The 113678-nt window shown below is 70.3% G+C and carries 104 protein-coding genes and 2 pseudogenes (1 of these 106 running past the window's edge); 37 read left to right on the top strand and 69 right to left on the bottom strand.

Annotation, left to right across the window (positions count from 1 at the left end; genetic code table 11):
- The 5 genes from ICC28_RS30755 to ICC28_RS30775 form a co-directional block, all read right to left on the bottom strand.
- A partial coding sequence (locus ICC28_RS30755; protein ID WP_188292041.1) for a non-ribosomal peptide synthetase occupies window positions 1-3407 on the bottom strand: 3407 nt, incomplete at its 3' end.
- A gap of 56 nt (window positions 3408-3463) precedes the next feature.
- On the bottom strand, window positions 3464-3676 hold the full coding sequence (locus ICC28_RS30760) for an MbtH family protein (RefSeq protein ID WP_188292042.1): 213 nt from the start codon (window positions 3674-3676) through the stop codon (window positions 3464-3466).
- Window positions 3677-3934: 258 nt separating this feature from the next.
- Window positions 3935-4876 carry a TauD/TfdA family dioxygenase gene (locus ICC28_RS30765; protein WP_188292043.1) on the bottom strand — a complete coding sequence of 314 codons (942 nt, stop codon included), beginning with the start codon at window positions 4874-4876 and terminating at the stop codon, window positions 3935-3937.
- A 98-nt stretch (window positions 4877-4974) separates the two neighbouring features.
- A complete protein-coding gene (locus ICC28_RS30770) occupies window positions 4975-5523 on the bottom strand; it encodes a hypothetical protein (RefSeq protein WP_188292044.1) in 549 nt (182 codons plus the stop codon).
- A 134-nt stretch (window positions 5524-5657) separates the two neighbouring features.
- Complete coding sequence (locus ICC28_RS30775; RefSeq protein WP_317454131.1) at window positions 5658-6389, bottom strand: 4'-phosphopantetheinyl transferase family protein; 732 nt, start codon at window positions 6387-6389, stop codon at window positions 5658-5660.
- 434 nt (window positions 6390-6823) lie between these two features.
- On the opposite strand from ICC28_RS30775, the gene ICC28_RS30780 reads away from it, so the two are divergent.
- From ICC28_RS30780 to ICC28_RS30795, 4 genes are all read left to right on the top strand, one after another.
- Complete coding sequence (locus tag ICC28_RS30780; protein WP_188292046.1) at window positions 6824-7186, top strand: DUF6000 family protein; 363 nt, start codon at window positions 6824-6826, stop codon at window positions 7184-7186.
- 100 nt (window positions 7187-7286) lie between these two features.
- Complete coding sequence (locus ICC28_RS30785) at window positions 7287-7994, top strand: hypothetical protein (protein WP_188292047.1); 708 nt, start codon at window positions 7287-7289, stop codon at window positions 7992-7994.
- 219 nt (window positions 7995-8213) lie between these two features.
- The gene (locus ICC28_RS30790; RefSeq protein ID WP_188292048.1) at window positions 8214-8483 is read left to right on the top strand and encodes a type II toxin-antitoxin system Phd/YefM family antitoxin; all 270 of its coding nucleotides are present in this window, start codon (window positions 8214-8216) and stop codon (window positions 8481-8483) included.
- Window positions 8476-8739: a type II toxin-antitoxin system RelE family toxin gene (locus ICC28_RS30795; RefSeq protein ID WP_188292049.1), complete on the top strand. Its 264-nt coding sequence runs from the start codon at window positions 8476-8478 to the stop codon at window positions 8737-8739. The genes ICC28_RS30790 and ICC28_RS30795 overlap by 8 nt, the downstream gene beginning before the upstream one ends.
- Window positions 8740-8872: 133 nt before the next feature.
- Here ICC28_RS30795 and ychF read toward each other — a convergent pair whose 3' ends face one another.
- Window positions 8873-9961: a redox-regulated ATPase YchF gene (gene ychF / locus ICC28_RS30800; protein WP_188292050.1), complete on the bottom strand. Its 1089-nt coding sequence runs from the start codon at window positions 9959-9961 to the stop codon at window positions 8873-8875.
- 167 nt (window positions 9962-10128) lie between these two features.
- Between ychF and ICC28_RS30805 the strand changes: the two genes are divergently transcribed.
- Window positions 10129-10728: a DUF6542 domain-containing protein gene (locus ICC28_RS30805; protein WP_188292051.1), complete on the top strand. Its 600-nt coding sequence runs from the start codon at window positions 10129-10131 to the stop codon at window positions 10726-10728.
- A 28-nt stretch (window positions 10729-10756) separates the two neighbouring features.
- Here ICC28_RS30805 and ppgK read toward each other — a convergent pair whose 3' ends face one another.
- Both ppgK and ICC28_RS30815 read right to left on the bottom strand, forming a co-directional pair.
- Window positions 10757-11500 carry a polyphosphate--glucose phosphotransferase gene (gene ppgK, locus ICC28_RS30810; RefSeq protein WP_188292052.1) on the bottom strand — a complete coding sequence of 248 codons (744 nt, stop codon included), beginning with the start codon at window positions 11498-11500 and terminating at the stop codon, window positions 10757-10759.
- A gap of 53 nt (window positions 11501-11553) precedes the next feature.
- Window positions 11554-12555 (bottom strand): 4-hydroxy-3-methylbut-2-enyl diphosphate reductase, encoded by a 1002-nt coding sequence (locus ICC28_RS30815; protein ID WP_188292053.1) that lies wholly within the window; start codon window positions 12553-12555, stop codon window positions 11554-11556.
- A 72-nt stretch (window positions 12556-12627) separates the two neighbouring features.
- On the opposite strand from ICC28_RS30815, the gene ICC28_RS30820 reads away from it, so the two are divergent.
- Entirely contained in the window at window positions 12628-14043 is a 1416-nt protein-coding gene (locus ICC28_RS30820; RefSeq protein ID WP_188292054.1) for an APC family permease, read from the top strand.
- A gap of 101 nt (window positions 14044-14144) precedes the next feature.
- On the opposite strand, the gene ICC28_RS30825 is transcribed toward ICC28_RS30820, so the two are convergent.
- The gene (locus tag ICC28_RS30825; protein ID WP_188292055.1) at window positions 14145-15779 is read right to left on the bottom strand and encodes a collagen-binding domain-containing protein; all 1635 of its coding nucleotides are present in this window, start codon (window positions 15777-15779) and stop codon (window positions 14145-14147) included.
- A 104-nt stretch (window positions 15780-15883) separates the two neighbouring features.
- Between ICC28_RS30825 and xseA the strand changes: the two genes are divergently transcribed.
- The 3 genes from xseA (at window position 15884) to ICC28_RS30840 (ending at window position 18061) form a co-directional block, all read left to right on the top strand.
- On the top strand, window positions 15884-17092 hold the full coding sequence (gene xseA / locus ICC28_RS30830; RefSeq protein ID WP_188292056.1) for an exodeoxyribonuclease VII large subunit: 1209 nt from the start codon (window positions 15884-15886) through the stop codon (window positions 17090-17092).
- Between the two features lie 9 nt (window positions 17093-17101).
- Window positions 17102-17338 (top strand): exodeoxyribonuclease VII small subunit, encoded by a 237-nt coding sequence (locus tag ICC28_RS30835; protein ID WP_188292057.1) that lies wholly within the window; start codon window positions 17102-17104, stop codon window positions 17336-17338.
- A gap of 132 nt (window positions 17339-17470) precedes the next feature.
- The gene (locus tag ICC28_RS30840; protein ID WP_188292058.1) at window positions 17471-18061 is read left to right on the top strand and encodes a malonic semialdehyde reductase; all 591 of its coding nucleotides are present in this window, start codon (window positions 17471-17473) and stop codon (window positions 18059-18061) included.
- Between the two features lie 118 nt (window positions 18062-18179).
- Here the strand turns inward: ICC28_RS30840 and ICC28_RS30845 are convergent, their stop codons facing one another.
- Window positions 18180-18704, bottom strand: a complete 525-nt coding sequence (locus tag ICC28_RS30845) for a DUF4245 domain-containing protein (protein WP_188292059.1) — start codon at window positions 18702-18704, stop codon at window positions 18180-18182.
- A gap of 128 nt (window positions 18705-18832) precedes the next feature.
- Here ICC28_RS30845 and glpX point away from each other — a divergent pair, with 128 nt between their 5' ends.
- Entirely contained in the window at window positions 18833-19867 is a 1035-nt protein-coding gene (gene glpX / locus ICC28_RS30850; RefSeq protein WP_188292060.1) for a class II fructose-bisphosphatase, read from the top strand.
- Window positions 19868-20006: 139 nt separating this feature from the next.
- Here glpX and ICC28_RS30855 read toward each other — a convergent pair whose 3' ends face one another.
- Together ICC28_RS30855 and ICC28_RS30860 are read right to left on the bottom strand one after the other, a co-directional pair.
- Window positions 20007-20384 carry a WhiB family transcriptional regulator gene (locus ICC28_RS30855; protein WP_188292061.1) on the bottom strand — a complete coding sequence of 126 codons (378 nt, stop codon included), beginning with the start codon at window positions 20382-20384 and terminating at the stop codon, window positions 20007-20009.
- A gap of 163 nt (window positions 20385-20547) precedes the next feature.
- Window positions 20548-21225, bottom strand: a complete 678-nt coding sequence (locus ICC28_RS30860) for a DUF1707 domain-containing protein (RefSeq protein ID WP_188292062.1) — start codon at window positions 21223-21225, stop codon at window positions 20548-20550.
- Between the two features lie 167 nt (window positions 21226-21392).
- On the opposite strand from ICC28_RS30860, the gene ICC28_RS30865 reads away from it, so the two are divergent.
- Window positions 21393-23060 carry a fumarate hydratase gene (locus ICC28_RS30865; protein WP_188292063.1) on the top strand — a complete coding sequence of 556 codons (1668 nt, stop codon included), beginning with the start codon at window positions 21393-21395 and terminating at the stop codon, window positions 23058-23060.
- Between the two features lie 164 nt (window positions 23061-23224).
- Here ICC28_RS30865 and ICC28_RS30870 read toward each other — a convergent pair whose 3' ends face one another.
- The gene (locus tag ICC28_RS30870) at window positions 23225-23719 is read right to left on the bottom strand and encodes an allene oxide cyclase barrel-like domain-containing protein (protein ID WP_188292064.1); all 495 of its coding nucleotides are present in this window, start codon (window positions 23717-23719) and stop codon (window positions 23225-23227) included.
- Between the two features lie 151 nt (window positions 23720-23870).
- Between ICC28_RS30870 and ICC28_RS30875 the strand changes: the two genes are divergently transcribed.
- The 3 genes from ICC28_RS30875 (at window position 23871) to ICC28_RS30885 (ending at window position 28387) form a co-directional block, all read left to right on the top strand.
- Window positions 23871-25268 carry a class II fumarate hydratase gene (locus ICC28_RS30875; RefSeq protein WP_317454132.1) on the top strand — a complete coding sequence of 466 codons (1398 nt, stop codon included), beginning with the start codon at window positions 23871-23873 and terminating at the stop codon, window positions 25266-25268.
- Between the two features lie 72 nt (window positions 25269-25340).
- Window positions 25341-26033 (top strand): DUF402 domain-containing protein, encoded by a 693-nt coding sequence (locus ICC28_RS30880; RefSeq protein WP_188292065.1) that lies wholly within the window; start codon window positions 25341-25343, stop codon window positions 26031-26033.
- Window positions 26034-26302: 269 nt separating this feature from the next.
- Complete coding sequence (locus tag ICC28_RS30885; protein ID WP_188292066.1) at window positions 26303-28387, top strand: ATP-binding SpoIIE family protein phosphatase; 2085 nt, start codon at window positions 26303-26305, stop codon at window positions 28385-28387.
- A gap of 88 nt (window positions 28388-28475) precedes the next feature.
- Here ICC28_RS30885 and ICC28_RS30890 read toward each other — a convergent pair whose 3' ends face one another.
- A complete protein-coding gene (locus ICC28_RS30890) occupies window positions 28476-30773 on the bottom strand; it encodes a transglycosylase domain-containing protein (RefSeq protein WP_188292067.1) in 2298 nt (765 codons plus the stop codon).
- Window positions 30774-31050: 277 nt separating this feature from the next.
- On the opposite strand from ICC28_RS30890, the gene ICC28_RS30895 reads away from it, so the two are divergent.
- The 4 genes from ICC28_RS30895 (at window position 31051) to ICC28_RS30910 (ending at window position 35388) form a co-directional block, all read left to right on the top strand.
- Entirely contained in the window at window positions 31051-31704 is a 654-nt protein-coding gene (locus ICC28_RS30895; protein ID WP_188292068.1) for a Uma2 family endonuclease, read from the top strand.
- 137 nt (window positions 31705-31841) lie between these two features.
- Window positions 31842-32366: a PadR family transcriptional regulator gene (locus ICC28_RS30900; protein ID WP_188292069.1), complete on the top strand. Its 525-nt coding sequence runs from the start codon at window positions 31842-31844 to the stop codon at window positions 32364-32366.
- Window positions 32363-33052 carry an ABC transporter ATP-binding protein gene (locus ICC28_RS30905; protein ID WP_188292070.1) on the top strand — a complete coding sequence of 230 codons (690 nt, stop codon included), beginning with the start codon at window positions 32363-32365 and terminating at the stop codon, window positions 33050-33052. The genes ICC28_RS30900 and ICC28_RS30905 overlap by 4 nt, the downstream gene beginning before the upstream one ends.
- Window positions 33049-35388 carry an ABC transporter permease gene (locus ICC28_RS30910; protein ID WP_188292071.1) on the top strand — a complete coding sequence of 780 codons (2340 nt, stop codon included), beginning with the start codon at window positions 33049-33051 and terminating at the stop codon, window positions 35386-35388. Before ICC28_RS30905 ends, ICC28_RS30910 begins: the two co-directional genes overlap by 4 nt.
- A 46-nt stretch (window positions 35389-35434) precedes the next feature.
- Here the strand turns inward: ICC28_RS30910 and ICC28_RS30915 are convergent, their stop codons facing one another.
- The 4 genes from ICC28_RS30915 to ICC28_RS30930 all read right to left on the bottom strand — a co-directional run bounded on the left by ICC28_RS30915 (window position 35435) and on the right by ICC28_RS30930 (window position 38324).
- Complete coding sequence (locus ICC28_RS30915) at window positions 35435-35863, bottom strand: hypothetical protein (protein WP_188292072.1); 429 nt, start codon at window positions 35861-35863, stop codon at window positions 35435-35437.
- Between the two features lie 3 nt (window positions 35864-35866).
- Entirely contained in the window at window positions 35867-36259 is a 393-nt protein-coding gene (locus ICC28_RS30920; protein WP_188292073.1) for a roadblock/LC7 domain-containing protein, read from the bottom strand.
- 42 nt (window positions 36260-36301) lie between these two features.
- The gene (locus ICC28_RS30925) at window positions 36302-37180 is read right to left on the bottom strand and encodes a MarR family transcriptional regulator (protein WP_188292074.1); all 879 of its coding nucleotides are present in this window, start codon (window positions 37178-37180) and stop codon (window positions 36302-36304) included.
- A 184-nt stretch (window positions 37181-37364) separates the two neighbouring features.
- Window positions 37365-38324, bottom strand: coding sequence for a LysR substrate-binding domain-containing protein (locus tag ICC28_RS30930; RefSeq protein ID WP_188292075.1), 960 nt, complete (start codon window positions 38322-38324; stop codon window positions 37365-37367).
- Window positions 38325-38457: 133 nt separating this feature from the next.
- Here ICC28_RS30930 and ICC28_RS30935 point away from each other — a divergent pair, with 133 nt between their 5' ends.
- Window positions 38458-39012 carry a peroxiredoxin gene (locus ICC28_RS30935; RefSeq protein WP_188292076.1) on the top strand — a complete coding sequence of 185 codons (555 nt, stop codon included), beginning with the start codon at window positions 38458-38460 and terminating at the stop codon, window positions 39010-39012.
- Between the two features lie 5 nt (window positions 39013-39017).
- Window positions 39018-39551 (top strand): alkyl hydroperoxide reductase, encoded by a 534-nt coding sequence (locus ICC28_RS30940; RefSeq protein WP_188292077.1) that lies wholly within the window; start codon window positions 39018-39020, stop codon window positions 39549-39551.
- Window positions 39552-39575: 24 nt separating this feature from the next.
- Here the strand turns inward: ICC28_RS30940 and ICC28_RS30945 are convergent, their stop codons facing one another.
- From ICC28_RS30945 to ICC28_RS30965, 5 genes are all read right to left on the bottom strand, one after another.
- The gene (locus tag ICC28_RS30945) at window positions 39576-40910 is read right to left on the bottom strand and encodes an AI-2E family transporter (protein WP_188292078.1); all 1335 of its coding nucleotides are present in this window, start codon (window positions 40908-40910) and stop codon (window positions 39576-39578) included.
- A gap of 136 nt (window positions 40911-41046) precedes the next feature.
- Window positions 41047-41745: a transglycosylase SLT domain-containing protein gene (locus tag ICC28_RS30950; RefSeq protein ID WP_188292079.1), complete on the bottom strand. Its 699-nt coding sequence runs from the start codon at window positions 41743-41745 to the stop codon at window positions 41047-41049.
- Window positions 41746-42143: 398 nt separating this feature from the next.
- On the bottom strand, window positions 42144-43469 hold the full coding sequence (locus tag ICC28_RS30955; protein WP_188292080.1) for a PhoH family protein: 1326 nt from the start codon (window positions 43467-43469) through the stop codon (window positions 42144-42146).
- Window positions 43470-43796: 327 nt separating this feature from the next.
- Entirely contained in the window at window positions 43797-44570 is a 774-nt protein-coding gene (locus ICC28_RS30960; protein WP_188292081.1) for an isoprenyl transferase, read from the bottom strand.
- A 1113-nt stretch (window positions 44571-45683) separates the two neighbouring features.
- Window positions 45684-46493 (bottom strand): class I SAM-dependent methyltransferase, encoded by an 810-nt coding sequence (locus ICC28_RS30965; RefSeq protein ID WP_223189966.1) that lies wholly within the window; start codon window positions 46491-46493, stop codon window positions 45684-45686.
- A gap of 52 nt (window positions 46494-46545) precedes the next feature.
- Between ICC28_RS30965 and ICC28_RS30970 the strand changes: the two genes are divergently transcribed.
- A complete protein-coding gene (locus tag ICC28_RS30970; protein ID WP_188292082.1) occupies window positions 46546-47055 on the top strand; it encodes a DinB family protein in 510 nt (169 codons plus the stop codon).
- A gap of 42 nt (window positions 47056-47097) precedes the next feature.
- On the opposite strand, the gene ICC28_RS30975 is transcribed toward ICC28_RS30970, so the two are convergent.
- The 11 genes and pseudogenes from ICC28_RS30975 to ICC28_RS31025 all read right to left on the bottom strand — a co-directional run.
- Window positions 47098-47970, bottom strand: a complete 873-nt coding sequence (locus ICC28_RS30975; protein WP_188292083.1) for an LLM class flavin-dependent oxidoreductase — start codon at window positions 47968-47970, stop codon at window positions 47098-47100.
- Window positions 47971-48154: 184 nt separating this feature from the next.
- Window positions 48155-49144, bottom strand: coding sequence for a hypothetical protein (locus ICC28_RS30980; protein ID WP_223189968.1), 990 nt, complete (start codon window positions 49142-49144; stop codon window positions 48155-48157).
- A gap of 35 nt (window positions 49145-49179) precedes the next feature.
- On the bottom strand, window positions 49180-49839 hold the full coding sequence (locus ICC28_RS30985; protein ID WP_188292085.1) for a hypothetical protein: 660 nt from the start codon (window positions 49837-49839) through the stop codon (window positions 49180-49182).
- 235 nt (window positions 49840-50074) lie between these two features.
- Window positions 50075-50692: a hypothetical protein gene (locus ICC28_RS30990; RefSeq protein ID WP_188292086.1), complete on the bottom strand. Its 618-nt coding sequence runs from the start codon at window positions 50690-50692 to the stop codon at window positions 50075-50077.
- 5 nt (window positions 50693-50697) lie between these two features.
- Entirely contained in the window at window positions 50698-51351 is a 654-nt protein-coding gene (locus ICC28_RS30995) for a hypothetical protein (protein ID WP_188292087.1), read from the bottom strand.
- Window positions 51352-51361: 10 nt separating this feature from the next.
- Window positions 51362-52756 (bottom strand): hypothetical protein, encoded by a 1395-nt coding sequence (locus ICC28_RS31000; RefSeq protein WP_223189970.1) that lies wholly within the window; start codon window positions 52754-52756, stop codon window positions 51362-51364.
- A gap of 33 nt (window positions 52757-52789) precedes the next feature.
- Complete coding sequence (locus ICC28_RS31005) at window positions 52790-53077, bottom strand: hypothetical protein (RefSeq protein WP_317454133.1); 288 nt, start codon at window positions 53075-53077, stop codon at window positions 52790-52792.
- A gap of 384 nt (window positions 53078-53461) precedes the next feature.
- On the bottom strand, window positions 53462-54490 hold the full coding sequence (locus tag ICC28_RS31010; protein ID WP_188292090.1) for a hypothetical protein: 1029 nt from the start codon (window positions 54488-54490) through the stop codon (window positions 53462-53464).
- The gene (locus ICC28_RS31015) at window positions 54478-55134 is read right to left on the bottom strand and encodes a hypothetical protein (RefSeq protein WP_188292091.1); all 657 of its coding nucleotides are present in this window, start codon (window positions 55132-55134) and stop codon (window positions 54478-54480) included. The genes ICC28_RS31010 and ICC28_RS31015 overlap by 13 nt, the downstream gene beginning before the upstream one ends.
- A gap of 208 nt (window positions 55135-55342) precedes the next feature.
- Window positions 55343-55468, bottom strand: a pseudogene (locus ICC28_RS31020) (IS5/IS1182 family transposase); the annotation flags it as partial.
- A 496-nt stretch (window positions 55469-55964) separates the two neighbouring features.
- Window positions 55965-56157: pseudogene (locus ICC28_RS31025) on the bottom strand (acyltransferase); the annotation flags it as partial.
- Window positions 56158-56433: 276 nt separating this feature from the next.
- Here ICC28_RS31025 and ICC28_RS31030 point away from each other — a divergent pair.
- Window positions 56434-57558, top strand: a complete 1125-nt coding sequence (locus ICC28_RS31030; RefSeq protein WP_188292151.1) for an amidinotransferase — start codon at window positions 56434-56436, stop codon at window positions 57556-57558.
- A gap of 85 nt (window positions 57559-57643) precedes the next feature.
- A complete protein-coding gene (locus ICC28_RS31035; RefSeq protein WP_188292092.1) occupies window positions 57644-58036 on the top strand; it encodes a DUF192 domain-containing protein in 393 nt (130 codons plus the stop codon).
- An 82-nt stretch (window positions 58037-58118) separates the two neighbouring features.
- Here the strand turns inward: ICC28_RS31035 and ICC28_RS31040 are convergent, their stop codons facing one another.
- Window positions 58119-58529: a hypothetical protein gene (locus ICC28_RS31040; RefSeq protein WP_188292093.1), complete on the bottom strand. Its 411-nt coding sequence runs from the start codon at window positions 58527-58529 to the stop codon at window positions 58119-58121.
- 170 nt (window positions 58530-58699) lie between these two features.
- Here ICC28_RS31040 and ICC28_RS31045 point away from each other — a divergent pair, with 170 nt between their 5' ends.
- Window positions 58700-59185 (top strand): VOC family protein, encoded by a 486-nt coding sequence (locus ICC28_RS31045; protein ID WP_188292094.1) that lies wholly within the window; start codon window positions 58700-58702, stop codon window positions 59183-59185.
- A 1028-nt stretch (window positions 59186-60213) separates the two neighbouring features.
- Here the strand turns inward: ICC28_RS31045 and ICC28_RS31050 are convergent.
- The 14 genes from ICC28_RS31050 to ICC28_RS31115 all read right to left on the bottom strand — a co-directional run bounded on the left by ICC28_RS31050 (window position 60214) and on the right by ICC28_RS31115 (window position 71573).
- Window positions 60214-60843, bottom strand: a complete 630-nt coding sequence (locus ICC28_RS31050) for an OmpA family protein (RefSeq protein WP_188292095.1) — start codon at window positions 60841-60843, stop codon at window positions 60214-60216.
- Window positions 60844-60852: 9 nt separating this feature from the next.
- The gene (locus ICC28_RS31055) at window positions 60853-61431 is read right to left on the bottom strand and encodes a hypothetical protein (RefSeq protein WP_188292096.1); all 579 of its coding nucleotides are present in this window, start codon (window positions 61429-61431) and stop codon (window positions 60853-60855) included.
- Window positions 61432-61466: 35 nt separating this feature from the next.
- Window positions 61467-62078: a pilus assembly protein TadG-related protein gene (locus ICC28_RS31060; RefSeq protein WP_188292152.1), complete on the bottom strand. Its 612-nt coding sequence runs from the start codon at window positions 62076-62078 to the stop codon at window positions 61467-61469.
- On the bottom strand, window positions 62075-62251 hold the full coding sequence (locus ICC28_RS31065) for a hypothetical protein (RefSeq protein ID WP_188292153.1): 177 nt from the start codon (window positions 62249-62251) through the stop codon (window positions 62075-62077). Before ICC28_RS31065 ends, ICC28_RS31060 begins: the two co-directional genes overlap by 4 nt.
- A gap of 104 nt (window positions 62252-62355) precedes the next feature.
- Complete coding sequence (locus ICC28_RS31070; RefSeq protein WP_188292097.1) at window positions 62356-63150, bottom strand: response regulator; 795 nt, start codon at window positions 63148-63150, stop codon at window positions 62356-62358.
- A gap of 41 nt (window positions 63151-63191) precedes the next feature.
- A complete protein-coding gene (locus ICC28_RS31075; RefSeq protein WP_188292154.1) occupies window positions 63192-64616 on the bottom strand; it encodes a sensor histidine kinase in 1425 nt (474 codons plus the stop codon).
- Between the two features lie 68 nt (window positions 64617-64684).
- A complete protein-coding gene (locus ICC28_RS31080; RefSeq protein WP_282703960.1) occupies window positions 64685-65575 on the bottom strand; it encodes a DUF5936 domain-containing protein in 891 nt (296 codons plus the stop codon).
- Between the two features lie 14 nt (window positions 65576-65589).
- Complete coding sequence (locus ICC28_RS31085) at window positions 65590-66534, bottom strand: type II secretion system F family protein (protein WP_188292098.1); 945 nt, start codon at window positions 66532-66534, stop codon at window positions 65590-65592.
- A gap of 10 nt (window positions 66535-66544) precedes the next feature.
- The gene (locus ICC28_RS31090; protein WP_188292099.1) at window positions 66545-67882 is read right to left on the bottom strand and encodes a CpaF family protein; all 1338 of its coding nucleotides are present in this window, start codon (window positions 67880-67882) and stop codon (window positions 66545-66547) included.
- On the bottom strand, window positions 67879-68286 hold the full coding sequence (locus ICC28_RS31095) for a TadE family protein (RefSeq protein ID WP_188292100.1): 408 nt from the start codon (window positions 68284-68286) through the stop codon (window positions 67879-67881). The genes ICC28_RS31090 and ICC28_RS31095 overlap by 4 nt, the downstream gene beginning before the upstream one ends.
- Window positions 68283-68708: a TadE family protein gene (locus ICC28_RS31100; protein ID WP_188292101.1), complete on the bottom strand. Its 426-nt coding sequence runs from the start codon at window positions 68706-68708 to the stop codon at window positions 68283-68285. The genes ICC28_RS31095 and ICC28_RS31100 overlap by 4 nt, the downstream gene beginning before the upstream one ends.
- Window positions 68705-69937 (bottom strand): CpaE family protein, encoded by a 1233-nt coding sequence (locus ICC28_RS31105; protein ID WP_188292102.1) that lies wholly within the window; start codon window positions 69935-69937, stop codon window positions 68705-68707. The genes ICC28_RS31100 and ICC28_RS31105 overlap by 4 nt, the downstream gene beginning before the upstream one ends.
- A gap of 7 nt (window positions 69938-69944) precedes the next feature.
- A complete protein-coding gene (cpaB, locus tag ICC28_RS31110; RefSeq protein WP_188292103.1) occupies window positions 69945-70652 on the bottom strand; it encodes a Flp pilus assembly protein CpaB in 708 nt (235 codons plus the stop codon).
- A gap of 63 nt (window positions 70653-70715) precedes the next feature.
- Window positions 70716-71573: a hypothetical protein gene (locus ICC28_RS31115; RefSeq protein WP_188292156.1), complete on the bottom strand. Its 858-nt coding sequence runs from the start codon at window positions 71571-71573 to the stop codon at window positions 70716-70718.
- 212 nt (window positions 71574-71785) lie between these two features.
- Between ICC28_RS31115 and ICC28_RS31120 the strand changes: the two genes are divergently transcribed.
- The gene (locus ICC28_RS31120) at window positions 71786-73489 is read left to right on the top strand and encodes a chitinase (protein ID WP_188292104.1); all 1704 of its coding nucleotides are present in this window, start codon (window positions 71786-71788) and stop codon (window positions 73487-73489) included.
- A 20-nt stretch (window positions 73490-73509) separates the two neighbouring features.
- Here ICC28_RS31120 and ICC28_RS31125 read toward each other — a convergent pair whose 3' ends face one another.
- The 4 genes from ICC28_RS31125 to ICC28_RS40840 form a co-directional block, all read right to left on the bottom strand.
- Complete coding sequence (locus tag ICC28_RS31125) at window positions 73510-74832, bottom strand: Nramp family divalent metal transporter (RefSeq protein ID WP_188292105.1); 1323 nt, start codon at window positions 74830-74832, stop codon at window positions 73510-73512.
- 80 nt (window positions 74833-74912) lie between these two features.
- A complete protein-coding gene (locus ICC28_RS31130) occupies window positions 74913-75338 on the bottom strand; it encodes an ATP-binding protein (RefSeq protein ID WP_223189975.1) in 426 nt (141 codons plus the stop codon).
- Between the two features lie 144 nt (window positions 75339-75482).
- Complete coding sequence (locus tag ICC28_RS31135; RefSeq protein WP_282703967.1) at window positions 75483-76433, bottom strand: MEDS domain-containing protein; 951 nt, start codon at window positions 76431-76433, stop codon at window positions 75483-75485.
- Window positions 76430-79453, bottom strand: coding sequence for an ATP-binding protein (locus ICC28_RS40840; RefSeq protein WP_223189977.1), 3024 nt, complete (start codon window positions 79451-79453; stop codon window positions 76430-76432). Before ICC28_RS40840 ends, ICC28_RS31135 begins: the two co-directional genes overlap by 4 nt.
- Before the next feature lie 373 nt (window positions 79454-79826).
- On the opposite strand from ICC28_RS40840, the gene ICC28_RS31150 reads away from it, so the two are divergent.
- Window positions 79827-81179, top strand: coding sequence for a M14 family metallopeptidase (locus ICC28_RS31150; protein ID WP_188292107.1), 1353 nt, complete (start codon window positions 79827-79829; stop codon window positions 81177-81179).
- A gap of 12 nt (window positions 81180-81191) precedes the next feature.
- On the opposite strand, the gene ICC28_RS31155 is transcribed toward ICC28_RS31150, so the two are convergent.
- The 4 genes from ICC28_RS31155 to ICC28_RS31170 form a co-directional block, all read right to left on the bottom strand.
- Window positions 81192-81752 carry a hypothetical protein gene (locus tag ICC28_RS31155; protein ID WP_188292108.1) on the bottom strand — a complete coding sequence of 187 codons (561 nt, stop codon included), beginning with the start codon at window positions 81750-81752 and terminating at the stop codon, window positions 81192-81194.
- An 82-nt stretch (window positions 81753-81834) separates the two neighbouring features.
- On the bottom strand, window positions 81835-82245 hold the full coding sequence (locus ICC28_RS31160) for a RidA family protein (protein ID WP_188292109.1): 411 nt from the start codon (window positions 82243-82245) through the stop codon (window positions 81835-81837).
- Entirely contained in the window at window positions 82242-83006 is a 765-nt protein-coding gene (locus tag ICC28_RS31165) for an IclR family transcriptional regulator (RefSeq protein WP_188292110.1), read from the bottom strand. The genes ICC28_RS31160 and ICC28_RS31165 overlap by 4 nt, the downstream gene beginning before the upstream one ends.
- Window positions 83003-84208 carry a sugar kinase gene (locus ICC28_RS31170; RefSeq protein ID WP_188292111.1) on the bottom strand — a complete coding sequence of 402 codons (1206 nt, stop codon included), beginning with the start codon at window positions 84206-84208 and terminating at the stop codon, window positions 83003-83005. The genes ICC28_RS31165 and ICC28_RS31170 overlap by 4 nt, the downstream gene beginning before the upstream one ends.
- Before the next feature lie 113 nt (window positions 84209-84321).
- On the opposite strand from ICC28_RS31170, the gene ICC28_RS31175 reads away from it, so the two are divergent.
- Together ICC28_RS31175 and ICC28_RS31180 are read left to right on the top strand one after the other, a co-directional pair.
- Window positions 84322-85587, top strand: a complete 1266-nt coding sequence (locus ICC28_RS31175; RefSeq protein ID WP_188292112.1) for an amino acid deaminase — start codon at window positions 84322-84324, stop codon at window positions 85585-85587.
- Window positions 85588-85596: 9 nt separating this feature from the next.
- Window positions 85597-87192: an N-acyl-D-amino-acid deacylase family protein gene (locus ICC28_RS31180; RefSeq protein WP_188292113.1), complete on the top strand. Its 1596-nt coding sequence runs from the start codon at window positions 85597-85599 to the stop codon at window positions 87190-87192.
- A 58-nt stretch (window positions 87193-87250) separates the two neighbouring features.
- Here ICC28_RS31180 and ICC28_RS31185 read toward each other — a convergent pair whose 3' ends face one another.
- Window positions 87251-88093, bottom strand: coding sequence for a serine protease (locus ICC28_RS31185; protein ID WP_188292114.1), 843 nt, complete (start codon window positions 88091-88093; stop codon window positions 87251-87253).
- 133 nt (window positions 88094-88226) lie between these two features.
- On the bottom strand, window positions 88227-88976 hold the full coding sequence (locus ICC28_RS31190; protein WP_188292115.1) for a hypothetical protein: 750 nt from the start codon (window positions 88974-88976) through the stop codon (window positions 88227-88229).
- A 125-nt stretch (window positions 88977-89101) separates the two neighbouring features.
- Between ICC28_RS31190 and ICC28_RS31195 the strand changes: the two genes are divergently transcribed.
- Entirely contained in the window at window positions 89102-90313 is a 1212-nt protein-coding gene (locus ICC28_RS31195; RefSeq protein WP_188292116.1) for a pyridoxal phosphate-dependent aminotransferase, read from the top strand.
- 138 nt (window positions 90314-90451) lie between these two features.
- A complete protein-coding gene (locus ICC28_RS31200; protein WP_188292117.1) occupies window positions 90452-90865 on the top strand; it encodes a hypothetical protein in 414 nt (137 codons plus the stop codon).
- Between the two features lie 70 nt (window positions 90866-90935).
- Here the strand turns inward: ICC28_RS31200 and ICC28_RS31205 are convergent, their stop codons facing one another.
- The 3 genes from ICC28_RS31205 to ICC28_RS31215 form a co-directional block, all read right to left on the bottom strand.
- Entirely contained in the window at window positions 90936-91109 is a 174-nt protein-coding gene (locus tag ICC28_RS31205) for a hypothetical protein (protein ID WP_188292118.1), read from the bottom strand.
- 78 nt (window positions 91110-91187) lie between these two features.
- Window positions 91188-92918: an Ig-like domain repeat protein gene (locus ICC28_RS31210; RefSeq protein ID WP_188292119.1), complete on the bottom strand. Its 1731-nt coding sequence runs from the start codon at window positions 92916-92918 to the stop codon at window positions 91188-91190.
- Between the two features lie 249 nt (window positions 92919-93167).
- On the bottom strand, window positions 93168-94991 hold the full coding sequence (locus ICC28_RS31215; RefSeq protein WP_188292120.1) for a phosphoenolpyruvate carboxykinase (GTP): 1824 nt from the start codon (window positions 94989-94991) through the stop codon (window positions 93168-93170).
- A 282-nt stretch (window positions 94992-95273) separates the two neighbouring features.
- On the opposite strand from ICC28_RS31215, the gene trhA reads away from it, so the two are divergent.
- From trhA to ICC28_RS31240, 5 genes are all read left to right on the top strand, one after another.
- Window positions 95274-95987 carry a PAQR family membrane homeostasis protein TrhA gene (gene trhA, locus ICC28_RS31220; RefSeq protein WP_188292121.1) on the top strand — a complete coding sequence of 238 codons (714 nt, stop codon included), beginning with the start codon at window positions 95274-95276 and terminating at the stop codon, window positions 95985-95987.
- A 406-nt stretch (window positions 95988-96393) separates the two neighbouring features.
- Entirely contained in the window at window positions 96394-97935 is a 1542-nt protein-coding gene (locus ICC28_RS31225; protein WP_188292122.1) for a DHA2 family efflux MFS transporter permease subunit, read from the top strand.
- 5 nt (window positions 97936-97940) lie between these two features.
- Entirely contained in the window at window positions 97941-98570 is a 630-nt protein-coding gene (locus ICC28_RS31230) for a TetR/AcrR family transcriptional regulator (RefSeq protein ID WP_188292123.1), read from the top strand.
- Between the two features lie 46 nt (window positions 98571-98616).
- Complete coding sequence (locus ICC28_RS31235) at window positions 98617-98898, top strand: type II toxin-antitoxin system Phd/YefM family antitoxin (RefSeq protein WP_223189981.1); 282 nt, start codon at window positions 98617-98619, stop codon at window positions 98896-98898.
- Window positions 98899-98904: 6 nt separating this feature from the next.
- Window positions 98905-99183: a type II toxin-antitoxin system RelE family toxin gene (locus tag ICC28_RS31240; protein WP_188292124.1), complete on the top strand. Its 279-nt coding sequence runs from the start codon at window positions 98905-98907 to the stop codon at window positions 99181-99183.
- Window positions 99184-99283: 100 nt separating this feature from the next.
- Here the strand turns inward: ICC28_RS31240 and ICC28_RS31245 are convergent, their stop codons facing one another.
- From ICC28_RS31245 to ICC28_RS31275, 7 genes are all read right to left on the bottom strand, one after another.
- Window positions 99284-101686, bottom strand: coding sequence for a galactose oxidase-like domain-containing protein (locus tag ICC28_RS31245; protein WP_188292125.1), 2403 nt, complete (start codon window positions 101684-101686; stop codon window positions 99284-99286).
- Window positions 101683-102846: a glycosyltransferase gene (locus ICC28_RS31250; protein WP_188292126.1), complete on the bottom strand. Its 1164-nt coding sequence runs from the start codon at window positions 102844-102846 to the stop codon at window positions 101683-101685. The genes ICC28_RS31245 and ICC28_RS31250 overlap by 4 nt, the downstream gene beginning before the upstream one ends.
- A complete protein-coding gene (locus ICC28_RS31255) occupies window positions 102843-104489 on the bottom strand; it encodes an ArnT family glycosyltransferase (RefSeq protein WP_188292127.1) in 1647 nt (548 codons plus the stop codon). Before ICC28_RS31255 ends, ICC28_RS31250 begins: the two co-directional genes overlap by 4 nt.
- Window positions 104486-105754: a glycosyltransferase gene (locus ICC28_RS31260; RefSeq protein ID WP_188292128.1), complete on the bottom strand. Its 1269-nt coding sequence runs from the start codon at window positions 105752-105754 to the stop codon at window positions 104486-104488. Before ICC28_RS31260 ends, ICC28_RS31255 begins: the two co-directional genes overlap by 4 nt.
- A 139-nt stretch (window positions 105755-105893) precedes the next feature.
- Window positions 105894-107924: a thioredoxin domain-containing protein gene (locus ICC28_RS31265; RefSeq protein ID WP_188292129.1), complete on the bottom strand. Its 2031-nt coding sequence runs from the start codon at window positions 107922-107924 to the stop codon at window positions 105894-105896.
- Between the two features lie 130 nt (window positions 107925-108054).
- The gene (locus ICC28_RS31270) at window positions 108055-108678 is read right to left on the bottom strand and encodes a maleylpyruvate isomerase N-terminal domain-containing protein (RefSeq protein ID WP_223189982.1); all 624 of its coding nucleotides are present in this window, start codon (window positions 108676-108678) and stop codon (window positions 108055-108057) included.
- Entirely contained in the window at window positions 108675-109562 is an 888-nt protein-coding gene (locus ICC28_RS31275; RefSeq protein ID WP_188292130.1) for an NAD(P)-dependent oxidoreductase, read from the bottom strand. Before ICC28_RS31275 ends, ICC28_RS31270 begins: the two co-directional genes overlap by 4 nt.
- A 132-nt stretch (window positions 109563-109694) precedes the next feature.
- On the opposite strand from ICC28_RS31275, the gene ICC28_RS31280 reads away from it, so the two are divergent.
- Together ICC28_RS31280 and ICC28_RS31285 are read left to right on the top strand one after the other, a co-directional pair.
- Window positions 109695-110687: a GlxA family transcriptional regulator gene (locus tag ICC28_RS31280; RefSeq protein ID WP_188292161.1), complete on the top strand. Its 993-nt coding sequence runs from the start codon at window positions 109695-109697 to the stop codon at window positions 110685-110687.
- Between the two features lie 101 nt (window positions 110688-110788).
- Window positions 110789-113678 carry the 5' portion of a tetratricopeptide repeat protein gene (locus ICC28_RS31285; RefSeq protein ID WP_188292131.1) on the top strand. Its footprint extends 317 nt past the window's final position, so the window shows 2890 of its 3207 coding nt (coding positions 1-2890); it begins with the start codon at window positions 110789-110791; the stop codon falls past the right edge of the window.

Raw genomic sequence — 113678 nt, forward strand, 5'->3', positions numbered from 1 at the left:
GCCCCCCGCCCCAGCAGCACACCCACCACCGAGCCACGACCCACCCCGGCCGAACCCAGATACGAGGCCCACCGATTCGACGCCGCCTCCAACTCCCCGAACGACAGCGAGAAACCAGCACCCTCCACCGCCACCGCACCAGGAACCGCCGCCGCCCGCTCCGCGAACACCACCGGCACCGGCACATCCGCACGCACCGCACCCTCACCGCTGCCCCACGCGTCGAGCCGCTCCAGCTCCTGCGTGGGCACCATGTCGAGGTCGTCGAGCGGCGTGGCCGGGGCCTGTACCGCCGCGGCCAGCAGGCGGCCGAGGTGGTCCGCGAGCCTGCGGGCGGTCGTCTCGTCGAAGAGCGACGTGGCGAATTCGAGGCCACCCGTCAGACCACCGTCGCGGTCGGGGCGGAGCAGCAGTGTGAGGTCCGTGTGCGTGATCCGCCACAGCTGCCGGATCGTCTCGAAGTCCTCGTCGACCGGCCCGTTGAAGTCCTCGTCGTGCAGGTCGACGGCCACCTGGAACAGCGGGGTGCGCGACAGGTCGCGGTCCGGCACGAGGGCGTCCACGAGCAGGTCGAAGGGCAGCTCCTGATGGGCGAAGGCGTCCTTCGTCACCTCGCCGGCACCGGCCACCGCCCGGGCGAAGTCCTGCGCCGGGTCGAGGCGGCAGCGCAGCACGACGTTGTTGAGGAAGAAGCCCACGACACCGTCGAGTTCGGCCCGTCCGCGCCCCGCGACCGGGGTGCCGACGGGTATGTCCCACTGCCCGGTGTGCCGCGCGAGCACGGTCGCGAAGGCGGTGAGTACGACCGCGAAGCGTGTCGTCCCCGCCTGTCGCGCCACCTCGTCGAGGCGCCGCGCCGTGGCGGCCGGCACCGTGAAGGGCACGATCGATCCGCGGCCGTCGCGCACCGCGGGACGCGGCCGGTCCGTGGGGAGTTCGAGCGGTTCGAGTCCGTCGAGCACCTCCCGCCAGTGCGCGAGCTCGTCCGCGACGGCCGCGTCGGTGAGGTGCTCGCGCTGCCAGACCGCATAGTCGGCATACTGCACCGCGAGCTGCGGCAGCACCGGCTCCGTGCCGCGTACCGCGGCACCGATCAGCTCGGCGAACTCGCGCTCCAGGACGGCGGTCGACCAGCCGTCGGTCGTGATGTGGTGGAGGGCGACGGCGACGATCCGCCGCCCGTCGCCGAGGTCGAACAGGCGGGCCCGCAGCAGTGGTTCCGTGCCGTCCAGGGCGAATCCGCGGCCGAGCAGCGTCACCAGGTGGCCGGGCAGGGCGTCCCGGTCCGTGCCGGTCTCGGGCAGTTCGACGCGTACCTCGGGCAGGATGTGCTGGCGCGGCTCCCCGGCCTCCTCGGTGTAGGCGGTGCGCAGTGCTTCGTGCCGGGCGATCAGGGCGTTCAGTGCGGTCTCGGCGTGCTCGCGGGTCGCGTCCGCGGGCAGCTTGAGCAGGAGTCCGGCGACCCATTCGGGACTTGCCGGATTCAGCTTGTCCATGAACCAGAGCCGTCGCTGCTCGTACGACAGGGGGAGGCCGCGGCTGCGGTCCGCGCGCGCGATGGGTGCCTGCGGGGTGGCTGCCGCCCCGTCGATCAGCTCCGCCTGCGCGGCCAGGGTGGTCGCGCCGAGGAGCGACTGCAGGGTGACCTCGCGGCCGGTGGTGGCGCGCAGCCTGGTGACGAGGCGGGTGAGCTGCAGGGAGGTGCCGCCGAGGCGGAAGAAGTCGTCCTGCACCGCGAGGTCGTCGGCGGGCCTGAGCAGATCGCGCCAGGCCTCGGCGATGAGCAACTGCGCCGCGGTGCTGGGCGCGGTGCGGTCGCCTGCCGCGGGGGTCTGGTCGGCGGTGGGGGCGGCGAGCGGGTGGGGCAGAGCGCGGCGGTCGGTCTTGCCGCTCGTGGTGCGGGGGATGTCGTCGAGTTCCACGAAGAGCGCGGGCAGGTGCGTGCTCGGCAGCCGCTCGATCAGATGGCCGCGCAGCAGGACGTCGAGCGGTACGTCACGCTCTGCGCCGGGTGCCCGTACGACGTATGCGGCGAGCTGCTGGGTGTCGCCGGCCGCGGTGTAGGGAGCGACCGCCGCGGCGGCGACCCCGGGGTGACCGAGCAGCGCGGCCTCGACTTCGGCCGGTTCGAGGCGGACGCCGTTGACCTTGAGCTGTTCGTCGATCCGGCCCAGGTATTCGAGCTGCCCGTCCGCGCGCCAGCGCACCCGGTCGCCGGTGCGGTAGAGGCGGCTGCCGTCCTGGGCGATCGGGTCGGGCACGAAGCGCTCGGCGGTCTGATCGGGGCGGTGGAGGTATCCGCGGGCCAACTGGACCCCGCCGATGAGGAGTTCACCGGGAACACCGATGCCGACGGGGGTTCCGGCGGTGTCCGTCACGAGCACGCGGGTGCGCGGCAGCGGGCGGCCGATGGGTACGTCTCCGGCGGCCGCGCCCGGGGTGAAGCGGTACGCGGTGGCGTTGACGGTGCATTCGGTGGGGCCGTAGACGTTCCACACCTCCGCGCCGCTCAACTCGGTCAGCCGGTCGGCGAGTTCGGTGCTCAGCCGCTCGCCGCCCGAGACCAGTGCGCGCAGGGTGGTGCAGCGGTCCCAGCCGTCCTCAAGGACCATCTGGCGCCAGATGGTGGGCACCGCCTGGACGACGCTGACCTGCTGCTCCGCGATGGTGTGCAGGACGGTCGCCGGGTCACGGTCGGCGTCGGGCGCGAGCACGACGGCGGCGCCGCGGATCAGAGGGGCGAAGATCTCCCAGACGTGGGCGTCGAAGACGAGGGGGGTGCGGTGCAGCACGCGGTCCTCGGGTGTCAGCCGCAGCAGGTCGGCGGTGCCGTTGACCATCGCGGCGAGGCCTTGATGGGGAACGACCACGCCCTTGGGCGTGCCGGTGCTCCCCGAGGTGTGCAGGATGTACGCGGCATCCTGTCCGTGCAGGCCGGCGCGGACGGCGACCGGTTCGCCGGTCTCCGTGGGACGGTCGGCGACCGGTTCGCCGCTCTCCGTGGGACGGACAACGGCGGCGCCGGTGGCCGCGCCCGCCTGCGAGGTCGCCGGGTCGCACAGGATCAGACGGGTGCCGGAGGCCGCGACGAGGGCGTCGAGCCGGGTCTGCGGGGCCCCGGCGTCCAGCGCGAGGTACGGCGCCCCGGCCCGCAGCACGGCCAGCAGGGCGACCACGAGGTCACCGCTGCGGCCGAGGAGGATTCCGACGGGCGCCTCGGGGCCGGCGCCCAGCTCGCGAAGCCGACCGGCGAGCCCGGCCGACCTGCGGTCCAGCTCCCCGTAGGACATCCGCACACCGTCCGCGAGGACGGCAGTGGCCCCGGGCGTACGCGCCGCCTGACGCGCGACGAGCTCGGGGACGAGCGCGGTCTCGGCCGGAGCTTGCGTCCGTGGTGCAGGGATCATGCGAGGTGCACTCCTTGTGCGATGAGGCGCGGATGTCTACGGGGGCCGGTGACCGGTCAGGCGGCCTGGGCTTCCATGCGCCGGCGCAGGCTCGCCGGGCGCATGTCCGTCCAGACCTGCTCGATGTGGGCGAGGCACTCCTCGCGGCTGCCCTCGGTGCCCTCGGCCCTCCAGCCGGCGGGCAGGTCACGGTCGGCCCACCAGATCGAGTACTGCTCCTCGTCGTTGAGCACGACGCGGTGGGTGGGGGCGGTCTGCGTGTCGGACACGGTTGCTCCTGTGGGTGTGCGGAGTTCGGGTTCGGGTTCGGGTTCGGGTTCGTCCAGGGATTCGACTCGCACGGAATGGGATCCGCGGGGAATCCGGCTGCGCGGAGTTCGATGCGCGCAGGAATTCGGTTACAGCCCGGCCAGCTTCGGGCGTGCCGCCATATCGGTCCTATACGGCGGCATGCGGCCCCCGGGGCATACGGAGGGGACGCCCGGCGTCCGCCGCTGCCGGGCATCCCCTCCGTCGTACCGGGTGGCTCAGTCGGTCATCGCCACCAGGACGCGGCGCTTCCCGGTGAACGGACGCCGGCCGTGGGCGACGAGGAGGTTGTCGATGAGCAGCACGTCGCCCTGGCGCCAGTCGACATCGACGGCGTGTTCGAGGCCCCGGTCGCGGACCTGGAGGACGTACTCGTCCGGGATGGGAGTGCCGTCGGCGAAGGTGACGTACTGCGGCAGTTCCCGCACCGGCATGATCTGCGCCAGCGCCTTCGCGGTGTCGTCGCCGAGCGCCGCCGGATGCCACTGGTCGGACTGGTTGAACCAGACCTCGGTGCCGGTGACGGGGTGCGTGGTGGTGGACGGCCGCAGCGTGCTGACGTACAGACTGCCGTCCGCGCGCCACTCCCAGTCCGAACCGGCCTCCTTCAGATACGCGTCGACCAGGCCGCGGTCGTCGGTCTCGAAGGTGTCCTGCCAGCTCTTGCCGAGGCCCGCGCCCGCGTGCAGGTTCTGCGTGTAGCGCACTCCGGCCCGGTAGGCCTCGCGGATCTCGGGGTCGAGGGACTCCAGCCAGAGCGCCGCGTCCACGACCGGGGTGGCGCCCCCTGTCTCGGCGGCCGTCTCGCAGTAGAACGCGAGCCGTGTCGGCCAACTCGCGGCGTACGACAACTCGTTGTGCATGGAGATCGTGAACTCGGCCGGGTACTCGGTCGAGGTGTAGACATTGGAACCGACCTTGGTGCGCGGCGAGTTGCCGTTCACGTAGGCGAGTCGGCGGGGCAGCAGCCGGTCGAGCACCGGGTCGAGTTCACCGGGGGCGACCCCGAAGCCCCGGAAGACCAGGGCCTTCTCGCGGGTCAGCAGCTCGGCAAGACGGTCGGCCAGCCCGTCGAGATGGCCGACCAGGCCCTCGGAGGTCGCCGGTGCGCCGGCGCTCTGCGGCGTGATCTCAAGGGGCGACCAGTCACGGTCGTGCATGAAGTGGGTCCTTTCGCAATGTCGGGCCGCAGCGGGCCCATGGGCAGCTCGGGGTATTACCCGACGCCGGCCGGGACGAGCCGACCGGAAATCCGCTGTCACGCCACCGGCGCCCCGAAGCTGCGGAAGGCACCGACGCGTACGGTCGCGGTGTCCAGCGTGTGCAGCGGGTGCGCAGGGACGGGGCCGTCCGTGCCGAGCACGGCGATCGCCGTTCCGCTCTCCTTGTCACGGACCACGGCGGCGAGGTGCTCGATGTTGACCTCCGCGTCGACCAGTACCTCGCCCAACACGCCCACGCCGCCGGGCCGTTCGGGGTAAACGAAGGCGGCCGGCGCCCCGCCCGCCGGCAAGTCGACGGCCCTGCGGAGGAGTTCGTCCGGTGACACGAGCCGTACGCCGGCTTCGGCGACGGCCTCCAGGTCCACGTGGTCCGCGCCGGCCCCGGCCCGTGCGACGATCCCGAGCGCGGGAGCGGCATCGAGCGCCTCTCGGTCCAGGACGATGTCGTCCCCGATGACCACGGATTCGGCACCGGCGAGGTCCTCGAGCAGCCGGGCCCGCTCGCCGTGGCCCAGGTGCCCGTCGAGGGCAGGGCGGACGTCCCCCGTGAGCAGGACCATGGGTCGGTGGCCGGATTCAAGCATGCAGCCAGTGTCGAAACACACGCCATACCAGCCCTATACGGCGATATCACCGCAGGTCAGCAGCGGGTACTCCCCCTACGACACGAGCACGCCCGCGCGCGAAGACCGAGCTCGCCGGCCCGGCCCGGCCCGACTCAGCCCAACAGGCCCACAATCCCGGCCGGTTCCTCCTCCTCGGCCACGGCTGCGAAGTACCCCTCGGGTGCCGCGACTTCGCGCAGCCGCCACCCCGCGATCGCGGGCCGCGCCGTACCGACGTAATCAAGCCCGACATCACGCCCGAGCCCGATGCCCAGGCCCTTGAGATACGCCTCCTTGCGGGTCCACACCCGCGCCAGTTCGCGTCCGCGGTCCGCGGCGCACAGCGCCCGGAGCTCGGCACGCTCCCGCGGGTGCAGTGCCGCGACGACCGCGTCGGCGGCACGGCCCGTCGGGATCCGTTCGAGGTCCGCGCCCACCCGTACCGGCGACAGCGCGATCATCGCGTACCGCTCGCAGTGCGACAGCGAGAAGTGCACGGAGCCGCCCACCACCGCGGGCCGGCCGTGCGCGAGCCCGCAGCCGGGACAGGGCTCCCGGACGAACGCCACCTCGGCCGGCGCCACCCCGAGGACACCCCCCACCAGCAGGCGCAGCCCGACGTGCGCGGCCCGATAGGTGGCCCGGTCCGCCGCCTCCCGCATCTCCGAAGCGCGCCGACGCTCCTCCGGGCCCAGCACCCCGAGCAGCGGCCCCCCGTCGCCGACACCCCCCGACTCCCCGTCCACGAACCACACTTCGGTGCCCCCGACGGCCCGGGGCCCCGCCTGCCCAACCGCACCAAGCCTCAGCTCCCGGACCTGCAACCGCCCCGGCACCGTGGTCACCGTCTGTCTCCCTTGCCCTGTGCCTGCGGAACATGTCGGTGCGAGCCGACCGGGTACCGGGGAGGATCGTGCGGTACGGGTCTCTGACCGGGCCATATCGGCGGCGCGGCCCGTGGGTACGCATGACGACTCCGTACGAGCCGGATGGACGCGTTCCGCACCACAGGGATGACGCCCACCGCGAGGACGGCCCCCGCCCCACCACCAGCACGGCGACCACAAACCCAGTCGCACGGCTACTACCCCAGCCGCCCACAGGGTCTCCAAGTCGGCGAAATCCCTGGCACACCGGCAGGCCCTGCAAGAAGACTGCGCAGGTGAGCGACTCCTACCCCGGTCCCCTCCTGGAAGCCTCCGAAGCCCCCGTCGGCGACGGCGTCTTCGTCGCCCCCGCCTGGATAGACCGGACCGACCTGCGCCCGGAGAGGTGAGCGATGCCGTCCCAGCACCCCGAGGAGATCGGCTACGGCCATGTGATCGAGAGCTATGTGACGAGGACGTACGGGGGCCTCCCGCGCTACCTCGTACTGAACGGCGGACGGCTTCTGGGCCCCCGGTGGCGGCACACCAATCGCTTCACCCGACACCTGCTCAATGACGCCGCCGCGATCACCGACGAGGAACTGGAAGCCCTCCTCGGCACCCACCACGCCGACCGCTTCGCGGAGCCCGACGGCCTCTGGGACGAGTGGACCAAGGACGTGGGACACCTTGGCTACCCCAGCTACACCCCCGCCGAACAGCACCGCTGGACGGACCTCCACTGCGACTTCGCCAACGGCTGGACCCGTCCGTAGCCCCAGCCACAGCCCTCGACGGCAGCTACGTGAGGCGGGGGCGGCCTGATAGCCTGCAGCCTTCGCCGGTCCCCCGGACGGAGTCCCCCGGCAGGTCTTCATGTCTTGCTCTGAGCAGCTTGCGACAGCTCTCGATGCCCTGGACCGCGTCTTCGCCTCAGAAGCCCCCTCCCTCGTCACAGGCTGCACCTACTGCTACGGCGAGCAGAACTTCGCCGAACTCTCCGGCCCGCTGCACCTCATAACCGACGACATGGTCTCCTCGGTGGCCCAAGAGGTACCTGATCATTGGGGGGACTTCCCTCGCCTCTATCGCCGCCTCGTCCCGCGCATCCTTCGCTCACTCGTCACCGGCCAGCTCCCTGTCGACGAGCAACTCATCGCCTCCCGCCTGGTTCAAGCAGGCTGGACCACCTGGGACTTGCCCTTGACCGAGGCCCTACGGAACGTCTGGTCCGCCTGGTGGCAGAGCACGCTGCACACCCACCCCAGCCCCGTACCCGTCAGGGAATCCCTCAGCGTCATCACTGTGGCCACCAACAGCCTGCGTCCTTGGCTGGACACATGGACCGCGACCAATACCCCAGCCGCCGACGCGCACTTGACGGACTTCGTTGACGACGTGATGTTCGAGTACGAGATCACCGACCTGCGCATGGGTTTCTACGATGAGTACGACGCCACTGCCGAGCTGCTGGGTTGGCTCCTCACCGAAGTACGCGATCGCGTTGCTGACACACGTCTCGACGTCCCCTTCCTCTACGAGCACCTGCAGGCAATCCAGCCGCAGGCCGACGAAGCGACGTAGTCGCTCCGCCGTGTACCGACCGGAGTCGGCACGCGCCTTCCCGGCTCAGTCAGAACGTCGATTTCGAAGCCTCTGTCCAGCACCAGTCCAGCACGGTGCGAGTTCATCCAGCAGATCCAGTACCCGCAGCCGCGCCGCCGCGCAGCCGTAAGGAAGGAGGCCTGCACTCCACCCCTGTATCCGTTGTGTACACATGGGACACTCGGTACACTTGAGCGCATGACGCAGCCGCTGCCCATAGAGTCCATCCGCGACGTGCGCGCGCATTTGGCGGAGGTCGTGGAGCGCGCCGACCGCGACGACGTACCCACCGTGATCACGCGCCGCGGCAAGGAAGTCGCCGCCATCGTCTCCATCGAGGTACTGCGCAAATACCAGGAGTGGGAAGAGCGCGAGATCAACCGGATCATCGACGAGCGCATGGCCAACCCTGCACCCGGCATCCCGATCGAGGACATCATGAGGGAGACGCTGGCGCGCAGTGAGTGAGTACCGAACCGTCTTCCGCCCCGAGGCGCAGGCCGAGCTTCGGAAGATCCCGCGCGAGATGGCGCTGCGCATCCTGGCCAAGCTGACCGAGCTGGAAAGCGATCCGCTCGGCTTCAACACCACCGCGCTCGTGTCCCAGCCAGACCGCCGACGGCTACGGGTTGGCGACTACCGCGTCGTCTACACGATCGACAACGGGAAACTGGTGGTCTGGGTCGTTCACGTGGGACACCGGTCCACCGTTTACGACACCTGACCACCGCTGACCACACGTCAGAATATCCAGCACCCATCCAGCACGGTGACGACGAAGGGGTCGGACTCGACAGAGACCGACCCCTTCTGACGTGCATGTTTGACTCAGTGCCTAACATGCCGTAAGCGCACGGCTACACGTTGAAACGGAACTCCACCACATCCCCGTCCTGCATCACATACTCCTTGCCCTCCATCCGCGCCTTGCCCTTGGCGCGGGCCTCGGCGACCGAGCCGGTTTCGACCAGGTCGGCGAAGGAGATGACCTCGGCCTTGATGAAGCCCTTCTGGAAGTCGGTGTGGATCACGCCGGCCGCCTCGGGGGCCGTGGCGCCCTTCTTGATGGTCCAGGCGCGGGATTCCTTGGGGCCGGCCGTGAGGTAGGTCTGGAGGCCGAGGGTGTCGAAGCCGACGCGGGCGAGGGTGGCGAGGCCCGGTTCCTCGGCGCCCACCGACTCCAGGAGTTCCATGGCGTCGTCCTCGTCGAGCTCGGCGAGGTCCGCCTCCAGCTTGGCGTTGAGGAAGATCGCCTCGGCGGGGGCGACCAGGGCGCGCTGCTCGTCCTTGAAGGCTTCGTCGGTCAGCTCGTCCTCGTCGACATTGAAGACGTAGAGGAAGGGCTTGGTGGTGAGGAGGTGCAGGTCGTGGAGGAGTTCCGCGCGCTCGCTGCCCTGGACGATGCCCTGGGAGAAGAGGGTGTCGCCCTTCTCCAGGATCTCCTTGGCCTCCTCGACGGCCTTGACCTTCGGCGCGATGTCCTTCTTGATGCGCGACTCCTTCTGGAGGCGCGGGAGGACCTTCTCGATGGTCTGGAGGTCGGCGAGGATCAGCTCGGTGTTGATCGTCTCGATGTCGTCCTTGGGCGAGACCTTGCCGTCGACGTGGACGACGTTCTCGTCCTTGAAGGCGCGGATGACCTGGCAGATCGCGTCGGACTCGCGGATGTTCGCCAGGAACTTGTTGCCCAGGCCCTCGCCCTCGGACGCGCCGCGCACGATGCCGGCGATGTCGACGAAGTCCACGGTCGCCGGGAGGATGCGCTGGGAGCCGAAGATCTCGGCCAGCTTGGTGAGCCGGGCGTCGGGGACGCCGACCACGCCGACGTTCGGCTCGATCGTGGCGAACGGGTAGTTGGCCGCCAGCACGTCGTTCTTGGTCAGGGCGTTGAACAGGGTCGACTTGCCGACATTCGGCAGACCGACGATTCCGATCGTGAGCGACACGTTGCGACTTCCCGTACGTGAGAGGAGAGAACTGGAGGCTGGGCCGGTCCACCAGTCTACGGCGTGCCCCGGCACCGGCCCGGCGACCTCTCGAACGCATGGTCAAGCTCGGACCGTCGGCGTGTCTGATGGGCGATTCGACACATAAACAGACCTAAGTTGGTCCAGTGGAGCAACACAGGACACGCCCCGCGCAGGACGGGCAGCAGGGGCAGCGCGGAACGCGACGCGGTAGCGCGCCCCTGCCGCCGCAGGCCAGGGGCGGTACACGCGATGCGCAGGCACGCGGCACGCAGGCACGCGGCGCGGGGCCCCGCCGTCCCCCCGCCGCCGTACGCCGCCCCCCGCCCCCCGTCGTCCGTGCCGTACGGCGGCTGCCGAACCCCCGGCTCACCGGGCTCGGCGTCGGGCTGTTCTGCACGGCGCTGATGCTCGCGCTGGGCGGGCTGGACGCCCTGCTGTTCGGGGCCTCGCCGACGGTCTACGGCGTGCTGTTCCTGCCGGTGTGCGTGCTGACCGCGGCCTGGGTGCGCAAGGCGGACCTGGTGACCGCGGTCATCGTCGTGCCGATCGCCTTCGTCCTCGGGCTGGTGCTCGTCGCCGACAGCGGCGACGGGACCGGCGACCGGCTGATGGGCCTCTTCACCGCCCTGGCGACCGAGGCCGGGTGGCTGTACGGCGGGACACTCCTCGCCGGGGTGATCGTGACCGTACGGAAGGTGCGCCTGATGCGGCGCAGGGTGGCGCGGAACCGTCCCCCGGCGTGACCCAGCCCTGACCTGACCTAGGCCTGACCTAGCCCTTCGCCGCCCGCATCGCCGCCCCGACGATCCCCGCGTTGTTCTGGAGCTGCGCCGGGACGATCTCCGCCTTGATGCCCTCGATGTGGGGCAGGAACTTGTGGGCCTTGCGGCTGACGCCGCCGCCGATGACGAACAGCTCCGGCGAGAACAGCATCTCGACATGGGCGAGGTACTTCTGGACCCGGCGGGCCCAGTGCTCCCAGGTCAGGTCCTCGTCCTCCCTGGCCTTGCTGGAGGCCCGCTTCTCCGCGTCGTGGCCGTGCAGCTCCAGGTGGCCCAGCTCGGTGTTGGGCACCAGGACGCCGTCGACGAACAGGGCGCTGCCGATGCCCGTGCCGAAGGTCAGCAGGATGACGGTGCCCTTGCGGTCCCGGCCCGCGCCGAACTCCATCTCGGCCACGCCCGCCGCGTCCGCGTCGTTGACCACCGTCACCGGCAGTCCGCCCAGCCGCTCGCCGAACAACGCGCGCGCGTCGGTGTCGATCCAGCTCTTGTCGACATTGGCCGCCGTACGGATCGTCGCGCCGCCGGTGACCACGCCGGGGAAGGTCAGCCCGACCGGGCCCGTCCAGCCGAAGTGGTCCACGACCTGCCGCACGCCGTCCGCCACCGCGTCCGGCGTCGCCGGCTGCGGGGTGAGCACCTTCAGGCGCTCCTGCGCGAGGTCGCCCCTGTCCAGGTCCACAGGGGCGCCCTTGATCCCGGAACCGCCGATGTCCACGCCGAAGATCTGCATGGCTCTACGCTACGACGGACGACTGACAGTCACTCCCCCGAGGTGCCCTTCCGTCATTCCTCCGAGGTGCCCTTGCGCTCCGCGACCAGGGCCGCGGCCTCCTCGCGCAGATCGCGGCGCAGCTCCTTGGGCAGCGAGAAGGTGATGGACTCCTCGGCCGCCTTGACCAGCTCCACGTCGCCGTAGCCGCGCTGGGCGAGCCACTCCAGGACCTCCTCGACGAGCACCTCCGGCACCGAGGCGCCCGAAGTGACGCCCACCGTGGTGACGCCCTCCAGCCAGGCCTCGTCGATCTCGCTCGCGAAGTCCACGAGGTAGGCCTCGCGGGAGCCGGCGAGCTTGGCGACCTCGACGAGCCGCTTGGAGTTGGAGGAGTTGCGCGAGCCGACGACGATGACCAGCTCGGCCTCGGCGCCCATCTGCTTCACGGCGAGCTGACGGTTCTGCGTGGCGTAGCAGATGTCGTCGCTCGGCGGGGAGACGAGCTGCGGGAACTTCTCCTTGAGGGCGTCGACGGTCTCCATCGTCTCGTCCACGCTCAGCGTGGTCTGGGACAGCCACACGATCTTGGACGGGTCGCGGACCTCGACCTTCGCGACGTCCTCGGGTCCGTCGACGAGCTGGATGTGCTCGGGGGCCTCGCCGGAGGTGCCGATGACCTCCTCGTGGCCCTCGTGCCCGATGAGGAGGATGTCGTAGTCCTCCTTGGCGAAGCGGACGGCTTCCTTGTGGACCTTGGTGACGAGCGGGCAGGTGGCGTCGATGGTGGCGAGCTTCCCGCGCGCGGCCTCTTCGTGGACGACGGGGGCGACGCCGTGCGCCGAGAACATGACGATGTTGCCGGGCGGGACCTCCTCCGTCTGCTCGACGAAGATGGCGCCCTTCTTCTCCAGGGTCTGCACGACGTACTTGTTGTGCACGATCTCGTGGCGGACGTAGACGGGAGCCCCGTACTGCTCCAGGGCTTTCTCGACGGCGATCACGGCGCGGTCCACACCCGCGCAGTAGCCACGGGGGGCGGCGAGCAGGACACGGCGGCCAGGCGAAGCAGTCATGCACCCCATCGTAAGGCCGCGTTCGGCGGGTCAAAGATCGCGGCGTCGATGACGGTTCTGGACACTGGCGGCATGTCCGACATCGATACGGCGGCGACTACGACCGACGCGGCGGACCACCGCCTGCGGCGCAGCCTCGGCTTTCGCGACCTGGTGGTCTACGGGCTGCTGTTCATCGCGCCCATGGCGCCGGTCGGCGTGTTCGGCACGCTGGACGCCAGGTCCCACGGGGCGGTCGCGCTCGTCTATCTCGTCGCCACGGTCGCGATGGCGTTCACCGCGTTCAGCTACGCGCAGATGGTGCGGGTCGTCCCCCAGGCGGGCTCGGTGTTCGCCTACGCGCGCGCGGGGCTGGGCCCGAGGGCCGGTTTCATCGCGGGCTGGATGGCGATGCTGGACTATCTGCTGATCCCCGCGGTGGCGTACCTGTTCTCCGGGATCGCGATGGAGGCGCTCGTTCCCGAGGTCTCGCGCTGGGTGTGGACGGCGCTCGCGGTCGTCGTCACGACGCTGCTGAACCTGTGGGGCGTGCGGACGGCGGCCCGGGTGGGCTTCCTGGTGCTCGCCATGGAAATCGTGGTGCTGCTGGTGTTCGTCGTCTCGGCGGTGGTGGTGCTCGCCCGGGACGGGGCCGAGCGCGGCTGGCTGTCCCCGCTGTCCGGGGACGGCACGCAGGGGGCGTTCGCGATGTCGGCGGTACTGGGCGCGGTGTCGATCGCGGTGCTGTCGTACCTGGGCTTCGACGCGATCGCCTCCTTCGCGGAGGAGGTCGATCAAGGGGGGCGCGAAGCTCGCTGGAAGGGTGGTGGTGGGAGACGGGCGGGCGGCTCGGCGAAGGTCGCGCGCGCGGTGCTGTTCTGCCTGGCCCTCGCGGGCGTCCTCTTCGTCGTGCAGACGTATCTGGTGGCGCTGCTTCAGCCGACCTCCTCGGCGGAACTGGCCGCGGAGCCCGGCCGTCAGGGCTCCGCCTTCTACGACGCCGTGGACGCCTCCGTCGGAACGTGGCTGCACGACCTGGTGGCCGTGAGCAAGGCGATCGGCGCGGCCTTCGCGGCGCTGGCCGGACAGGCGGCGGCCGGACGCCTGCTCTTCGCCATGGGCCGCGACCGGCGCCTCCCGCGCGCGCTGTCGAGGACGGACGCCGGGGTGCCCAGGGTCGCGCTGCTCTGCGCGGCCTCGGTCACGCTGGTCGCGGCGGTGTGGGCGGCCCGGCGCGACGACGGCATGGACCACCTGGTGTCGGTGGTCGACATCGGCGCGCTGACCGCGTTCACCCTGCTCCACGCCAGTGTGATCGGCTGGTTCGCGGTACGTCGCCGCGGCGGCCCGGTGATCTGGTGGCGGCACGTCCTGATCCCGGCCGCCGGGGCCGCCATCACCCTCGCCGTGATCGTGGAGGCGTCCGGCACGGCCCAGGTGGTGGGCGCGATCTGGCTGGCGGCGGGGTTGGGGGTACTGGTGGCGCAACGGGGGCGGAACTCGACGTAGGGCCCCGCCCGAGCAGGCCCGCACTGGCCCAGGCCCCTTCCGGCCGCAAGAACCGCTGACCGAGCGGGGTGGGACTCGCCGCGACGAGTCCCACCCCCACGTCACCCCTCGTGCCGACCGCGACGGCGAGCCGTCCACAGCAGTACGGCGGCGCCCACACCGGTGAGTGCGGCGGCCGCGCCCGCGAGGGTGCCTACGGGGACGTCCGCGCCGGTGTCGGCCAGCGCCGGGTCACTGTGACTGGGCGACGGGCGCGGGCCGGTGGACCCGGAGGGGCCCGGCTCCGGCCCCGCGCTCGACCCGGTCGGGCCGGGCGTCGGCTCACCGGTGGACTCACTCGGACCGGGCGTGGGCTCTCCGGTCGACTCACTCGGACCGGGCGACGGCACGCCGGTGGACTCACTCGGGCCGGGCGACGGCACGCCGGTGGACTCACTCGGGCCGGGCGACGGCTCCCCGGTGGACTCACTCGGACCGGGCGTCGGCTCCCCGGTGGACTCACTCGGACCGGGCGTCGGCTCCCCGGTCGACTCACTCGGACCCGGCGTCGGCTCCCCCGTCGACTCACTAGGCCCCGGCGACGGCGTCGTCTCGTCCTCGCATTCGATGGTCGCCGCGAAGGGGAAGTAGTGGATCTCGCCGGCGTTCACGGCCGCCGCGCGCGTGGGGCCGTCCGAGAGGGGGCCCGCCGTCAGGGACTTCACGATGATGTCGCCCTCGATGTTGGAGGGGCTGAGGTCCGTGAGGTGGGCGCGAGGGGCGTAGATCGTGCCCTCAAGGGTGTCGCCGGAGGCGATGGTGATGTCCGTGGCGTCGGGGAAGTCCCAGAGGATGTAGGGCGCGTCGGTGCCGGAGACGCCGGCCAGGTTGGGCGTCGTCCAGGTGAACTCGCCGCCCGTACCCGTGGTGTCGACGACGATCACCAGCGGGGTGTCCGCGGACGGATGGTTCAGGAACGTGATCTCGGCGATGTTGTTGAGCTGCTCGCCGGTCAGGCGCAGCACGTTTGTTCGCCCTTCGGTCAGCGAGATCTTGACGCCGCTGCCCGCCGCGATGTCCGTCTGGTCGGCCAGGGGGTTGCCGTTCCCGTCCAGCAGGGTCACGTTGTTCGCGCAGCCGGCCATCCGGTCGGCCCGGTCACGGTACGTCGAGAACAGCGACGTGAAGTCCATGAGACCGGACTGGGCGACGGAGGACGCCGGCTGCTGTGTCGTCAGCTCGACGCGCGGGGTCGAGTCGTAGCCGGCGCCGGAGGCCGTGACGCGGGTGTTGACGGAGGCGCCGTTGGCGTCGGTGGTCAGCGCCTGGCTGCCGGTCATGTCGCCGATCTTCACGTACCCGTTGCCGAGCACCTTCAGGACGCCGACGGAGCTGCTGCGCGCGTAGTCGACGCCGCCGCCGACCAGCAGGGCGGTCGGGGTGGAGTCGCCGGGGGCGACGAAGGTGCCGGCGGTGTGCAGGGAGACGTTGTAGCCGTCGCCGTAGGACAGGTTCCCGCCGACCGCCACCGGTCCCTCGGACTCGGTGCTGCCGAGCAGGGCGTCGCCCTCGGTGACGACGCCGAAGCCGTTGCTGCCGTCCACCGGGTTGCCGACGCCGATCGTGTCGCGGGCCGGCGCGACGGCCAGGGCGGCGCTGCCGAGGGCGGCGGAGCAGGCGGTTCCGGCGGTGACCAGGAGGGCGACCGCCAGACGCCGACGCCCGCCCGCTTTAGTCGTGAATACGTAATTTGACATGAGATGAAGCTAAGAACGTAACTCCCCGCCGGAGCGTCACCACGCCGAACCGTGCGCCGCACGGGGACGGTTCGATGTCGGTGGCGGCGGCTACGCTCACCGACATGGCACTCAACACGTCCGCGGAATCCCCGCTGCCCGTAGGGGAGGTGTCGCGGCTCATCGGAGGCTGGATCGACCGGCTCGGCGCGGTGTGGGTCGAGGGGCAGATCACCCAGCTGTCGCGGCGGCCGGGCGCCGGCGTGGTGTTCCTGACGCTGCGGGACCCCTCGTACGACGTCTCCGTGAGCGTCACCTGCTACCGGCAGGTGTTCGACGCCGTCGCGGACGTCGTGAGCGAGGGCGCGCGCGTGGTCGTCCTGGCGAAGCCGGAGTGGTACGCCCCGCGCGGGCAGTTGTCGCTGCGGGCCGCGGAGATACGGCCGGTGGGCGTCGGCGAGCTGCTGGCGCGCCTGGAGCAGTTGAAGAAGGCCCTGGCGGGCGAGGGCCTGTTCGCGCCGGAGCGGAAGAAGCCGCTGCCCTTCCTGCCGCACCTCGTCGGGCTCGTGTGCGGGCGCGCCTCGGCCGCCGAGCGGGACGTCCTGGAGAACGCCCGGCACCGCTGGCCGGCCGTCCGCTTCGAGGTGCGCAACGTCGCGGTGCAGGGCGTGCACGCCGTACCGCAGGTCGTGCAGGCCGTGAAGGAGCTCGACGCGCTGGACGAGGTGGACGTGATCGTGGTCGCGCGCGGCGGCGGCAGCGTGGAGGACCTGCTGCCGTTCTCCGACGAACAGCTCGTCCGCGCGGTCGCCGCCTGCCGGACCCCCGTGGTCTCCGCGATCGGCCACGAACCCGACACTCCCCTCCTCGACTACGTCGCCGACCTGCGCGCCTCCACCCCCACCGACGCGGCCAAGAAGGTCGTACCGGACGTGGGCGAGGAGTACGAGCGCGTACGGCTGCTGCGCGACCGGGCCCGGCGGTGCGTGGAGGCCTACGTCGACCGGGAGGAGCGCGGGCTGGCCCAGGCGCTGGCCCGGCCGTCGATGGAGGATCCGCACCGGATGATCGACGAGCGCGCCGACCACGTGGCCTCGCTGCTCGACCGGAGCCGCCGCTGCCTCGGCCATCTGCTGGACCGCGCCGACTCGGAACTGACGCACACGCACGCGCGCGTGGTGGCGCTCTCTCCGGCGGCGACCCTGAAGCGGGGGTATGCCGTGCTGCAGAAGGCCGACGGCCATGTCGTCCGGGACCCCGGGGAGGTCACCGGCGACGAGGTGCTGCGGGCGCGGGTCTCCGAGGGCGAGTTCAGTGTCCGAGTCGATGCTTAGGGTGGGTGCATGACCAGCAAGGTGGATGAGGCGCTCGGGTACGAGCAGGCGCGGGACGAGCTGATCGAGGTCGTACGGCGGCTGGAGGCCGGCGGCACGACGCTGGAGGAGTCCCTGGCGCTGTGGGAGCGCGGGGAGGAGCTCGCCAAGGTGTGCCGGCGCCGGCTGGACGGGGCGCGGGCGCGGCTGGACGCGGCGCTGGCCGAGGAGGAGGCGGCGGAGGGAGAGGCCGGGGACGAGGAGTAGCCCGGCCGCGTGCCGCTGTGAAGCGGATCACTGCGCCCCGACTTTCATTGAACATTGAACTTTATCGGTTATGGTTGACGTGTCAGCCGATCCGGCACCCGGACCCGACGCACACCCCGAGAAGGTTCACGCATGTCTCTCGTTCTTGACCCCGCCGCCCAGGACCTGCTGTTCCGCGAGGCCCGCACCGCGAACACCTTCACCGACGAGCCGGTGACCGACGAGCAGGTGCAGGCGATCTACGACCTGGTCAAGTACGGCCCGACCGCCTTCAACCAGACCCCGCTGCGCATCACCCTGGTCCGCTCCGCCGAGGCCCGCGAGCGTCTGGTGAAGCACATGGCCGAGGGCAACCAGGCCAAGACCGCCACCGCCCCGCTGGTCGCGATCCTCTCCGCGGACAACGAGTTCCACGAGGAGCTGCCGACGCTCTTCCCGCACTTCCCGCAGGCCAAGGACGTCTTCTTCGCCGAGCGCGCGGCCCGCGAGGGTGCCGCCGGCATGAACGCCGCCCTGCAGGCCGCCTACTTCATCATCGGCGTCCGCGCCGCGGGCCTCGCCGCCGGCCCGATGACCGGTCTGGACTTCGAGGGCGTCCGCAAGGAGTTCCTGGACGACGACCACACCCCGCTGATGGTCGTCAACATCGGCAAGCCGGGCGAGGACGCCTGGTTCCCGCGCTCCCCGCGCCTGGCGTACGACGAGGTCGTCACCACGGTCTGAGCCACATATGACGAAGGAGGCCCCCGGCACGCGCCGGGGGCCTCCTTCGTCTATGTCACTGCGTCTTCAGCTTCGTCGTCTGTCGTCTGTCGTCTGTCGTCAGCTTCGTCGTATGTCGTCACTGCGTCTTCAGCGCGCGCACCATCTGCGCCAGCTGCTCGAACGACCCCGTGCCCGCCACCACGGTCGTCGCCCCGTCCTCCTTCAGCACGAGGGCGTCGTAGCGGCCGCCGGTGTACCGGGTCCACGTCCGGCCGGCGATCTCCTGCGTGGCCTTCGTCTCGCGGGCGCCCTGGGTGGCCTCGTCGATGAACGGGACCTTCTTGCTCGCCGCCGACTGCCGGACCTGGACGTACTCACCGTTGGGGGCCTGGTAGCCGAGGTGCCAGGAGTCGGACTCGTCGCCCCGGAAGCGCACGGACGTCGCCTTCCACTCCTCGGCCAGCCCCTCGGGCGCGGCCACCGGGTAGGACGCCGCGCGCCGCGCGGTGAGCAGCTCGACCCTGTAGTCCACCCGCTTGATGTCGGGCTCCGACTCGTCGTGCGGGACGAAGACGTAGATGACCCCCGCCGCGAGGATGGTCACTCCCAGCGAGAGCACCATGTTGCGGACCGACTTCTGCTTGCCGTTCGAACCTGCCACGTCCCCTATCGTCGCAGGTGCCCTGGTCCGCTCATCCGTGGGGGCCCCTGCTCATTTTGTCGGCCTGACGATAGAGTCGTGGCCATCACCCTCATCCGGCCGTCGTCGTATCAGAAAGGTGCGCTCCGATGACCGAACATCATCATCTGCCGTCCGAGCTCGATGTCCCCTCCGAAGCCCCCGACCGCAACCTCGCCCTGGAACTCGTCCGGGTGACCGAAGCAGCCGCGATGGCCGCGGGCCGCTGGGTCGGGCGCGGCGACAAGATCGGCGCGGACGGTGCCGCGGTACGCGCCATGCGCACCCTCGTCTCCACCGTGTCGATGAACGGCGTGGTCGTCATCGGCGAGGGCGAGAAGGACGAGGCGCCGATGCTCTTCAACGGAGAGCGGGTCGGCGACGGGACCGGGCCCGAGGTGGACATCGCCGTCGACCCGATCGACGGCACCACACTGACCGCGAAGGGCATGCCCAACGCCATCGCCGTCCTCGCGGCCACCGAGCGCGGGGCGATGTTCGACCCGTCCGCCGTGTTCTACATGGACAAGCTGGTCACCGGCCCCGAGGCGGCCGACTTCGTGGACATCGACGCGCCCGTGTCGGTGAACATCCGCCGGGTCGCCAAGGCCAAGCGGGCCACGCCCGAGGACGTCACCGTGGTCATCCTCGACCGGCCCCGGCACGAGGGCATCATCAAGGAGATCCGGGACGCCGGAGCGCGCATCAAGCTGATCTCCGACGGTGACGTCGCGGGTTCGATCTACGCGCTGCGCGAGGGCACCGGCGTCGACATGCTGCTCGGCATCGGCGGCACGCCGGAGGGGATCATCTCGGCCTGCGCCGTGAAGTGCCTGGGCGGCACCATCCAGGGCAAGCTGTGGCCGAAGGACGACGAGGAGCGGGCGCGGGCCATCGACGCGGGGCACGACCTCGACCGCGTGCTGACGACCGACGACCTGGTCTCCGGTGACAACGTGTTCTTCGTCGCCACCGGGATCACCGACGGGGAGCTGCTGCGGGGCGTGCGGTACCGGTCGGAGACCGCGCTCACCGAGTCGATCGTGATGCGGTCGAAGTCGGGGACGGTTCGGAAGATCGATTCCGAGCATCGGCTCAGCAAGCTGCGGGCGTACAGCGCGATCGATTTCGATCGGGCCAAGTAACGCCGTTGGGGTGCGGTGGCGTTGCCGGGTGCGGGGTCGTCGTGGCTTGTCGCGCAGTTCCCCGCGCCCCTTGGCGTCGGACTGCTCCCCTGAGCGAAAAGGGGCGCCCTCAGTGCGGTGAGGGCGCCCTTCTCGTTGCTCAGCCTGCTTGCGCTATGCGGCCCGCCGCCCTGGCCGCCTTCTGCAGCTCCAGGTCGCGGCGCCTGCGGCGGGCGAGGACCACTCGGCGCTCCGCTGCCGTAAGGCCGCCCCAGACGCCGTACGGCTCGGGCTGGAGGAGGGCGTGTTCGCGGCACTCGACCATGACCGGGCAGCGCGCGCAGACCCGCTTGGCGGCCTCCTCGCGGGAGAGCCGGGCGGCGGTGGGTTCCTTGGAGGGTGCGAAGAACAGGCCGGCCTCGTCGCGCCGGCACACCGCCTCGGTGTGCCACGGGGCGTCTTGGTCCCTGTCCCGCACTGGCACCCGCTGGGCCGGAACGGCAGCTACCTGCAGGGACGAATGCGGCGGTTGCAGCACGGTCTACTCCTGACGACGGCTTCGCGAGCGAGAGACGATGCAGCAAGGCCTACCCGCTGTGCGCGTGCCTATGCACTGAGTTCCGAACCGCTGGATTCCGGGGGCTCCTGCCTCGCGACATGAGCGGACCGGTCGGTCGTGGCTCCTCTCGGATTCGCAGTCGTCAACGGTCCAGGTGTTTGCGCAAACCCCTGTCGACCTTGCGCTGGACGCGATCGAGGATGTCCGCCACGACTTTGCCGCGCCTGGCCCTGCCCTCGACGCTACCCAGGACCGCCCACCCGTCCACGTGCACGGCGGGGGCCTCGGCGTCACCGGAATCCAGCGCGTCCACCTCGAAGCTGCCGAGGATGCCGCCGCCGGTGCCGTGCAGCGAGACGTTCTCCGGGACGCGGACCTCGACGCTGCCGAAGATCGCGAACGCCTTGATCACGACCTGCTGGTACTCGAAGAGCGCCTCGCTCAGGTCTATCTCGACGCTGCCGAAGACCGCGTACGCGTGGATGCGGCGGCCGGCGCGCCAGCGGCCCTTGCGGGCGGCGGCGCTGAAGACCGCGACCACGTTGTCGTCCGGGACGGTGGGGAGCGCGGCGGGCGGGCCGGGCGCGAGGGCGGGCCGGCGCCTGTGGGCGGCGGGCAGGTCGCGGACGAAGGCCTCCAGCTCGCCCACCGTCTTGGCGGCCAGCGCCCCCTCGACGCGCTCGGCGTGCTCCTCGGCGGTCAGGCGGCCCTCGGCGAGCGCCTCGCGCAGGATGTCGGCGATCCTGTCACGGTCGGCGTCGGAGGCACGGAACTCGGCGGCGGCAGCGGGCGCGGGCACGGTCTGCTTCTGAAGGTCCACCACAGCAGCGTACCCAAACACGATAGATCGCGATAGCCCCTCGGTCGGGCCCGTCCCGGTCGAACTGAGCCTTACCTCACAAGCCCCGCCCCAGCGGCAGGTTCTACGCTGGTGAGGCTCGCCAGCGTCGGCGGGCGGCCGTCCGTCAGAGTGAGGAATGGGCTGAGATGCCTGAGTTCGCGTACACCGATCTGCTCCCCATGGGAGAGGACACCACCCCGTACCGGCTGGTGACCTCCGAGGGTGTCTCCACCTTCGAGGCCGACGGGCGCACGTTCCTCAAGGTCGAGCCCGAGGCGCTGCGCAAGCTCGCCGAAGAGGCCATCCACGACATCCAGCACTACCTGCGCCCCGCCCACCTCGCGCAGCTGCGCCGGATCATCGACGACCCCGAGGCGTCCGGCAACGACAAGTTCGTCGCCCTCGACCTGCTGAAGAACGCGAACATCGCGGCGGCGGGCGTGCTGCCGATGTGCCAGGACACCGGCACGGCGATCGTCATGGGCAAGCGCGGACAGAACGTCCTCACCGAGGGCGAGGACGAGAAGGCGCTCTCCAAGGGCATCTACGACGCCTACCAGAACCTGAACCTGCGCTACTCGCAGATGGCTCCCCTCACCATGTGGGAGGAGAAGAACACCGGCTCCAACCTCCCGGCCCAGATCGAGCTGTACGCCACCGACGGCGGCGCCTACAAGTTCCTCTTCATGGCGAAGGGCGGCGGCTCGGCCAACAAGTCGTTCCTCTACCAGGAGACGAAGGCCGTCCTGAACGAGGCCTCCATGATGAAGTTCCTGGAGGAGAAGATCCGTTCGCTCGGTACGGCCGCCTGCCCGCCGTACCACCTGGCGATCGTCGTGGGCGGTACGAGCGCCGAGTACGCCCTGAAGACCGCGAAGTACGCCTCCGCGCACTACCTGGACGAGATCCCCGCCGAGGGCTCGGAGCTGGGGCACGGCTTCAGGGACAAGGAGCTGGAGGAGAAGGTCTTCGAGCTGACGCAGAAGATCGGCATCGGCGCGCAGTTCGGCGGCAAGTACTTCTGCCACGACGTGCGGGTGGTGCGGCTGCCCCGGCACGGTGCGTCCTGCCCGGTCGCGATCGCGGTGTCGTGCTCCGCCGACCGGCAGGCCGTCGCGAAGATCACCGCCGAGGGTGTCTTCCTGGAGCAGCTGGAGACGGACCCGGCACGGTTCCTGCCGGAGACCACCGACGAGCACCTCGACGAGTCCTCCGACGTCGTGAAGATCGACCTCAACCAGCCGATGGAGACGATCCTCGCGGAGCTCACCAAGTACCCGGTGAAGACCCGCCTCTCGCTCACCGGGCCGCTGGTCGTGGCCCGTGACATCGCGCACGCCAAGATCAAGGAGCGGCTGGACGCGGGTGAGGAGATGCCCCAGTACCTGAAGGACCACCCGGTGTACTACGCGGGGCCGGCGAAGACCCCGGAGGGGTACGCGTCCGGTTCCTTCGGTCCCACGACGGCCGGGCGCATGGACTCCTACGTCGAGCAGTTCCAGGCCGCCGGTGGTTCCAAGGTCATGCTGGCCAAGGGCAATCGGAGCAAGCAGGTCACGGATGCGTGCGGCACGCACGGGGGGTTCTACCTCGGCTCGATCGGTGGTCCCGCGGCCCGGCTCGCGCAGGACTGCATCAAGAAGGTCGAGGTCGTCGAGTACGAGGAGCTCGGCATGGAGGCCGTGTGGAAGATCGAGGTCGAGGACTTCCCGGCGTTCATCGTGGTCGACGACAAGGGCAACGACTTCTTCCAGGATCCGGCGCCCGCGCCGACGTTCACGTCGATTCCGGTACGGGGGCCTGGGCTGGCGTAGGCCGTGGGGGCGGGCGGAGGGTTCTTCGCCCCCGCCGCCCCTGCCCTTCCCGTCCTCCAGGGGCTGCCGCCCCTTCGACCCCGCCCAGGGGGCTCCGCCCCCTGGACCCCCGTCGGCCCTGAACGGGCCTCGTCCTCAAACGCCGGACGGGCTGAGTGCAGTGGTCAGTCCGTCAGGTCGAACTCCAAGCGCTGGTACTCGCCGTCCTCCGTGAAGTGGATCTGGCCGGTCGCGCCGCGGTAGTCGCCGGTGCCGCCGGTGACGGAGGCGTCGAAGTCGGGGAGTTCGGCGGAGTCGTCGAGGGGGACCGTCATGAGGACCTGGGCGGTGATCTGGCCGCCGGAGAGGACGAAGGTGCCGAGGCACTGGATGTCCATCGGGTTGCCGGCGCGGACCACGGTGCAGGCGACTCCGTCGCGGCCGACCTTCTCGCCGCCCTTCTCGCGGTAGAGGTCGTCGGCGAAGGAGAAGGAGTCGCCGACCTCCGGGAGCTGCTGTTCGCCCGGCTCGCCCTCGTCGTCCTCCTCCCCCGGCACTTCCCTGGCGTAGAGGGTGAACGTCTCGTCACCTTCGATGGCCGAGGCGGGGGCGGCGGCGAAGGTGCCCGCGGCGGCGAGCCCGGCGCCGAGTGCGAGAAGCGTCCTGATGCTGCGAAGCATGTCGTGCCTCCTGTGGGGTGACGAGCCCCCCGTGCGCACCCCTCCATTGTCCGGCGGTCGTCCCCGCCCCGCCTCCCGTCGTGAGGATCGCCTCCGGTGGGGGAACAGCTACCGGGTGCCGGATGCTGTGAACAGGTGGAGGTGATCGGCAGTGGCCGACGTAGAGCAGGGTTATCGCATCGAGCACGACTCCATGGGCGAGGTCCGGGTCCCCGCGCACGCCAAGTGGCGGGCCCAGACGCAGCGGGCCGTGGAGAACTTCCCGGTCTCCGGGCAGCGCATCGAGCGCGCCCACATCGAGGCGCTCGCCCGGATCAAGGGCGCGGCCGCGAAGGTGAACGCGGAGCTGGGGGTGCTCGACAAGGACATCGCCGCGGCCGTGCAGGAGGTCGCCGGTGAGGTCGCGGAGGGGCGGTGGGACGAGCACTTCCCCGTCGACGTGTTCCAGACCGGGTCCGGCACCTCGTCCAACATGAACACCAACGAGGTGATCGCGACGCTGGCGAGCGAGCGGCTCGGGCGGCCGGTGCACCCCAACGACCACGTCAACGCGTCGCAGTCCTCCAATGACGTGTTCCCCTCGTCCATCCACATCGCCGCCACCGCCGCCGTCACCCGCGATCTGATCCCGGCCCTCGACCACCTCGCCGCGTCCCTGGAGCGCAAGGCGGAGGAATTCGCCGACGTGGTGAAGTCGGGGCGGACGCACCTCATGGACGCCACGCCCGTCACGCTCGGGCAGGAGTTCGGCGGGTACGCGGCCCAGGTGCGGTACGGCGTCGAGCGGCTGCGGGCGTCCCTGCCCCGGCTCGCGGAGCTGCCGCTGGGCGGCACGGCCGTGGGCACCGGCATCAACACCCCGCCCGGCTTCTCCGCCGCCGTCATCGAGGAGGTGGCCCGGGCGACCGGGCTGCCGCTCACCGAGGCCCGCGACCACTTCGAGGCGCAGGGGGCCCGGGACGGCATCGTCGAGACCAGCGGGCAGCTCAGGACGATCGCCGTGGGGCTGACGAAGATCGCCAACGATCTGCGGTGGATGGCCTCCGGTCCGCGCACCGGGCTCGCGGAGATCTCGCTGCCCGACCTGCAGCCCGGATCCTCGATCATGCCGGGCAAGGTCAACCCGGTCGTCCCCGAGGCCGTGCTCATGGTCGCCGCGCAGGTCGTCGGCAACGACGCCACCGTCGCGACCGCGGGCGCGGCGGGGAACTTCGAGCTCAACGTGATGCTCCCGGTCATCGCCAAGAACGTGCTGGAGTCGGTCCGGCTGCTCGCCAACGTCTCCCGGCTGCTCGCCGACCGGACCGTCGACGGCATCGTCGCCCACCGCGAACGGGCCCGGGAGTACGCCGAGTCGTCACCGTCCGTGGTCACCCCGCTGAACAAGTACATCGGGTACGAGGAGGCCGCCAAGGTGGCCAAGAAGGCACTCGCGGAGCGCAAGACCATCCGTCAAGTCGTGCTGGAGAGCGGTTATGTGGACCGCGGCGACCTCACCCTCGCTGACCTGGACGAAGCCCTGGATGTCCTGCGTATGACGCGCCCGTGACGAGTTGTCGCGTCCGGGCGAACCGTGACGTTCGCCGCAGCGTCGTCACTCCGTGACACCTAATATCTGTTCATGGCAGACGGCGGAGCGGTGACGGCAGTGGAAGCGGGCGGGTCTACGGCGCACTGGGCGCCCGGGAGTCAGATCCTGTGGCGCTACCGGGAGAACGCCGGCGCGCGTTTCCACATCGTGCGTCCGGTGACGGTCGTACGGGACGACGCCGATCTGCTCGCCGTATGGCTGGCGCCCGGCACCGAGTGCGTCAAGCCCGCGCTCGCCGACGGCACGCCGGTCCATCTGGAGCCGCTGCGGTCGCGCTACACCAAGCCGCGTACGGTGCAGCGCGACCGGTGGTTCGGGACGGGTGTGCTGAAGCTCGCTCGGCCCGGCGAGCCGTGGTCGGTGTGGCTGTTCTGGGAGCCGGGCTGGCGCTTCAAGAACTGGTACGTGAACCTGGAGGAGCCGCTGGCCCGTTGGGCAGGCGGGGTCGACTCCGAGGATCACTTTCTGGACATCTGCGTGTACCCGGACCGGACTTGGGGCTGGCGGGACGAGGACGAGTTCGCGCAGGCCCAGCAGGACGGCCTGATGGCTCCTGACGTGGCCGAGCGGGTGCGGGAGGCCGGACAGGCCGCGGTGGGGACCGTCCGCGCCTGGGGCCGGCCGTTCTCGGACGGCTGGCAGCACTGGCGCCCGGACGCGTCCTGGGCTGTACCGTCACTGCCGGAGGACTGGGACCGAACTCCCGCGTACGTGTCCACGTGAGACCCTTGATGCGCCCCGGGGCCGTAAACGTAGGATCGTCCTCCGCAAGGGCGCGCGGGCGACAACTGGCGGAGCGTGCACAGGGCTTGACCGATCGTCACCGAGGGGCGGCAGGACGTGAGCGAGGGGTACGTGGGCAACACCGGTGCGGGCTGCGCAGAATCCGCCGGTGGCACAGAAACAGCCTCTGACCACGCGGGAATTCCGTTCCCGGGGCAGGTAATCCGGGTATCGGCACTTCGGCGGGACGAACACGACGCCCCGGACGGATGGATGCGACAGGCGTGACGGAGCAGCCGACCTCCTTCGAGCGCCCGCGGCAGGGCGCCGACCCCGCGGATCCCCGCGGGGCGCTCCTGCGTACCCCGGCACAGCCCCGCTCGTCCGGCGCCGCCGGGTTACCCGCGCAGGCCCGCACCGGCGAACCGCCCTCCCTCCCGGGCACCACCGCACCGTCCGGCAACGACAAGGCCCCTGTGAGCAACGGTCCCGAGCATGCGCAGCCCTCCGCCGCGGCGGAGGCCGACACCCATCGTCCGCGGCCCGCACCCGAGGCCATTCCGCTCCAGCCGGGCGGCGAGCCGCCCGGTGGCGAGCGCCGCAGCGGGCAGACGGTCCAGCAGGGCCGGCCCACGCCGATGCGGCGGGACGGGGACCGGCTGCGGTTCGTGGGCGCCGCGACCCGGCGGATCGCCCGCGGGATCGATCTCGACGAGATCGTGATGGGGCTGTGCCGGGCCACCGTGCCGACCTTCTCCGACGCGATCCTCGTCTATCTCCGCGACCCGCTGCCGGTCGGCGACGAGCGGCCCACCGGCCCCGTCGTGCTGCGGCTGCGCCGCACCGACCGGATCCCGGAGGACCGGGACACCGACGGCTTCCTGCCCGTGCCGGGGCAGCCGGAGCCGACCGAGCTGGCCGAACTGTCGGCGGTGACGGCCGAGTTGTGCGAGGTGCGGCCCGGCGGGGCGCTCGCCGAGGTGCTGCGCGGGGTGCGGCCGGTCTTCGCCGACGCACCCGCGGCCCGCGCCGCCCTTCCGGAACTGCTGGGCGACGACGGCGAGTTGGTGGTACCCGGCGGGCAGCGCGCCATCCTCGCCCCGCTGCGCGGCCGCCGCCGGGTGATCGGTGCCGCGCTGTTCCTGCGCCGCCCCGAACGCATGGCGTTCGAGGCCGACGACCTGCTGGTCGCCGCCCAGCTCGCCACGCACAGCGCGCTCGGCATCGACAAGGCAGTGCTGTACGGCCGTGAGGCCTACATCGCCGACGAACTCCAGCGGACCATGCTGCCGGAGACCCTGCCGCGTCCCACGGGCGTACGGCTGGCCTCCCGCTACCTGCCGGCGGCCGAGACCGCGCGCGTCGGCGGCGACTGGTACGACGCGATCCCGCTGCCGGGCAGCCGGGTGGCGCTGGTGGTGGGCGACGTCATGGGCCACTCGATGACCAGCGCGGCCATCATGGGGCAGCTGCGGACGACCGCGCAGACCCTCGCGGGGCTCGACCTGCCGCCGCAGGAGGTGCTGCACCACCTCGACGAGCAGGCCCAGCGGCTGGGCACGGACCGCATGGCGACCTGTCTGTACGCCGTGTACGACCCGGTCTCCCACCGCATCACGATCGCCAACGCCGGCCATCCGCCGCCGGTCCTGCTGCACCTGGGCGGCCGGGCCGAGGTGCTGCGGGTGCCGCCGGGCGCGCCCATCGGTGTCGGAGGCGTCGACTTCGAGGCCGTGGAGCTGGACGCGCCCGCCGGGGCCACGCTGCTCCTCTACACCGACGGCCTGGTGGAGTCGCGGCTGCGGGACGTGTGGACCGGCATAGAGCAGTTGCGCGAGAAGCTCGCCGCGACCGCCCAGCTGACCGGGCCCGACCATCCGCCGCCGCTGGAGGCGCTGTGCGACGAGGTGCTCGACATGCTCGGTCCCGGCGACCGGGACGACGACATCGCGCTGCTCGCGGCGCGGTTCGACGGGATCGCGCCGAGTGATGTCGCGTACTGGTTCCTGGAGCCGGAGGACGCGGCCCCGGGCCGGGCGCGGCGGCTGGCCCGGCGCGCACTGTCCCGCTGGGGCATGGAGGAGCTGACCGACTCGGTCGAGCTGCTGGTCAGCGAGGTCGTGACGAACGCGGTCCGGTACACCTCCCGGCCGGTGACCCTGCGGTTGCTGCGGACCGATGTGCTGCGCTGCGAGGTCGGGGACGACGTGCCGCAGTTGCCGCGGCTGCGGCAGGCGCGCGCCACGGACGAGGGCGGCCGCGGACTCTACCTGGTGAACAAGCTGGCCCGACGGTGGGGCGCGACCCGGCTGAGCACGGGGAAGGTCGTCTGGTTCGAGCTCAATCCCGGCTGATACAAGGAGAAGGGCGGCCCTGATACGAGGAGCGGGTCTCCGCTGATACGAGGAGAAGGGCGCCCGGTGATGGCCGGGCGCCCTTCCTCTACTGCTCTCCCACGTCCTCACCCGGATTTGCCGGGTCCTCCGGGATGTCGTCCGTCGGCGGGGTCGTCGGGGCCGTCGGCGCGGTCGTGGTCGGCGCGCTGGTCGTCGGGGTCTGGGTGGGCGTCTGCGTCGGGGTCTGCGACGGGGCCTCGGTCGTCGGGGCCTGGCTGGACGGCTCCTCCGTCGGGGTGCTGCTGGGCTCCTGCGTCTGCGTCGGCGTCCACGAGGGCTCGACCGCCGCGCCCTGGTCGGTGTCCAGGTCGAACTCGGCGTCCGTGTCGGTCACTCCGAACATGTACATGGCCCAGATCTGCGCCGGGATGCCACCGCCGTTGACCCTGCCGGTGCCCGGCAGCTCGCCGGTGATGCCCTTCATGTCGATCTGGTCGCCGGTCTTGTCGTCCTCGCCGAACAGGCCTACGGAGGTCACCAGGTCCGGCGTGTAGCCGGTGAACCAGGCCGACCGGCCGAAGTCGGAGGTACCCGTCTTGCCGGCCACCTCCTGGCCGTCGCGTTCGGGGTTGTCGCGCACGGACACCCGAGCCGTACCGTCGTCGACCACGCCGGTGAGCACCGAGGTCACGGTGTCGGCGGTCGCCCGGCTGATGACCTGGTCGCCGATCGGGTCGGGCATCGTCACCGTGCGGGTGTTCTGCTCGGCGGACTTGATGATGGTCGGGGTGACCTGCTTGCCGTGGTTGTCGAGGGTGGCGTAGACCGCGGCCATCTGCAGGGGGCTGGCGCCCATGGTGCCGAGGGTCTGGGCAGGTACGGCCTCCAGGTCCTCGACGTCCATGCCGAGCCGGCCGGCCGTCTCCATCACCTTGTCCATGCCGACGTCGATGCCCATCTGCGCGAACACCGAGTTGACGGACTTGTTCATCGCGGTCTGCACGGTGACGTCGCCGTAGTCGACGTCGTCCTCGTTGGGCGGGGCGAAGCCGACCTTGTTGCCGTTGGCGTCGACCACGGGCCGCTTGCTGGTGCCGTCGTAGACCGTGCTCGCGCCGATCGGTTCGCCGTCCTGCGTCTGCGCCTCGTTCTCCAGGGCGGCGGCCAGGATGACCGGCTTGAACGTCGAGGCGGGCTGGTAGTCAGTACGGGTCGCGTTGCTGACGTAATGCTTCAGATAGTCCTCGCCGCCGTACAGGGCGACGATCTTCCCCGTCTTGGGGTCGACGGAGACGGCGCCGGGCTGGACGTCCGCGTCGACGTCACGCTTCTTCGGGTCCAGCTTGCTGATCAGCTGCTGCTCGGCGGCCTTCTCCAGCTGCGCCTGTTTCTTCCGGTCGATATTCAGGGTGATGGACCAACCCTGGTGCTCGACTTGCCTCTCCGCTTCGGAGCGGGAAATGCCCTCCTGCTCCATCAGCTGGTCCTTCAGCTGCTCGTTGGCGAGTTCGACCAGGTAGCCCTTCTGGCCCTCGAGGCCCGCGACGGCCTTGGGCTTCTTCGGCACCGGGAACTTCATCTCCTGGCGCTCCGAGGAGCTCAGCCAGCCCTCTTCGACCATGTTGTCGAGGACGTAGTTCCAGCGGGCCTCCACCAGCTTCTTGCCGGTGTCGGACGCGACCTCCCAGTCGTACTGGCTCGGCGCCTGGAGCAGGGCGGCGAGGTACGCGCCCTGGGGAACGGTGAGCTTCTCGACGTCGACGCGGTAGTAGGCCTGCGCGGCGGCCTGGATGCCGTGGGCGTTGCGGCCGAAGTAGCTGGTGTTGAGGTAGCCCGCGAGGATCTCGTCCTTGGACATCTGGCGGTCCACCTTCAGCGAGATGACGAGCTCTCTCAGCTTGCGGGTGACCGTCTGTTCCTGGGTGAGGTAGTAGTTCTTGACGTACTGCTGGGTGATGGTCGAGCCGCCCTGCGCGCCCTTGCCGCTGAGCGTGTTGACCAGGCCCCGGGCGGTGCCCTTCAGGTCGACGCCGGAGTCCTTGTAGAAGCTCTTGTTCTCGGCGGCGACGAAGGTGTAGCGGACGTCCTGGGGCACCTTGGAAATGGGCACGATCTCCCGGTTGACCTCGCCGTCGCGGGCCAGGACCGAGCCGTCGCTGTACTTGTAGATATTGCTCTGGAGCTTCGCCTCGGCGTTGCCGGTGGGCACCTGCACCATCATGTACAGCACGATGAATCCGCCGATGCCGAGCAGGCACAGGCCGAGGAACGTGCCGAGGATCTTCTTCCAGGTGAAGAACCGGCGTATGCCGGTCCGCCCGGCCGCGGCCGACGAGCGGCGACGCCTGGGCGCGGCGCGGCGACCGCCGCCTTGCCGTGCTCGTCTCTCTTCCGCTCGTCCCATGAGTCCGTTCCGCTCCGCTTCGCTCTGGTGTGCACCTCTGCCACACGGGTTCACCGCTCAGGTCAGCTCAGAAAGCTAACATCAGGAGATGTGACAAAGGGCCGCCGATCCGGCCTTTTACGGACGTGACAATCAGCACCCGTCCCACTGGAACCGACGGTCGAGAGTGCCGAAAGGTTGCTCCAGCCTCGTACGGGTGAATCACCTCGCATCCGGCGGCACCCACCTCACCCGGCCTACGATGATGCCCTCGGCACCAGCCCATGGGAGGCACGAGATGTCCGCAGCACCCATCGAGCACGCGCAGGCCCCGTTGCGGCCGGATCCGTACGGCGAGCCGCCGCGGACCCTGCTCGACCAGGCCGAACGGCTTATGCAGCAGCTCCCTGGCTACCGCGTCGAGATCCTCTCAGGAGCACTCATCGTGACACCACCCCCGGACGCCGCCCACGCGCGGGCGCTGTCGCGCCTCAAGCGTCCCTTCGCCGCAGCCGGCCTTGACGGTGGCGAGACGGAGGTCCTCGAAGGCCTGGGCCTCTGGCTGCCCGACGGCCCCGAGAACTACGCCGTGCCGGACCTGTCCGTGGTCGACGCCGACATCGAAGAGCACCTCGTCGAGAACAACTGCTACGACCCCGCGCCCTTCCGCCTGGTCCTTGAGGTCACGTCGAGCAACTACACCATCGACCTGCGGACGAAGGTCAGGGCGTACGGCACCGCGAAGATCCCCGTCTATGTGATCGTCGACCGTCAGCACGACCGCCTCCACGTACTGACCGACCTGATCGAGGACGGCTACGACACCCACCGGGTCCACGCCCGCGGAGAACACGTCACGCTCCCCGAGTCGATCGGGGCCGAGGTCACCCTGGACGTGTCCGCGATCCTCACGGCGGCCCAGCAGGCACCGGATCCCCGCATCCGCCGCTGAGAACCGCAGTACGACCCTTCCGAATCCCCGTAGCGCAACCGTGACAATCGGCCCTGACCTGGGCCGTAGCGACCCGCACCCCGACCTAGACACTCGACGTATACATGGGGGGTATACACCGCATGTAGAGTGCTCGCATGTCCATCGGTCACACACTCCTGGGGCTCCTGGAAACAGGCCCTCGTCACGGCTACGACCTCAAGCGGGCCTTCGACGAGAAGTTCGGTCACGACCGGCCGCTGCACTACGGCCAGGTCTACTCGACGATGTCGCGGCTGCTGAAGAACGGCCTCGTCGAAGTCGACGGCATCGAGCCCGGCGGCGGGCCCGAGCGCAAGCGGTACGCGATCACCGACGCCGGTATCACCGACGTACGGCAGTGGCTGGCGACGCCCGAGAAGCCCGAGCCGTACCTGCAGTCGACGCTGTACACGAAGGTCGTCCTCGCGCTGCTCACCCGGCGCAACGCGGCCGAGATCCTCGACACCCAGCGGTCCGAGCATCTGCGCATGATGCGGATCCTCACCGACCGCAAGCGCAAGGGCGATCTCGCCGACCAGCTGATCTGCGACCACGCCCTGTTCCACCTGGAGGCCGACCTGCGCTGGCTGGAGCTCACCGCCGCGCGGCTCGACAAGCTCGCCGAGGCGGTGACCCGATGAACGCCCCTGCTGGTGCCCTGCTCGCGGCCACGGAGCTGCGCAAGACCTACGGTCCGACCGTGGCGCTGGACGGCGCCGAGTTCTCCGTCCACCCCGGCGAGGTCGTCGCCGTGATGGGACCCTCCGGCTCGGGCAAGTCGACGCTGCTGCACTGCCTCGCCGGGATCGTGCCGCCGGACTCCGGGTCGATCGCATACGACGGCCGGGAGCTGGCGACGATGAGCGACGCCGAGCGCAGTGCGCTCCGCCGCTCGGAGTTCGGGTTCGTCTTCCAGTTCGGGCAGCTCGTGCCGGAGCTGACGTGCGTGGAGAACGTCGCCCTGCCGCTGCGGCTGAGCGGCACCTCCCGCAAGCAGGCCGAGCGGCTGGCGCTGACCTGGATGGAACGGCTGGAGGTCGACGGCCTGGGCCGCAAGCGGCCCGGCGAGATCTCCGGCGGCCAGGGGCAGCGGGTCGCCGTGGCCCGCGCGCTGGTCACCAGCCCGCGGGTGGTGTTCGCGGACGAGCCGACCGGCGCGCTGGACTCCCTCAACGGCGAGCGCGTGATGGAACTGCTCACCGACGCCGCCCGGTCCACCAACGCCGCCGTCGTGCTGGTCACGCACGAGGCGCGGGTGGCCGCCTACTCCGACCGCGAGATCGTCGTACGGGACGGCAAGTCACGGGACATGGAGCGCGCCGTATGAACCTGCGGCGCTGGGCCGGGGATCTGGCCATGGGGATGCGGTTCGCCTTCGCCGGCGGCCGCGAGGGCTGGACGCGGGCCCTGCTGACGGCCGTCGGGGTCGGGCTCGGGGTGGCGCTGCTGCTGCTGACGACCGCGATCCCGAACGCGCTCGCGGCACGGGACGACCGGGGGAACGCGCGCTTCGACCTCCTGTACGGCTCCACCAACACCGGTGTGGCCAAGTCGGACCGCTCCCTGCTGCTCGTGAACGTCGACACGACCTTCCGCGACAAGGAGGTCCGGGGCCGGGAGCTGGAGCAGGAGGGCTCGAAGGCACCCCTGCCGCCCGGCCTGACGGAGTTCCCGGCCAAGGGCGAGATGGTCGTCTCCCCCGCGCTGAAGAAGCTGCTGGAGTCCTCGGACGGCGCGCTGCTGCGCGAGCGGCTGCCCGACAAGGTGACCGGCACGATCGGCGAGAGCGGGCTGATCGGCTCGCAGGAACTCGCCTTCTACCGGGGCGGCGAAGGGCTCGCACCGCAGCTCGGCGAGGGCCGGGTGGCCCGGATCGACCGGTTCGGCGACCCCAACCCGACCACCGAGAAGACCGACCCCGTCCTGCTCCTGCTGATCCTCGTGGTCTTCGTTGCGCTGCTGATGCCGGTCGCCGTGTTCATCGCCGCGGCCGTGCGGTTCGGCGGGGAGCGGCGCGACAAGCGGCTCGCGGCGCTCAGGCTGGTGGGCTCCGACGGCCGGATGACCCGCCGGATCGCGGCCGGCGAGGCGCTCGCGGGCGCGCTCCTCGGGCTGGTCCTCGGCACTGTCTTCTTCCTGATCGGACGTCAGATCGCGGGCTCCGTCGAGGTGTTCCGGATCAGCGTGTTCCCGAGCTATCTGAACCCCTCCCCCGCGCTCGCCCTGCTGGTCGCGGTGGCGGTCCCGGCCGCGGCGGTGCTGGTGACGCTGTTCGCGCTGCGCGGGGTGGTCATCGAGCCGCTGGGCGTGGTGCGTACGGCACGGCCCGCGCGGCGCCGGCTGTGGTGGCGGCTGCTGCTGCCGCTGGGCGGACTCGCGATGCTCTACCCGATGCTCGGACAGGGCCGCGACGAGGGCGAGTTCAACCAGTACCTGGTCATCGGCGGTGTCATGCTGCTGCTGGTCGGCGTGACCGCGCTGCTGCCGTGGGTCGTCGAGACGGTCGTAGCCCGGCTCGGCTCCGGCCCGGTGGCCTGGCAACTGGCCGTGCGCAGGCTTCAGTTGAGCAGCGGCACGGCGGCCCGGCTGGTCAACGGCGTGGCGGTGGCCGTGGCCGGGGCGATCGCGCTGCAGATGCTGTTCGCCGGGGTGGACAGCGACTACACCAAGGACACCGGGTACGACCTGACCCGGGCGCAGATGCAGGTGTCCGTGCCGAAGGACGTGGAACTGGCCGGCGCGGCCGAGAAGTTCCGCCACACCGAGGGCGTGCGCAATGCCTACGCCTACGCCGACGGCTACCTCGGCGACCGGCCCCTGGACCCGGAGTTCGGTGCGAGCGTGACCGTCGGCGACTGCGAGGCGCTGCGCCAGCGGGCCGACCTGCCGTCCTGCCGTGACGGCGACGTCTTCGCCGTACTGAACTCGGAGTACGACCCCGAGACCGCCCGTCTCAACAAGGCGGGCAGCACCCTGTACCTGGACCCGAGCACCACCGACGACACCCCGACCCGGCCGGTGCCGTGGAAGGTGCCCGCGGACGTGCTGACGGCCGAGGCGCGCGAGGGACTGACCGGCTACAAGGAGGGCGGCTTCCTGTTCACGCCGAAGGCGCTCCCGGACGCGGCCGCGCGCACTCTGCGGGGGCAGGTGTACATCAGCCTCGACCCCGAGGTGCGCGACGCACGCGAGCACGCGCGGAACACCGCCGCGGCCGTCGCCCGGCTGGCGGAGCCCATGGACTGGTCGGCCACGGAGCAGTCGGAGCGCTTCGCCTCCATCCGCACCGGCCTGTTCGTCGGCGCCGTGTGTGTGCTGGTGCTGATCGGGGCGAGCCTGCTGGTGTCGCAGCTGGAGCAGTTGCGCGACCGCAAGAAGCTGCTGTCGGCGCTGGTGGCCTTCGGCACCCGGCGGCGGACGCTGAGCCTGTCGGTGCTGTGGCAGACGGCGATCCCGATCGCGCTCGGCCTGCTGCTGGCCTCGGTCGTGGGGCTGACCCTGGGCGCGGTGCTGCTGCGGATGACGGCCACGCCGGTCCGGGTGGACTGGCCGAGCCTGCTGTCGATGACCGGCGCCGGGGCCGCGGTGGTCCTCGTCGTGACGCTGCTCAGCCTGCCGCCGCTGCTGCGGCTGATGCGGCCGGACGGGCTGCGCACGGAGTGAGCACCGATCGGCCCCTTCCCTTGCCGGGGAGGGGCCGACGCGCGTGTCACAGGCTGTACTCCCGCACCACCCGCCTGCTCTGGGCGAACAGCATGCCGACGTTCACGGACTTGCGGCAGACGACCACGGCGACGATGTCCTGCTGTTCCGTCAGGCGCACGAACAGGTGCGTGAGGTGTTCGCTGTTGACGAGGATCTCCTGGAAGTAGTGCTGGTCGCTCTCGACCCCGCGCCGCTCCTTGAAGATGTCCTCGATCATGACGACCGTACGGCCCTGGAACAGGTCGAGGGTCGCGCCCGCCAACAGGTCCAGGACCTCCGGCGGGTGGCTGTCGACGGTCTCGTACGACAGCAGCATGCCGGTCGACATGTCGACCACACCCGCGGCCAGGCAGTCGGGGGCCTCCGACCGCAGCGACTTGACCAGGCTCATCACCTGGTCGGAGAAACCCGAAGTCATGCGTTTGGTCGCCATGGGTCAGACACCTTCCGTTGCTTTCCCGGTCCTGGTCAGGATCGAGTCGATGCGGCGCAGGGCCGGCTGGGTCGCCTGGTGCAGGCGGTCCAGGTCCATGCCCTCGTCGCCGAGGACGACCATCAGCGCGGTGTCGCCGACGGCGTAGAAGGCCGCACACCCGTGACTGCCGTAGGTCACCGTCCGGCGCAGCGGGCCCCGCTCGGCGGCCAGGGAGGTGCGCCTGGCGAGACCGAGTCCGGCGGCGGCGAGGGCGGCGAGGCCCTCCGGGTCGATGGAGTCTGCCGTGTCGGCGGCGATGAGCAGGCCGTCGGCGGCGGCGACCGCGGTGTCGGTGATACCGGTCACCTGATCACGCAGACCACGCATTTCCCGTGCCAGCGCTTCATGGTCCATTTCTTCCACTCCTGTATTGCCGTTCACATCTGTTCGTCCAGCTCATCTGGCCGTTCCGTTTCTCAGGCGGAAGAACCATTTCCAGCTCGTTCCGGAATCCTCCGGTTCGAGTACTTCGGCGATGCCGCTGGCGCCGGGCTGACGGCGGGGCAGGACATCGGGGCCGTGGGGGGTGGGGGGAGGTCCGGGGGGCGGGGGCGTCCGGGGGCGGACGCCATGGCCGTCGGGGGGCGTGTGGATGCGGACCGGCTCGGGCGCCACCACCCGCTCCAGCAGGCCCTCGCCGAGCATTCGCGCCACCTCCACGGTCACGGCGTAGACGCTGCGGCCGGTGCGGAAGGCGAGGTCGCGTGCGGTGCTGCGGCCGTCGGCGTGGCCGAGCAGGTCGCGTTGGAGCGGGGTGAACGGGCCGTCGGGGTCGGCCGCGGCCAGGAGGCGTTCGCGCTCGGGGTGCACGGCGTGGTCCAGCGCTTCGAGCGCGGCGAGTTTGCGGGTCGTGTCCTGAAGTACCTGGCCCGCGGGTTCGCCGACCGGGAGGGGTGCCACCGGCTCGGTGTCGGCGAGGCGCCGGCAGTCCTCCACACTGCCCGCACAGATGGCGAACACGGCGTCGTGCAGCGCCATCACACACACCACCCGCAACTGGACGTCACCCGCGTACCCGTGGGTGACCAGCTCGGCCGCGGGCCAGTGGGCGCCGCCGGACTCCCGTACCAGCTCGGCCCACTGCTCGCCGCTGATCCGGCCGGAGCGCAGCAGCAGCGCCTCGGGTCCGGGTGCGCCGGAGGACTCGGCGGCGACGACGAGGCCGTTGCGGAAGTGGACGGTGCCGCCCGGGGTTCCGGTGACCCGCAGCGCTCCCGTGAAGCCGTCGCGCCCACACGCGGCCAGGGCCGGTGCCAGGTGGTGATAGCCCGACATCACTCCCCTTGGCCTGTCGCACATACGCCTGACGCGTAGCGCTGAGGAGGGAATGTTTAGCAGCCCGGGGTCATATTCCGGCCGTGGATTTCCGACCTGCCGCTAGTTGACGGAAGTTGATACCCGCGGATGTTCAAAAGGCTTTGTTCGGCGCTCATTTGACCGAATGGAAAGCGGATCCCCGTCAGTCGTCGTCGTTCACCAGGCGTACCGGAAGCGGCCGCAGCGCCTCGCGCAGGGCCCGCGCCAGCTCCCGGTACTCCGCGCCCCGCGCGGCGCCCGTACGCATGGCGAGGGCGATGCGACGGGTGGGCGCGGGGTCGGCGAAGAAGCCGGTGAGGAGCTGGTTGCTGCGGGTCGTCTCGACCTTGACGGCGGTGCGCGGCAGCAGGGTGACGCCCAGTCCGCCGGCCACCAGCTGGACCAGGGTGGAGAGCCCGGCGGCCGTGGTGGTCACCGGGGCGTCCTCCCTGCCCGCCTCCCGGCAGATGTCGAGAGCCTGGTCGCGCAGGCAGTGCCCCTCGTCCAGGAGCAGCAGGTTCAGCTCCTTCAGCGCCTCGCGCGGGATGCCCTCCCGGCCGCCGAGCCAGTGGTCCAGCGGGGTGACGAGCACGAAGTCCTCGTCGAACAGCGGCAGTTCGACGACACCGGGCACTCCCAGGGGGACGGCGAGCAGCAGCAGGTCCAGGCGGCCGGTGTTCAGGCCCTCGACGAGGCTCGCGGTCTGCTCCTCGTGGACCTGCAGGTCGAGGTCCGGGTAGCGGTCGTGGACCAGCCGCAGCACGGTGGGCAGGAGGTAGGGCGCGACGGTCGGGATGACGCCGAGCCGGAGCGCGCCGGTGAACGGGGCCCGTACCGCCTCCGCCTCCTCCAGCAGCGCGCCGACCTCGTCCAGTACGGCCTTGGCGCGTACGGCGAGCCGTTCGCCGGCCGGCGAGAGCAGCACCTTGCGGGTCGTACGCTCCAACAGGGTGACGCCGAGGGTCTCCTCCAGGGCGGAGACGGCACCGGACAGGGCGGGCTGGCTCATGCCGATGGCGGCGGCCGCGTCCCGGAAGTGCAAGTGCTCCGCCACGGCGGCGAAGGCCCGCAGCTGGGCCAGGCTGGGCAGCCGCTTCTTCGCTCCCGCATTACCCACAGTCACTGATAAACGCCTCCGATCAACATGCCCAAGTGTAGTGATTTCTCTAATCAATGCATCTTGTGCCAGCATCGGGCTCGTCCAACCCATGGGAAGCGTCCGCGATCCGGACGCTTCTTCGCTGCAAGGAGAGCCTGTGCTCACTGTTGGTGACAAGTTCCCCGAGTTCGAACTGACCGCCTGCGTCTCGCTGGAGAAGGGCAAGGAGTTCGAGCAGATCCACCACAAGACCTACGAGGGCAAGTGGCTCGTGGTCTTCGCGTGGCCCAAGGACTTCACCTTCGTCTGCCCGACCGAGATCGCCGCGTTCGGCAAGCTGAACGAGGAGTTCGCCGACCGCGACGCCCAGATCCTCGGCTTCTCCGGTGACTCCGAGTTCGTCCACCACGCCTGGCGCAAGGACCACCCGGACCTGACCGACCTGCCGTTCCCGATGATGGCCGACTCCAAGCACGAGCTGATGCGCGACCTCGGCATCGAGGGCGAGGACGGCTTCGCCCAGCGTGCCGTCTTCATCGTCGACCCCAACCGCGAGATCCAGTTCACGATGGTGACCGCCGGTTCCGTCGGCCGTAACCCCAAGGAGGTCCTGCGGGTCCTCGACGCCCTCCAGACGGACGAGCTGTGCCCGTGCAACTGGAGCAAGGGCGAGGACACCCTGGACCCGGTCAAGCTGCTGGCCGGTGAGTGACTGACATGTCCCTCGACTCCCTGAAGTCCTCGATACCGGACTACGCCAAGGACCTGAAGCTCAACCTCGGTTCGGTCATCGGCAACTCCGACCTCCCGGCGCAGCAGCTGTGGGGCACCGTGCTGGCGACCGCCATCGCCTCGCGCTCCCCGATCGTGCTGCGCGAGCTGGAGCCGGAGGCGAAGGCGAACCTCACGCCGGAGGCCTACACGGCGGCGAAGTCCGCCGCGGCGATCATGGCGATGAACAACGTCTTCTACCGCACGCGCCACCTGCTCTCGGACCACGAGTACGGGACCATGCGCGCGGGTCTGCGGATGAACGTCATCGGCAACCCCGGTGTCGACAAGGTCGACTTCGAGCTGTGGTCCTTCGCCGTCTCCGCCATCAACGGCTGCGGCATGTGCCTGGACTCGCACGAGCAGGTGCTGCGCAAGGCGGGCGTCGAGCGCGAGGTCATCCAGGAGGCCTTCAAGATCGCCTCCGTGGTGCAGGCGGTCGGCGTCACGCTGGAGACCGAAGCGGTCCTCTCCGCGTAAACGCCGGTGCTGCGTGGGCCCCGTTCACCCCTGGTGGGCGGGGCCCTCGGCGTTGACGGCACCGCCGTCCTCGGGGGCCGCGGCGCCCCCTCCGACCCGAACGGCCACGCCCTCGTCAGGGGCCGGACGGGACTGTTGGCTGTACTTCCGCAGATAGCCGACCACCGTGTTCGTCACCGCCACCAGCGGCACCGCCACCACCGCGCCACCGATCCCGGCGATCATGCCGCCCGCCGCGACCGACAGCACGACCGCCAACGGGTGCACCCGGACCGCACGGCCCAGGATGAACGGCTGGAGGACGTGACCCTCGATCTGCTGCACCGCGAGGACGACCGCGAGGGTCATCACCGCCGTGAACACGCCCTGCGTCACCAGGGCGACCACGACCGCCAGCGCACCCGAGGCCACCGCGCCCACGAGCGGGATGAAGGAGAACAGGAAGATGAAGACGGCCAGCGGCACGGCCATCGGCACGTCCAGGAAGTAGATGCCGATGCCGATGAAGACCGCGTCGATCAGCGCCACCAGCACCGTGCCGCGCACATACGCCGTCAGTGTCCGCCAGGCCGCCGGGCCGGCGCCCGCCACACCCGGCCGGGCCGCCGCCGGGACCAGCTTCAGCGTCCACTCCCAGATCCGCCTGCCGTCGTAGAGCAGGAAGAGCGTGGAGAAGGCCGCCAGCAGTATGCCGGTGAGCGCCTCCACGACGACCGTCACGCCCTCCAGGCCCTTGGAGGTGATCTCGTCGGTGTTGGCGCCGATCGTGTCGCGCAGGTTCTCGGCGATCTCGTTGATCTGCTTGTCGGTGACGTGGAAGGGGCTGTCCAGCAGCCAGTTGCGCAGCTCGTCGATGCCGTCCTGGACCTGGTCGGAGAGGTCGCCGATGTTCTCCATGACCTGCCAGGTGACGAACCAGCCCATCAGGCCCATCACGACGAAGCCCAGGATCGCGGTGAGTGCGGTCGCGAGGCCGCGCGGGACGCCGTGCCGGCGCAGGCGCGAGACCGTCGGCTCCAGCAGCGCGGTGATCAGCAGGGCCGCGACGAAGGCCAGCACCAGCAGCTGTACGGCGCTGATGACCCGCATCAGCACCCAGACCGTGCCGGCCAGCACCAGCAGCCGCCAGCCGGCCTCGGCGGCCACCCGGACGCCCCACGGCACGGCGAGCGCGGGGTCGGGACGGGTCTGCGCGGCGGGCACGTGCTCGACGGGCGGCGGGGTGCGGTCGGCGGGAGGTTGCGGTGCGGGCTCCTCGGCGTTCTCCCGCTCCACCTCCGCACGGCGCTCGTCCAACCGCTCTTCCATCTTCGTCAGTCCGGCGCCGAGCCGACCGAGCCACCGTGGCACTCGCGACATGATCCGTCCTCTTCCCCCGTCTTTCCCCACCACTCCCCCCTGGAGTCGTCCGGTCCGACCGTACATGGCGACAGCCCCTCACCGTAGGACGGTGAAGGGCTGTGCGGGGTTGAGCGTCAAGCAGCGGCCGCGAGGCCTAGTACCACTTGTTGGCCTGCCAGAACGACCAGGCGCCGCACGGGCTGCCGTAGCGCTCGTTCATGTAGTTCAGGCCCCACTTGATCTGGGTGCCGGGGTTCGTCTGCCAGTCGGCGCCGACCGACGACATCTTCGAACCGGGCAGGGCCTGGAAGAGGCCGTAGGCGCCGGAGGACGGGTTGACGGCCCGGTAGTTCCAGCTCGATTCGTGGTCCACGATGTTGCTGAAGCAGGTCCACTGGTCGCTCGGCACGACCTGGCGTGCCATCGCCTGGATCTGCGCGACGGTGTAGGAGCTCTGCACCGGGAAGCTGGCCGTGGACGCGGACCGGGAGGCCTTCGCCTCGGCCTCTTCGCGCTCCTTGGCTTCCTGAGCGGCCTTCGCCGCCTTCTCGGCGGCGTCCTTCTTCTCGATCGCGGTCTGGGCGGCCGCCTTGCGGGCCGCTTCCTCCGCGTCCTTCTTGGCGCTGACGTCCGCGGCGATGGCCTGGACGTCGGCCTGCTGCGTCAGGGACGCGGTCTGAACCTGGGCCTGCTGGCCCGCGGGCATGTCCGCGAGGAGCGTCGCGTCGGCTGCCGTCGCTTCGGCGTCGTTGTTCTGTGCGGTGCTGCCCGAGGCAACGCCGACAACGCTTCCGACGGCGGTGACCGCGGTGGCCGAGGCCACTGCGAATCCCCGGACCGAAATCCGGCTCACACGGTTTCCTTCCAGCATCGCCCGCTTCGGTGACCCTGGCGGACGCAATCGTGCCCCTGACACTGGCCTCCCAACTGCGGGGTCACGGGAGGCGCGGGCCCGGTGGGCAACTCCCGCGAGGGGAGCGCCGCGTGGTGCGCGGGCGGCATACGACGTCGCTTTGGAGTTAGCGGTGTTTCTCACGTTGTGCCGTACCGCTGGGGGTACAGCTGTGTCGCATGCGGGGCCTGACAGGAGTGAGACTCTGCCGTAACCGGACGCCGCAAGGCAATTCTGCGTTGCGTGTGAAAGCTCACACCTCGTTTGTCCCAGGGGATTCTCGGAAAGCCGCACACGCCAAGGCGCCGCCCGGCTAGGCTCTACGCCTTTCCGGACGGCGCCAACTGGTGGAGAAGACCTCAGATTTGGCCGTCTTCGAGCATTTCGGTCACAAGGGCCGCGATCTGGGACCTCTCGGACCTCGTCAGCGTGACATGGGCGAAGAGGGGATGCCCCTTCAGCTTCTCCACGACGGCGACGACACCGTCGTAGCGACCGACGCGCAGATTGTCCCGCTGTGCCACGTCATGGGTGAGAACCACCCGCGAATTCGCCCCGATTCGGGACAGAACCGTAAGAAGTACGTTCCTCTCCAATGACTGTGCCTCGTCCACGATCACGAACGCGTCGTGCAGCGAGCGGCCGCGGATGTGGGTGAGCGGCAGGACCTCCAGCATCCCGCGCGAGGTGACCTCCTCGATGACCTCGCGGCTGGTGACCGCGGACAGCGTGTCGAAGACCGCCTGCGCCCAGGGGCTCATCTTCTCGGCCTCGGAACCCGGCAGATAGCCCAGCTCCTGGCCGCCGACCGCGTACAGCGGACGGAAGACCATGACCTTCTGGTGCTGGCGGCGCTCCAGGACCGCTTCAAGACCCGCGCACAGGGCGAGCGCGGACTTGCCGGTGCCGGCCCGACCGCCCATCGACACGATTCCCACATCCGGGTCGAGGAGCAGATCGAGCGCGATCCGCTGCTCGGCGCTGCGGCCCTTGATGCCGAACGCCTCCCGGTCGCCCCGCACCAGACGGACGTTGCCGTCGGCCGTCACCCGGCCCAGCGCCTTGCCGCGCTCGGAGTGGATGGTCAGCCCCGTGTGCACGGGCAGGTCGGCGGCCTCGGGCACATGAATGCGCCCCTCCTCGAAGAGGATGTCCACCTGCTCGCCGGGCAGCGTCAGTTCGGACATCCCGGTCCAGCCGGAGGCGTCCGTGATGGCGAGCTCGGCGCGGTACTCCTCGGCGAGGAGACCGACGGACGAGGCCTTGATCCTGAGCGGCAGGTCCTTCGACACCACGGTGACGTCGAACCCCTCGGCCTGCAGATTGCGGGCGACCGCGAGGATGCGGGAGTCGTTGTCCCCCAGGCGATAGCCGGTGGGCAGCACGCTGGGGTCCGAGTGATTGAGCTCGACACGGACGGTCCCGCCGAGATCCCCGATCGGGATGGGGGCATCGAGGCGGCCGTGCCGGACCCGGAACTCGTCGAGCAGACGCAGCGCCTGCCGGGCGAAGTAGCCGAGTTCGGGATGGTGCCGCTTGGCCTCCAGCTCCGTCACCACGACGATGGGGAGCACGACCTCGTGCTCGTCGAAGCGGCTCAGAGCGTTCGGGTCGGCCAGCAGGACGCTGGTGTCGAGAACGTAGGTGCGCCGGTCTGGCTTGTGGCGCTTTGTGCTGGTCACCACGGAAGGACGTACCCCCTCGGAAGAGGTCGGGGAGCGACGGAGAGGAGCTGGACCGGTCGACGGCCCTCGTGCGCGGGCCGGGGACCGGCCCTCCGTTGCGTCGTCCGTACGGTGACCGCACGATCGGGCTGGTGCAAAGGGCCTCCCGGGCGGACGGCTCCGGCGCCGCCCGCTGAGATCCGACACCCGTGGTTCGAGTGTCGACCTGCTTGGCTTATGCCCTCGAACACGCGCCGCCATGCCACGGCATATGACGGCGCGTTGGTGAACTCTTTGTTACTTCCGTACCGGACGGGGTACGCGGGAACTCCCCTGGCGTGTGCCGCCTCAGCCGCCGTAACGGCGGTGGCGGGCCGCGTAGTCGCGCAGTGCGCGCAGGAAGTCGACCTTGCGGAAGGCCGGCCAGAAGACGTCGCAGAAGTAGTACTCGGAGTGGGCGGTCTGCCAGAGCATGAAGCCGGACAGCCGCTGCTCGCCGCTGGTGCGGATCACCAGGTCGGGGTCGGGCTGGTCACCGGTGTAGAGGTGGCGGCCGATCATGTCGATGTCGACGGCCTCGGCGAGCTCGTCCATCGAGGTGCCCTTGTCCTGCGCGTCCAGCAGCATCGAGCGCACCGCGTCGGCGATCTCCTGCCGGCCGCCGTAGCCGATGGCGACGTTGACCACTATCCCCTCGACGTGTGCGGTGGCCTCCTCGGCCTCCTTGAGGGTGGTCTGCATCGGCGCCGGCAGCAGGTCGAGGGTGCCGACGTGATGCACGCGCCAGCGGCCGTCGCCGGCGAGGGTGCGGACGACGTCCTCGATGATGCCGAGCAGGGGGCCCAGTTCCTCCTGCGGCCGGTCGAAGTTGTCCGTCGACAGCAGCCAGAGGGTGACGACCTCGACGTCCGTCTCCGTGCACCAGCCGAGGAACTCCTCGATCTTCTCGGCCCCGGCCCGGTGGCCGTGCACGGTGCTGGATCCCGCGGCCTTCGCCCAGCGGCGGTTGCCGTCCATGATGACGCCGATGTGCTTGGGCACCTGAGCGTGGTCGAGGTGACCTTCCACCCGGCGTGCGTACAGCCTGACCAACAGGCCGCGCAGCTTGTCGCGCAGGTTCACGTGATTGTCAGCCCCTCCGTGCGGATCGGACGGACACGGCCTCGACTCGGCGGCCGAGGGCGGTCTCAGCCCGGGTGGCGGTCCCCCGCAGGCCCGGTACGACGGGCCCCAGGGGCCGAAGCCTACCCCTGTTGGGGCGGAAGGCCGCCAACGGGTGGGGGCGGGGAGGGGGATGGGGGGAGGAGGGACGGAGGGGAGGAGGGACGGAGGGGAGGGGGGAGGGGCGTACGGGGATGGTGGCGGTGAGTGCGGGGATACGGCGGGGGCGGCGGCGCCGGTTCGCCGGGGACTGGGGGTGCGGGGCCCGGCGGAGAGGTGGGCGAGGACGACGGAGAGGTGGGCGGGCACGGCGGAGAGGTGGGCGAGCCGGACTGAGCGGGAGCACAAAAAACGGGCCGGTCCGTGGGGGGGAGACGGACCGGCCCGAGGGGGGGTTTCCACCATAACCCTTCGTAAGTGATGCTGCGTGCATCGGCGCGAGACAACTACTCTCCGAAGTCGGCCGACGACGCCCGGGTGGCCGCAAAGCGCCCCTTTCGGGGCGGACACATGGCCGGAACACGGCTGATTTCCAGGGGAGATCGGGCCGGATGGGGCGAGAAGCGACGGTTTTGGCGGGCCTTGAACTCCGGTGGGGCGAGTTGTCCCCACATCCCCCAGCCGGGTGACCCCGGCAGCGAACGTCTGCTTGACGCCGACGCGGCTCCCCTGCCGCCCCGGCGTTTCGCAGGTAGGTACGGCGTCGCGCAGCCCCCTCCACTGCGCGGCACCGCCCGCGCAGCTTTGCTGGCGCGAATTACCTTGGTCTGAACTTACGCGATCAGCGCGATTGATGCGAGTCGCCAGTAATAACAATGTGAAAACACAGCTACCCCTTGGATACACAGGGTCAGCATGACCCTGAGCACGATTTGCCCGTATTTGCGCATCGTGTAGGCCGCCCCGCCCTGGACACCAGGCCACGTTCCGTCCGCCCAGCGCTCCGGCATGCGCCTACGACGGCGAAGAACACCTGGCACAGGGCGGGCGCGCGACGGCTCCAGCGACCATTCCCGGCCACTCCGCGATGCCCGACGCCCGCGCGCCTGGATTCAGTGAGGTTTCAGCGAGGCCTCAGCAAGGCTTGCGGGCCTCGAAGAGGTGGCGGGTGCTGTGGGCGACGAAGGGCCCGTCGCTCTCCATCCGCTCGTGCAGGGCACGCAGCTGGGGCTCGTACGCCTCGACGGTGAAGCCGGGCACCATCCAGATCACCTTGCGCAGAAAGTGAACGACGGCGGCGACGTCATGGAATTCAACCCGCAGCTCCTCCGCCCGCAGGTCGACGATCTCCAGACCGGCGGCCTCGGCGTCGGCCCGCTCCCGGTCGGGATGGCGGCCGTCGCGCACGTCCTCCGGCTGCGGGCCGAGGAAGTACTCGACGAGTTCGAAGACACTGTGCGGCCCGACGTGCTGGGCGAAGTAGGTCCCGCCGGGCCGCAGCACACGGGCGATCTCCGCCCAGGGGGCCCGGACCGGGTGCCGACTCGACACGAGGTCGAAGGTGTCGTCCGCGAAGGGCAGCGGGGCGTCCTCGGGCGCGGCGACGACCGCGACACCGCGGGGACGCAGGAGCGCGGTGGCCTTGGCGACGTTGGGCGCCCAACCCTCCGTAGCGACAAGCAGCACGGGCGCCTTCGGCGCACGCCCGAGCGCGAAGTCCAGGACCTCCCCTCCCCCGGTCTGAAGATCGAGGGCGGCACTCGCCCGGGCGAGCCGCTCCGCCAGGGACACGGCATACCCCCAGCTCGGCCGCGCCTCGCTGGCCCGCCCGTCGAACCAGGAGAAGTCCCACCCTTCGGTGGGGACGGAAACCCCTTCGGCAACGAGATCCTCGAACGACCGACGGCCGCTGCGGCTGCTCCCCTGCTCCTGTCCCATGTCCATGGGGTTGATGATCGCAAGGAGTTGTCAGTACCCGCTGCTAGTTTCTCGCGGCATGACGACCTCTGATCCGAAGACCCTGTACACAGCCGACGAGAAGGAAACACTGCGAGCCGGCCTCGACCGACACCGGGACGCGGTCCTGTGGAAACTGGAGGGCCTGGACGACGAACAACTGCGCCGCCCGATGACCCCGTCCGGCACGAACCTGCTGGGCCTGGTCAAGCACCTGGCATCGGTGGAGTACGGCTGGTTCGTGGAGTCCTTCGGCGGCAAGGCCGAGCCACTGTGGTTCGACCCGTACACCGACCAGGACATGCGCGCGGACCAGGGCGAGACGACGGACCAGATCATCGCCTTCTACGGCCGCGCCCGCGCCGCGGCGGACAGGACGATCGCCGACCTGTCCCTGGACGACCTGGGGCGGCCGGACTGGCGGGACGAGGACGTCTCCCTCCGCTGGGTCCTCGTCCACATGATCGAGGAAACAGCCCGCCACGCCGGCCACATGGACATCCTGCGGGAGCTGATCGACGGGGCTACGGGGGATCGGCCGAGGACCTGAGCCCCCACGCGCCCCGCCGCGTCGACGACCTCGCCGTGGCCGTCACGGCACGAGTGGCCGTACCTCCTCGGCGACGAACCGCACGAACCCCTCCGGGTCGGGTTCGTCGCCCGTCGGCTGAAGGACCACCGCGTCGGCGCCTGCCTCCGCGTACCGCTGCACGGCCTTGGCCACGGCACCGGCGTCTCCCGCGACACCGAGCCCCGGAACGGAGGCGAGCCCCTCCTCCCTCAACTCCGCCTGCAGCCGGTCGGTTGCGTCGGGCCCGGTGGCGGCCAGGAGGTACACGACGAGGTGATGAGGCTCGCTGCGCCCGGCCGACTCCCGTCCCTCGTCGATGAGTTGCCGCGCCCGACGTACGGCGTCGGGCGTGTTGGAGGCGGTCAGCAGGGTCCCGTCGGCGGCCTCACCGGCGAGGCGCAGCGAACGGGGCCCGGTGACACCGGCGATGACCGGAGCGGGTCCGGCGGGCGGCCAGTCGAGAGCAACGTCGTCGAGAGTGACGTACCGCCCCCGCGTACTGAGCCGCTCCCCGCCCAACAGCCCCCGCAGAGCGAGCAGATGCTCCCGCAGCAACGTCACCGGCGACTCGACCCGCGCCCCCACCTGCCCCATCCAGTCCTGCACCCCGTGCCCCACGGCAAGGATCGGGCGCCCGGGGAACATCCGGTGCAGCGTCGCGGCCTCCATCGCGGTGACCGCCACATTCCGCAGCGGCACGGGCAACAGCCCGATCCCCACCCGAACCCGCTCCGTCCAGGCAAGCGCAGCGGCTGCCGTGGAGACGCCTCCTTCCCGGAAACAGTCCTCCCAGAGCCAGAGCTGGTCGAGTCCTGCTTCATCGGCGATACGGGCGACGGACCGGAGGCGTTCGGGGGCCAGCTGGGGACGGAAGACTGCGCCGAGTTCTGTCATGAGGCCCTTGTTACCCATGCCGACACGAGCGAGCAACGTAATTACGCGGTGTCCGGCACGGAAACGAAGCACTTGACCCGACGGTGGCGACGTAGATGCCCTGCGGCCCCTGCGGCCCCTGCGGCCCCTGCGCCACATCGGCGAGTACGTCGCGTTCCGAGCGCAGGGCCGCGGTGTGGTCGAGTCAGCGGTTGATTGCCTGGATCTCCTGGACGACGACGTCCTGCTCCGCACCGAAGCTGCCGTCGGGAAGGTCACCGCCGGTACCGCCGCTACCCGTCCACTCGATCTTCCAGGTCACAGTGGCCTGAAGCGGATACGTACCCTCACCGGAGGAGCGCAGGTACTTCACCCCACAGGGCGGGGTCCGGTCCGCCTTGCCCTTGGCATACGGCTCACCGATACGACCGTCGTTGATCTGGCACACGCCGGACGCCGGATAGGTAACGGCATCGGCCGTGCCCGGCTCGATCCTCAGCGACACCGGCTCCGCCGTCGCGGTCGCCTGGATCCCCAGCACCGGCACGGAAGCCGTCACGGACACCGGCTTGAACTCCGCCGCATCCAGCCACGCCCACGTCGGAAGATTCACCTTCGTGGCGTTCGCAGGCGCCAGGGTCACCTCGGTACCGGGAACACGGATCTCGGCATAGGCCAGCTCCGCGAGAATCTCCGGGGTGACGGCGTTCTCAATATCGGCGGGCGGAGCATCACCCGTGTCCACCCAGAAGTACTCCTTGCCGTAACAGGAGTCCCACCCCGGCGGGAACGTCTTGTCATTGACGTACGCACCCCACCAATACCCCTCACCGGACTTGTCCTTGTTGAAGCCCTTCTCCTCGTCATTCGCGTTGTACTTCTCACGCTGCTCGGCATCCCACTGATGCCCCGTCGAACCCGCCTCCCAAATCGGCTCCAGATACTTCTGCAGCTGCTCAGGCGTGTACTTCGGAGCCAGCCAGCAGGGCGGAGGCGTCCACGACGTGGTCGAGGTCAACGCACCCGCCGACCTCCCACTGCCGTTCTTGGAACGGTCGAACACGACACCGCCGGCAGTCACGGAGACGGTGTCACCATCGACGTCGGCGCCAGTGCCCGGCGCAGGCTGGCCATCGGTGTCACCGAAGCCCTTCTCCGCCTGGGCCGGGCCGGCGACGGCCAGGACCAGGGCCATGGCTCCTGAGACAACAAGCAGCCTTCTTCTCCGGATCAGGGCTGGCACTTCGCACTCCCCCTCTGCGAATTCAGGGTCTCGGTGACCCAGACGCCGTTCTTGTTCTTGCGCAGCGTGCTGGCGTAGATGACGTAGCTGTCCTTCGTCACCGGAGTGACGTCGGTCTTGCCGGTCTTCAGGAACTTGTTGAAGGCCTTGCTCTGGTCCTCGCAGTACACGAGCGCGGCGGTGCCGTCGTCCTTGATGGACAAGGTCTCGTTGTAGTACCTGGTCAAGCCGGTCGTACGAGCCTTGTGATCGACGAAGCCCTGGATGTAGTTCTGGCTGCCGGCGGCAGCAGTGCCCTCGGAGTAGAAGCGGTACGCCTCGTGGAGCGGGTCCTGCTCGGCGATGGCCATGTCCACGGCCTTGATGCGCTGTTCGGCGTCGCTGAGCACGGCGTCCTTGTCCGAGTCGCCGGTCTTCTTCCACTCGAACTTGAACGTGACGTCCGCGGGCAGTTCGATCTTCGGACGCTCTTCGGAGGGCTCCGGCGTACTGGCGCTCGGGGACGGCGACTTCTCGCCCCCCGTGTCGGCTCCGGCGATCTTGTCCTTGCTCTCGGGGCTGTCGTCGTCGCTCCCGCACGCGGACAGCGTCAGGGTCGCAGCGGCGGTCAGGGCGAGCGCTGCGAGGAGGGTGGGGCGGCGGTTCACGGTCGGCTCCCGGTGAGACGAGGCTTCTCTTGAGCGAACCAAAGCTATCCAGCGGGTGCAGAGACACCAAGGCCGGGGTTGTCAAGGGGTGTGGCGTTTGAGGGTAAATCGACTGCCTGGAGACAGCGGCGAGCGGTAACGGTTGCATAACGCGAACGAAGAGGGCGTTCCACTTATGAACGAGCAAAGGAGATCCAGGTCTGAATCTTCGCTTTGAGCAACCCCGGGGGCGCTGTCACGACCAGTGCAACGTGCCGGCCACCGTGTCGAACAGGCGCACCATCTGGTCTGCCAGGGGATCTACCGGAGTGGAGAAGTTCAGCATGAGCCACCGATCGGTGGCCGGAATTGGCACGTAGTACGTGAGCGTCGTGGTCGGAAGGGTGTTGCCCATCTGGTTCTCGGGATCCGGGGCGTCACGGCGCCGGACCCGCACGGCCGTACCCGCCACCTCCAACTGGGCCACACCGACCTCGGTGTTCTCTCCGGCCCTCCGCTGGGCAAGGTGCTCCGCCAGTTCGTCCGCATCCGAGCAAGGGGACCACTCGTCGGCGGCCGGGACGCTGATGAGCAGCGAAGAAGCCAAGGGCACGGGACCGGCGGTGAGCAGAGAGAGGTAGAGCTCAGTGCCGCCGATTCCGTATGCGCTCTTGGCCCGCTTCTGGAGATCGCGCATCAACTCCTGCTTGAGGTGCGGCGCATTGTCCACACCCCGGAACTGCAGATCGGCAAGCGCGACGATGCATCGATCCCGCTCCTCCGGATCGAGCGAGATCTGAAACCAGCCGTCGGGGACGATCAGGTGGTAGTCGGATGGAGGGGTGGAGAATTCTTCAGCGCGCTTCACTTCCACACCAATCAGTCGCTCCGGCCAAGTTCATTCCCCTCGGAATCCACTGACACTTGACGCATAGTCGACACCAACTCATCGGTCAGCCGCACGAGTTCATCTGACGCAGCCATGCTCTGCCAAGTAACAGTGACTACAACCATGTGACTCACCCCAGGAGGGAAAACGGCATATCTGACCAGCTCGGCCAGCTTCGCTCCGAAACCCAGCATTCGCTTGGACTTCAGCATTGCCTGAACTCGGACCGCGGGGCCCGCGTCCAGGTCCAGGTATCTGATGTCGGGTTCACCGACGACCTTGGCGTTGGACCAGTCCAACAGAAGCGGCACGACCTCGGCAGGAGACGTCCGAGGATCGTCTTCCGCACCAAACGAGTCGACTCGAAGATCTGCTAGCCCGACACCACCCGGCGTGTAATAGGCGGCAGCAAGATCGGGGGAGTCCGAGTTGAGGAAGAGTGCCCGCTCCACCAGGTCGTTCAACAACGCACGGTCGTCGACTGTGCGTTCAAGACGGTTGAAACGGCCCATGACCGCACCCGCAAGGCCAACCGCCTCGGCTTGAATCCTGTGTTCCAGTGTCAGGTCGATCCATCCCGGCTGGAACTCGAATCGGGTCACTTGGTCGCCGACCGGCGAACCTGCCTCATTGGCGTCCACCATCAAGGTCCTTTCAGTCCAGGAGTGGGTTCAGATTACCGTCCAGGCCCATCCCCACAGACGTCACCGCGGTGCCCGCCAAGGACACTCCGGTTGCTGTCTTCGAGATTTGGTTGACGGCTGGATAGCTGTCGAGCCCTTGAGTAGCGAACTTGACGTCTTTCAGATGCGAAGCAACGCCCGGGTCAGCAGCCGAAAGGGAACGCCCCACGCCTAGCACTGCGTTACCGTCGCCTCGGACTACGACCTTTCCCCACGCCGCTCCGTAGTTGCCACTACCCGGCTTCAGCGTTCTGAGGTTTTCGCTCCATGCCTTGGGAGAAAAGGGTTCCGTCACAGCTTCCTTCATGGACTTCCAGCCGTCTCCAGGCTCCAGCTTGAACGGCTCCATTTTCTTCCCAAGCGACTCTCTCAGGGCCCCCATCTCCCATTTCATCTTGGACCCTGCTACCTTGTTCATTTTCTTCTTTGCCCGCGCCACCTGCGCAGCGGTCTTGGCGGCACCGGCCCTATCCATGCTACCGAGTGCCGTCTTCACGTAATTCCCTGCAACCTTCGCGAAGGCCTTCCCAACCCCCATCATGGCAATCCCCAGCACAGCGAAGGCCAGATCCTTCAGTCCTTTATCTCCCCGCAGTACCTGGATGACCGTGGAAATGGCACTCACCAACGAGAGGATCGTGGCCAAGGCACCCAAAAGGCCAGCTAATGCCTGGCCAATAATAGGAATCCAGCCGACTGCAAGCGCTGCGACCCCTAAATAGGTGGCCCATGCTTCTGCGAGCGACCCGATCGTGTCGATCCAGTCGTCGAACTTGTCCCAGAAGTCATCCTTCAATGAGTCATTGATTTTGGCGAGGTCCTCAAGTGCCTCGCAGGCCTTCTTGGCTGCGCTGTCGCGAATTTCCTTGGCCTGGGTGATCTTCGCTCGGGCGGCGTCGATCTCGTCCCCGGCGAGATCTCGCTGCTCCTCCAGCTTCTTCTTGTCTGCCGTGTCCTTGTCCGAGGAGTCGCCCAAACGCCGCTGGGCCGCGCCTTTGCGGTCCTCCGCGTCCTTGGCTTCCCGGAGGGCCGCATCGGCGATCTCCTGCGCTCGATTCAGATCCGTCGCATAATTCGTGAGCTTGGCGTGAACCTTGTCCTGGTGACCACCACCGACCTCCGTCACCGTGTCACCAAGAGCATCCGCTGCGGTCTCGTACCTCGTCAGCGCAGCCTCAAGCTTCTTGACGTTACCCGTCGCCTTCTCGCGGAACTCCTTACCGGCCTTGCTGTCCCATGAATCGACTTCAGCAATGGCGTTGAGGTTCCGGATCTGACGCTCCAGTTCCTCGGCAGTTCTCCTTAGTTGGCGGCCGAGCGCGGCAACCTGATCGGGGTCACCCGGGATCGGGTCGCTGCCCGCCAACGGGTGCCAATCGCGAGGTCGAGGAGACACGCCTCACTTCCCCTTCTTTGCCGACTTGGGGTCCCTGGCATTCCGGATCGCCTCGGCCAGCTGATGGTCGATGTCCTCATATGCCTTCGCCGCCGTCTTGGCGATCTCGGCCAGCACTTCGACCTCTTCCGCTAGCTTCTTTCGGTTGATCTCCCAGCTGTCGGCGAAATCCTCAAACCTGTCGGCGAGGCCCCTGTGCCCGAAGTCATCCCCGTACTTGCCGCCGAGCTTCTCAAGCCCCTCGAAGGCCTTTCTCACTCGACCGAGCCCGACACCCATCTCCTTGATCACGCCAAGATCAGCCCGAGTGTGGTCACCTTCACCGGACATAACGCCCCCGTAGCGTTGCCCTGTCGGTCCACAGACCTTCGGCGCGTTGGGGCTTGGGGCTGTCATCGCATCTACCGCGCGCGGGCAACGCCTGAGCCGCGGCAACGGTCAGATGAGGCGTTGCGAGCGAGTTGGGGCGGCAGTTCACCGTCGACTCCTACGGGGAGGCGTCACTTGAGTGATCCGACGCTATCCAGCGCTGCGTGGTGAGGCCAGGGTGAATTCTGTCAACTGGCGTGGCGAGAAGGCCATTTCACCATCCCCCGCTTGACCACGAGCGCACCGAGAAGCCGATGGCGGCCACCCACATGAGTGAATGGCCGCCATCGGTTCCGTGCTTACACCTCAGCGGTTGATTGCCTGGATCTCCTGGACGACGACGTCCTGCTCCGCACCGAAGCTGCCGTCGGGAAGGTCACCGCCGGTACCGCCGCTACCCGTCCACTCGATCTTCCAGGTCACAGTGGCCTGAAGCGGGTACGTACCCTCACCGGAGGAGCGCAGGTACTTCACCCCACAGGGCGGGGTCCGGTCCGCCTTGCCCTTGGCATACGGCTCACCGATACGACCGTCGTTGATCTGGCACACGCCGGACGCCGGATAGGTAACGGCATCGGCCGTGCCCGGCTCGATCCTCAGCGACACCGGCTCCGCCGTCGCGGTCGCCTGGATCCCCAGCACCGGCACGGAAGCCGTCACGGACACCGGCTTGAACTCCGCCGCATCCAGCCACGCCCACGTCGGAAGATTCACCTTCGTGGCGTTCGCAGGCGCCAGGGTCACCTCGGTACCGGGAACACGGATCTCGGCATAGGCCAGCTCCGCGAGAATCTCCGGGGTGACGGCGTTCTCAATATCGGCGGGCGGAGCATCACCCGTGTCCACCCAGAAGTACTCCTTGCCGTAACAGGAGTCCCACCCCGGCGGGAACGTCTTGTCATTGACGTACGCACCCCACCAATACCCCTCACCGGACTTGTCCTTGTTGAAGCCCTTCTCCTCGTCATTCGCGTTGTACTTCTCACGCTGCTCGGCATCCCACTGATGCCCCGTCGAACCCGCCTCCCAAATCGGCTCCAGATACTTCTGCAGCTGCTCAGGCGTGTACTTCGGAGCCAACCAACAAGGCGGAGGCGTCCACGACGTGGCCGACGTCAACGCACCCGCCGACCTCCCACTGCCGTTCTTGGAACGGTCGAACACGACACCGCCGGCAGTCACAGAGACGGTGTCACCATCGACGTCGGCGTTCTGCTCCGTACCGCCGTTGTTGTCGTAGCCTCCTCGCGCAAAGGCTGTCTGAGCAGCGAAGACGGTCGCGCATACGAGCGTCAGGACCGTTGCTGTTCTCGCAGAGTTCCTTACGGTTGACACGCCTTGTCTCCCCCGTTCGACGCGATGTTGGTGGTCTGCCAGACTCCATCGCCGTTCTTGGTGAGGCTGGTGTTGTACAGCACGTAAGAGTCGGCAGTGGCAGGAGTCTTGTCGACCTTCCCGGTCTTCCTGTTCTTGATGTAGGACTTGCTCTCGTCGGAGCAGTAGGTGACATAGGCCTTGTCCGCTCCGGAGAGGGTGACCTTGTAGTCGAAGTAACGTGTCACCCCGACCCACGTGTCGCCGCCATCGATGTACTGCTGCACAAAGGTGATCGACGATTCGAGGGCTTTGCCCGTGTTGTAGAAACCGAGCGCCTTGGTGTCCGTGTTGCCTTCGAAGATCGCTTCATCCACGGCGTTCACGGCCAGAGCGCTGTCCGCAAGCACCGCATCCTTCGTCGCGTCGCCCGTCTTCTGGTCCTCGAAAACGTTCTTGGCGTCGGACGGAAAGCTGATCTTCGGCCGATCGCCTGGCTCCGGCGTACTGGCGCTCGGGGACGGAGACTTCTCAGCCCCCGTGTCGGCTCCGGCGATCTTGTCCTTGCTCTCGGGGCTGTCGTCGTCGCTCCCGCACGCGGACAGCGTCAGGGCCGCAGCGGCGGTCAGGGCGAGCGCTGCGAGGAGGGTGGGGCGGCGGTTCACGGTCGGCTCCCGGTGAGACGAGGCTTCTCTTGAGCGAACCAAAGCTATCCAGCGGGTGCAGCGACACCAAGGCCGGGGTTGTCAAGGGGTGTGGCGTTTGAGGGTAAATCGACTGCCTGGAGACAGGACTGAGCGATAACGGTTGCGCAACATGTGCGAAGAGTGCGTTCCGCTTCGAGTGAGCTTCTCCAGCGTTGCCGCTCCAGGGTGCCGCCAACGCCCGCCGAGACGGACGGGGCTTGCGGCGCCGGCCGCCCTCACGGGTGACAACCAGCACGGTGACCCACTCCACGAACGCATGCGGCAGATCAAGTGCGGCAGGGTGGATGACCAACGAGGCCTCCGAGCAACGTGATTGAGGCGTCAGGCACCTCGATCAACAGCTCGGACGCCTCGTTCGTTGCGCTTCATGGTCCATCACCCGACCGGTGACCGACCCGAAGAAGCTCAGTGAAGATGGATGAGGCCCGAGGGCACTCTGGTCAGCTGCTTCTTCGCTGGCTTCTTGCCGCTGTGCTCTTGGCGCCGACGGCACTCCTACCGCCAGAAGGCTGCAGGTACTTCCGGGACTTGGAGTTTTTGACCCAGTAACTCACAACTGCTGCGGACTGGATGTCCGTGCGCACCACCGGCGTCGGGTCACCGCTCTGCGACGGCTGGGCGTGAGCCACGGCCGGACTGGCCGCCGCCATCAGCGCCCCAGCCGTAACCGCCCCGAGGACGCTCCTGGTGCGTCTCTTGCATGTCACGTTTCCTTGCGTTGGGTGCTCGTGGTGTTACCAAGAGCACCCAATCAGCTCAACGCCAGCACGCCGCCCACGACGCCCCCGCACGAGAAGCAGGCTGGGCGTCCCCAGCAACTCTTGGAGCAAGGTGGTTGGCGGCGAGGAGCGCGGTAACGACGGCGGCCCACAGCGGGTAGATGCGGAACAACCGTCCGACCCAGAAGGTGCGGACACAGCCCCGGCGCTCCAGCGACGCGGGGATGATGATGCCGTACCGGCTGGTGTTGAACTCCGGCATCAGCTCCCGCCGGAACTCCGCCGGGTTCAGGTAATCGAGCTGCCACGGAGGGTAATCGACCTGGTCGCGAGAGGGCCGGGTTGGAGGGTTCCATGACCCTGTTCACGTACCCACCGGCGCCGATGCTCAAGTCCACTCGATCATTCGCGAGCTACAGCTCGAAGCCGATGGAGCCGAACGCGGCGTTGCGCGAGGACGATCCTGGTTTGATTCTTCGCTTTGGGTAACTCGGGTTCAGTAGGGGTTGCTGACTTCTGCGTCCGAAAGCGGTGGAGCATGGCAGTTGAACCCTCAGTCGTGGCCGTCCACGCCACCGACCCCGTCGTTGCGCCTGTCAATTCGCACAACGAGTGGGATCCGCTGGAGGAGGTCATCGTCGGGTGCCTCGACGGCGCGACGATCCCCTCCGGCCACCCGGTCGTGACCTGCAACCTTCCGACGTGGGCGGCGCGCTTGCAGGGGTTCGCCTCCGGCCTGCGGTATCCACGGATGCTGGTCGAGCAGGCGCAGCAGGAGCTGGATCAGTTTGTCGAGCTGCTGGAGGGCGCGGGCGTTACCGTGCGGCGCCCCGACCCCGTCGATCACCGTCGGCGGTTCGGCACGCCCGACTGGTCCTCGCGCGGCTTCTGCAACACCTGCCCGCGCGACAGCATGCTCGTGGTCGGCGACGAGATCATCGAGACGCCGATGGCCTGGCCTTGCCGGTACTTCGAGACGCATTCGTATCGTTCACTGCTCAAGGACTACTTTCGGCGCGGCGCCCGCTGGACGGCGGCGCCGAAGCCGCAGCTCACCGACGAGCTCTTCACGGAGGACTTCCGCGTCCCGGCGCCCGGCGAGCCCATGCGGTACATCCTCACCGAGTTCGAGCCCGTATTCGACGCGGCGGATTTCGTACGTGCGGGGCGCGATCTGTTCGTCACGCGCAGCAACGTCACCAATCGGATGGGCATCGAGTGGCTGCGGCGTCACCTCGGGCCCGGGTACCGGATTCACGAGGTCGAGAGCCGTTGCCGTGCACCCATGCACATCGACACGACGCTCATCCCGCTCGCGCCGGGCAAGGTCCTGGTCAATCCGGAGTACGTCGATGTCGACCGCCTGCCCGACGTGCTGCGGTCGTGGGACGTACTGGTCGCGCCGCCGCCCGATCCGCTCGACGAGACCCTGCTCAAGGTCACCTCGATGTGCGGGAAGTGGCTCAGCATGAACGTCCTCATGCTCGACGAGAAGCGCGTGATCGCGGAACGGCACCACACCGGCATGCTGCGCGCGTTGGAGAAGTGGGGGTTCGAGCCGGTGCCGTGCGACCTGCTGCACTACGCGCCCTTCGGCGGCTCGTTCCACTGCGCGACGCTGGATGTGCGGCGGCGCGGCACGCTGGAGTCGTACGTCGACTGACGGCAGGCGTGTACGACCGGGTGGTGCGGCCGGGTGGTGCGGCCAGGTATGCGTAGCGCTGCTCGGATCGGGGAGGTACTCGGTCATGCAGCAGCAATGGCGTGACGGGCGGGGGAAGTTGATAGTCCAGGGCGGCGAATCGGGCGACGCCTCCCTTCCCTTGGAGATCGCCTCGTCCTATCGCGCCCGTACGCGCGGGCTGCTCGGGAGGGACCGCGTGGACGGCGCCCTCCTGGTCACCCCCGCCAACAGCGTGCATACCTTCGGCATGCGCATCCCCATCGACGTCGCCTATCTCGATCGACGGCTGACCGTCATCTCCGTACGCACCATGCGCCCCGGACGACTCGGGCGGCCGCGCCTGCGGGCCCGGCATGTGCTGGAGGCCGAGGCGGGGGTCATGGAGAGGTGGGGGTTGCGGGTTGGGGTACGGGTGGGGGTGGAGGTGGGGACGGACACGGAGGGCGCGAGCTTCTGAGCTCAGCGTGCGTCGATCCCCTGCGTGGCGGGCGGGTCAGGCATGGTGGGTGGGCGGGTGAGTTCCAGTTCCCGGCCCCCGTTCACTCCGGCATCGGCTCCTCGCACTTCTCCGACGTGAGTACCACGCCGACAACCACCGGGAAGTCGATGATCTGCTGGTTCGGGCCCGGCTGGGAGTTGCAGACCTTCCAGTCCGACGGGTCGTCCACCGGGCGGCCCTGTCCGCTCGCGTCCTCGAAGATCATGTCGATCTCGGCACCCATCTGCTCCCGCACGCGTCCGGCGTTGCCGCCGGTGAGATCCGGCATCGAGGCCGCCACCGGGGTGGCATCCGCGGAGCGACGTGCCTCTGCGGAACCGGAGTTGGTCGCGGTGCTGGTCGCGGAGACGGTGGACTGGTCCGGCGCGGGCGCAGGCGATGCGCTGCAGGCGGTGGCCGCGGCGAGGAGGGTGGTTATGAGGGCGGGTCTCAGGAGCTTGACGAGGGGCATGTTTCTCCGAGGGGCAGCGGGTGGGCAGGGCGTCGGGCAGCATACGTGGACGCCGGAGGCGGGTCTCTCAGCGGTGACATCCCTTGACCTGAACCAAACTTGAGCTTCTAGGTTCGTGCTCATGCCTGATCCGCAGGAACCTACTGCGGTGACCTTCAAGGAGGTTCGCCATGGCCGAGAGCACAGCCCACGTCGAGATTCCCGACCGTTACCGCTACGCCGTGATCCCGCACATCATGGTCGACGACGCCGCCGCAGCGATCGACTTCTACCAGCGGGCCTTCGGCGCCCATGAGGACTTCAGGGTCGATGCTCCTGGTGGCGGGGTTCTGCATGCCGAGGTCACCGTCGGACAGTCGGTGCTGATGCTGGGCGAGGCCACCGCGGACGAGGCGGGGGTCGGCTCCTTCTTGGCGCCGACCTCGCTCGGCGGGGGTACGTCCGTCACGCTGCACGTCTTCGTGCCGGACGTCGACAGCCTGGCGGAACGCGCGGAGGCCGCCGGCGCGGAGATTCTCCAGCCGCCGACCGACATGTTCCACGGCGACCGCACCGTCATTCTCAAGGACCCCTCCGGACACGTCTGGGTATTCCTGACCCACATCGAAGACGTCTCGGAGGAGGAACTCCGACGCCGCCTGGCCTCCGCCGGGTGACCGGCCCCACGGCACGTGCCCGGCGCCTGCGAGGAGTGGGGGCAGATGTTCAGGGGGTGCAAGGCAAGGGCGCGTTCGTCATCGCCTTGCCGATCGACACCGCCGAAGGCGATGCAGCCGACAGCTGACAGGTGCCGTGTCTCGGGGTGGGCCGCCCGCTTCCTGGCCAGTGTCGTGCTTCCGCGCCCCGAGTAAAGGGCGCTACGCGTCGCCTTCGGCGATCGGCCTCCGGCCGACCCTTGACTCGGGTCGCTCCAGCACGCGAGAGAAGCGAGCGGGCGGCCCGGAGAGACGGGTGGCCAGACCGGGGTCCGGGCGGGCGTGACTTGCGGGGCGGGCCGGGTCGGGGGCGCGGTCGCGCCTCGCCTGCACGCCGGGTCGGCTTAGCGGCGGGCGGCCGGTGGGGGGTGAGGGGTGGGGGTGGGTGGGGTGGTCGTCCGGTGGCTCCTGGGGTGACTCTTCCGTCACCTGCGCCACACCAGTCCCGCCAGATGCGCCTGCGAGGAGCGATTGGCAGATTTGGGCCAGGCTGGAAGCAGAGTCTCCGGTGGGACTGGTGCTGATCTGGCCCACATCTGCCAATCACCGTCCTGAGTGGCAGTGGTGGGGGTGGTGGGAATGCTGTGACTGGCGAGGCGTTACGGCGGGGGCGTCACCGCGAGGGCCTCGAACCAATGGGCCGCTCGCCGCCAAAACCACCCGCCGTGCCGCCACCCCGCCGACGCGCACCACCCACCGACCGGAAGCCGCTATGCCAGCCCGGCGTGCTGGCGAGGCGCTGACGCGCCGCCCACTCCGTGAGCCTTGTCGGCGGCGTGGGTGTGCACCCCGGTCGGCCACCCGCCTTCCCGGGCCGCCCGCACGCTTCTCCCCCGTGCTGGAGCGAGCCGAGTCAAGGGTGGGCCGCAGGCCCATCGGCGCAGCCGACGCGGAGCGCAGCGCAGCGCCCTTTACTCGGCTCGCGGAAGCACGACACTGACCCAGAAGCGGGCGGCCCACACCGAGACACGGTGGCTGGTCTCTTCCGTTCAGTTGTCCGAGCGAGGGAAAGAGACCTCGACCCTTCGGTTCTTCTTGCGGCTGGCCTCCGTGGCGTTGGATGCGATGGGGTACTGCTCGCCGTAGCCGCGTACCTCATAGGTGATGTTCGGGTCGTTCAGCTCGCTCTTGAGGATTCCCTCCACGGCGTTGGCTCGCTTCTTGGACAGGACGTCGCCGTGGGCCGAGGGGCCGAGGTTGTCCGTGAAGCCGAAGACGCGGATCTTCGTCGCGTTCTGAGCCTTGATCTCTTCGGCGATCGCAGCGATGCGTGCCTTTGCCTCGCCGTTCAGCCTCGCGCTGTCCTTCGGGAACAGCACCTCCGCCTGCAGTGCGAACTTCACGTCGGCGTTCGTGTCTTCACGGCGTTCGTCGCCGCTCTGGTCTTCGACGACCTGCTTGATGTCCAGAACCTTCGGTTCCGCGAGGGTGGCGCCCTCGGGGAGCTTCAGGTCCGGGTCGTTCGCGTCCACCTCCACGGGGGCGGTGGCCGTGGCTTCGGTCCCTGGGGGGACGCTGGGGTCTTCGTCGGCTTGGGCCGCGGTTGCCCCGTAGAGCGTGGTGGCCAGCATGACGGTGACGGCGGCCATCGCTGTGGTGAGGTTCTTGGTGGTGGTCATGGCGCTGCCTCAGCCAGAGATCTGGATGGGGGCGGCAGCGAACGTGGGGAGTTGGAAGGTGACTTCGGTTGTTTCGGCCGGGGGGGACGGGAACTGGAGAAAGACGGCAATGGATTCGCCCGCCTTGAGGGACGAGAAGCCGGTTGTCGTGAGCGGCCTGCCGTCTGTGTCGCGCAGGACGTAGTAGCGCTTCTTCGCCTTGCTGTCCACGAGAGTGGCTCCTCCAAGCGACATCCCGTGCCGCAAAATCTCCGTCTCGTCTCCCCGCACAGCTGCGGGCACCGTGATCCGATCGGCGCCGTCGTTCTTCAGGATCCCGCTCACCGTTACGAAGCCGCCGGCATCGCGTGCCGCTGAAGTGAGCTGGAGCAGAAGGCCGTTTGAGCCCTTCATCTCGGCCAACGGCTCGTCAGCCTGGCCTTCCTGAGCGCTTGGGTTCGACCCGCCCTTTTCTGGCACGGAAGCCGTCGCCTGCGGCTTCTTCTCGTCGTCTCCTCCGCCGCAGCCGGCCACGCCGAGGGCCAAACCGGCTGCAACGCTCAACGCGACCAACCCCTTGCGGGCCTTCGTAGTGAACCGAATGCTCATGCCTCTGCTTCCCTCGTCAACTCGTCGTTCGCTCGTCAGTCGGCCAGATGGACGTCGAAGAGGTCTTCCGGGCCCGGCAGATCAGTGAGGTTATCCGGGTCTAGGAGCCAGTTTCTGCCTTCTTCACAGGCGAGCTGGGGCAGTTCGTCGTCCCCGGCTTCTTCGCCGGGTAGTTCAAAATCGCAACGGGACTCGATCACGGCCTTGGCGGATGCTCTCGCCTGCTTTCCCTCCACACCCGGGACGATGGAGTCCCCGATGGGTTTGTCCGTCTGGACCTCGACCGTGTACTCCAGGGGCCCCGTCTTCGCGCAGCCCTCTCCCTCTAAATGGGCGTCGTTCAGCGCAGCCAGCTCCCCTGCTCGCCAGCATGACAGTTCGAGGCCCGGCGCAAACCCGTCGAAGATGTCCTGCCACTGCGTCGGGTCGAGTACGTCCTCCACCCACTTGTCCGCGAGTTGATCCCGGGTGTCCTGCGCTGCGGCAAGCGCCGCCGCGTCTGCGGCTGTCTGGGCGCCGTTACGGTTTGCTGCGGCCTGGCCGACTGCGAGGTACGCGAACGCGAGAAAGAGCAGGCCCCCCACCACTGTGATGTAGATGGGGAAAGCCTGCCCTGCGTCGCCGTACCGGTGGGCCTGTCGCTTCAGCCGCCGATGACTTCGTTCACTTGGTCCACAATCGCCGTGTAGATCGTGTTCCCGATATCCGTCCCCGTAATAGCCAACACAATCGCCACCACCACCGCGATGATCCCCAGGTACTCCACCGCCGTCTGCCCCTTGTCCCCCAGGGCGGCGCGAGTCCTGATCCAGTGCTTCATGGTGTTCCCCTCCGGTCGCGGCTGCGGTGGACGCACCGTAGGGCGGGGTCCGGCGGGAGGCCGAGGGTCCGTGGGCCCAAATGGGGGCCCAAAGTCGGGCCATGTCAGGTCACCCCCAGCCACTTGGCGGCGGCTTGGGCGCGGCTGGTGCTGTGGAGCTTGGCGAAGATGCGGTTGATGTGGTTCTTGACCGTCTTCTCGCTGATGAAGCAGGTGGCGGCGATTTGCTGGTTGGTCATGCCGGATGCGATGAGGTCCATGATCTCCGCCTCCCTTGCGCTGAGTTGGAATCGGAGCCTACTGGAGGACTGTCCCACAGGTGGTTGCATTTGCGAAAGAGGGTTGGCTGGATTGAGGGGCGGAAGGGAGTGGTCCGTATGCTGTTGCGAATCTTCTGTCATCGGTGCCGCCGACTCGCCCGCTTGCCTGTCCCGGCGGAGTCTCGACAGCAGGGCGCCCGCCGCGGTCGGGGTGAAGTGGGGGCGGCCCTGTTTGATGTCTCGGATCGCCTCGATCAGTTCGGGGACCGTGAACTCGCCGTGGACCAGGTAGCCGTCGGCTCCCCTGCGCAGGGCCTCCTCGATGATCTGCGATTCGCCGGTGTACGTGAGCATCATGACCGGGGCGATTTCTACCAGGTGCGGGAGGGCTGACAGGCCGTCTACTCCGGGCATGCGGACGTCCAGGAGGACGACGTCGGGACGGTGGCGTTGGGCCGCCTCGCAGGCCTCGCGGCCGTCCGCCGCCTCGGCTACGACGGTGATGTCCTCGCGGCCGGAGAGGAGGGCGGTGAGGCCCGCGCGGACGACCGGGTTGTCGTCCGCGATCACGATCCGGAGAGGGGTGACCGGAGTGGGTGGCGCGAGTTCCTCGAACGGGGTGCTCGGGGGCGGCTGCATGGGGCTGCTGCCTCCTCTCGGTCCGGTGTGGGGAGTCCGTGTCACGTCGTCGTGGGTGCGGTCAGTGCTGCCAGGGGGAGTTCTACGAGGACCTCCGTTCCGCGTGGGTGGTCGCCTCGGCCCATGCGGATGCGGGCGCCTACGGAAGCTGCGCGCTCGACCATGCCGAGCAGGCCGAAGTGTCCTGCCTTGCGGAGGTGTTCCAGGCTCGTGCCGGTGGGGAGGCCGCGGCCGTCGTCGTACACGCTGATGCGGATCAGGTCGCCGTGGACTCCGGCGCGTACCTCCACATGGGTGGGGGATGCGTGGCGGTGTGCGTTCTCCATCGCTTCCGTGGCGATGGAGAGGAGGTGGCGGGCCACCGCGGGTGGGACGGGGGCGGGAGGGCTGGTTTGGTGGTAGGTCGTTCGGAGGCCGGTGCGGGTGGTGAAGTCCGTCGTGCGGGCCCGTAGTTCGGTGAAGAGGTCCGTGGTCGTGTGCGGGTCCGATTCCCGGCGCAGGTCTGCCAGGACCTCTCTCGACTCCGCCGCGGCCCTGCGGGTGGAGCGGGCCACCAGTTCCGCCTGTTGCTTGAGGAGGGCGGGGTTCGTGGGGGTGGCCGCCGCCGTCGCCACCAGGCCCTCCGCGGCCATCGTCACGCCGTAGAGGGTCTTGGCGACCGTGTCGTGCATCTCCCTTGCCAGGCGGGCGCGTTCGGCGGCCACCGCTTCCGCGACGGCGAGGCGGGCCTTCATGGCGGTCAGGGCGTGGGTCGCCTCGCCGAAACGGAGCATGAGGCCGCGCAGGGCCGAGCCGACCGCGCCGGTGATGACGCAGAAGCCGGGGAGGAGGAGTTTCTCCGCCAGCGTGGTGTCGGCGTCGGCGGTGGTCGCGTAGACGAGGAGGAGGATCAGGGACTGGAGGCTGGCGAAGGCGGCGGCGCCTCGGTAGCCGTAGACGATGCCGGCGAGGAGGGGGGTGCAGACGCTGACGTAGGCGAGGGGGGTGTCCGGGCCTGCGGAGATCAGGAGGAGGGAGCCGAAGAGGGTGTCCAGGGCCAGGAGGGTGGGGTGGCGCAGGAGGAGGGGGCCGAAGCGTTCCCAGTCTCTGAAGAGGGCGTAGGAGGCCATGAAGGTGACGACCACTGCCGCGCCTACCAGGCGGGTGCCCAGGCCGGGGGCGGCGTTGAGGAGGGCGACGGGGGCGGAGAGGGCGATCATGGCCAGGCGGAAGCCGAAGACCTGGCGGCACATCGCTTGTAGGGCGTTGACCTGGAGGGTGAGTCCGGGTGCGGGTGCGGGTGCGGGTGTAGCGGGGGGTACCCGGCCTTCGGCCGGGTTTTCGTTCCCACCCGCACCACCCGTGCGGCTTTCGTGGTCGGGTGCGGGTGGCCCCTGTCGGGGCTGAGCACCATCGGCGGCCGCAGGCCGTCCCCGCAGAGGTGCCGCCGTCGTCGCCGCCGCCGCCGTCGCCGTCGTCGCCGCCATCGGCTCCACCGCCACCGCCCCCCGCTTCACCCTCACCCCGGTCACCCACATCGCACTCGTCCCTCCCCCTACTCCCCCGTAATCGACCCGAAGTCGGTCCCCGACCCCAGGAGCAGCCCCGCGCCCAGCAGGATCATCGTTGCCGGGACCATGAAGGTGGTGATCATCATCGTGGCCTTGGGGACTGCCCGGGCTGCCTTGCGCCGGGCGTTCTGGGCGTCGGTTCGGCGCATGTCCTTGGCCAGCGCGACCAGGGTGTCGACGATGGGTGCGCCCAGTTCCTCGCCCTGCTGCAATGCCGTGACGAACATCGCCACCTGCTCCGAGTCGTTGCGGCGCCGCAGCTCCGCGAAGGCCTGGCGGCGGCTCATTCCCAGGTCCATCTGGCGGAGGGTGATGCGGAGTTCGTCCGCCCAGGGGCCCTCGTAGCGCGACGCCACCCGCTCCAGGGCCTGGCGGAAGCCGAGTCCTGCGCTCACGACCACCGCGAGGACGTCGAGGAAGTCCGGGAGGGTGCGTTCGATGACGTCCTTCCTGATCCGGATGGCCGACCAGATGCCGACCTCCGTCCAGAACGCGCCGAAGGCCAACAGCAGCAGCGCGACCAGGAACTGACCTCGCATCAGGAAGACCAGGAAGCCCACCGCGCCGAGGAAGCCGTATACCGCTCGGCGGGCCGCGTAGCGGTCGATGGTGAGGCCGCCGGGGTTGCCCGCCAGGTCGATCTTGCGGCGGTACTTGGCGACCTGCTTGGGGCCCATCAGCCGCAGCACCGCGGGGGCGTACCGCATGCCCATCCGGTCGACGACGGAGTCCACGGCGCCGGTCCTGGTGGCGCCGACCTCCAGGGCCAGGGCCAGGTCGTCGGGCAGTTTCGCGTCGGCGCGGTACATGCGGACGCCCGCGAAGACGCCCCACACTCCGAGGCCCATCAGCAGGGCCAGCAGCAGAGCAACCACGTCAGCCTCCCCCCTCAGACGTCGATCCGTGACAGGCGGCGGATCATGACGAAGCCGACCGCGTACAGCGCGAAGGCGACGATCACCGCCATCTGGCCCGCCGGGGAGCCGGTCATGCGGTCCAGCGCGCCGTCCTTCACGCCGTTCATGAGGAAGAGCGAGCCGATGCCCAGCGCGGGGACCGCGTACGAGGTCATGCTCACCTGGGAGAGCTGGGTGCGGATCTCCCGGCGGGTCTCCTTGCGCTCCTCCAGGGTCTCGGTCAGGTTGCGCAGGGCGCTGACGACCTGGCCGCCCGCCCTGTTGGACAGGACCAGGGTCGTCACCAGCACCACGAGCTCACGCGAGGGCAGCCGGTCCGCCAGTTCACCCAGCGCGTCGTCCATCGAGGCGCCGATGGCCAACTGGTTGGCCACCTTGCCCAGTTCCTCGCCCGCCGGGGCTTCCAGCTCCTCCGCCGCCATGCCGATGGCCGTGCGCAGGGCGAGGCCCGCCTGGGTGGCGTTGGCCAGGATGCGGGCGAGTTCGGGGAGTTGGTTGATGAAGCGTTCGATGCGCTTTTGGCGCTGCCAGTTGAGGAACTGTACGGCCACCCAGATGCCGAGGAGTCCGGCGATCGGGCCGAAGAAGGGGGCCAGGGTGGCCTGGCCGATCAGCCACAGGCCGGCGACCGCCGCGAGCATGTAGACGAAGAACTCGCCAGGGGTGACGTCCAGGCCCGTCGCGGCGAGGCGCAGTTCGAGTTTCCGGCCCAGTCGGGTACGGCGGAGTCGGCGGTCCAGGTTGTGGAAGCGGCGTCGGCGGCCGGGGCCGGTGATCTGGCCGGCTGCCGTGAGCCGCTCGACCAGGGCCTGGCGCTGGGCCCGGCCCATGGCGTAGGCGTGCAGGCCGGCCACGGCGAGGACACAGGTCAGCAGGGTGATGCCGGTGGTGAGCGTGATGAGCGTCTGGAGTTCCATCGGTTCCTCCCTACCTGGCCGTCCGGAGGGCCAACTGCCCCGCGGACTGCGCGACGCCGAAGGCCTGCGGTACCGGCTGGTTCGCCATGTAGAGGCGGTCGGCGGTACGGCGTGGGAGCGGGAAGTACTCGAAGGTGCCGTGGACGCGGCCGTCCGCCGCCATGGGGCGGGCGTGGAAGCGGGCGACGGTGGCCAGCCGGTACGGTTCGCCGCCGTGGCTGTCGAGGACGGCGATCTCGGTGATGCGGCGGGCGCCGTCGGGGAAGCGGGTGAGCTGGATGATGACGTCGACGGCGCTGTTGATCTGGTCGTGCAGGGCCTCGAAGGGGACCTCGACGTCGGACATGGAGGCGAGGGTCTTCAGCCGCATCAGGGCGTCCTCGGTGCTGTTGGCGTGCACGGTGGCGAGGGAGCCGTCGTGGCCGGTGGACATCGCCTGGAGCATGTCCAGCGACTCGCCTCCGCGGACCTCTCCGACGACGATCCGGTCGGGGCGCATCCGCAGGGAGTTGCGGACCAGGTCGCGGATGGTGACCCGGCCCTGGCCCTCGACGTTCGGGGGGCGGGACTCCAGGCGGATCACATGGCCCTGCTGGAGCTGGAGTTCGGCGGAGTCCTCGATGGTGATGATGCGTTCGACCTCGGGGATGAGGCCGGACAGGGCGTTCAGGAGCGTGGTCTTGCCGGTGCCCGTCGCGCCCGAGACGATGATGTTGAACTTCGCCTGTACGAGTCCGGCCAGCAGATACACCATGTGTTCGTCCAGGGAGCCCAGGCCGACCATCTCGTGGAGGGTGAAGGAGCGGGGGAAGCGGCGGATGGTGAGGGTGGCGCCGGTCAGGGACAGGGGCGGGATGATGACGTTCACCCGCTCGCCGGAGGGCAGGCGCGCGTCCACCATCGGGTTGGACTCGTCGACGCGCCGGTTCACCGTCGACACGATCCGCTCGATGGTCTGCATCAGCTGGTCGTGGGAGGGGAAGCGGAGCGGCAGTTGTTCCACTCGGCCGGCCCGTTCGACGAAGATGGCGTCGGGGCCGTTGACCATGATCTCGGTGATGGAGGCGTCCTCCAGGAGGGGTTCGAGGATGCCGAGGCCGAGCGCCTCGTCGACCACCCGGCGGATCAGCTGGGAGCGCTCGACGGTGGACAGCACCGGGCCCTCGCGGCTGATGATGTGGCCGAGGACGCGCTCCAGCCGGGCCCGGCGCTCGGCGGCGGCCAGCGCGCTCATCTCCGCGAGGTCGATCTCCTCCAGGAGCTTGGCACGGTAGGAGGAGACCAGGTGGCCGTCCTCGCCCCGACTGCCGTTCTCCTCGGGCAGGTTGATGCGTGAACGCAGGCTCATTCGGGTGCTCCTCCCGCGTCGAGCGGCATCGTGGCCGACTTGGTGGCGTCGCCGAAGTCCCAGCCGGGGACGACGGACGGGATGACGATGCTCGCGGTGACCCGTACCTCGTCGCCGAGTCGCGCGCTGGTGCAGCCGGTGCCGTCGGCCAGCCAGCTGCTGACGGCGGCCTTGCAGTCCTGGGCGTAGGGGCCGTCGAGCGAGGCGCTGCGCGCGCCGGTGCGGGCGGCGGTGCCGGCCTGCTGGGCGGTGTAGGCGACGAGTCCGATCTGTACGGCGGCCATGGCGACGAGGATCAGGATGGGGATGAAGCCGAGGTACTCGATGGCCACTTGGCCGCGGTCACGCCGGTGGTTACGGTCGCGTCGGTCACGCCGGTCGCGGTCATGGTGTCCGTACGTCATCTCGGTCCCCCCTCCTCGATCACGGCGCCCGCGTGCCCGTCGACCTGGAAGGGGAAGCCGATCGCGCCGGGGAAGAGGACCGGCACCTCCAAGTGGACGTCGGCCGTGACCAGTCCGCCGCTCTCGCCGCAGTTCACCTGGGCACCGCCCTCCCACGCGCCCGGCAGGTGCCTCAGCCCCGCCTCCTGGCAGGCGCCCTGCCGGTCCTCGGCCGCCGTCCCCGCCCGTGCCGCCATGTCGGCAGCGTTCCCCGCGAGCGTGAACGTGTACCCCACCAGCACGCACTGCCACAGCAGCACCAGCGTGAGGATGATCAGCGGGGTCATGCCGAGGAACTCGATGGTGACCTGGCCCCGGTCGCGTCTCGGCGCAAGCGCACGCGCCCGCCGGTTCGTTCCCTGCCGCCCCCCACACCCACTCATCCCCCGCCCTCCTTCCGCCTCCGAAAGGCCGCCCGTCCGGCCCTGCGGTCGACCGCGCCGGCCTTCACCAGCCCCAGCTCCCCCGCCAGCGCCCACAGTGCCTGCTTCACGGTGCTCTTGTTGTCCAGTTCGTGCAGGCGCCCCGCGTCCACCACGCCCTGGAGTTCCTTGAAGGCAGCCGGTACCGGCGTCCCCGCCACCGCCGTGCCGGTGATCTTCTGGATCAGCGCCGGCTGGATCTCGGTGCCGCGGGTGTGGCGGTTGACGACGACCGTGGTCTCCTCGGCCTTGCGGATCTGGAGGCGGTCCCACATGCGTACGGCGCGTTTGGCGCCGCGGACGGCGACCACGTCCGGCGTGGTGACCAGCAGGGCCGTGTCGGCCATCTCCACGACGGCGGCTCCGGCGCCGCTGATCTGGGCGCCGCAGTCGACGACGACCACCTCGTAGCGGGTGCGCAGGGCGCTGACGATGCCCCGGGCGGCGCGCTCGGTGACCTCTTCGCCGCGTTCGCCCTCGCCGGGGGCGAGCAGCAGGGCGAGCCCGGTGTCGTGGCGGAAGACGGCGTCGGCGAGGACGCGGGGGGTGATGTCGGTGATGGTGGCGAGGTCGACGACGGAGCGGCGGAACTGGACGTCCAGGTAGGAGGCGATGTCGCCGGTCTGGAGGTCGAGGTCGACGAGGGCGGTGGAGCGGCCGGAGGCCTGGGCGGCGAGGGCGAGTTGGACGGAGACAACGGTGGCACCGGTGCCGCCCTTGGCGCCGTTGACGGAGACGACGGTGCCGCCGACTCCGGTGTACACCTCGATGGCGCCGCCGAGATGGCGCCTGACGCCCGCGGACCACTGGGCGACCGCCTGGACGCGGCTGGCGAGTTCCTCGTAGTTGAGGGGGAGGGCCACGAGGCCGCGGGCGCCGTAGTCCATGGCGGCCTGGAAGAGGCCGGGGGAGGCGTCGGAGGTGACGAGGATGACGCCGACGGCCGGGAAGCGCAGGGCGACTTCGCGGATGAGTTCCAGGGCGGGGACGGGGCCGATCCGCTCGTGCACGACCACGACCTCGGGCAGTTCGTCGACGGACTCGGCGGCGAGGCGGGCGAGGGTGTCGACGAGCTGGGTGGAGTCGACCACGGGGGCGATCGGCTCGGCGTCCGGGAGCTGGCTGAGCAGGGTCGTCACGGAGCGGACCGCGTCCGCGTCGCCGACCGCCGGGAGGATCCTCGTGGGCATGGGCCTCTCACTTGTCCTTCGCGAGTTCGTACGTGCGGTCCGACTCGGGGACCGTGGTGTCGCTGCCGGGCGCCACCAGGGCGAGGCGGACCCGCTGGGCGAACGACTCGGCGTACGTGATGCGCTGGGCGTCGATGGCGGAGAGCGCGAAGGTGATCGGGACGGCGTCGGTGGGCCGTCGGGTGCGGTCGTCGGCGTCGGGTTCCAGCGGGGTCAGCTCGCCGACGTCGAGGACCTGGGCGTTGGTGACGATGATCTTGGACTGGGCGGGGTCGCCCTCGCGCGCGCCCTTGAAGGTGGCGTACACGTTGACCCGGGAGCCCGGGGTGATCTTTCCGGCGACGCCGGTCGCCGCGTCGATCATGATGGCGACCTCCTGCTGTCCGGCCCGGAGGGCGGGCTGGGCCACGATCATGTCGCTCTGGAGGAGGGAGCCCTTGCGCAGGGTGGTGATCGCGATCTTGCCCTGGATCTCGCGGAGATCGGTGACCGCGGTCTCCGACAGCCACCGCTCGGGCATCGAGATCTTCTCGAACTGGGCCGCGCCGAGCGGTTCGTAGGGTTTCACCTGCGTCTTGAGCCGGTAGGCGGTGACCTCGGGGCCGACCTTGGACTCGGCGTCGTTGATGACGGACAGCACGCCGGCGAAGGCGCCGAGGGCGCAGACGACCGACAGGATCAGGAGTATCACGCCGCGGCGCTGACGGGAGTTCATGAACCGTGCAACCTCATTGGGGGAATCGGTCGGGATCGGTCGGGGCGGAGCCCTACGGGCCGGTCAGCCTGCGCGGGTCTCGGGGGCGGACGGGAGGGCGGAGCAGAAGACGCAGCGGTCGCCGATGACGTCGATGCCGCACCAGTGGCAGGGGCTCTGCCGTACCGAGGTGACGAGTTGATAGAGCACCGACAGGTCGGAGAGGTAGGAGCAGAATTCGATCAGCCGGCCCGTCCCCCACCAGCCGGCCGACTGCGCGGGCAGCGGGACCTCGCGCAGCCCTTGGACGTTCCAGGACTTGGCGAGTTTGTCGGTGACCCAGTCGCCCTGGAGCTGCCCCCGGGCCACCAGCATGCGGGTGGCGAACTCGGGGCCGGTCAGGGCGGCTTCGGGGGTGAGGCGGACCAACTGGGGTTCGGGGTGGGCGACCACGGCGAACTGACTGCCGGGGACCCAGGACTTGGCGTGCGACCTGAGCCCTACGGGGATGCGGTCGAGCTTGGCGACGGAGCCGAGGAGCGCTCCGGCGTGGAGGTAGTGGGTGAGCAGGCGGCCCGCGGAGGCCAGGACGCCGGGGCCGAGATCGCAGGAGGCCAGTTGGCGCAACTGGCGGGCGAGGACGGCGAGGGCGAGCGGGGGCAGTTCGGGGTGGAACAGGGCGATGCGGTCGCTCTCCATCAGGGAGCGCAGGGTGCGCAGCCGCCGTTCGGCGCCGGGGTCGGTGGCCCGGGAGCAGACGACGATCACATGGCCGTGCTGGTCGACGGCGGCCTGCAGGGCGGTCAGGGACCGGTCGAGCGGCTGCCGGTCCAGGTCCGGGAGCACGACGGCGGGCACGGTTCGCTCGTCCTGTGCCGGCAGCGCCAGGTCGGCGCTGGTCACGGCGATGGCAGTTGGCACGCGCAGCTCCCCACTCCCCATGCCCGCCGGCCCGACCGGCGTCACTCCGGTACACCCCGTCGACTTCACTGCGTGACTACCCGAGCACTGTATCCACGGGTCTGTGACCGGAGAACAGCGTTTCTGCAGCTATGAAGGAACTGCCGTTTCACAAGTTGCGCCAAATCGGGGCAGGTTGAGCATCTTGCCGCCCGCTCTTGACAAGCCGATTGGTCTGGACCAACGTCTTTGGCATGTCCACACACAGACGTTTGTCCCCCCGCAGACGATCGACACGACTGTGGTCGTCGGCCGTGACCGCGGCGCTGGCCCTCTCCTTCGCGGGCGCCGGCCAGGCCTCCGCCGCCGACATCAACAACGCCAGGAACGCCGGCTTCGAGTCCGGCCTGACCCACTGGACCTGTTCCGCGAACAGCGGTACGACCGTCCCCTCCCCCGCGCACGGCGGCTCGGCCGCGCTGCGGGCGACGCCCGCCGGCCAGGACAACGCCCGCTGCGCCCAGACGGTCGCGGTGCGGCCGAACTCGACGTACAGCCTGAGCGGCTGGGTGCGGGGCGGGTACGCCTACCTCGGGGTGACCGGCACCGGCGGCACGGACGTGTCGACCTGGACGCCGGACTCCACCAGCTGGAAGCAGCTGTCGACGACCTTCACCACCGGCGCCTCGACCACGTCGGTGACCGTGTACACGCACGGCTGGTACGGGCAGGCGGCCTACTACGCCGACGACATCTCGGTGTACGGGCCGGACGGAGGCGGCGGCACCGACCCCGAGCCGACGGTCCCGGCCACGCCGAGCGGGCTGGCGGTCTCCGGCACGACCTCCTCCTCCGTCTCCCTGGCCTGGAACACGGTCTCGGGCGCGACCGGCTACAGCGTCTACCGCAACGGCACGAAGGTGACCGCGGTGAGCGGGACTTCGGCCACCGTCACCGGCCTGGCCGCCGCCACCTCGTACTCGTTCCAGGTCACGGCCACCAACGCGGCCGGTGAGTCACCGAAGTCGGCCACCGTGACCGGGACGACGAAGGCGACTCCCACGGACCCGACCGTGCCGAAGCACGCCGTGACCGGGTACTGGCAGAACTTCAACAACGGCGCGACGGTCCAACGGCTCGCGGACGTCCAGGCCCAGTACGACATCATCGCGGTGGCCTTCGCCGACGCGACGGCGACACCGGGCGCGGTGACCTTCAACCTGGACTCGGCCGGGCTCGGCGGCTACACCGTCGCCCAGTTCAAGGCGGACATCAGAGCGAAGCAGGCGGCCGGCAAGAAGGTGATCATCTCGATCGGCGGCGAGCTCGGCACGGTCACGGTCAACGACGCCGCGTCCGCGACGAACTTCGCGAACTCGGTGTACGCGCTGATGCAGGAGTACGGCTTCGACGGCGTCGACATCGACCTGGAGAACGGGCTCAACGCGACGTACATGACGCAGGCGCTGCGGTCGCTGTCGGCGAAGGCCGGTCCGTCGATGGTCCTGACGATGGCTCCGCAGACCATCGACATGCAGTCGACGTCGAACGCGTACTTCCGGACCGCGCTGAACGTGAAGGACATCCTCACGGTCGTCAACATGCAGTACTACAACAGCGGTTCGATGCTGGGCTGCGACGGCAAGGTGTACAGCCAGGGGTCCGTGGACTTCCTGACGGCCCTCGCCTGCATCCAGTTGGAGGGCGGACTGTCCCCGTCCCAGGTCGGCCTCGGCCTGCCGGCCTCCACCCGGGGCGCGGGCAGCGGGTACGTGTCGCCGACGGTGGTGAACAACGCCCTGGACTGCCTGACCAGGGCCACCAACTGCGGCACCTTCAAGCCGCCCCGCACCTATCCCGACCTGCGCGGCGCGATGACGTGGTCCACCAACTGGGACGCCACGGCGGGCAACGCGTGGTCGAACACGGTGGGACCGCACGTGCACGGGCTGCCGTAGGGGCCGCGGTTGACGGGCGGTCAGAAGAAGTCCGCCCACGGCTGGTCCCAGATCTGCTTCACGCACAGCACCAGGAACATCAGGCCGGCGATGGCGAGCATGCCGTTGCTGAGCGGGCCGTTGCGCCATTCGCGCGGGGTGCGGGCGGAGTTGAGGAGCCAGATGAGGGTGCCGGCCAGGAACGGCATGAAGGCCGCGCCCAGCACGCCGTAGATGATGACCAGGCGGAAGGGCTGGCCCTGGAAGACCAGGACGATGGGCGGGAAGGTGAGCCAGAGCAGATAGGCGCGGAACGGCCAGGAGCGTTCACGACGGCCCGCGGCGACGTCCTCGCCGCGGGCCTCGTCGCCCTTGCGGTAGCGCGCGACGAAGTCAGCGAACATCAGGCTCACCCCGTGCCAGACGCCGATCAGCGAGGTGAAGGAGGTGGCGAAGAAGCCGATCAGGAAGAACTTCGCCGTAGCCGTGCCGTACTCGTCCTCCAGGATGTCGCCCAGTTGCACCAGGCCCTTGTCGCCGCTCGCGAGGGCGATGTTCGCCGAGTGCAGCAGTTCCGCGCCGACGAAGAGCATCGCCACGACGAAGACGCCGGTGGTGGCGTAGGCGATCCGGTTGTCCAGGCGCATGACCTTCATCCAGCCCGTGTTCGTCCAGCCCTTGGCGTTGACCCAGTAGCCGTACGCGGCCAGCGTGATCGTGCCGCCCACGCCGCCGATCAGGCCGAGGGTGTTGAGGACGGAGTCCTTCTCGTCCGGCAGCACCGGCAGCAGGCCCGCGAAGGCGTCGCCGAGGTTCGGGGTGACCCTGACCGCCAGGTACACCGTCACCACGAACATGACGCCCACCAGGACGGTCATGACCTTCTCGAAGACGGCGTACTTGTTGAACCAGACGAAGACCAGACCGACCAGACCGCAGGCCACGGCCCACCACTTGAGGTCCATCACGTCCGGGAAGAGGGCCTGCAGCGGCAGCGCGCTCGACGACATCGCCGCAGCGCCGTAGACGAACCCCCAGATCACGACGTAGCCGACGAAGAACCACGTCGTCCAGCGGCCCAGGCTCGCCCAGCCCTCGAAGAGGGTGCGTCCCGTGGACAGGTGCCAGCGCCCGGCCGCCTCCGCGAGGGAGATCTTCACCAGGCAGCCGAGGACCGCGGCCCACAGCAGCGTGTACCCGAAGCTGCTGCCCGCGATGAGGGTGGCGACCAGGTCTCCGGCGCCGACGCCGGTGGCGGCGACCACGATGCCGGGACCGATGTACTTCCAACTGGACTTGCGGGACGTGGAGTCGGGTGCGGAGGAGTCCAGCGGTGCTTGAGTGTTCCCCGAGGTTTCGGCCATACGGCTGAGGTACCCCGCCCGGAGGCCCGGGACTACATCGACATGCGGCGACGCCACCCGGGGGTGCGGTCAGCCCCCGCTCACCCGCAGTCCGCCGACGCCCCGGCACGGCAGGACGAACCGTCGCACGTCCGCAGCTCGAACCAGACGGTCTTGCGCGGCCCGTCCTGCTGACAACCCCACCTCTGCGCCAGCGCGTTCACCAGGAACATGCCCCGCCCGCTCTCCGAAGCGCCGGCGTCCAGCACCTGCGGGGTGCGGCGGCCGTGGTCCTGCACCTCGCAGCGGAGCACGCCGTGCGCGGCGAAGAGGGTGAGCCGGAAGCGGCTCGCGGAGTGCAGCAGGGCGTTGGTGGCGAGTTCGCTCACCAGGAGTTCGGCCGTGTCCAGCACGTCCTGCCGCTCCGCGAGCCCCCATCCCTCCAACTGCCGGCGGACCGCCGCCCGGGCCTCCCGGACGGCGCGCGGGCGGGGGTCGTACTCGACGCTCAAGTGACCGGCTCCCATGGGCGGTTGAGGGAAGGAGCCGTGTCGGTGGTCGGGGCCCGGGCGACGACCCCCGGAGAGTTGCAGCATGCCTCCCAGGGTGGCCTCCCCGCGGCCGCGGCACACGGGGAGGAATACCTGCTTACCTACCTGCGTAGGGCGGCGCTACCCGTACTGGAGGCGTACGGTGGCGCCCTCGGCGTCGTCGCGGACGTCGACGTAGGCGCACACCTGGCGGGCGTACCACAGGCCCTGGCCGGGCTCCAGCTCCCCGCTCGGCGGCGGTACGAAGCCGGCCAGCGGGTCGGCCACGGGGCGTGCGGTGCGCAGTTCGCCGACGCAGGCGGGTGCGGTGCCCCACAGGCGGGCGCCGGTGACCGGGGCGATGGCCGCGGCCGCCTCGGTCACGGCCATCGCGAACAACTCCGCCTCCGCCGCCGCGAGTCCGCGCCCGACGGCCCATTCCCGTACGGCGTCGGCGGCGGCCTCCGGCCGGTCGAGCGGACGGGCGTCCGCCGGGGGCGGCGGCAGGGGTACGGAGTCCAGCTCGGCGGCGAGCCGCGGGGGCTCCTCGTAGACGCCGGTGCCGGGGTGGGCCCTGCGGGCCGCGGCGACGAGGGCGGGGCCGGTGACGCGGGTGTCGTAGACGCACAGGGCGGTCGTGGCGAACGGGGCGAACAGGAGGTTGGCGAGCGCCTCGTAGCGGATCCACTCGGCGGTCTCGCGCGGGGAGCTTCCGGCGCGGCCGCCCCAGACGGGTTCCATGAGCAGGTGGATACGGCCGCCGGGGCCGGCGTGCGCGGCCAGGTAACCGGCGCTCTGTGCGACGGCGTTGGCCGCGGATCCGGTGTACCAGTCGGTGTGCGGGACGAAGCGGACGCCCTTGGCGTCGGTGCCGAGGGCGTCGTGCAGGAGGTCGATCCGGTCGGGGGCGACGACGGCGACGGGCGGCGGTTCGTCGGGGGCGGCCAGCGCCTCGGCGAGGAAGGGAACGGCGTCGGCGACGAACTCGTCGTCGGCGCCGAAGACGGTCATGCGGTGGTCGAAGGGGGTGGGGGCGGGAGCGGGGGTGGGGGTGGGGGCAGGGGGCTGGGTGGGTGTCTGTTGGGGGATCACAGGGTCCCTTCGCGATGTAGGGGCATTCGGTGTCGGGTTGTCATCCAAGTGGCGAGCTGGTTGCGGTTGTTGAGGCCGAGTTTGTTGAGGATGCGTTCCACGTGGCCTTCCGCGGTGCGGCGGGCGATGACGAGGCGGTCGGCGATCTGCTGGTTGGCGAGGCCCTGGGCGACGAGTTCGGCGACCTGGGACTCGCGGGGGGTGAGGGGGGCGGGCGGGGTTGGTCCCCCGGCTCGCCCGGCTTCCCCGGGTACTCCGGCTTCCCTGGCTTCCCCGGCTGGCCCGGCTCGCCCGGCTTCCCCGGGTACTCCGGCTTCCCTGGCTTCCCCGGCCTCCCCGCTGTCCGTGTCGAGGGCGTGGGCGACGAGGCGGTCCAGGTCCAGTGCGCGGCCGCGCCGGTACGCGCGTTGGTAGGCCGGGCCGCCGAGGGCCTCGCGGGCCCGGTGTTCGCTGGCGCGGCGGGTGGTCATGAGGGTGGCCGCGCCCCAGCGGTCCCGGTCGATGTCGGCCCAGACCCGGTCGGCGCCGCCGAGCAGGACGGCGGCGCGTTCGTGGGCGTCGCCGTCCTGCTCGGTGGCGACGTGGGCGAGCAGGTCGAGGGTGAGCGCGATGCCGATGACGTCGTTGACGGCGGACTTCAGGCGCAGGGCGTGGCGGGCGTGCCGTTCGGCCTGTGCCCAGTCCCGCTTGACCGCGCAGGCGAGGGCGAGCATGCGCAGGAGGTAGGAGTGCACCCACTCCTCGCCGTGGCGCACGCAGAGCCGGCGGGCCTCCTCGCAGACGGCCACGGCACGGTCGGCCTCGCCGAGGAAGTTCAGCGCGCAGGCGAGTTCCACGCGGTCGAGGCCGACGAGGCTGAGGTGCTGGCCGGGGACGCGGCCGCGGGCGGCGGCGGCCTCGAAGTGCGTCAGGGCGGCCGGGAGGTCGTCGCTGAACAGCGTGATGACGCCGACGACGTAGTCCGCGTGCGCCGCCTCGGCCGCCTCGCCCAGGTCGCGGGCGAGCGCGCGGCCCTCCTCGGCGAGCCGGCGGCCCTGGCCGAAGTCCTGGGTGCCGGCCGCGAGGAGTCCGGCCACCCACAGGGCGCGGGCCCGTTCCGGGGTCGGCTCGGGGTTGGCGGCGAGGGCGCGGGCGAGCCAGTGGCAGCCCTCGCGGGGGGCGCCGCAGGCGTGCCAGTAGAACCAGAGGGTGCCGGCGAGCCGCAGTCCGGCACGTTGTTCGCCGGGGGTGCCGAGGCTGAAGTCCAGGGCGGCACGCAGGTTGTCCTGGTCGGCCCTGAGCCGCGCGACGATCTCCCGCTGGCCGGGTCCGAACCAGGCCCGCTCGCAGGCGGCGGCCCGCCGCTGCATCCAGTCGCGCTGCCGTCGCCGTGCGGCGGCCTCCTCGCCGGGGCGTTCGCGCAGCCGGTCGAGGCCGTAGTGCCGCAGGGTGTCGAGGAGCCGGTACCGCACGGTCTGCCCGGGCCCGGCCTCCCGGCACAGTACGGACTTGTCGACCAGGCCGACGAGGGCTTCGAGGACGTCCCCGCCGCCCCTCGTCTCCCCGCAGACCGCTTCGGCCGTCTCCGGGTCGAACCCTCCGGCCAGCACCGACACCCGGGCCCAGACCAGCCGCTCGTGCGGGGTGCACAGTTCGTGGCTCCAGTCGATCGCGGCGCGCAGGGTCTGGTGGCGGGGGAGGGTGTCGGGGGCGGCGTCGGCGAGGAGGCGGTAGTGGTCGTCGAGGTCGGCGAGGAGCTGGTCGAGGGTGAGGTCGCGCAGGCGGCCCGCGGCGAGTTCGATGGCGAGGGGCAGGCCGTCGAGACGGCGGCACAGGCGGGCCACGGCGGCGCGGTTGGCGGCGGTGAGCCGGAAACCGGGGACGACTGCGGCGGCTCGGTCGGCAAAGAGGGCAAGGGCGGGATGCCGGTCGGCCCCGGCCGGCGTCGAGGCCATGCCCCTGGCCGGGTGGCCGTCGGCCCCGGCCGAAGCCAGGAGCGCACCCCCGGCCGAACGGCCGTCAGCAACGGCCGGCGTCGAAGGCACACCCCCAGCCAAACACCCGTCGGCCCCGGCCGAAGCCAGGAGCGCACCCCCGGCCGAACGGCCGTCGGCAGCGGTCGGTGGCGGGGGCAGGTTTCCGGTCGGGTGGCGGTGGGCGGCGGTCGGCGTCAGGGGCGCGGCCCCAGGGGGTTGGTCGTCGGCGACAGCCGCCGCCGACGTCACACCCCCGGCCAGGTGCCGGTCCGCACCGGGCGCCGCCGGCGTCACGACCCCGGCCGGATGCCGATCGGCGGCGGTCGGTGGCGGGGGCACGGCTCTGGCCAAGTGGCCGTCGGGGGCGGTCGGTGGCGACGTCGCGCGCACCGTCGAGGCCGCGCGCGGTCCCGCTGCGTGGGTTCGGGTGCGGCCGTGGGGCACCGGGGTCGACGTCGGCGGGGGTGTGTCCGCGTGAGTGCGGTCGGGCGGGGCGGAGTGTGGGCCGGGCCTCGGGCGTGCGGCCGGGAAGGCGGTGCCTGCGTTCGGGTCGTCGTCCGGGTCGGGGACCGGAAACGGCCGTACGTCCAGGAGGTGTTCCTCGGTGAGGCCGAGGCGGTGGCGGCTGGTGGCGAGGATCCGGACGCCGTGGGTGCCGCGCAGCAGGGCGGCGGCGAGTTCGGCGCAGGCGGTCAGCAGGTGTTCGCAGTTGTCGACGACGAGGAGCAGCCGACGGTCGCGTACGTGTTCCACGAGCGCGGTCAGCGGGGGCCGCGCGGAGTGGTCGTGCAGGCCGAGGGCGTCGGCGGCGGCGAGCGGTACGAGGTCCGGGTCGTCGAGGCCGGACAGGTGCACGGTGCGGACGCCGTCGGGGAAGGTGCGCCGGACGCGGTCCGCGAGGCGCAGGGCGAGGCGGGTCTTGCCCACGCCGCCCGGGCCGGTCAGGGTGACCAGCCGCGAGATGGCCAACAGCGCTCTGCCCGAGGCCAGTTCGGCGCGCCGGTCGATGAAGCGGGTCGGCTCCGCCCGCGCCTGACGCTCCCGTCGTGGCGCTGATCCGCCCATGATCAGCCAGTCCTCTGGGGTGTGGTCCGGGGACGAACCCGGAGCGTGCGGCTCCTCTTGTGTGCGGACCCTTCACTGTCCCCCGGTGCCGGAGGGTCACGCACCCGGCGCTCACCCTCACGAGTGCACTTCCCCCAGGCCCGCACCCACGGGACCGGCCTCCACGTACACTGCCCGGCCGCCACCGCAGAGGCGATGCACGCCGACGCGACCGAGCGGTTCACGCCGTCGCGGCCACTTTCACTCTTGACCTGGTCATGCCATAAGCGGACGATGAGCGCCACACCCGCACCAGCACCGTCGCTGAACCACCCCCCGCTCCACTCCCCACCTTCCGGAGATCCCGGAATCCCTGGAGACCCAAGGAGAATTCATGCGACTTCGCACACGAGGCTCGGGCGCCCGCGGCGGGAGACGCACCGCCGCACTCGCCGCCCTCCTCGCCATCGCCCTCGCGGCACCCCTCTCCGCGAACGTCACCGCCAACGCCGACAGCGGCACCAGGGCGGCCCCCTCCGCCGACGACATCCGCCAGTACGAGATCCACACGCACTCCACGGTCAAGGACCGCACGGCGATCCAGCGGGCGGGCGTGACCGTGGACGAGGTCGACGACCACGGCCTGGTGGTCTCCGGCCGCGCGGCCCAGATCAAGAAGCTGCGCCAACTCGGCTATGAAGTCACCCCGTTGGGCGCCGTACCGGACCGGTCCAACGGCGAGGACGACGTCCGCCTCCTCGACTTCCCGTCGGCGGACTCGCGCTACCACAACTACACGGAGATGACGAACGAGATCAACTCGATCGTCTCGGCGAACCCGAGCATCGCCAGCACGCGGGTCATCGGCACCTCGTACCAGGGCCGGAACATCACCGCCATCAAGATCAGCGACAACGTCGGCACCGACGAGTCCGAGCCGGAAGTGCTGTTCACCCACCACCAGCACGCCCGCGAGCACCTCACCGTCGAGATGGCGCTGTACCTGCTGCGCGAGCTGACCTCCGACTACGGCACGGACACCCGCGTCACCAACATGGTGAACAACCGCGAGATCTGGATCATCCCGGACCTCAACCCGGACGGCGGCGAGTACGACATCGCGACCGGCTCCTACCGCTCCTGGCGCAAGAACCGGCAGCCCAACTCCGGTTCCTCCTACGTCGGCACGGACCTGAACCGCAACTGGGACTACCGCTGGGGCTGCTGCGGCGGCTCGTCCGGTTCGACCTCCTCCCAGACCTACCGGGGTTCGGCACCCGAGTCCGCGACCGAGGTGAAGGTGGTCGCGAACTTCGTCCGCAGCCGGGTGGTCGGCGGGGTCCAGCAGATCAAGGCCGGCATCGACTTCCACACGTACAGCGAGCTGGTGCTGTGGCCGTTCGGGTACACCAGGGCCGACACGACGACCGGGATGACGGCCGACGACCGCAACGCCTTCGCGACCGTGGGCGGGAAGATGGCCGCCAGCAACGGCTACACACCGGAGCAGTCCAGCGACCTGTACATCACCGACGGGTCGATCGACGACTACCTCTGGGGCGTGCACAAGATCTTCGGCTACACCTTCGAGATGTACCCGAGGTCCAGTTCCGGGGGCGGCTTCTACCCGCCCGACGAGGTGATCGAGCGGGAGACCTCCCGGAACCGGGACGCGGTCCTGCAGCTGCTGGAGAACGCGGACTGCATGTACCGCTCCATCGGCAAGGCGGCGCAGTACTGCTCGTAGGCTCCCGGGAGCCTAGGACTCGGACTCGCCGTCCTCGAAGTACGCGTCCAGCACGGCGTCCAGCTGTGACTCCCACTCGCTGAACAGGCTCCTGGCCGTCGCCTCGATCTCGATCGGGTACCAGCGGCGGTCAGGAGTGTGCACCGTGACGGTGAACCGCTTGCCGAAGCGGGCGGTCTCCGTCTCCACGGCGCCGATCTCGTCCCAGCGGAATTCGCACTCCTGGTCGTCCAGGGCGAGCCGGACACCGCGGTGATCGGCGACGATCCGGGCCCGGCGGTCGGCGGCCTCGAAGACCGGCCCGTCGGGGGTCTCGTCGTCACCCTGTTCCGCCTGTTCCGCCTGTTCCGCCTGTTCCGCCTGTTCCGCCTGTTCCGCTACGACGGTCTCCTCGACCGGGGTCTCGTCGGAGTCCTTCTCCTCGGACACGGACTCCTCGGACCCGGACTCCTTGGACCCGGACTCCTTCGACACCGACACCTTGGACACGGGTGGGGTGATCCCCGGCACGAAGGCCGGGTCGAATCCGGCGCCCTCCAGGGGCTGGCTGCTCGAACCTATGCGCTGCTCCACAGCGGGCAGTATGGTCGACGATCCTGTGCCGCACACAGCCAGCCCCCTGCATCGTTATACGAAGATGCTCAACCCGGCGCCGTCACCCCAGCACGGCAAGGGCGTCGATCTCGACGAGCAGGCCCGCGGGGAGGCCGACGTAGACCGTCGTGCGCGCGGCGGGCGGAGCGGTGAGGTTCTGCGCCTCGAAGTAGGCGTCGTAGATCTCGTTCAGCTCGGCGAAGTGGGCCACGTCCGTCAGATAGACGCGGATCATCATCACGTCGTCCCAGCTCGCGCCGCCCTCCTCCAGGATCGCCTTGACGTTGGCGAGGGTCTGGAGGGTCTGCTCGCGCAGGGTGGGACCGGCGGGCGTGGGCGGCCTGCCCTCCTCGGCCGGCAGGAAGCCGACCTGGCCGGCGACCTGGAGGATGTTGCCCTTCTTCACGCCGTGCGAGAACTTCGCGGGCGGGGTGGTGTGGGTGCCGGGGGTGAGCGCGATCTTCTCGGTCATGAACTGCCGTCCTTCGCTGGGGGCTTGCCGGAGCACTCGCCGCTGATCTCGTCCGCCGTGCGGCGTACCAGCGGCAGCAGGGTGAGGAGTTCGTCGGCGGTGGCGACGACATTGGGCGCGGAGACCGACATGGCGGCGACCACGCGGCCGTCGGCGCCGCGGATCGGGGCGGCCACGCAGTTGATGGACTCCTCGTGGCCGCCGAGGTCGGTGGCCCAGCCCTGTTCGCGCACGCGCTCCAGCTCCTTGAGGAAGGCGGGGGCGCTGGGGGTCGAACGGGCCGTGTACATCGGGTAGTCGAGCTTGTCGGCGAGGGCGCGGCGCTCGGCTTCGGGCAGATCGGCGAGGAGGAGTTTGGCGACGGCGGCGACGGTGATGGCGACGGGCTTGCCGATCCGCGAGTACATCCGCACCGGGTAGCGGCTCTCCACCTTGTCGATGTAGACCACCTCGCCCTCCTCGTACACGGCGAGGTGGACGGTGTGGCCGCACCTCTCGTTGAGGCGTACGAGGTGCGGGTGGGCGATCTCGCGGACGTCGAGGTTCTCCATGGCCTCCTGCGCGAGGGCGATGAGCCGGGCGCCGAGGCGGTAGCGCTGGTCGGACTGACGGTAGACCATGCCGTGTTCGTGGAGGGTGCGCAGGAGGCGCAGCGCGGTGGACTTGTGGACGCCGAGCCGGTCGGCGACCTGTCCGAGGTCGGCGGGGCCCTCGGCGAGCAGCGGCAGGATGCTCAGCGCCCGGTCTACGGTCTGGCTCACGGTGTGCGTACCTCCTCGTCGGCCCGACGGCCGGTCTGCGTCCAGCCGGGGCCGAGTCGAAGTCTCCCCCACGTGTCGTCTCCGACGGCTGCCAGGCGGTCGGCGGTGTCGCGGGCGGGGGGTGGGGCGAGGTCGCCGGGGGTGGTGAGGTTCGCGGCGGCCCAGAGGTGGGCGTGGCGGAGGCATGCCTTCGGGGGGAGTCCGCGGAGGGTGGCGTGCAGGAATCCGGCGGCGAAGGCGTCTCCGGCGCCGGTGGTTGCTACGACGTCCACGGCGGGCGCGGGTTCGTAGGTGACTGTCGGCTCGACCGGCCGAGGGCGGGTCTCGCTCGCCACCGCTGGGCGGGCGCCGTCGCGCTCGCCCGTGCCACCCAAGCGCCACGACTGCCCGCGGCTGCGGCTGCGGCTGCGGCTGCCGCTACCGCTACTGCTGCCGCTACTGCTGCCGCTGCCGCTGCGGTGGAATGCCACAGCTCCCTTCGCCCCCTGCTTCACCACCAGCATCCCCGGCTCCCGCAGCACCTCCCTGATCGCCCCCGCACCCCCCGTCACCCCCCACGCCTCCTCCGCCTCGTCCTCCCCCACGAAGACGAGGTCGGCCCTCCGGGCCAGCTCCAGCAGCACCCCCGGCCCGTCCGCGGCGTCACGCCACAACCCGGCCCGGTAGTTCACGTCGAAGGAGAGAAGGGGCCACCCGGGACCGGGCCTCGCGGTCAGCTCCCGCAGCAACCCCGAGCAATCGGCCGACAACGCCGCCGTGATCCCCGACAGGTGCAGCACCCGCCCCGCCCGTACCGCCGCGAGGTCCACGTTCCCCACGCCCATCGCGGACGCCGCCGACCCGGCCCGGTAGTAGGCCACCTCGTGCGCGTCCGTCCCCCGCTCCCCCGCCGTACGGAAGTAGACGCCCGTGGGACGCGCCGGATCCCGCTGTACGGCGGTGACGTCGACGCCGTAGGACCCGATCGCCTCCACCAGGTGGTCGCCGAAGCCGTCGGCGCCGACGCGGCTGACCCATCGCACCGAATGACCGGCGGACGCCAGCGCGCAGGCCAGGTTGGATTCCGCGCCGCCGATGCAGCGGTCGAAGGACGGGACGTCGGCGAGGCGGCCCGGTCGGGTGGGTAGGAAGGTGACCATGGACTCGCCGAGCGCGACGACGTCGACGACGTCGGGGGCATTGCGAGGTCCTGTGGCGGTCACGACGGTCGTGGCTCCCAGCCTTGTGCCGGTGTTGGCCGAGATGTTAGACAGCAGCAAGCGCCATGCGCAATGACTGTTGCAGTGAATGCAACACACCTGATCAGGGAGGCTCAATGGCCACTGAAGCGCTCGCCCGCCTGGCCGAGGAACGCGTCGACCACCGCTTCAAGGGCCTCCCGCCGGACGCCGCCGGGCTCACCGTCGGCGAGCTGGCCGCCCAGCGCCGCAATCTGTTCACCGGCGGGTTCGCCACGCCCGTACTGGCACTGTCCGCCGAGCGGCTCGAGCACAATGTGCGGCTGATGGAGACGTACGCGGACCGGCACGGCCTCGCCTTCGCCCCGCACGGCAAGACCTCCATGGCCCCGCAGCTCTTCCAACGCCAGATCGAGCACGGCGCCTGGGGCATCACCCTCGCGGTCCCGCACCAGGTGTGGGTGGCAAGGGAGTTCGGCGTGCAGCGCGTGTTCCTCGCCAACGAGCTGGTGGACGCCGCCTCGCTGCGCCGCATCTCCGCGGAGCTGACCGCCGACCCGTCCTTCCGCTTCGTCTGTTACGTCGACTCCGTGCGCGGGGTCGAACTGATGGACACGGCGCTGCGGGGAGCCGCCCGGCCCGTGGACGTGGTCGTCGAGCTCGCCGCCGGTGAGGGCGCGCGGACCGGGGTGCGCACGGAGGCCGAGTGCGTGGCCGTCGCCGAGGCGGTGGCCGGCACCCGCACGCTGCGGCTCGTCGGTGTCGCGGGGTACGAGGGAGAGGTTCCGCAGGCCACCCCGGAGCGCGTGGCCGCCTGGCTGCAGCGCCTGATCACCCTCGCCGCCGATCTCGACAAGGCCGGGCTGTTCGCGCAGACGGACGAGATCGTGGTCAGCGCGGGCGGCAGCGCCTGGTTCGACGCGGTGGCCGACGCGTTCGCCGGGATGCCCGAACTGAGCGCGCCCGTACTGAAGTTGCTGCGTTCCGGCGCGTACGTCTCGCACGACGACGGCCACTACCGCAGGCTCACCCCCTTCAACCGGGTCCCCGAGGAGGGCGCCCTGGAGCCCGCGTTCCGCCTGTGGGCGCAGGTGGTCTCGCGCCCCACCCCGGAGCAGGCCTTCGTCAACGCGGGCAAGCGGGACGCCGCCCACGACCTGGATCTCCCCGTCGCGCAGGTGGTGCGTCGGGACGGGGTGGAGCGCCCGGCGGCCGGGATCGAGGTGACCGCCCTGTCCGACCAGCACGCCTGGCTGCGTACGGCCCCGGAGGCGGACCTGGAGGTGGGCGACTGGGTCGGCATGGGGCTGTCCCATCCGTGCACGTCCTTCGACAAGTGGCAGCTGATCCCGCTCGCCGAGGCGGACGGCACGGTCGTCGACTACATCCGTACGTTCTTCTAGGAGGCCGCCGTGGAGGACCTGGTCGTCCGGGACGCGGAGGTGGTGGACGGCTCCGGCGCCCCCTCCTACCGCGCCGACGTGGTCGTCGACGGCGGCAGGATCGTCTCGGTCGTCAAGGAGGCCGCGGCGGCCGGCTGCCAGCGCCCGCGTGCGACACGGGAGTTGGACGCGGAGGGGCTCGTCCTCTCCCCCGGCTTCATCGACATGCACGCGCACAGCGACCTGGCGCTCCTCCGGGACCCTGACCACAGCGCGAAGGCCGCGCAGGGGGTGACCCTCGAAGTCCTCGGCCAGGACGGCCTGTCGTACGCGCCGGTCGACGACCGTACGCTCGCCGAGGTGCGCCGGGCGATCACCGGGTGGAACGGCGCCGGCGACGACATCGACTTCGACTGGCGGTCGGTGGGCGAGTACCTGGACCGGCTGGACCACGGCTTCGAGGGCCGGGGCATCGCCGTGAACGCCGCCTACCTCGTGCCCCAGGGCACGGTCCGCGCGCTCGCGGTCGGCTGGGAGGACCGCGAGGCGACGCCCCAGGAGCTGGCGCGCATGCGGCAGTTGGTCGCCGAGGGCATGGAGCAGGGCGCGGTCGGCATGTCGTCGGGGCTGACGTACACGCCGGGCATGTACGCGAAGGACGCCGAACTGACCGAACTGTGCCGGGTGGTGGCGTCCTACGACGGCTACTACTGCCCGCACCACCGCTCCTACGGGGCCGGGGCCCTGGAGGCGTACGAGGAGATGGTGGCCCTGGCGCGGGAGGCGGGCTGTGCGCTCCATCTCGCCCACGCCACCCTGAACTTCGGGGTGAACGAGGGCCGGGCACCGGAGCTGCTGGGCCTGCTGGACAGGGCGCTGGCGGCCGGCGCGGACATCACGCTCGACACCTATCCCTACACCCCCGGCTGCACCACCCTCGCGGCGCTGCTGCCGAGCTGGGCGAGCGAGGGCGGACCGGAGGCGGTGCTGGCGCGGCTGGCGGACGAGGAGACCGCGGAACGCGTCCGGCACCACCTGGAGGTCGTCGGCTCGGACGGCTGCCACGGGGTGCCGGTCGAGTGGGACACGATCGAGGTCTCGGGGGTCAGCGACCCCGCGCTCTCCTCGTACGTCGGCCGCCGCCTGGACGGCTGGGCGACGGCCCGCCGGCTCCTGCTGGCGGACCGGCTGGGCACGGCGGTCCTGCAGCACGTGGGCCACGAGGAGAACGTCCGGGCGATCATGCGCCACCGCGTGCACACGGGCGGCTCCGACGGCATCCTCCAGGGCGGCAAGCCGCATCCGCGGGCGTACGGCACGTTCCCGCGGTATCTCGGCCGGTACGTACGGGAGTTGGGCGTGCTGTCCCTGGAGGAGTGCGTCGCGCGTCTGACCGGGCGTCCGGCGGCCCGGCTGCGACTGCCGGACCGGGGTCTGGTCCGCGAGGGCCACCGCGCCGACCTGGTCCTGTTCGACCCGGAGACGGTGGCGGCGGGCTCGACGTACGAGGAGCCGAGGAGGCTCCCGACCGGCATCCCGTACGTCCTGATCGACGGCCGTTTCGTCATCGAGGACGGCCGCCGGACGGACGTGCTGGCGGGGCGGGCGGTGCGCAGAACCCCGTAGAACGGTTGGACCGGCTGGACCGGCTGGACCGGTCGGACCGGTCGGACCGGCAGGCCGGTTACGGCTTGGGCAGGACGCAGCCGTCGGCGCTCAGGTCGAGCTTGTTGCCGATGCCGAAGCAGGCGGGGAACTGGTAGGTCTGCTGGGCGTAGTTGATGCCCTGGCGGACGGTGACGTTGCCGCTCTCGTCGACCTCGCACGGGTTGTTCACCGTGCAGCTCTGGCCGTCCTCGTTGCCGGTGTTGTTGACGGCGACGACCTTTCCGGTGGCCTGGTCGACGACCGGTGAGCCGGAGGTGCCGCCTATGGTGTTGCAGCTGGAGGTGTACCGGACGGAGTCCTTCCAGGTCCAGCCGCCCTCCTTGAGGCGGTGGGCGAACCCGTCGATCGAGCAGTTGTAGATCCGCTTCCAGTATCCGGAGACGACGCTGATGGCGGTGCCGGCCGCGGGGCGTGTGTCGTTGAGGGTGAGCGCGTTGATGCCGTACGTCGACCTGATCTGCGCGTAGGTGCGGGTGAGCTGGTAGATCGCGGCGTCGGTGTCGGTCATCGTCCCGTAGACGATCTTGTTGGCGCGCAGGGTGCCGACGCGGGTGCCGGCGGAGTTGAGCAGGCCGAAGGAGCGGTTGGAGGCCCGGTCGACGACGACCTGGCCGGGGCCGGGGAAGCCGGTCTCCAGGCAGTGGCCGTTGGTGAGGACGAGCGCCGGGTCGTGGTCCTCGGAGTCGGGCATGCGGACGACCGAGCCGGAGCAGTTGCTGAGCGCGACGGTCCCGGCGAAGTTCACGGCCTGGATCGCGGGCGCTGCGCTGTCGCCGCGCTCGGGAGCGGCGACCGCGGGTGCCGCGCCGGCCCCGGCGATGGCCAGGGCGGTGAGCGCGACGACGAGAGGCTTTCTCATGTGGGGTCCCCTCTTGCGACGAAGGTGACCGGAGATCTTCCGGCCACCCGCTGATTTGTCATGCGCATTGTTGTGTGAGGGGGCTGGGAGAACAAGCGGTCAATTCAAGCCAGTCGGGCGCGCTCCTCAGTGCCTACTTCGGCCCTTTGGCACCGCCCTGGCCGTGGCCCGGCCTGCCGTTGGCGTTGCCCTGGCCCGCGCCGGAACCCGGCTCGGTGGTGGCGGGCGCCACGGGAGCGGTGGTCGTCGGCCTCGCCGTGGGGGAGGCCGACGCCTCGGCACTCTCGTCCGCCTTCTCGTCCTCCCCCTTCGAAGCGCTCACGTCTGGGGACGCCGGGGCATCCGGGCCGGCGGAGGACACCGGCGCGGCCGACCGGACGGGGGTGGCCGGATCCGTGGGCACGGTCGAGGTGTCCGTCGACGAGCGCGTCGGACGCCCGGTGCCCTCGGGTTCACTGGGGGAGGGGTCGGAGGAGAACGCGAAACCGGCGACCAGGACGGCCACGGACGCGGCACCCACCGCGCCGGCCGCCATCAGCGCCCGGCGCCGGTTGAGGCGCCGGTGCTCGGCGCGGCGGGCCGTGCGGCTGCCGGCGCCGGGCGGCTCCCAGCGGGTCTCCCGGTCGACGAGGTCCTCGTCCCGGGGCGGGGCCGGGGGCGGCTCCTCGGGCAGCCGGGGCAGCTCCCTCGTCTCGTCGTAGGCGTTCTGCCAACCGTGCGCCACGGCCGGATCGGCGTACTCCTGGTAGTCGGGGGACGGCACGGCCTGCGGGACGTACACGTTCGGCGGCCCCTCGGGCCCGTCGCCCTCCGGAGCGCCCGCCGCACCCTTCGCGGCGTTCACCGCATTCGCCCCGTTTTCGTACTGAGGTGGCCTGGACATGGCCGCGCATTGTAGGGACGGGAGGTGCGCCTGGGACAGCCGTCGGCGATACCCCCGCAAACCGCCCGTCTCAAGTGGTGGAAAACACGGCCCACGGCGCGTTACCGGGCCGTAAGCTCCCAGACATGCAGGTGATCCAGTCGACCAAGCTCGCCAACGTCTGTTACGAGATCCGGGGCCCGGTTCTCGAAGAGGCCATGCGGCTTGAGGCGGCGGGCCACCGCATCCTCAAGCTGAACACCGGGAACCCGGCCGCCTTCGGCTTCGAGTGCCCGCCGGAGATCCTGGAGGACATCCTCCGCAACGTCTCCTCGGCCCATGGGTACGGCGACGCGAAGGGGCTGCTCGCCGCCCGCCGGGCCGTCGTCATGCACAACCAGACCCTCGGCATCGAGACCGACGTCGAGCACGTCTTCGTGGGCAACGGCGTCTCCGAGCTGATCGTGATGGCGATGCAGGCGCTGCTGGACGACGGCGACGAAGTCCTCGTCCCCTCGCCCGACTACCCGCTGTGGACGGCCGCCGTCTCCCTGTCGGGCGGCACGGCCGTGCACTACTGGTGCGACGAGCAGTCCGACTGGATGCCGGACCTCGCCGACGTGGAGCGGAAGATCACCGACCGCACCAAGGCGCTCGTCATCATCAACCCGAACAACCCGACGGGCGCGGTGTACGACGAGGCCATGCTCAAGGGCCTCACCGACATCGCCCGCCGCCACAACCTGCTGGTCTGCTCGGACGAGATCTACGACAAGATCCTCTACGACGGCGCCACGCACACCGCCACCGCCAGGATCGCCCCGGATCTGCTCACCCTCACCTTCAACGGCATGTCGAAGGCGTACCGGGTGGCCGGCTACCGGGTCGGCTGGATGTCGATCTCCGGGCCGCGCGCACACGCCGACTCCTACATCGAGGGCCTGACGATCCTGGCGAACATGCGCCTGTGCGCGAACATGCCCGGCCAGCACGGGGTGGTGGCCGCCCTCAGCGGCCGGCAGACCATCAACGACCTGGTGCTTCCCGGCGGGCGGCTCAAGGAGCAGATGGACACCGCCTACGAGCTGCTCACCCAGATCCCGGGCGTGAGCTGCGTCCGGCCGAAGGGGGCGCTGTATCTCTTCCCTCGGCTCGATCCCAAGGTGTTCAAGATCAAGGACGACCGGCAGCTGGTCCTGGACCTGCTGCGGCGCGAGAAGATCATGGTCGTCCAGGGCACGGGCTTCAACTGGAGCGAGCCGGACCACTTCCGGGTCGTGACCCTGCCGACGGTCGGGGACCTGAAGGACGCCGTGACGCGGATCGGGAACTTCCTGGACGGCTACAGCCAGCCCTGACGCGCGGTTCCGCGGACGGTTCCATGGAGGCTTCGGTGGACGACTCCGCAGACGATTCCGTGGACGACTCCGTGGACGACTCAACTTTAGACGGGATCTAAGCTAGGATGGTTTCCTGACAGCACAGGAGGCCATCCCATGTACGAACCGATCCGCAGCAAGTCGGTCCACAGCACGATGGCCGGCACCACCTCGGACTTCCCCCACCGGTCGCGCGAGGAGGAGCTGGACATCCAGCTGGCCGGCCATCTCGCGGCCCTGCTCGCCGTCACGGACGAGCTGCGCGCGGTGGAGCCGTCCGGCGACCTGGACAACGCGGCGGAACGGCTCGCCGAGCAGGTCACGCGGCTTCGGGGCGGCTCCTGCGTACGCACCGTGCCCGGCGGCGAGGTCCGCGACCGCGCGGCCCTGCACGAGCGGGCGCACGCGCTGGCCGGCCGCGCGCTGGTCGTCGCGGCGTCCCGCGCCGACACGGCCGTAGCGATTCTGGCCGCCGAGCGCATGGAGGCGCACGCGGCGATCCTGGAGGCGGAGGAACTCACCTCCCACTGAGCCCTTGAGGCTCCCCTCGACGGCCCCGGTCCGCGTGCACCCGCAGCGACGCGCGGACCGGGTGCCACCGTCAGCCGAGCAGCACCGTGAGGATCACGAAGAGCAGCAGGATCCCCAGGACCAGTGCCCAGACCGGCCAGGTTCCCCGTCCCTTCGGGTCCTCGGGGCCACCGCCGCGGGGGCGGTCCTCCGGGAGGCTCGGGTCGGACGGCCGGTCACGCGAGTAGAAGTCGCCCTGCGCCATGTGCACGTCCCTCCTTCGACGCTCGTCCCTGCTTCGGCAGGCCCCGAGTACCCCTCCGCGGAGTCCCGCACCCCCGGGTTACCGGGTGACGTAGACCGTCGCCGACGCCGTGGCGCCCTCGTGCAGGTCGTCGCCCGGCCAGCTGACCGTGTAGGTCGTCTCGCGCCGGGTGCGCGGGATGTCGTTGACGGTGAACGTGCCGTCCGCGGCCACGGTCACCGACGACAGCGTGCCGCTGCCGAGACGGTCGGTGCGCCGGACCGTGAGCACCGCACGCTCCGGCAGCGCCCTGCCCTGCGCGGTGAACCTGCCGGTGATCTCCACGCCGGTGCGCATCGACGCCTGCTCCGGGGCGGTCAGGGCGATCGAGCTCGCCGCCTTGCCGACGGAGACGGTGTGGGTGACGTCGTTCGCGGGGCGGTGGGTGAGGTCACCGCGGTAGGACACGGTGTAGGTGGCGTCGCCGACGAGGGCGGGCTCGTCGAGGACGGCGTATGAGCCGTCCGCCTTGACCGTGAAGGTGCCCAGGTCGTGGGTGCCGTCGGCGTCCGTGCGGGTGGCGGCGACCTTCATCGGGGTGCCGGGCGCCGGGCCGTCCCACTCCAGCTTGCCGCGCACGGCGAGGGGCTCGCCCGCGACCGCCTGAGCGGGGCTGTGGCCGAGGGAGCCGGTGAAGCGGACGTCGTACTGGACGGCCGGGGGCTGGATGATGTGCAGCCAGAACTGGTTGCCGCTCGCGTTGGTGGTGACCGCGAACAGCCGGGCGCCGTCCGCCGACCACTCCATGCCGCGCGGCACGACCCGGTCGCCGTCCTGGCTGCCCTCGAAGACGAACTCCAGCGGGGTGCCGGAGTCGGCCGGGTCGGCGGGCTGCACCAGCAGGTCGGGGGTGGCGCCGGTGGCCGAGGCGCCGCGCGCGATGTACTTGCCGTCGCCGCTGAAGGCGACGGAGCTGGCGGTGGCCCCGGCGGGCAGGGCCTGGTAGCCGGCGGGAGCGTCCGACAGATCGGCGGCGTCGAGCAGCCGGGTGCCGGCCGTGGCGTCGGCGAGGGCGAGCTTCGTGCCGTCCGGGGAGACGGCGATGTCCTTCAGGTTCAGGGCGCCCTTGCCGTCGGCGTCGGCGAAGCGGCGGGTGGCGCCCCGCACGGGGGTCTCGCCGCTGCCGTCGAAGACGCTGAGGAACGGGTTGGGCGCCGAGGAGTTGAGCGCCTGGCCCATCACGAAGGTGTCGTTCGGGCCGCCCTCCAGCAGGAGCTTGCCGGCGTCGTTCCAGCCGGTGCGCTGGTAGGTGCCGTTGGAGACCGTCTCCAGGTGGCTCGTCGCCGTGGCGCACTGGGAGAGGGGGTCGGTCCACTGCGTGGTGAAGTACGGCTTGCCGCCCGCGACGACGACTTCCCGGCCGCACTGGTCGCTGCCCACGCCGGTCAGGCTCTTGTAGGTGAGCGTGGTGGTGTCGTAGGCCCAGACGCGGTGGCGCTCGCCGATGTAGAGCGTGCTCGCGTCGTCGCTGAGCGCCAGGCCGGAGGCGTAGTAGGGCAGTTCTATGGTGGAGAGTCGCTCACCCTGGAACGTGTAGACGGCGACGTGGCCCTTGGTCACGTTCGAGCCCACGTTGGCGTCGGCGACGAAGACGCGTTCGTGGACGCTGTCGACGGCCAGCGCCGAGTACGTGGTGAACGGCAGCTTGGCCACGCGGTCGGACGCGGCGGCGTGGGCCGCGGGCGCGGCGGCGAGCGTGAGTCCGGTCCCGGTGAGCGCGGCGGCGAGAACGGTGGCCGCGAGGCGTCCGGAACGGCGTGCTGTATTCAAGTGTGCCCCCCACAGGCTTCGTTGAGCCCCACCAGGAGTGGCAGGGCCCATATGAAGCTTATGTAACACAGGTGAAGATCCCGCGATCAAGGGGGCACGCCCGTGGGAGACGCGGCAGCGGGCCCCGCACGCCGTTGTGCGGGGCCACGGTTCGTGACATCGCTGCCGCCCGCGGCCGGCCCGTGACGATCACTGGTCAGGGCTCCCATCCCGGCCGGCCGCGGGGGTACGTGGGGGACTCGCCGGGGGCTAACCCAGGCGCTGCACCAGGGCGCGGTACTCGTCCCACAGTTCCTTCGGGGTGTGGTCGCCGAAGGTGTTGAGGTGGTCGGGGACCAGCGCGGCCTCCTCGCGCCAGACCTCCTTGTCGACTGTGAGGAGGAAGTCAAGGTCGCTGTCGGCCAGTTCGAGGCCCTTGGTGTCGAGCGCGTCCTTCGTCGGCAGGATGCCGATGGGGGTCTCGACGCCCTCGGCCCTGCCCTCCAGGCGCTCCACGATCCACTTCAGGACGCGGGAGTTCTCGCCGAAGCCGGGCCAGACGAACTTGCCCTCGTCGTTCTTGCGGAACCAGTTGACGTAGTAGATCTTCGGGAGCTTCGCCTGGTCCTTGTCCTTGGCGACGTCGATCCAGTGGCCCATGTAGTCGCCCATGTTGTAGCCGCAGAACGGCAGCATGGCGAACGGGTCGCGGCGCAGCTCGCCGACCTTGCCCTCGGCGGCGGCGGTCTTCTCGGAGGCGACGTTGGCGCCGAGGAAGACGCCGTGGTTCCAGTCGAAGGACTCCGTCACCAGCGGTACGGCGCTGGCGCGGCGCCCGCCGAAGAGGATCGCGGAGATCGGCACACCCTTGGGGTCCTCCCACTCGGGCGCGATGATCGGGCACTGGGCGGCGGGGGTGGTGAAGCGGGCGTTGGGGTGGGCGGCGGGCGTCTCGGAGGCGGGCGTCCAGTCGTTGCCCTTCCAGTCGGTCAGATGGGCGGGCGTCTCCTCGGTCATGCCCTCCCACCAGACGTCGCCGTCGTCGGTGAGCGCCACGTTGGTGAAGACGGAGTTGCCCCACAGCGTCTTCATCGCGTTGGCGTTGGTGTGCTCACCGGTGCCGGGCGCGACGCCGAAGAAGCCGGCCTCGGGGTTGATGGCGTACAGACGGCCGTCCTCGCCGAACCGCATCCAGGCGATGTCGTCGCCGATCGTCTCGACCGTCCAGCCGGAGATCGTGGGCTCCAGCATGGCGAGGTTGGTCTTGCCGCAGGCGGACGGGAAGGCGGCGGCGACGTACTTGGACTCCCCTTGCGGAGGCGTGAGCTTGAGGATCAGCATGTGCTCGGCCAGCCAGCCCTCGTCGCGGGCCATGACGGAGGCGATGCGCAGGGCGTAGCACTTCTTGCCGAGCAGGGCGTTGCCGCCGTAGCCGGAGCCGTAGGACCAGATCTCGCGGCTCTCGGGGAAGTGCGAGATGTACTTGGTGGAGTTGCAGGGCCAGGGGACGTCCTCCTGGCCTTCCTCCAGCGGCGCCCCGAGGGTGTGCACGGCCTTCACGAAGAAGCCGTCGGAGCCGAGCTCGTCCAGGACCGGCTGCCCCATGCGGGTCATCGTGCGCATGGAGACGGCGACGTAGGCGGAGTCGGTGATCTCGACGCCGATCGCGGAGAGGTCCGAGCCGAGGGGGCCCATGCAGAACGGGACGACGTACATCGTCCGGCCCTTCATCGAGCCGCGGAAGACGCCCTGCTCGCCGGTGAAGATCTCCCGCATCTCGGCGGGGGCCTTCCAGTGGTTGGTGGGGCCGGCGTCCTCCTCCTTCTCGGAGCAGATGAAGGTCCGGTCCTCGACGCGCGCGACGTCGGTCGGGTCGGAGGCCGCGTAGTAGGAGTTGGGGCGCTTGATCGGGTCGAGCTTCTTGAACGTGCCCTTCGAGACGAGCTCCCCGCACAGGCGCTCGTACTCGGCCTCGGAACCGTCGCACCAGACCACACTGTCCGGCTGGGTCAGTTCGGCGATCTCGTTCACCCACGAGATCAGTTCCTGATGGTTGGTGGGAACGACGGAGGGAGCCGCGTTGTCGCGCGCCACGATTGCTCCTAGGTGAGGGATTTTTGGTTGGAGGCCCCGTGGGGGCTGCGACCCGGGTGCCCGCCAGAGGGATACCTGACGCTCATCCGGTGCCGACCGCACTCATTTGATCATCCGACGAGAGCGCCCATATGTCCAGAGGGCATCACAGGTGAGCGGACGTGAGGCCGGACACGTCCGCGTCCACGAACGGCCATCCGGGCTTCAACTGCCGTGAGATGATGGCCACCACCGCCGTCGGACTGATGCGTAACTTACGGTTCCGTAGGTACGATGCAGTGCATGACTGTGTCCGCCTCCGACGCGCCCATGGACTCGCCGGCCGCCGGCCGCGGTCCCGTCGCGCTCAACCTTTCGCATCCGATCAAGCCCAAGCTCCGCGGCTGGCTGCACCTGGGCATGTTCCCGGCCGCACTGATCGCCGGCCTGGTGCTCACCGCCCTCGCCGACTCCTCGCGCGGCCGCATGGCCTGCGGGATCTACGCCCTGACGGCGTGCCTGCTGTTCGGCGTGAGCGCGCTGTACCACCGGGGCAATTGGAGCCCACGCATGGACGGCATCCTGCGCCGGCTCGACCACGCCAACATCTTCCTGATCATCGCGGGCACCTACACCCCGCTCACCCTGCTGCTCCTGCCGGGCGCCAAGGGCCAGTGGCTACTGTGGGGCATCTGGGGCGCCGCGGCCGCCGGGATCGTCTTCCGGGTCTTCTGGGTCGGCGCCCCGCGCTGGCTCTACACCCCCTGCTACATCGCGATGGGCTGGGCGGCGGTCTTCTTCCTGCCCGACTTCATGCGCGCGGGCGGCATCGCGGTCCTCGTCCTGGTGATCGTCGGCGGGGTCCTGTACAGCGCGGGCGGCGTGATCTACGGCATCAAGCGCCCGAACCCCTCCCCGCGCTGGTTCGGCTTCCACGAGGTCTTCCACTCCTTCACGCTGGCCGCCTTCGTGGTGCACTACGTGGGGATCTCGCTGGTGGCGTACCAGCACGCGTAACGCCTCCCGCTCCCGCAGGGGCCACGGCTTCCGAGCCGGGGCCCCTTTTTCGCGCGCCCGCGCCGCCGCTCCGGGCACCCGCCGCCTCTCCGCGCGCCCGCCGCCTCTCCGCACACCCGCCGACCGTCCACGCGCCCGCCACCCCTCCGCACACCCGCCGACCCTCCACACGCCCGCCACCCCTCCGCACACCCGCCGACCCTCCACACGCCCGCCACCCCTCCACACGCCCGCCGACCCTCCGCACACCCGCCAGCCCTCCGCGCGCCTGCCGCCCCTCCGCACACCCGCCGACCGTCCACGCACCCGCCGACCGTCCACGCACCCGGCGGCTTTCGCGCACTCGTCGGGCTTTCCTCGCGCCATCGATTGACAGTCACTACATTTTGAGAGTTACTCTCATTTCATGGCTACTTCCGCTTCACCGGATCCTCGCCGCTGGTGGGCCCTGGCCGCCCTGGTCGCGAGCATGCTGACCCTCGGCTTCGACACGACGATCCTCAACGTGGCACTGCCGACCATGGCCGCCGAACTGGGCGCCACCACCGGCGAGCTGCAATGGATGGCGGACGCCTATGTCGTCGTCTTCGCCGCGCTGATGCTCCCCGCCGGACTGCTCGGCGACCGCTTCGGGCGGCGGCGAATGCTGATCCTCGGGCTGGCGATCTTCCTCGTCGGCTCCGGCGTCGGCGCGCTGGCCGACGACACGAACGCGGTGATCGCGGCCCGCGCGGTCATGGGCGTCGGCGCCGCACTGATCACCCCGCTCGCCCTGTCCGTCCTGCCCGCGCTCTTCGCCCCCGAGGAGCGCTCCAAGGCGGTCGGCATCATGTCCGCCGCCTCCGCCCTCGGCCTGCCGCTCGGCCCGATCATCGGCGGCTGGCTGCTCAACCACTTCTGGTGGGGTTCGGTCTTCCTGGTCAACGTGCCCATGGCCGCCCTCGGCATCACCGCCTGCCTCTTCCTGCTCCCCGAGACCCGCGACCCGGCCTCCCCCAAGGTCGACGCCTTCTCCACCGCGCTCACCGCGAGCGGCCTCGGCGCGCTCGTCTACGCGATCATCGAGGCCCCGGTCCGCGGCTGGGCCGACCCGCTGATCCTCGGCATGCTCGCGGCGGCCGTCGTCCTGATCACCGCGCTGGTGCTGCGCGAGCGGCGGTCGGAGCGTCCCATGCTCGACATGACGCTGCTCGCCCACCGTGGCTTCCTGTTCAACGCGATCGCCGCGACCCTGGTCATGTTCGTCCTGTCCGGTCTGCTGTTCGTGCTGCCGCCCTACCTCCAGGCCGTCCTCGGCCACGACGCCCTCGGCACCGGCGTACGGCTGCTGCCGATGATGGGCGGCCTGCTGGTCGCCGCCCGGCTCGCCCCGAAGGTCGTCGAGCGCTTCGGGGCACGGGCCACGGTCAGCGCCGGCCTGGTGGTGCTGGCCTTCGCCGCCCTCCTCGGCAGCCGTACGACGAGCGGCTCCGGCTACGGCTTCACCGCACTGTGGCTCTCCGTCACCGGCCTCGGTTTCGGCTTGTCGCTCATCCCGGCCATGAACAGCGCGCTGGGCGCCCTGCCCCGCGACCGCGCCGGCAGCGGCTCGGGGCTGCTGATGACCCTGCGCCAGGTCGGCGGCGCGATCGGCATCGCCCTGCTCGGCAGCCTGCTGGCCGGCGCCTTCCGGGACCGGCTCGACGTCACCGGGCTGCCCGCGCAGGCCGCCGACACCGCCGGGGAGTCCGTCGTCGCCGCCCACCTCGTCGCCGAACGGACCGGCGCCGCCGACCTGGTGGCCTCCGCGAACAGCGCCTACGTCCACGGCATGGGCGTGGTCCTGCTGGTCTGCTCGGTCGCCTCCCTGGTCGCCGCGCTGCTGGCGGCGGTGTTCCTCACCGACTCCGAGGAAGCACGGGAGGACGGGACGGAAATGGTCTCCGCCAAGGCCGATGCCCGACAATGACCCCCATGACGCCCGCACGCACCTCCTCCGCCACGGACGTCCCCCCGCTGGGGCTCCGCGAGCGGAAGAAGATCAAGACCCGGACGGCGATCCGCACGGCGACCTACTCCCTGATCAAGGAACAGGGCTACGACGCCACCACCATCGAGCAGATCGCCGAGCGCGCCGAGGTGTCGCCGTCCACGGTCTTCCGTTACTTCCCGACCAAGGAGGACATCGTCCTCACGGACGAGTACGACCCGATGATGCTGGAGGTGCTGCGCACCCGGCCCGCCGAAGAGCCGTGGCTGGACTCAGTGCGGTACGTCATGCACCAGGCCATCGACGCGATGATGGCGGAGGACCCCGAGGCGATCCGGGTACGGGCCCACCTCGCGCTTCACGTCCCCGCCGTCCGCTCCCGCATGGTCGAGAGCATGTCGGAAACCGGCCGCCTCCTCCGTGCGGCCCTCGCCGAACGCTCCGGCCTGGCCCCGGACAGCCTCGAAGTGCGCGTCTACGCCATGGCGCTCGTCGGCGGCCTGGTGGAGGTCAACATGGCCTGGGCCGAGAACGACTTCCAGGACGACCTCGGCGCCATGGTCGACCGCGCCCTGGACGTCCTGAAGGACGGCCTCCCCACCGAAATCCGCTGAACCCGGCACCCGACAGCAGCAGATGTACATCTGCTACATTCGTTACATGAGTGAGCCCGTGATCGCCCCAATGGCCGATGTCCGCAGGCACCTGGCCGACGTCATAGACCGCGCCCACAGGGACGACGTCCCCACGATCATCACTCGGCGTGGCAGGCAGGAGGCCGTGGTGCTGGACATCGACGAGTACCGGCGCCTGCGCGAGCTCGCGGAGCGCGCCGAGGACGCCTGGCTGAACCGGCTGGCCGACGACGCCGAGTCCGAAGGGCTCGAAGGCTCCCTCACCCTGGAAGAGATGGCCGCCGCGATCCGCGACCGCCGCACCTGAGCACCCATGGGATACGTCACGCGCTTCACACCGCACGCCCAGCGGGACATGCTCAAGATCCCCCGCCCGGACGCCCTCCGGATCCTGCACCGCCTCACCGAGTTCCAGAGGGCCCTGGACGCGAACGACACCTCCGCCTTCGACATCAAGGCACTCCAGGGGCACGAGTCCCGGTGGCGTCTGCGGATCGGGGACTACCGCGCCGTATACACGATCGAACACGGGCAGCTCGTCGTATGGGTGCTCACGGTCGCTCACCGTCGCGACGTCTACCGCGACCTCTGAGCCACGGCCGCGCCCCCAAAGGGGCGCGGGGAACTGCGCGACCGGCCACGACGCGTCCGCAGGCGAACGACGACGCATCACGGCACTCCCAGCGGAGCGCTCAGCGCCGCTTCAGGTCCTTCTTTCCGCAGGCGATCCCGTCCTTGTTGAGGTCAAGACGCAGCGGGTCGTCCTTGCCGTTGAGCTTCAGACGGCCGTAGTCGTTGGCCTTGAGCCAGTCGCAGCGGGCCTTGGTCGTGGCCTTCACGGTCGGCGGGAAGTCGGTCGGCACGCAGACGTTGGCGGAGCCGTAGTGCCGGTCGCAGCCGGAGACGGTCGGGCTGACGGCCTGCGCGGACCGCTTCTTGCCCGGCCCCTTCACCTTGCCGGACAGGTCGTCCGCGAAGGAGTGGACATGCGCCGAGGCGTCCTTCGCCTTCAGCGCCGAGGGACCCTGGAGGTGCACCCACTTCGCCACCGACGGCACGCCGTTGGCGTCGACCGCGAAGAGCATGTACCAGCCGGGCGGGGCCAGGTTGGGGTTGCTCGTCACGTTCAGGTCGACGTTGTTGCCGTCCACGCTCAGCGGCAGGTCGACGAAGCGCTGGTTCGGGTCGGAGGAGTGCGTCACCGCCGCCGGACGGATCAACTCCGCCTTGGCGACGGGCCGGTCCACGGTGATCCGCTGGGTGTCGCCGTAGTTCCACTCGGTGTCGATCACCGAAGTGATCGTCGGCCGCTCGCCCTTGAAGAGGTAGGGCGGGGTGTAGACCGACACGTTGTGGTTCCAGGAGCCGTTGCCCGGGTTGTCGCCGGTGGTCATCACCCGGCCGTCGGGGAGCAGGAACGCCGAGGCGTGGTAGCCGCGGGCCTCCGGGTCGACCGCCACCGGGTCGAAGGTCTCCGTCTCCGGGTCGAAGATCGACGTCTCGAAGACCGGGTTGGCGCGGTTGTGCAGGGCGCCGCCCGTCTCCAGCACCTTGCCGTCCGGCAGCAGCACCGCGGAGACGTACATCTTGCCCTGGTCGCCGGTCTGCGCCACGCGCCCGTTGCCGAAGTCGACGGTGCCCTGCGGGATCGGCGGCCCGGCCACGTAGGACGGGTCGGGCTGCTTGAGGTCGATGATGTCGGTCAGCCGGTTGGCGTCCGGGTTGGTGTCGATGTTGCCGCCGCCGAGGGTGAGGACCTTCTGGTCCTGCGCCGGGGGCAGCAGCACGCTCGCCGACTGGTCGCGCTCGTCCTTGTTCTGCAGGCCGGGCACCTGGGTGATGGTGTTGGCGTCGTAGTCGTAGATCGCCGAGCCGGTGCCGGGGATGTTGTTGCCGAAGACATGGCTGCCGGAGTAGAAGAGGCGGCCGTCCTGCATGAGGATCATCGACGGGTACAGGCCCCAGTACGACCAGGTCTGGTTGACCTTCCACAGCGGCTGCCACTGCTGCTCGGCCTCGGAGAAGATCTCCGCGGTCACCGAGCCGGTGGAGTCCTCCTTCAGTCCGCCGAAGGAGATGACGTCACCGTTGCCGAGGATCGTCGCCGACGGGTACCAGTGGCCGTCGTTCATGTCGTTGGTCCTGGTGTAGGTCTCGGTCTCCGGGTCGAAGATGTACGAGTCCTTGTAGCCCTGGTAGCCGATCGTGCCGTCGGCCGACGGATAGCCCTTGTTGCCGCTCATCACCAGCACCCGCCCGTCCTGGAGCTGGACGTGGCCGGCGCAGAACATGTCGTCCGGGGTGGGGATGACCTTGTAGCTGCCGTTCTGCGGGTCGTAGACGGCGGAGGTGAAGGTGCCCGCCTCGAACATCTCCTCGCTGTTGCCGGAGCCGGCGATCAGCAGCACCTTGCCGTTGTGCAGGACGACGGAGTGCATCGAGCGCACCGGGTTCTGGACGGGCAGCACGTCCCAGCGGCCGTTGGCGCACTCCTCGGCGGTGCCCGTGCAGTCCGGCGGCGGGGTGACGTCGGGGACCTGGTCCATCGTGTAGTCGTCGGTGGTCGCCGAGCCGGTGCCGTAGACGGAGACGCCCCAGCTGATGCGGTCGGTGCCGGCCGGGACCTCCGGTGTGCGGACCGTGGCCTCGGTCCAGCTCCCGGCCATGTCCAGTGTCTTGAGGTCGGTCCAGTACTGCCAGCCGGCCGTGGTGTCGTGCCGGAACAGGGTGATCGCGGCGTCCGGCGTGGTCGTCTTGTACCACAGGCCCAGGTCGTACTGCTTGCCCGGCGTGACCAGCGGCGCGCACTCGGTGGACTCGGTGATCAGCGCCTTGCGGTCGCCCTCGGCCCGGCGGGTCAGCTCGACCTTCATGGCCTTGGAGCCGGAGTGGGCGTCGGAGGTCGTGGTGAAGGTGAAGTCGTTGTCGCCCCAGCCCGATTTCGACCAGCAGGCCGGCATGTCCCCGGTGCCCGCGGTCTCGAAGCCGGGGTTCTTGATGAGGTTGGCGGCGGAGGCGGACTGGGGTGCGGCGAGGAGGAGACCGGCGGTGAGGGTGCCTACCGCCAGCAGGGCCGTTCTGCGTCGGTGTGTCATGCGGTGCGGCTCTTTCTGCGAGGGAGATACACCAGCGCTTCCGTTCCGACGAAGCGCAGGACGAACGTGATGACCAGGGCCAGCGCCGTGGCGGGCAGCACTGCCAGTCCGAAGTGGGAGACCAGCAGGGCGATCAGGGGGATCCGCAGCACCAGGTCGGCGTTGGCGAGCAGCGCGAACCGGGCCGTGCGGTCGGCCCAGTGCCGGTGCCGGCGCCGGTCGCGGAAGAGGAATTTCTCGATGAGCAGGAAGTTCCAGGCCACGCCGAACTGGTTGGCGACGATCTCCGCGGGCAGGTAGTGCAGCCCGGCCTCGGTCATCGCCCACAGCGCGGCGAGGTTCGGCACGAAGCCGGTCAGGCCGATCAGCCCGAACAGCACCATCCGGGAGAGCGGGTCGGCGGTGCGCAGCCCGGCGAGGTGCCGCAGGAAGCGCCGCCCTTCCTGCGCGGTGGACTTGGACTCGCCGGCGTACCGCTCCTGGAAGACGAACGGCACCTCGGTGACCGTACGGGGACGGTCACGGACGGCCAGCTCCAGGAGGATCTTGTAGCCGAGCGGCTTGAGTTCGTCGGCGGTGACCGAGCTGCGCCGGACGGCGAAGAAGCCGCTCATCGGGTCGCTGATGCCGTGCAGCCGGCGCGGGAAGAGGCTCTTGGTGAGCCAGGTCGCGGCGCGCGAGACGGCGATCCGGTAGCCGCCCGCGAGTCCGGCGCGGCTGCCGCCCTTGATGTAGCGGGAGGCGACGACCAGTCCCGCGCCCGCGTGTTCGCCGGTGGCGACCAACTCCGGTACCAGCGAGGGCGGATGCTGGCAGTCGCCGTCCATGACGACGACCCAGTCGGAGCCGGCCGCCCGGATGCCCTCGACGACCGCTCCGCCGAGCCCGCCGACGGGCTCGTCCCGGTGCAGCACGGTGACCGGGAAGGGGCAGTCCTTGGCGGCCTCGTCGATCACCGCGGGGGTGTCGTCGGTGGAGTCGTCCACGAAGACGACCTCGCAGGGCAGCCGCGCGGGCACCGACTCGGTGATCTGGTGCAGCAACTCCCGTATGTTCTCGGACTCGTTGAAGGTCGGTACGACGATGGTGACGGCCGCGGGCTCGGGGAGGACCTCGGTTTCCGTCAGCTCGGGTACCGGTGCGGTGTGCTCCTGGCTCATCGGGCGCCTCCCGCCGGCTGGATCTGCCGGATCTCGATGCGGTCCTCGCCCTTGCCGAAGACGGCGACCGGTGCCGAGTGGTCGATGGCCGCCTGCACGTTGGGCAGGTCGGCCGCGTCGCGCCGTACGGTCGGTGAGGCGACGACGTAGTCGAGGTCGCGCCAGCCGCGCGGCATCGTCTTCGTCACCGCCGGGTCCAGGTCGGCCTTGTAGAACCAGATGACGCCGGTGCCGGGCCGGTACCCCGCGTGCACCAGGTCCAGCCAGAGCGCGTCGTCGACGAGTACCCGCGTGTCCTCGGGCTTCTCCACTTCTGTCGCCAGCCAGTTGGAGGCGGCCTGATAGGGGGCGTTGGCGTCGGCGGTGACGGCGGTGTGGATGCCGTCGTACCAGCGGGGTACGACGTAGGCGCCGGCGGCGAGGGCGAGGACCGCGGCGAGGGTGTACCGGCCGCGGGTCTTCCACCGCCGCTCGTCGGGGAGCCGTCCTCTGCGCACCACGGCGTGGGCGATGCTCGCGGTGCCTCCGGCCAGGACGAGGGCGAGGAAGGGCAGCGCCTGGATGACGTACATGGCGGGCAGGTAGCCGTTGGGGCGCAGGGCCAGCACGGCGAGGATCGCCACCGCGAGGGCGGGTCCGGCCAGGGCGCGGGCGGTGACCGACCAGCGGCGGACGACGAGCAGCAGCAGGGCGCCGGCCAGGCCGCCGAGGGGCAGGACGCGGTCGTAGTACAGCCACGATTGCAGGACGCCGTGGGAGCCCGAGCCCTGGTCGAGGATGAAGCCCGAACCGGGTCTGGTCATCTGGTACTTGACGCCGTCCCAGAGGGAGACGTGTCCGCTGCCGGGCAGCAGTTCTCCCTTGAGCAGGGCGAACAGCGGGTAGGAGAAGCCGATCAGGGCGCAGGCCGTGATGGCACCGGTGACGGCGAACTTGCGGGTGTCGCGGTGGCTGTGCCGCCACATGGTGAACAGGACCGCGGGCAGGACGAGGAGCATCGTCTCCTTGGTGAGGACGGCCGTCGCGGCCGCGATGCCCGCGCCGAAGTGGTGCCAGAGGTGGCGGCTCGGGGAGGCGGCGAGGGTGAACGCCAGCAGCGTCCACATCACCGCGAGGTTGTCGAGGAAGATCTCCCGCTGGAGGATGACCGACAGCGGCGAGAGGCCGAACAGGGCCATGGCGAGCCCGGCGGCCCAGCGCGGCAGGGCCAGGCGGCGGCCCAGGACGTAGACGAGGACCGCGCTGATGCCGCTGATCACCAGCATGGCGGCGCGCATCGAGCCCACGGTCATCGACTCGGGGCTGATCAGCGACGGTATCCAGGTGAGCAGGGCGATCTGTATCCAGCCCAGGGGCGGATGGTCGTACCAGTAGGTGTAGTGGGCCAGGCCCCGGCCCTCCTGGACGGCCCAGGCCTGGGCGAGGTAGGTGCCCTCGTCGTCGCTGAGGGTCGGGTAGTCGGCGATGTTCCAGCCCTGCACGACGAGGATCGCGACGAGGAGGACCCCGCACAGGACGAGGTCGGGGCGGGAGGAGCGCAGCCGCTTCGGCGGCTCCGGCCGGCCGGTCGAACCGGTGTCAGGCGCAGGCTGCCGCTGCGCGGGAACCTTGGGGGTGGTCACCGCGGAAAGGGTGGAGGTCACGCGGGGACGTCCTCTCGGGTCGCTTCGGACTGGTCGAGGTGTGCGCCGACGTGGGTGGTGAGCTCCCAGTCGTTGCGGCCGCGCTGCTCGCGCCAGACGGCACGGACCGCGGCGCCGGCGAGGAGCACCTGGTAGAAGGGGCCGCCGACGATGAGTTTCAGGTAGTGCACGAAGCGGACGCGAAGCCCGTACTGCTTGCCGAAGTCGTGCAGGCCCACGACCTCGAAGACGAAGGTCACCAGCGCGGTGACGGCCGGCAGGAAGGTGATGAAGGCGATGGAGACCGGGACGTCGAGGAAGAGCGCGATCGCGATGTTGAGCGGGATGATCACGCCGGTGAAGGCCTGCATGAACGGTGTCATCAGGGTGTAGCGGGCGAGCAGCCGCTGGCCGAGGGTCGGCAGTTGCTTCCAGTCCTTCTTCCGGTAGACCTGGAGGAAGCCCTGGTTCCAGCGGGTGCGCTGCTTCAGCAGGGACATGAGGCTGCCCGGGGTCTCCTCCCGGGTCACCATGTCGGAGTCGTAGGCGACGACGACCTTCTTGCCGACGCTGGACAGCCGTACGCCCAGGTCGCAGTCCTCGGCAAGGCAGTCGGGGTCCCAGCCGCCGGCCTCGCGCAGGACGTCGGTGCGGACGAAGACGGTGTTGCCGCCGAGCGGGATGAACCCTTTCTGCGCATGCAGGTGCAGCCGGGAGCGGAACCAGAAGAAGTACTCGAGGCAGTTGCGCAGGCTGTACCAGCTGGAGTGGAAGTTGATCAGCTGGACGCCGCCCTGGACCACGTCCGCCCGGGTGCTGCGGAAGGCGTGGTCGACGTGGGCGAGGAGCTCCGGGTGGACCTGGTCCTCGGCGTCGAAGACCCCGACGACGTCGCCGCGGCAGTGCGGCAGCGCGGTGTTCATGGCCTTCGGCTTGTTCTTCTTCTCGTGGGTGTCGACGACGACCCGGACGCGCCGGTCGCGCGCGGCGGCGCGCTCGGCCACGGCCGTGGTCTCGGGGTCGTCGTGCCCGACGATGACGATGATCTCGAAGTCGGTGTGGCTGGACTCCAGCAGCCGCTGGATGGTGTGGTCCAGCACGGCCTGCTCGTGCCGTGCGGGAAGCAGCAGTGAGAACGACAGATGCCCGCCGCCGTCCGGACTGCGGAACCGGGTGGAGGCGAGCACCTCGGGCGTACGCCACGCGTGCATCTGCCACCACAGGGTGAAAGCCGCCATCCAGAACAAGGCCAGCGAGACGACGGCTATGAAGACAGACGTCAGCAAAAAGATCCCCCCAGATCCCAGAACCCCCTGTCGCAACGGCCAGTCACACCCGTCGCGCCACTGTGGAGAGGTTAGGGGGGAACTGTGAAGCGTGGGGGCCCTTCCGATAAATAGCGTGTTTCGGCCGAGTGTGACTACCTCAGCCGCGCAACGCCGCCCGCAGCCGCTCTACTTCGGTCGTGGGGGCGTCACAAGTGAAGTTACGGCAGACATAAGCGGTCGGTTCACCGCCGACGAGACTCCGGTCCGCGAGCAGCGGCAGTTCCTCGCGCCCCGGCAGCCCCACGGCTACCACAGCGCCGGGGGCGGTGCCGAGAAGTGCCGTACGGTGCAAGGCCTTTGTGGCGGGGTCGTCGAGCGCGGGCCCGACCACCGCGATCTCGCGCGGCCCGTCGAGCTGCGCCTCGGCGACGGCCAGCCCCCAGCCGATGAACCGCGGCACGCGCGGCCCGAGCGCCTTCACCACGCCCAACGCCCTTACCGCGGCGGCACGATGGGGCTCGGCGCCGGTCTGCGCGGCATAGCTCAGCAGCGCGCCCGCCGCCGCGGTCCAGCCGGACGGGGCGGCGTTGTCGGTCGGGTCCTGCGGCCGGCGGATGAGCCGCTCGGCGTCGGAGGCCGTGTCGAACAGCGCCCCCGACTCCTCGTCGACGAACCGGGCGAGGACGTGGTCGAGCAGGAACCCGGCGAATTCCAGCCACACCCCCTCCCCCGTCACGGACGCGAGCGCCAGGAACCCCTCCGCGACATCGGCGTAGTCCTCCAGCACCCCCGCATGGGCGCCCACCCGCCCGTCCTTGCTGGTACGCGCGATCCGCGCCTGCTCGTCCAGGTGCAGCCGTACGAGGAGATCGGCGGCGCCGAGCGCGGCCTCGACGAGGTCGGGGCGGTCGAAGTAGGCGCCGGTCTCGGCCAGCGCGGCGATCGCCAGGCCGTTCCAGGCGGCGACGATCTTGTCGTCGCGTCCGGGGGCGGGCCGCTCGGCACGCACGCCGAGGAGCCGCTCCTTGACGGAGGCGACCTTCCCGGCGTCGAACACGCTCTGGTGCTGTGGCAGTTGGAGCACGGACGCGCCGTGCTCGAAGGTGCCCTCCTCGGTCACGCCGAAGTACTGCGCGGCGAGTTCGGCGTCGTCGCCGAGGGCCTGCCGGAGCTGCTCGGGCGTCCACACGTAGTAGGCGCCCTCGACGTGCTTGCCGGTCCCGTCGTCGCTGTCGGCGTCGAGGGCGGAGGCGAACCCGCCTTCGGCCGTGCGCAGTTCACGCACCATGAAGTCGGCGGTCTCCAGCGCCACGCGCCGCGCCAGTTCCGATCCGGTGGCCCGCCAGAGATGAGCGTAGACCCGACACAACAGCGCATTGTCGTACAGCATCTTCTCGAAGTGGGGCACCACCCAGTCCCGGTCCACGGAGTACCGCGCGAACCCGCCCCCGAGCTGGTCGTAGATCCCGCCCCGCGCCATCCGCTCACAGGTGTCCTGCGCCATCTGCAGGGCCCCCTCGGACCCGGTCCGCGCATGGTGCCGCAGCAGGAACTCGACGACCATGGACGGCGGGAACTTGGGCGCACCCCCGAAGCCGCCGCGCTGCGGGTCGTACTCCCGGGTGAGCCCGAGCAGCGCCTGCGCCAGCTCCTCCTCACCGGGCGCCTCCGTGCCCCCGTAGGAGATCTCCCGCCCCGCCAGGTCCCGCACGATCTTCCCGGCGACCTCGGCGACCTCGTCCCGGCGATCCCTCCAGGCCTGCCCGACCCCCTCCAGCACCTGCCGGAACGACGGCATGCCGTGCCGGGGCGCGGGCGGGAAGTAGGTCCCGAAGTAGAAGGGCTCGGCCTCGGGCGTCAGGAACACCGTCATGGGCCAGCCCCCCTGCCCGGTCGCCGCCTGCACGGCCTCCATGTAGACGGCGTCCACGTCGGGCCGTTCCTCGCGGTCGACCTTGATGCTGACGAAGTGGGCGTTGAGGTAGTCGGCCGTCTCCTGGTCCTCGAAGGACTCGTGCGCCATGACATGACACCAGTGGCAGGCGCTGTAGCCGACGCTCAGGAACACGGGGACGTCACGCCGCCGGGCTTCCTCGAACGCGTCGGCCTCCCAGGGCCACCAGTCGACGGGGTTGTCCGCGTGCTGGAGGAGGTACGGGGACGTGGCCTGCGCAAGTCGGTTCGGCATACCCCCATCCTTGCGCACCGGCCGCCGCCCCGCCCATGCGCCACGGGGCGGCGTGCGAACGGGGTCGGATGCCGGTCGGTCGGCGGCGTGGGCGGGTCGTCCGAGGTCCCGAGCCGGTTCTCGGGCGGTGTCAGCGGACGGTTCCGTCCCACTGCCAGGCGGAGCGGCGGCCCAGGCCGGGGAGGGCGGCTCGGCCGGTGGACCACAGGAGGGTGTCGCAGGGGCGGTGGCCGGGCGGGGCCTCGGGGAAGAGGCGGCTGAGGACGGCTTCGGCGAGGCTGTCCGACGGGGGGTGCGGGGTGCCGAGGGCGGCGGTGATGTCGTAGGTGTGCAGGGCGAGTTCGACGGCTCCCATGGCCGCGAAGCCGGAGCTGTCGGAGTGGCCCCAGGGGTGCCACGCCCGGACGTCGCCGGGCGTGGAGTCGACCGTCCGGGCGAGCAGCGAGGCGGCGATCCCGACTCCTTCCAGGCAGACGTCGACGGAGGCCTCGGGGTCGAGCGAGGCGTGCAGGGCCACATACCTGTCCTGCGGGCGGGCGATGAGCAGTCCGGCGTATCCGGTCAGGCCGAGGGCCAGATGGCCGAGGGTCTGCCGGCACGTCCAGTCGAGGCCGTGGGCGGGGCGTGTCCAGTCCCGGCCGGCCCGCTCGTGGAGCACGGCCAGGCACTCCTGGGCGGTCGCGGTGAGGAGGCCGCTCCAGCGACCGGCGGCGCGCTTGTCGTCGTAGGCGAACCGGGTTGCCGTCACGGTCATTTGCCGCCTTCCTGCCGCTTCAGCACCTCGATGACGGCCGCGTAGCTGTCGGATCCGTGCCCCGCCCGGTGGGCCCTGCGCATGGTGTCCCGCAGCAGCTCGGGCAGGGCGGTGTCGACGCCCCGGTGCGCGGCGGCGTGGATGAGGTGGTCGACGGTCGCGATCTGTACGTCGATGGTGGCGTCGTCCCCGGGATAGCGGCCGGCGTCGACCTGGGGCGCGTACGTGGTCAGGAACCCGGCGACGGTGGTGAGCCAGCGGATCGCCACCGGGGTGAAGTCGGTCGCCGGCGTCTTCTCGGCGCCGACCAGCGCGGTGCCGTGCAGCCACCCGGTCATGGTGGCCCACATCAGGCCGAGCAGGGCGGCGTCGTAGAGGGAGGCGAGCCCGGGGTCCTCGCCGAGGAACACCGGGTCGCCCAGGGCCTCCAGCGCCGTCCGCCGGGAGTCGAAGACGTCGCGCGCACCGCTGTACAGGAACATCATCCCGGCGCCGACCCCCGGCGGGGTCGTCATGACCGCGCCGTCGAGGTACCGCGCGCCGTGGGTCCCGGCCCAGTGGGCGGCCTCGTTCGCCTGCTCCGGCGAACCCGACGTCAGGTTGATGAGCGTCTTGCCCGCGAGGGCGTCGGCGACGGGGTCGAGGAGGGTGTGCATCACGTCGTAGTCCAGTACGCAGACGACGGTCAGCTCACTCGCCTCGATCGCCTCCGCCGGGGTCGCCGCCTGGCGGGCGCCGCGTTCGACGAGCGCCCGCGCCTTGTGCGGCGACCTGTTCCACACGGTCGTCGGGTGGCCGCGGTCCAGGAACGCGGCGGCCAGCGCCGAGCCCATCGAGCCGAGTCCGACGACGGTGACAGCGACGGCCTGGCGGTCGGGGTTCATGGCACAGCTCCTCATGGTTCGGTGGGTGACGGTTGATCACGTACCGACCACGGTGGCAGCGCGCCGGGGCGCGGGACAGTGACACCGGTGACGGCGTTCACCAAATTCCTGCCATAGCCTTTCGGCATGGGTATGGGTACCGGTTCCGTCGCCGTGGTCGTCCCCGGGCACATCACCGCCCCGTCGTGGGACCTGTACGAACTGAGCATCGCCTGCGCGGTCTTCGGGACCCCGCAGCGCGATCTGGCCGACCCCTGGTACGAGTTGCGGCTGTGCGGGACCGGCGAGGACGGATCCGGCCCCGCCGGCGCGGGATTCGCGCTGCGGACCCCGCACGGCCTCGACGACCTCGTCGGCGCGGGCACGGTGATCGTGCCCTCGGTCCCGGACGCGTGCGTCGAGGAGGGCGAGCCGCTGCCCCCGGCGCTGATCACCGCGTTGCGACGGGCCTACGACTCCGGCGCCCGCATGGTCTCCCTGTGCAACGGCGCCTTCGCGCTCGCCGAGGCCGGCCTGCTCGACGGGCGCCCGGCCACCGCGCACTGGATGCACACCGCCCAACTCGCCGAGCGCTACCCGAAGGTGCGGGTGGACGACTCCGTGCTGTACGTCGACGACGGCGACGTCCTCACCAGCGCGGGCCTGACCGCGGGCCTCGACCTCTGCCTGCACCTGGTCCGCCGCGATCTCGGCGCCCACATCGCCAACCAGCTCGCCCGCCGCATGGTGGTGCCCGCCCACCGGCCCGGCGGCCAGGCCCAGTTCATCGACCTCGCCGTCCCGCACGCCGACGACGACCGGCTGAGCCCGGTGCTCGACTGGGCCCGCGCCCACCTCGACGGGCCCCTCACCGTGCAGGACCTGGCGCGGCGCGCGTCGATGAGCCCGCGCACGTTCTACCGCCGTCTGCACGCGGCCACCGGCACCACGCCGCTGCAGTGGATCCTCAACCAGCGCCTCGGACGCGCCCAGAGCCTGCTCGAATCGACGGACCTCCCGATCGAGAGGATCAGCGAACTGAGCGGCCTCGGCACGGCCAACAACCTGCGTCACCACTTCCTCAAGCAGTTCGGCGTACCGCCGGGCCACTACCGCCGCGCGTTCCCGCCGGGCAACCAGCCGTGAAGGATCCCGTCGGCCGCCGGTCTCCCCGCCCCCTCCCCACGGCGCCGCGTCCGCAGCACACTTGACCAAGAACTGCCGTTGCCGCAGGAGGGGGACGTGACATGCGGGACAGCCACCGGATGGAGGCCGAGCGGCTGTTGGCCCGGGCCGTGGAGGAGGAGGTGCGGCGCTCGGGCGGACGGATCGACGGCGGTGTGCTGCTGTCGCGGGCGCGGGGCGCGCTGGACGCGATGGCGCAGACCGCGGCCGAGGAGTACGAGGCGTACACCCGCGCCCTGGACGAGGCGGAGGCCGGGCGGCTCACCTTCGGGCAGCGGTACGCGCGCGAGGGCGGCGGGACCCCGCTGCTGGTGGCGGGCGTGGCGGGGGTCGCCACAGTGGTCGCCGACCTGGCGCTCGGCACGGGCGCGGGGACGGCGCTCGGGGCGGGCGTGACCGTGGGGGTGGTCGGTGCGGCGACGACCGTGGTGAAGGTGGCCGGGGTGCATCTGCCGGCCGCGCACCACCGGGCGGGTGCCGTCGGCCAGCCCGGCGGCCCGGAGCAGTTGCGGTTGCAGTGGCTGACCGCGCTGGAGGTACGCGGGATCCGCCCGTTCCTGGACCAGCAGCGGGTGCTGAGCGCGTCCACGGGGCCCAAGAAGCCGGGGCCGCAGTTGCGCGGCACCGACAAGAGCGCGGCGGCCCGCGGCCGCAGTGTGCTGGAGCAGTCCTTCGGTCAACTCCCGGAGGCGGAGGAGCCGTTCGCGGGGCGGCGGCAGGAGCTGGCGCGGATCCGGCAGTGGGTGCAGGCGGCCCGCGCGAGCACCGAGACCCGGCCGACGGTCGTGATGCTGCACGGGGCGCCCGGCAGCGGCCGTACGGCGCTGGCGGTGCGGGCCGCGCACGATCTGAAGGACCAGTTCCGCGGCGCGTGCCTGGTCGATCTGCGCGGCGGCAGCGGGGAGGAGCCGCCGCTGTCCACCCGGGACGCCCTGCTGCACCTGCTGAACCGGCTGGGCGCCCCCCGTGAGCAGTTGCTGTTCCGTGAGCGTTCCTCCCCCGACCAGCAGGTCAAGCGGCTCGGCGAGCTGTACCACCAGCATCTGACGGGGCTGCCGGTGACGATCGTCCTCGACGACGCCTCCGACGCCGAGCAGGTCCGTACCCTCGTCCCCGAACGCTCCGACAGCCTGGTCCTGGTCACCGCCCGGGACCCGCTCGACCTGCCGGCCGACCTCGCGGCCTGGGTGCACCGGCTGCCGGTGGAGCCCCTTGAGGAGGCGGGTGCCGAGGAGCTGCTGGGCGCGGCGGCGCAGGACGCCTCCGGGCCCTACGACGCCGAATCCGCCGACGAGATCCGCACGTTGTGCGGCGGCCTGCCGCTGGCGCTGCGGATCGCGGGCTCCTCGCTGGGCCCGCGTTCACCGCGCCGGCTCGCGGCCGATCTGGGCGCCTACGGTCCGGTGGAGCCGGTGGAGCGGGCGCTGTGGCTGCGCTACACCGACCAGTCGGAGCCGGCCCGGCGGCTGCTGCGCCGGCTCGCGCTGGCCGGGCGGGCGTCCCTGGGCACCGCGGCGGCGGCCGCCCTGCTGGCGACGGACGAGACGGAGGCCACCCGCCACCTGGTCGCCCTCTCCGACGCGGGGCTGATCGACCATGTCCGCGGCAGCCGTTACCGGCTGCACGACCTGGTCCGCGCCTTCGCCCACGCCCGCCTCCTGGACGAGGAGGAGCCCACCGAGCGGGCGGCGGCGCAGGAACGGCTGATCGTCAACTACGCGGACCTCGCCGACTCGGTGCTGCGCCTGGTCGACGGCAACATGTCGACCCGCTCGGACCGGTTCAGCCCGCACGGCTTCACCTCCCTCGACGAGGCGCTGCGCTGGCTGGACGACGAGTCGAGCTTCATCACGGCGGCACTGCGGCAGGCGGAGGGCGTGAACCAGGCGGCGGTGCTGGAGCTGCTGGGCGCGCTGTGCGACTACTGCCTGCTGCGCGGCGACCTGTACCGGCTGGGCGAGATCAGCGAGCTGGCCCAGGACGTCGACCAGGGCCTGCTGATGCGGTCGGTGCAGTGGCGCACGGGCATCGCGGCACGCCAGCTCGGCGAGCTGGACAAGGCGCGTACGACGCTGGCGTCGGTCGTCGACCTGTACCTGGAGGCCCATCACGACGCGGGAGCGGCCCGCGCCCTGTGCTCCCTCGGCATCACCCTGCACCACCAGGGCCGGCTGGCGGAGGCCGAGCGGAAACTGCGGGAGGCCCTGGACCTCCAGCAGCCGCCCCAGCTCGCCACTGACCGGGCCTGGACCATGCACGCCCTGGCCGCCGTGGAACGCGACCGCGCGCGTCTGTCGGAGGCGTGGGACCTGCTGAACCGTTCCCTTGAGCTGCACCGCGCGGGCGGCTCGGTGCACGGCGAGGCCTGGGCCCACTTCCAGCTGGGCCAGCTCGGCCTGCGCATGGGCGACGTCCCGCGCGCGGAGCAGGAACTGCACACCGCCCTCGACCTGTACGGCCGTACCCGCGACGCCCGCGGCGAGGCCTGGGCGCTGACCCAGCTGGCCCGCGCCCGCCTGGTCGCCGGCGACCCCTCCCCCGCGGTCGACGGCCTGCGGCAGGCGGCCTCCCGGCACCGCGACAACGAGGACGCCCGCGGCGAGGCCTGGACGGTCTACTACCTGGGCCAGGCCCTGGAGGAGACCGGCAGCCTGGACCTCGCCGTCCGCGAACTGGAACGTTCCCGCACGATGTTCTCCCGCATCCGGGACGTCTACGGCCTGGCCTGCGCCCGCCACCACTCGGCCCGCGCCACCCGCGACCAACGCGCCGCCCAGACCGGCTCGTTGCGCAACTCCGGCTTCGCCCGCCAGCTCCTCGTCGACGCCCGCGCCGACTTCCAGCGCATCGGCGTCGCCCACGGCGAGGCCTGGACCTGCCTGGAACTCGCGGTCGTCGAAGCCGGCAACTCCCGCAATCAGCAGGCCCTCTCCCTGTGCGACGAGGCAACCA

This window comes from Streptomyces sp. TRM68416 (assembly GCF_014596915.1).
In the GTDB taxonomy this organism is placed as follows: domain Bacteria; phylum Actinomycetota; class Actinomycetes; order Streptomycetales; family Streptomycetaceae; genus Streptomyces.

Bases quoted from the DNA above. Each gene is read 5' to 3' on its own strand.
- ICC28_RS30995 (WP_188292087.1), bottom strand. From the start codon at position 51,351: ATGGTGGACGCCAATGAGGCAGGTTCGCCGGTCGGCGACCAAGTGACC.
- ICC28_RS30975 (WP_188292083.1), bottom strand. From the start codon at position 47,970: ATGACAGAACTCGGCGCAGTCTTCCGTCCCCAGCTGGCCCCCGAACGC.
- ICC28_RS31075 (WP_188292154.1), bottom strand. From the start codon at position 64,616: ATGGCGGCGACGACGGCGACGGCGGCGGCGGCGACGACGGCGGCACCT.
- ICC28_RS31115 (WP_188292156.1), bottom strand. From the start codon at position 71,573: ATGGGGAGTGGGGAGCTGCGCGTGCCAACTGCCATCGCCGTGACCAGC.
- ICC28_RS30815 (WP_188292053.1), bottom strand. From the start codon at position 12,555: ATGACTGCTTCGCCTGGCCGCCGTGTCCTGCTCGCCGCCCCCCGTGGC.
- xseA (WP_188292056.1), top strand. From the start codon at position 15,884: ATGGCACTCAACACGTCCGCGGAATCCCCGCTGCCCGTAGGGGAGGTG.
- ICC28_RS31275 (WP_188292130.1), bottom strand. From the start codon at position 109,562: ATGAACCCCGACCGCCAGGCCGTCGCTGTCACCGTCGTCGGACTCGGC.
- ICC28_RS30895 (WP_188292068.1), top strand. From the start codon at position 31,051: ATGTCCGCAGCACCCATCGAGCACGCGCAGGCCCCGTTGCGGCCGGAT.
- ICC28_RS31085 (WP_188292098.1), bottom strand. From the start codon at position 66,534: ATGGAACTCCAGACGCTCATCACGCTCACCACCGGCATCACCCTGCTG.
- ICC28_RS31245 (WP_188292125.1), bottom strand. From the start codon at position 101,686: ATGACACACCGACGCAGAACGGCCCTGCTGGCGGTAGGCACCCTCACC.
- ICC28_RS30890 (WP_188292067.1), bottom strand. From the start codon at position 30,773: ATGGGACGAGCGGAAGAGAGACGAGCACGGCAAGGCGGCGGTCGCCGC.
- ICC28_RS31205 (WP_188292118.1), bottom strand. From the start codon at position 91,109: ATGGCGCAGGGCGACTTCTACTCGCGTGACCGGCCGTCCGACCCGAGC.
- ICC28_RS30870 (WP_188292064.1), bottom strand. From the start codon at position 23,719: ATGCTTCGCAGCATCAGGACGCTTCTCGCACTCGGCGCCGGGCTCGCC.
- ICC28_RS31195 (WP_188292116.1), top strand. From the start codon at position 89,102: ATGCAGGTGATCCAGTCGACCAAGCTCGCCAACGTCTGTTACGAGATC.
- ICC28_RS30840 (WP_188292058.1), top strand. From the start codon at position 17,471: ATGTCTCTCGTTCTTGACCCCGCCGCCCAGGACCTGCTGTTCCGCGAG.
- ICC28_RS30915 (WP_188292072.1), bottom strand. From the start codon at position 35,863: ATGGCGACCAAACGCATGACTTCGGGTTTCTCCGACCAGGTGATGAGC.
- ICC28_RS30900 (WP_188292069.1), top strand. From the start codon at position 31,842: ATGTCCATCGGTCACACACTCCTGGGGCTCCTGGAAACAGGCCCTCGT.
- ICC28_RS31240 (WP_188292124.1), top strand. From the start codon at position 98,905: ATGGGATACGTCACGCGCTTCACACCGCACGCCCAGCGGGACATGCTC.
- ICC28_RS30910 (WP_188292071.1), top strand. From the start codon at position 33,049: ATGAACCTGCGGCGCTGGGCCGGGGATCTGGCCATGGGGATGCGGTTC.
- ICC28_RS30925 (WP_188292074.1), bottom strand. From the start codon at position 37,180: ATGTCGGGCTATCACCACCTGGCACCGGCCCTGGCCGCGTGTGGGCGC.
- ICC28_RS31265 (WP_188292129.1), bottom strand. From the start codon at position 107,924: ATGCCGAACCGACTTGCGCAGGCCACGTCCCCGTACCTCCTCCAGCAC.
- ICC28_RS31150 (WP_188292107.1), top strand. From the start codon at position 79,827: ATGCGACTTCGCACACGAGGCTCGGGCGCCCGCGGCGGGAGACGCACC.
- glpX (WP_188292060.1), top strand. From the start codon at position 18,833: ATGACCGAACATCATCATCTGCCGTCCGAGCTCGATGTCCCCTCCGAA.
- ICC28_RS30970 (WP_188292082.1), top strand. From the start codon at position 46,546: ATGACGACCTCTGATCCGAAGACCCTGTACACAGCCGACGAGAAGGAA.
- ICC28_RS31175 (WP_188292112.1), top strand. From the start codon at position 84,322: ATGGCCACTGAAGCGCTCGCCCGCCTGGCCGAGGAACGCGTCGACCAC.
- ICC28_RS31225 (WP_188292122.1), top strand. From the start codon at position 96,394: ATGGCTACTTCCGCTTCACCGGATCCTCGCCGCTGGTGGGCCCTGGCC.
- ICC28_RS31105 (WP_188292102.1), bottom strand. From the start codon at position 69,937: ATGCCCACGAGGATCCTCCCGGCGGTCGGCGACGCGGACGCGGTCCGC.
- ICC28_RS31190 (WP_188292115.1), bottom strand. From the start codon at position 88,976: ATGTCCAGGCCACCTCAGTACGAAAACGGGGCGAATGCGGTGAACGCC.
- ICC28_RS31120 (WP_188292104.1), top strand. From the start codon at position 71,786: ATGTCCACACACAGACGTTTGTCCCCCCGCAGACGATCGACACGACTG.
- ICC28_RS30945 (WP_188292078.1), bottom strand. From the start codon at position 40,910: ATGTCGCGAGTGCCACGGTGGCTCGGTCGGCTCGGCGCCGGACTGACG.
- ICC28_RS31095 (WP_188292100.1), bottom strand. From the start codon at position 68,286: ATGACGTACGGACACCATGACCGCGACCGGCGTGACCGACGCGACCGT.
- ICC28_RS30820 (WP_188292054.1), top strand. From the start codon at position 12,628: ATGTCCGACATCGATACGGCGGCGACTACGACCGACGCGGCGGACCAC.
- ICC28_RS30865 (WP_188292063.1), top strand. From the start codon at position 21,393: ATGCCTGAGTTCGCGTACACCGATCTGCTCCCCATGGGAGAGGACACC.
- ICC28_RS30965 (WP_223189966.1), bottom strand. From the start codon at position 46,493: ATGGACATGGGACAGGAGCAGGGGAGCAGCCGCAGCGGCCGTCGGTCG.
- ICC28_RS31070 (WP_188292097.1), bottom strand. From the start codon at position 63,150: ATGCAGCCGCCCCCGAGCACCCCGTTCGAGGAACTCGCGCCACCCACT.
- ICC28_RS31030 (WP_188292151.1), top strand. From the start codon at position 56,434: ATGGCAGTTGAACCCTCAGTCGTGGCCGTCCACGCCACCGACCCCGTC.
- ICC28_RS30790 (WP_188292048.1), top strand. From the start codon at position 8,214: ATGACGCAGCCGCTGCCCATAGAGTCCATCCGCGACGTGCGCGCGCAT.
- ICC28_RS30835 (WP_188292057.1), top strand. From the start codon at position 17,102: ATGACCAGCAAGGTGGATGAGGCGCTCGGGTACGAGCAGGCGCGGGAC.
- ICC28_RS31130 (WP_223189975.1), bottom strand. From the start codon at position 75,338: ATGGGAGCCGGTCACTTGAGCGTCGAGTACGACCCCCGCCCGCGCGCC.
- ICC28_RS31065 (WP_188292153.1), bottom strand. From the start codon at position 62,251: ATGAAGCACTGGATCAGGACTCGCGCCGCCCTGGGGGACAAGGGGCAG.
- ICC28_RS31045 (WP_188292094.1), top strand. From the start codon at position 58,700: ATGGCCGAGAGCACAGCCCACGTCGAGATTCCCGACCGTTACCGCTAC.
- ICC28_RS31185 (WP_188292114.1), bottom strand. From the start codon at position 88,093: ATGAGAAAGCCTCTCGTCGTCGCGCTCACCGCCCTGGCCATCGCCGGG.
- ICC28_RS30825 (WP_188292055.1), bottom strand. From the start codon at position 15,779: ATGTCAAATTACGTATTCACGACTAAAGCGGGCGGGCGTCGGCGTCTG.
- ICC28_RS40840 (WP_223189977.1), bottom strand. From the start codon at position 79,453: ATGGGCGGATCAGCGCCACGACGGGAGCGTCAGGCGCGGGCGGAGCCG.
- ICC28_RS31125 (WP_188292105.1), bottom strand. From the start codon at position 74,832: ATGGCCGAAACCTCGGGGAACACTCAAGCACCGCTGGACTCCTCCGCA.
- ICC28_RS31040 (WP_188292093.1), bottom strand. From the start codon at position 58,529: ATGCCCCTCGTCAAGCTCCTGAGACCCGCCCTCATAACCACCCTCCTC.
- ICC28_RS31160 (WP_188292109.1), bottom strand. From the start codon at position 82,245: ATGACCGAGAAGATCGCGCTCACCCCCGGCACCCACACCACCCCGCCC.
- ICC28_RS31200 (WP_188292117.1), top strand. From the start codon at position 90,452: ATGTACGAACCGATCCGCAGCAAGTCGGTCCACAGCACGATGGCCGGC.
- ICC28_RS30885 (WP_188292066.1), top strand. From the start codon at position 26,303: ATGGATGCGACAGGCGTGACGGAGCAGCCGACCTCCTTCGAGCGCCCG.
- ICC28_RS31035 (WP_188292092.1), top strand. From the start codon at position 57,644: ATGCAGCAGCAATGGCGTGACGGGCGGGGGAAGTTGATAGTCCAGGGC.
- ICC28_RS31235 (WP_223189981.1), top strand. From the start codon at position 98,617: ATGAGTGAGCCCGTGATCGCCCCAATGGCCGATGTCCGCAGGCACCTG.
- ICC28_RS31050 (WP_188292095.1), bottom strand. From the start codon at position 60,843: ATGACCACCACCAAGAACCTCACCACAGCGATGGCCGCCGTCACCGTC.
- ICC28_RS30785 (WP_188292047.1), top strand. From the start codon at position 7,287: ATGTCTTGCTCTGAGCAGCTTGCGACAGCTCTCGATGCCCTGGACCGC.
- cpaB (WP_188292103.1), bottom strand. From the start codon at position 70,652: ATGAACTCCCGTCAGCGCCGCGGCGTGATACTCCTGATCCTGTCGGTC.
- ICC28_RS31230 (WP_188292123.1), top strand. From the start codon at position 97,941: ATGACGCCCGCACGCACCTCCTCCGCCACGGACGTCCCCCCGCTGGGG.
- ICC28_RS30880 (WP_188292065.1), top strand. From the start codon at position 25,341: ATGGCAGACGGCGGAGCGGTGACGGCAGTGGAAGCGGGCGGGTCTACG.
- ICC28_RS30780 (WP_188292046.1), top strand. From the start codon at position 6,824: ATGCCGTCCCAGCACCCCGAGGAGATCGGCTACGGCCATGTGATCGAG.
- ICC28_RS31280 (WP_188292161.1), top strand. From the start codon at position 109,695: ATGGGTACCGGTTCCGTCGCCGTGGTCGTCCCCGGGCACATCACCGCC.
- ICC28_RS31270 (WP_223189982.1), bottom strand. From the start codon at position 108,678: ATGACCGTGACGGCAACCCGGTTCGCCTACGACGACAAGCGCGCCGCC.
- ICC28_RS30905 (WP_188292070.1), top strand. From the start codon at position 32,363: ATGAACGCCCCTGCTGGTGCCCTGCTCGCGGCCACGGAGCTGCGCAAG.
- ICC28_RS31055 (WP_188292096.1), bottom strand. From the start codon at position 61,431: ATGAGCATTCGGTTCACTACGAAGGCCCGCAAGGGGTTGGTCGCGTTG.
- ICC28_RS30920 (WP_188292073.1), bottom strand. From the start codon at position 36,259: ATGGACCATGAAGCGCTGGCACGGGAAATGCGTGGTCTGCGTGATCAG.
- ICC28_RS31250 (WP_188292126.1), bottom strand. From the start codon at position 102,846: ATGAGCCAGGAGCACACCGCACCGGTACCCGAGCTGACGGAAACCGAG.
- trhA (WP_188292121.1), top strand. From the start codon at position 95,274: ATGACTGTGTCCGCCTCCGACGCGCCCATGGACTCGCCGGCCGCCGGC.
- ppgK (WP_188292052.1), bottom strand. From the start codon at position 11,500: ATGCAGATCTTCGGCGTGGACATCGGCGGTTCCGGGATCAAGGGCGCC.
- ICC28_RS31090 (WP_188292099.1), bottom strand. From the start codon at position 67,882: ATGAGCCTGCGTTCACGCATCAACCTGCCCGAGGAGAACGGCAGTCGG.
- ICC28_RS30770 (WP_188292044.1), bottom strand. From the start codon at position 5,523: ATGCTTGAATCCGGCCACCGACCCATGGTCCTGCTCACGGGGGACGTC.
- ICC28_RS30765 (WP_188292043.1), bottom strand. From the start codon at position 4,876: ATGCACGACCGTGACTGGTCGCCCCTTGAGATCACGCCGCAGAGCGCC.
- ICC28_RS31100 (WP_188292101.1), bottom strand. From the start codon at position 68,708: ATGAGTGGGTGTGGGGGGCGGCAGGGAACGAACCGGCGGGCGCGTGCG.
- ICC28_RS30980 (WP_223189968.1), bottom strand. From the start codon at position 49,144: ATGGCCCTGGTCCTGGCCGTCGCCGGCCCGGCCCAGGCGGAGAAGGGC.
- ICC28_RS30940 (WP_188292077.1), top strand. From the start codon at position 39,018: ATGTCCCTCGACTCCCTGAAGTCCTCGATACCGGACTACGCCAAGGAC.